Origin of the sequence: Streptomyces pallidus (ex Mingjun et al. 2026) (assembly GCF_051550185.1) — a bacterium.
Taxonomy (GTDB): domain Bacteria; phylum Actinomycetota; class Actinomycetes; order Streptomycetales; family Streptomycetaceae; genus Streptomyces.
The window spans coordinates 334,492-444,868 of record NZ_CP196181.1 but is presented as its reverse complement, the minus strand read 5'-3'; the positions used below and the strand labels follow the sequence as shown (position 1 = coordinate 444,868).

The following is a 110,377-nucleotide window of genomic DNA, read 5'->3' as shown; positions in this document are numbered from 1 at the left end:
GCGAGGACCCCGTCGTGCAGCACGAGCGCGCCCGCCAGCCACACCTGCACCCCCTCCCGGTGGGGCTGCGCCGCGTGATGCCGCGCACCGATGCCGGCCAGCAGCAGACCGGGCCCGCCCAGGCCCCGGCGGACCGCGGACCCGGACCTCACAGGACCTCCGGCCGCGCGACCCACCTGGTCTCCAGCACGCCGGGCCGGTTCGGCGCGATGATCCGCGCCGGGTGGCCGTGGTCGGCCGACCGCACCTGCCCGTTCCGCCGCAGCGCGAGCAGGGTGAGCGGGCCCTGCGCGTACTCCCGTCCCGTCTCCATCACCCGGTGCGCGCCGCGCCCTTCCAGGGACACCGCCCGCAGGCCCGCACCATCAGGTCGCGGATCCGCACACCGCTCCACCCGGCCTCCGTGCTCCACCCTCCCACGCCCGCGATCGACAGCCGCGCCGCGGCCTGCGGCAGCGCCGTGAGCTCGGCGAGGGACGGCCGGTACGGCACCGGACCCAGCACTTCCAGGTGCCAGCCGCGGACCGCGGCAGCGGTCACCCCCGCCGCGGCGGCCGTCCGGTCGACCGGCAGGCCCTGGGGCCCGTACCCCGGGTGACGGGGCGCCAGCACGTCGAGCGGGGCCAGCGGGGTGAACGCCCGGCCGACCGTGGTCACGGTCACCGCTCCCACGGCCGCCCCCACCCCCGGCAGCAGCCCCCGCCGGTCCGGGCCGTCCCGTCCTTCGTCGGGCAGCGCGAGGGCACCCGCGGACCGGCGACTACGGTGCGCCCGGACGTCGGGGGCCTTGACCGCGAGGTGCAGCAGCACGGACCCGGCCCCGGCGGGTGCTGGAGGACGTGGCTGGTCGAGCCGGTCAGGACGCACACGGCGAGCGCCGCGCCCAGCCACCGTCCGACGGCGGTCGCCGTCCGCGCGTCGTGCAGCCGCCCCGAGGACCCGGGAGAGCGGAGCGCGGGCGGGCGCAGCGACGGCAGGCGGAGCGCGGGCGGGCGGAAGGCGGGCGGACGGATACGGGGCAGGCCCGGGCGCCGGCCGGATCGAGAGCGCGTGCACCCGTACAGCCGCGGCCACCGGCCGCGCAGGCCGTCCCGGCACCTTACGAATCGCGGACGCCGTGCCGTGCCCGGCTCCCCGACGCGCCTCCTGCTGCGAGGGTGACGGGGTGACCCATCCGCCCCTCACCGCACCCGCGTCCGCCCGGCGGGCGACGGCGGCCACCGCGGCACTGCTGGCCGTGCTGACCGCCGTGCTCGTCGTCACCGTCCGCAAGGACGGGTACTTCGCCGACCCGGCCGGCCTGTCCTGGTGGTACGCCGTCTGCTGGGCCCTGTTCGCGGCGGCCGCCCCGGCCCTGCGCCGGGTGCCCGCCCGGCACGCCGCCGCCCTCGTCCTCGCCGGGGGCGTCGCCGTGGCCGCCACCGGCCTGGTCGCCCCGCCCCGCACCAGCACCGACTCGTTCCGCTACGCCTGGGACGGCCGGGTGCAGGCCACCGGCACCTCCCCCTACGACCACGCCCCGGCCGATCCGGCGCTCGCCCCGCTCCGCGACGCCTGGCTCTTCCCCGGCGGGGCCGCCTGCGGAGGACCGGACCTCGTCCCCGTCTCCGGGGACGTCTGCACGCGCATCAACCGCCCCCGGGTCCACACCGTCTACCCGCCGGCCGGCGAGCTCTACTTCCTCCTCGTGCACACCGTCTCCCCGGACGGCGTCCGCCACAAGGCGCTCCAGGTCGGCGGCGCCGTCCTCGCGGTCGGGACCACCCTGGTGCTCCTGCGGATCCTGCGCCGCCGCGGCGACCCGCGCACCGCCGCCTACTGGGCCTGGTGCCCCGCCGTCCCCGTCGAAGCCGTCAACAACGCCCACGTCGACGCCCTCGCCGTCCTGCTGTCCGTCGCCGCCCTCGGGCTGACGGTCCGCCACCGGGCCGCCGGCGGAGCCCTCCTGGGCCTGGCGACCGCCGTCAAGCTCCTGCCCGCCGTCCTGCTGCCCGGCGCCCTGTCGGGCGTGCGCCGGGCGCGCGACGCCGCGGCCACCCTGCTGCCGGCCGCCGCGGTCCTCGCCGCGCTCTACCTCCCGTACGTCCTCCTCTCCCAGTCCTCCGTCCTCGGCTACCTCGGCGGGTACGCCGCGGAGGAGGGCTACCAGGACCCCTCGTCCCACGACCGCTACGCGCTCCTGCGCCTCGTCCTGCCCGACTCCTGGGCCGTCGCCGCGGTGGTCGCGGGCATGCTCGCCGTGAGCCTGTACGTGATCCGCCGGGGCGATCCGCAGCGCCCGTGGAGCGGAGCCCTCCTCGTCACCGGGACCGCCTTCCTCCTGATGACCCCCGGCTACTCCTGGTACGCCCTGCTCCTCGTCGCCCTGGTGGCCCTCGACGGCCGTTGGGAATGGCTCGGGGTCGCCGTCGCGGGCGCCGCCGCCTACATCACGGCCCGCACGGTCCCGGGCGCCGCAACGGCCGCCTACGCGGCCGCGGCCCTGGCCGTCGCCTGCGGCTGGGCGCTGCGCTCCGCACCGCTGCGGCGCGCGAACGCAGCCGCCCGCGCCCGCTGACGCCGGTACCGCCCGGGCCCGTGGCGAACCGCGCGCCACACGACGGGCTGAACCGGCGGGCGGCCCGACCACCGCCCGCGGGCACCCCGGCCACACTTCCCCCGGACGCGGCCGTGCGGGGCGCGTGCCGGCGGGCGCGGACGCGGGGGAGTCGGGCGAGGGAGGCGAGGGGACCTGTCACGGGGCACCGATCGGGCACGGCCGTCGTGGTCGGCGGAAGCTTCTACGAGGAGGTCGTGCTCGTCGAGCGGGGCCCCGTGGACGGGACACCGGGATGGAACTGCGCGGGACGGGAGCGCCGGTGTCCGACTACGGCGAGGGGATCGACTTCCTCCTGCCACCGGTACGGCACCGCGCAGCCGGACCGGGGGGTGATCCAGACCTTCACGCGCGACGAGCCGGAGCGCCGACTGCGGCGCAGGCTCCTCGCCCGCCCGCAGGGGCCGGAGCACGCAGGGTCTCGGCCGGGCCTGTCAGAAGCGGCTGGGACGCCTGCTGGTGGCGCTGTGGACCTGTCCACCAACTCGGACCTGATGGGGAGCCCCGGCGGGCAGCCGCGGGGGGCGCGGATCGCGCACGGGTACGACGCCCGGCTGTTCCGCGTGGCCGTGAAGGACGAAGGCCTGTGGGCGCGTTGTGGGCGCGTGGTGAACATGGCGGCGTCCCCGGCCCTCCTGTTCCATGCCGCGGTGGGCCTCAAGTTACACCCAGGCCTGACGGTGGGCCGTCGTCGGCGCCGCCGCAGCGACGCCGTCAACCCCGACGTTCGTCGGGGGTACGGGCCGCCGTTCGGCCGGGGCGCCCCCGGCCCGGCGTTCCTAACGTCGGGACCATGGAAACGATCAAGAAGTACGGGCGGCAGCCCCGACACCGCCTGCCCGCGGCGGGAGCGGCGATCGCAGCGGGCGCGGTCGCGGTGGCAGCACTGGCCCCCGGTGGAGAACCGGCCCCCGGCGGAGCAGAAGGCACCGGTGGGCCGGTCACCGTCACGGGAGGAACCTCCGCGGCGGTGTACCGGGCCCTCGCGGGGGCCGTCGCGGACGGGCCGGCCTGGATCCGGGCGGCGTTGGAGGCGGCGAGCGAGGGCACGCTGCTCCTCCTGGGCCTGCTGCTGGCACGGGCCGCGTGGCGAGTCCTGCGCGGCCGTGACGCACGGGGCCTGGCCGGGGTCGCGGTGGCTGCCGCGGGCACGGCCCTGGCCTACGGGTCCAGCGAAGCGCTGAAGGCCCTCGTCGACGAGGCCCGCCCCTGCCGCGCCGTGCCATGGGCGGCGCGGGCTGTCGCCGACTGCCCCGCACCGGGGGACTGGTCGTTCCCCAGCAACCACGCCACCCTGGCCGCCGCGCTGGCGGTCGGCGTGGCGGCGATACGGCCGCGCGTCGCGGCCGTTGCGCTGCCGGTGGCCGGAGCGGCCGCGCTGCTGAGGGTGCTGGTCGGCGTGCACTACCCGCACGACGTGCTCGCGGGAGCGGTGCTCGGGGCGACGCTCGCGGTGGCGGTACGGCTCCTCGCGATGCCCGCGGCCGTCCGTGCCGCGTCGGCGTTCCTCGTACGACCGCCGGGCCGCAGGCGCCGGCTACCCCGTGAGTCCCGTGTCTGCGTTGCGTCCCGGGACGATGCCGGCCTCGTGCGCGGTCACGGCCGCCGCGGCCCGGTTGTCGACGCCGAGCCGCGCGAGGATGGAGCTGACGTGCGCCTTCACCGTCCCCTCCGCGAGGCCCAGGCGGCGGGCGATCCGACCGTTGGACAGACCGCTGCCGAGGCAGCCGAGGACGTCCCGCTCGCGGGGGGTCAGCGCGTCCACCCGGGCGCGGGCGGCCGAGCGGCGGGAGGCCCGCGCACCCGCCCCCTCGGCGGCGAGGTGCGCGACGACGCGGGCGGCGACCTTCGGTGACAGGTAGGCGGCGCCGTCGGCCACGGCCCGGACACCTGCGATCAGTTCCTCCGGCTCACCCGATTTGATCAGGAAGCCCGCGGCGCCGTCGCTCAGGGAGCGCAGGATGTACTCGTCCTCGCCGAACGTCGTCAACATCACCACCCCCGTTTCGGGGACGGTCCGGCGGATCTCCGCGGCCGCCTCGATGCCGCCGGTTCCCGGCATCCGGATGTCGAGGACGGCCACGTCCGGCCGGTGGCGCCGGACGAGTTCCACCGCCTCCCGGCCGTCGGCGGCCCGGGCCACGACCGTCAGGCCCGGGTCCGCGGCGAGGACCGCGGCGATGCCCGCGCGGATCATGGGCTCGTCGTCGGCGATCAGGATCCGGATCATCGGACGTCCTTCCCCGTGTAGGTGTCGGCGGAGACCAGGTGCCCGCCGCGGAAGCAGAGCCGGTAGAGGTCGCCGGAGCGGTCGTCGAACGGGTCGGCGGTCTGCACGTAGAACTCGCAGGCCGCGTCCGGCGGCGCGGGCGCGGGTACTGCCGGGCGGTGCGTGGTCTGGCGTTCCGGAAGGTACGGGGCCACCTCCGCCCGGGGCTGCCCGGGGCGCAGGCGCCCGTAGTCCTGCGGATCGAGGACCGACTGCCGGGCCGTCGCGATGTCCCACGCCCGCACCGCGCTGACGAGGACCACCGCCGTGCCCAGCGGCACCAGGACGGCCGCGACGGCGGTACGGCCGAGCCGACGGCTCGCGGTCCGGTGCTCCGGAGGCAGCCCGGCCCCGGAACGGCCGTCCGGGTCGGGAGGCCCGTCGGGCGCGGTGAGGTGGACGCGGCCCACGCGGCCCTGCGCGGCGGCCGTCCGGGGGCCGTGGGGGAGGGCGGCCCGGACGGCGAAGCCCTTGCCCTCGGGCCCCGCGGCGAAGGTGCCGCCGGCCAGGCGTACGCGTTCGTGCAGGCCGATGAGCCCGAACCCGTGGCCCGCGCCGGAGGAGGGACGCCCGGGCCGGACCGCCTCCGCGGCGGACGGGGCGGGCGAGGACGGCACGGAGGGAGCGGAGGGCACGGGGCGGCCGGAGGCTGCGGAGGGGGCGGTGGGTGCCGGTTCGTTCGTCACGGCGAGGTCGATGCGCTCCTTGCCGTACCGCACGACGACGCTCGCCCGGTGGCCGGGCGCGTGCTTGGCCACGTTCGTCAGTGCCTCCTGCACGACGCGCCGGACGGCCCGGTCAGCGATTGACGCAGCGTCCCCGCCGTCCCCGTCCCCGCCCTGCACGCGCAGCCGGACGTCCAGCCCGGCCGCGGCCGCCCGGTCGACGAGACCGCGGAGTGCCGGCAGCCCCGCCCCCGTACCGCCACCCGGCTCCGGTTCCCGGTCAGACGGCCCGTGCAGGACACCGATCACCTCGCCGAGCCGCTCCACGGCCGCGCCCGCCCGGGCACGGATGTCCCCGGCGGCGGCCCGGCCGTCCTCGGACAGGCCGGGGGTCAACTTCAGCGCCCCCGCAGACAGGGCGATGAGACTGAGGTCGTGTCCCAGGAGGTCGTGCATGTCCTGCGCGATGCGGGTCCGCTCGCGCAGCCGGGCCTGTTCGGACACCAGGAGCTGCTCCCGTTCCAGCTGAGCGGCCCGTTCCCAGCCGGCCCGCACCAGTTCGCGGTACTGGCGCAGGAACCGGCCCGTGAACCACGGCAGCATCGCCGCCACCAGCAGCAGCCCCACGAACCTGCTCGCCAGGCCCAGCCACGCCGGCACCAGGAGGACGGCCACCACCGCGGCGCCGAGCACGGTGGTCAGGGCCAGCACCGTGCCCAGACTCCGGCCCGGCTGCCGGCCGGCGGCGAAGGCGCACAGCGCCGCGGGCACCGCCCACCACAGGACGGCGCCGCCCGCCCGCACCGCGCCCATCGCCCCGAGGAGGAGCGCCGCGGACAGCACGGGCGCCGTCGCCCGGTTCCTGATGATCACTGAAACCATGGACGAGACCCTACGAAACGCCCCCGGCCGCCGGGAACCGCACCTCACCCGGCCCGCGCCCGCCTTGGTTTACACCGCTCTGAGTGCGGTCAATACCAACCGGTACGTCCCTGTATCCGCCTGTTTGCCCGCTTCTCCGAAAGAAAGTGCCAGGATGTCCACTGCGCCCAGCTACCCCGCGCCCCGACCCCCGACCGGTACGACGACGACCCCGTACGACGTCGGCCTGCCGCTGCTCCGTCTCGTGCTCGGCCTGACCATGGCCGTCCACGGCGCCCAGAAGCTGTTCGGGTGGTTCGACGGGCCCGGGATCACGTCCACCGGCATGTTCTTCGAGAAGGCCGGCTATCCGGCGGGCACGGCCATGGCCGTGATCGCGGGACTCTCCGAGATGCTCGGCGGTCTGGGCGTGCTGTTCGGTCTGCTCACCCCGCTCGCCGCCGCAGCGATCGTCGGGGTCATGATCAACGCGATCGCGGTGAAATGGGCCGGCGACCTGATCGGCCAGCAGGGCATCGAGTACGAGGTCCTCCTCGTGGCGTCCGCGGCCACGCTCGCCATCACCGGCCCCGGCCGCTTCTCCGTGGACCACTTCATCCCGGTGCTCCGCGACCACCGCGTGATCTACGGGGTCGCGGCGTTGGGCCTCGGGGTCGTCCTGGCCTTCCTGCTCCTGCTGATCAAGGACTGACCGCCGGCGCCGACGCCCGGTCGAACCGCGGACGACCGGTCAGAGGGCGGTGCCCGTCTCCTCGGCCAGTGTCCGCAGGAGAAGGTCCTGGAACGCCTCGTCGTGAACGGCGCGGTGCGGCTCCAGCATCTGCCGGTGGTACCAGTACCCACCGGTGACGAGGGCCCCGGGGTCGTCCCCGGCGGCGAGCCACGCCTGGGTCCGGTGGCCGAGCACGAGGTCGTCCGGTGCGTCGGGGCCGCCCATCCTGGTCGGCACCCAGCCGGGGTCCACGGCGTTGCTCAGCACCCCGGGGCGCAGGCGGGCCACGGCGGCCGCGAGCGCGGTGACGAACAGTTTGCTGTCGGAGTACGAGCCGGCGCTCCCGCCCCGCCAGTCGACCCCGGCGAGCGAGGGGTGCCCGCCGAAGTGCGAGCCACTGCTCAGGTACACCAGCCGGCGCGGCGCGCGCAGCAGGGCCGTGAGCAGGTACGGTGCGACGATGTTGACCGGCATGACCGCCGGCCCGCTCCACACGCCCGCGTTGTGGATGACCGCGTCGAGCGGCCTCCCCGCGTCCAACTCGTCGGCGATGCGCACCACTGCGTCACGTTCGGTGAAGTCACCCACGACGATGTCCGCGCCGCGGGCCACCAGTCCGCTGAGGGCGGCGGCGCGGTCTTCGTTCCGGGCGTGCACCACGACCTCGTGCCCCGCGGAGAGCAACGCGTCCGCAGCAGCGCGTCCCAGGCCCTCCGCGGAACCGGTCACCAGGATTCGGCTCATGAGCGCACCCCGTCCTCTCGGCGGCCCCCGACGGTCCACCGCGAAAGCCCGCCCCCCGGACATCACCCTGGCCTCCGACCACCGTCTCCGCATCTCCGCCGCCCGGGCCGGGCCGCTCCGCCCGGTCCACCCCGGCACGCCGTCCCGCGCCGCCGACGCCGGCTCATCGACGCGGACCGCCGAGGCCGTCGGCGGCCTTCGGCTTCCCGCCCGGCCTCCTCGGCCCGGACCTGACGGCTTCGGCGGCCCTGCCGCGCGAGCAGTCGGGCTGGCGGCCGACCCGCCCCGGACCGCTCGACGACCTCGGCCAAGGCCACTGGCTCGTCAGCTGACGAACGGGCCGGACGGGTGGACGGGGCGGGGCAGGGGCCGAGCGCGTTGGCGGCCGCCGCTGAGGTGGACTCTCATGGACAGCGGACCGCCCCGCCGCAGCCCGGGCCGCGCCGAGAACACCACGGAGGGAGGGGCGCGGAAGCCGTGAACAGTGCCGCACGCATCGACGTCCACCAGCACGTGATCCCACCCGACCGCATCCGCGCCATCGCCGACCGCGCCACGGCCCTCGGCTGGCCGGCGCCCGCAGGGGACGAGACGAGCGCCGTCGCTGGACCGCCGCGCGATCGCCACCGGCGTCCTGTCGTACGCCGCCCCGCTCGCCGCCCCCGACGACCCCGAGGGCGCCCGCGCCACCGCCCGGGCGGTGAACGAGTTCACCGCCGAGCTGGTCGAGGACCGGCCGGACCGCTTCGGAAACTTCGCCGTCCTCCCCCTGCCGGACGTGGACGGGGCGCTCGCCGAAGCCGTCCACGCCCCGGACGAGTTGGGTGCCGACGGGGTGATGGTCCTGTCCAACGCCCACGGCCGCTACCTCGGCGACCCGGCGTTCGAGCCGCTCTGGGCCGAGCTGGGCGCGCGTGCGGCGGTGGTCCTCGTCCACCCCACGGCGCCACCCGGGGTGATGGTCCCCGGCCTGCCCAGCCCGCTGGTGGACTTCCCGTACGACACGGCCCGGACCGCGCTGCACCTCGCCGTCGCCGGTGACCCGGGCCGGTACCCCGGGCTGAAGGTGATCCTTCCCCATGCCGGGGGGCTTCCTGCCGTACGCCGCCCACCGCTTCGCGGCCGCCGCCCGGCTCCGTCCGGGCACCACGCCCGAGGGCCTCATGGCAGAGCTGCGGCGCTTCTACTTCGACACCGCGTTCTGCGCGGGCCCCGCCTCCCTGCCCTCGCTGCTGGCCTTCGCAGCACCCGGGCACGTCCTGTACGGCAGCGACTTCCCCATGATTCCCGAGGAGTGGTGCGACGCGTTCGACGACGGGCTGGACGGCTATCGGCGCTGGGAGGACGGGCAGCTCCACGCGGTCCACCGGGGCAACGCCGAGCTGCTCCTGCCCCGCCTCGCACGGCCGTGACGCCACCGCCGGCCGACGGGGGCGGCCACCGGTGGCTGCGCCGGTCCACCGCACCGCCCGGCTCCGCCGGGTTGCCCGGGCCGACCGGAGCCGCTGACCGTCATCGCAGCCAGGACATGACGGCCGCCATGGAGGACGGGCGCGTCCGAGCCCGGGGCCGAGGGCGCCGTTCGGATCAGGGCGGGCGGTCCTTTGCGGTGAACGCCGGACGGCCGGCGATCGTGGCTGCGGTCGTGCGGGTACGGCGTCCCCGCAACGAACGACCCGCACCCTTGAGGAGACCAGTCATGTACGCAGCAGTCCGACGGTACGAAGGGGTGACCGATGCCGTCGAGGCGGCACGCATCGTGCAGGACGGATTCGTGCCGCTCATGCGCCAGGTCACCGGCTTCGTGGCCTACTACTGGGTCGATGCCGGCAACGGAGTGATGGTGTCGACCAGCGTCTTCGAGGACCGGTCCGGTGCCGACGAGTCGATCGCGCGGGCGGCCGACTTCGTACGGGACCACCTCGCGTCACTGCTCCCCAACCCTCCCCAGGTCCTGGCCGGGGAGGTCGTGGCCGCCGCATAGCGCGGATCATTTGGCGCGGCCGTAGCGGGCGTTCCCGGTCCAGATCCTTTCCAGCCGTACACGGGTACCGGGCCGGGGCGCGTGCCAGATCTTGTCGTGACCGGCGTAAATACCCACGTGTGCAATGGTCGAGCCGGCGGGAAAGAAGACCAGGTCTCCCGCGGTGCGCTGCCGGCGTGAAATGTGGTGGGTGCTCCGGTATTGCTGATCCGCCGTACGGGGGAGTACCCGCCCGGCCTTTCGGAAGGCGTAGAGCGTGAGACCCGAACAGTCGAATTCCCGGGGACCCGTGGCGCCGTAGACATAGGGCGCGCCCTCTTTCGAGGCGGCGATGGCAACGGCTCTGACACCGTACGAGGTCGCCTCGGCGGGCGTGGCGGAGGCGGATACCGTGGTCAGACAGATTATGATGATAAAAGCGAGGGAGTGGGGAGCGTATCGGGCTCTGTACGGGTCGGGCATCGTGACGGGCTTGCGGTGGTGAGCTGTGGGGCAGGGCAATCGTGATCCCTTCCGCATTCAGATACGGGGAACGGCGGGGAAGGCCGCTCTTCGGTGATATGCGTACCGGCTCTCGACGACGGCCTATTGTTCTCAGTAAACGTGTACCGACGCTTTTCGGACACGCCGTGAAATATCTCGGTTGGGTAAAGGGGCTGCGTAAATTCAGATGATGTGCGCAGCGGATTCGGCCGTTCGGGTTCCCCTGCCGGTCGGGACTTCTCCGGCCGTGCCCGTCAGCGGCCGGGCGGATCCTCGTGTCCCTCCCGCTGCGGGGAGTGCTCGATGCGCTACGGGTGCGGGCGAGGAGTTCGCCGGGCTCGCCGTCGGGCACGTCCCTGCCGTCGCCGTCGACCGGGCGGATCCCGTCGTCGGGTGAGAGCGGGCGGCCCTGCGTGCCGAGGACGGTCCCGTCCGGATCGCCCGGCCGGGTGGCCGTGAGCAGCCCCTCGGGCAGATGGAGGACCTGCTGAAGGCGGCAGCCCAGTTCACGGCCGATCCGTTCGACGGTCGCCGGGTGTCGGGGCGCGCCGCCGATCCGCACGAGGCGCAGACTGCTCAGGTCGGCCCGGTTCGCGTTCAGTGCGTCGAGCCGGGGCCGGCGGCGGCGTCCGCTGCCGGGGACGTGAGGGTGACCCGCTCCTGTCCCACGGCCCGGGTCCTCCAGCAGGACGACGGTGCCGCCGACGGAGAGGGTGCCGACGATGCCGGGGCAGCCGAAGGCGAAGTCGGCCCCGGCGGGCAGCGGGAAGAACGCCACCCGGTCGGCGCCCTGCGCGAGCGTCGGCCGGGGCGGGGCGTCGACGGAACCCAGCGGGAAGTAGTGGCAGCCCGACGGGTCCGTCGAAACACCGCCGTACGAGGCCGAGGCCGGGGCTTCTGGCGCATCCAGGGTGAACACCCGTCGCAGGAAGTGCCATCGGGCCGCGATCTCCGCGGCCGTCGCCGTGTGGCCGAAGCCCCGGTACGTCGAGGGGACCGGCGTAGCCCACGGCCTGGCTGACCCGCGCGACGCGGGACACCGCTGGCGCGCGCTCCGTGACGGGGCAGAGGACGGGGACCGCGCCGACCCGCATCGGCGCGAACACGGTGATGACGAACTCGGGAACGTTCGGCAGCTGGACGACCAGGCCAGGGCGTGCAGCCGTCGAGCGCGGATGCCATGAGCTTCCCTCCGCGGGCGCCCCCGCCCCTCCTCCCCGGCCATACAACACGTGCTTTCCCCGCCAGGGACCTCGCATTACCCCGGCGGTCCAAGGGGCGACGCTGACCAGGGAGGACGGACCGGGGTCTCCTCAGGGGTGGCGGAGCGGAGCACGGTCGGTACGGCGGGGAGCCGTCCTGCGGCGGCGTACGGCCGTGGCGGCCGTGACGGCCAGCGCCGTGGAGAGGAGGACCGCGCCGCCCAGCCGCAGGAGCGCGTCGTATGCCTCCTCGGGTGGCCGCTGCGGGGTCGTCGCCGAAATGGCCGCAGCGGCGCCGGCCAGGGCGATCGCGCCCGACGTGACCAGGAACGTCAGCAGGACGCCCGCCGCCTCCCCGGCCCTGGCGGGCGCGACGACCTGCTGGGTGGCCACGCCGGCGAAGGTGTAGCCCAGCCCCAACCCGAGGCCGCACCAGGCGAACACCGGTACGTACAGCCACCAGGCCGTGACCTCGGTCAGCGCGTACATGCCCGTCCCCGCGACCGCACCCGCCAGTGCCATCACCGGCGTCGGCTCCAAGTGCCGGCCCAGTCGCGCCCCGAGCGGCCCGCTGACCGCCACCATGAGCGCCGGGGCCAGGAACACCGTGCCCGCCAGCAGCGGCGATAGCCCGCGCACGCCCTGGAGGGTGAGGGTGGCGAGGAGGACGGTCACGGCGTAGGCCATGTTGGAGAGCGAGCCCATCGCGGTGACCAGCACGTACGGCAGGTTCCGGAACAGCCGCAGGTCGATCAGCGGGTGCCGGGCCCGCCCCTCGCGGACCAGGAACAACCCGCCGCCCCCCGCCGCCACGGCGAGGCAGCCGAGGGTGCGTGCGCTGCCCCAGCCCCAGGCGTCGCCGCGTTCCACGGCCAGGGTGAGCGCGGCCAGTCCGCACACGGTCAACGCGCAGCCCGGCAGGTCGAGCCCCCGCGGCGCGGACGGGTCGCGCGAGTCGGGGACGTACAGCAGGGCGGTGACCAGGGAGAGCAGGCCCAGCGGCACCATCAGCCAGAAGATCCAGCGCCAGCCCGGTCCCTCGGTGAACCCGCCGCCGACGAACGGCCCCAGCGCGGTCCCGATGTTGGCGACGCCGAACACGGCGCCCAGGGCCCGGGCGCGGGTCTGCTCGGGAAAGGCGTTGGTGATCACGGATACGGACACGGGGAACACGAACGCCGCCCCCACCCCCTGCACGATCCGGGCCGCCACCAGCAGGCCGAGGCCGGGAGCCAGCGCACACCCCGCCGAACCGGCCGTGAACAGCGCGATCCCGACCAGCAGGGTGACGCGCCGCCCGCACACGTCACCGGTGCGGCCGCCGATGATGAAGAAGCAGCCGATGGCGAGCATGTACGCCGACAGGGTCCACTGCGCGGCCGAGACCGTGACGTCCAGCTCGGCGGCGATGCCGGGCAGGGCGAGGTTGAGGGCGAAGAAGTCCAGCTGGATGCAGAACAGGGCGACGGCGACCGCGACGAAGGCGCCTCTCCGGGTGGCCGCCGGGGACTCGGGCCATCGCATGCGTCCAGCCTCCCCCGCCGGCCACGGTCCCGCCACGCCGGCCGGGCCGCCGCCTCAGGGGAGCGGGTTGTGTCCGAGCGGGACCGCTTCCCCGGGAGCGACCGGTCCGGGCGGGGTCCCGTCGCCGAAGGGCCGGCCGCCGAGGACCGCGCGGTCGTGCGGCGCGAGCCAGTCCGCCGGGTCGGGGCCGGCCGGCACGATCCCCGTCGGGTTGATGTCGGTGTGGACCAGGTAGTAGTGCCGCTTGATGTGGTCGAAGTCGACGGTGTCGCCGAAGCCGGGGGTCTGGAACAGGTCCCGCGCGTACGCCCAGAGCACCGGCATCTCCGTCAGCTTCTGCCGGTTGCACTTGAAGTGGCCGTGGTAGACGTGGTCGAAACGGACGAGCGTGGTGAACAGCCGGACGTCCGCCTCGGTGAGCGTGTCGCCCACGAGGTAGCGGCGGCGCTCCAGCCGGGCGGAGAGCCGGTCGAGCCGGGCGAACAGCCGCCCGTACGCGTCGGCGTACGCCTCCTGCGTGCCGGCGAACCCGGCCTCGTAGACGGCGTTGTTGACGTCCCGGTAGACGACCTCGTTCAGGGCGTCGATCTGCGCCCGCAGCGCGCGCGGGTAGAGCGCGGGGGCCCCGGGGCGGTGGTACCGCGTCCATTCGAGCGACATGTCGAGGGTGATCTGCGGGACGTCGTTGGTCACCACCTTCCCGCTCGGGACGTCCACGACGGCCGGAACGGTGATGCCCCGTTCGTAGCCCGGGTCCCGCGCGCGGTAGGCCTCCTGGAGCCGCCGGATGCCGAGCACCGGGTCGCGTCCACCGGGATCGAGGTCGAAGTTCCAGCTGCGCTCGTCGTGCACGGGGGCGGCGACGGCCATCGGCAGGGCCTGCTCCAACCCGAGGAGCCGCCGCACGATCACGGCCCGGCTCGCCCAGGGACAGGCCCGCCCCACCACCAGCCGGTAGCGGCCGGGCTCCACGGCGTAGCCGTCGCGCCCGTCGGCCGTGACCCGGGTGGTGATGTACCGGGTGTCTCGGCCGTACTTGCTGCCACGGCTCACATAGCTCACGCCCGGCGCCTACCCGCACGGGGCGGGCGCGAACGCGGACCCCGGCAGCCGCAGCTCGGCGCCGGCGTGCCCGCGGTTGCGCGGTTTCGCGGGAGGCGGCTCCCGCGAAACCGCCTCGCTGATCCGGTCCACCCGATCACCCCGACGTACCAACGGCCGCGCCCCTCACAGCGCCCCTCGAAAGGCCCGTCCGGGCCGGTGCCGCCGGCTGATCGCCGAAGAGGGCGGCGTGCTCGGCCACCGCCCGATGGCGAATTCACCCCGATATGATGCGTTCTGTGATCAGGTCGAGACGGCTGGGGCGTCGGCGCCCTCCCTACGGCGGCCGGTGGGACGCTGCCCTGCTGTCACCGGTGATCGTGACCATCCTCATCACGGCCCTGGCCTTCTCCACGCCGAGGGAGATCGCCTTCAGCCGCCTCCTGCCCGCCGCACCGGCACTGGCCGCCGCGATGTGGCCCGTCCTCCCCACGATCCTGCTCGGGGCGTTCTGCCTGCTGATCATGATCGGCCTGAGCTTCGCCTACACGGACCTGGGGACGCCGTACACCGCGGCAGCGATCGTCGCGGTCACCCTGGCGGCCGCCTACGCGAGCCATGTCCGGATCCAGCGGGAGGAGACGCTGCTCCACGTCCGGCTCGTCGCCGACGCCGCCCAGAAGGTGCTGCTGCGGCCGCTGCCGCACCGCATCGAGGACGTCGAGATCGAGTCGCTGTACGTGGCGGCGCAGGAGCAGGCGCGGATCGGCGGTGACTTCTACGAGGCGGTCGACACGCCGTTCGGGGTCCGGCTGCTCATCGGCGACGTACGCGGGAAGGGTCTGGCCGCGGTGGGGGCGGCCTCGGCAGTGATCAGCAGCTTCCGGGAGGCCGTGCACGACCAGCCCGACCTGAGGGGTGTCGCCCACCGCCTGGAGATCGGCATCTCCCGCCACAGCGCCGCCTACCCCGCCCTGGACCTGCCGGAGCGCTTCGCGACCGCCCTGGTCGCCGAGATCCCGCACGGCGGCGGCCGCGTCAGGATCCTCAACTGCGGGCACCCCCCGCCCTTGCTCGTGCGCCGCGGGGAGATCCGCGTCATGGAGCCCACCTGCCCGTGCCCGCCCCTCAACCTCGCCTCGCTCGTCGGGGAGCACTACTGCGTCGACACCTTCGTCCTCGCCCCGGGCGACGAACTGCTGCTCTACACGGACGGGGTCACGGAGGCCAGGGGCCGCGACGGCGAGTTCTTCCCGCTGCCGGAGTGGATGCGCGAGCAGAGCCCGACGCCGCCCCGCGAGCTGCTCGACCGGCTCCACCGGGCCCTGCTCCACTACAGCGGCGGCAGGCTTGAGGACGACATCGCCGTCCTCGCCGTCCGGTGGCCGGACACCCGGTGACCCCGGTGACGGGCCTTCGGCGGCGCTGACGTCAGCCGGTCACGGGGAGCAGCAGCGCCACCACCGCGTACTCCCCACCGCGCACACCGCGGCGCACAGAGCGGCCGCGGCCGCCAGGGCCTTCACGTCCACCGGACGGCTGCGGGGATCCGTGCGCGCGGCGAGAGCCGGCAGGGCCGACGAGTGCACGCCAGGAACCGTGTGCGTTCCATTCCCTCGTCGGTCCCGCCCGGTCACCGCTCGCGGACCCGCCGGACCACCACCGCCACCCGTGCCACCGCGGCCGCGGTACCGGCGCCGACGGGCACGAGCGGCCAGAACACGGGACGGTGCCCGAAGGCCCCGCACACCAGGAGCACGAAGACGGCCGCCACTGCGACGAGAAACCCGAACGCCCAGGGCCCGGACCGGTCCTGCCGCTCCAGCCGTGCCCGGCCGCCACGGCGGGCGAGGTGGCCGGCGGCGGTCACGGCCAGGGCGATCAGATACCCCATGACCAGCGGGTACAGCCCGAACAGCACGAGGTCCCAGCCGCCGGGGTGCCAGCCGGGCCACACGTCCCGCCCGTCGATCTCCACGACCCGCCCGTGCCACAGGCCCGCCGTGACCGGCTGGCCCTCCCGAAGGCCGCGGACGGCCTCGTCCGGGACGCCGCCCACCGTCTTCCGCTCGTCCCCGACGCGCAGGTCGACCGTGTACTCGGTGTGGACGAACCAGGTGCCGCTGCCGCCGTCCTGGCCCCCGCCGTCCCTCCCTGACTCCGTGTGCGACGTCAGCTTCGTGACGGTGGCCCCCGCCTTGTGCAAAGACCCGTTCGACCGCGCGAGCGCGACGGCCGTCTCCTCGTACGTGCGCACGGCGAGCAGCACGATCAGGGCGGTCATCACGAGACGGAACAGCACCCGCACCACACGGGCTGCTCCCGCCCTCCCGGTCCGCCCCCTGACCGCTCCCGTCGGGGACGTCGCGTCCGCGCCCGGCTCCTGCATCAGGCCCCCCTCGCCTCCGGTGGGGACGGGCGTGAGCCGCCCCCACCGGATCACACGCCGGACGGACGGCCGCGGTTGCGGGTCGGGTCAGTGGCGCAGGCGCATGTTGAGCCGGGCGGCCTGGCGCGTCAGGTGGTCGTGCTCGGCGAGGCCGGGTGCCTTCCGGGCCGCCTCGGCGTACAGCCGGGCCGCCGTGGGGCGCCGCGACGGCGGCCCGGAACTCGCCCAGGCTGCCGTCGGGCGCGGTCCGGGTGGCGCGCCGGCCGTGGTGGAGCAGCATGAGGGCGAGCAGCCCCTGCACCTCGGGGTGGTCGACCCGGGCACCAGGTAGGCCCGGGCGATCTGCCGGGTCACCAGGCCACGGTGACCGGCCACCCCTTCGGGTCCCGCGGCAGGTCGGCGGGCCCTGCGCGGACGGCCTCGACCAGGGCTTCCTGCACGGCGTCCTCGGCCGCCGCGGAGTCGGCTCCGCGGCGGCCGAGGATCCCGAGCACGCTCGGCGTGAGGTTGCGGAGCAGCGCCTCGTCCATCAGGGCGGTCACTCGGTGATGGTGGGCGGCGCGGCCAGGAACGGGCGCACCTCCAGCCACTCGTGAGTCCTCCCTCGCGACGCCCGGGAAACGCAAGGAGCCGCGGGAGCCGGACGGCGGACCCCGGACGGGGGAGCGGGCCGGACGGCCGTACGGCGGTGGAACGGGGCGGTGTCCGTCGGCCGCGGAACGGGCCGGGGCAGGGGTGAGGGTGTGCGCCGATTGGTCGGGGATCGGCTTGCTGGCGTGTGGGCCCTGGTGAAGGATCAGGCTACGGGATGCGCCGCTTATGTTGCGTGATGTGACGTTTCGCGGTGTGTCGTCCTTCGTCTGCCCGACTTCATGAGGAGTGGCCATGGAAGACAGCCCGCTCACCCGGCGACGGCTGCTGTGGGGTGCCGGCGCGGCGGGTACGGCTCTGGCCGCTGCCGGGCTGTCGCAGCTGGCGGCGCCCGGGGAGAGGGTGAAGGCTGCGCGGCCGAAACCCGTGCCCAAGGCGCCCAGTCCCGCCGGGGCGTCCGTGGGCAGGCGGCGGGAACCCTCGGTGGACTACGCGCCCGCCGTCTGGGCCGACGCCTCCGAGTCCAACTACGCGCCCGCGAACCGTCCCGAGGACTATCCCATCGACTACGTCGTCATCCACCTGACGACGGACCACCTGCCGATCATGCTCGCCACGTTCCAGGACCCCAGGGAAAGGGTCTCCGCGCACTACGTGGTCAGCGCAGCCGGCACGCGGATCGTCCAGTGCGTGCGCGAGCGCGACGTCGCCTGGCACTCCGGGAACGTCTGGTTCAACCACCGCAGCATCGGCATCGAGCACGAGGGCTGGATCGACCAGCCCATGTACTCCGACAAGATGTACGAGGCGTCCGCCGTGCTCACGGCCACGATCTGCGCGAAGTACGACGTGCCGGTCGACCGGGACCACATCGTGGGCCACGTCGAGGTCCCGCTGGCCACGCACGAGGATCCCGGGCCCGTCTGGAACTGGGACAAGTACATGAAGCTCGTCGCGACCGCCCGCCGGCGCATCAAGACCTGACAGCGCGTCCACCCCCCTCACGCGGGCTTGCCGTCGCCGTAGAGCCACGAGTCCCAGATCGGGTCGAGGTCCCGACCGGTCGCGGCCTCCGCGTACGAGGTGAAGTCGGCCGTGGAGGCGTGGCGGTGGCGGTGGCGTTGCGTCCAGCCCCGCACCAGGCTGTGGAAGGCGTCGTCGCCGAGAGCCTGGCGGATCTTGTGGACCACCATCGCGCCGCGCACGTACACCGGTTGGCGGGAGATGTCCGAGGCGGTCGGCGGCTCGGCGGGCGGGAAGTCCCACTCGTCGTCGTCCGCCGCCTTGGCGTGGTTGCGGTCGAAGTGCTCCTGTGCGGTGGACCCGCCGTGGTCCTCGGTCCACAGCCACTCCGCATACGTCGCGAAGCCCTCGTTGAGCCACATGTCCCGCCAGCTGCGCGGGGTGACGGAGTTGCCGAACCACTGGTGGGCCAGCTCGTGCACCACGTTGGTGGTGTGGAAGATGTCGGCCGGAATGGTCGGCCTGGTCTGGGTCTCCAGGGCGTAGGGCACGTCCGCGGCCTGATCTACGATCACCCCGGCTGCGGAGAACGGGTAGGGGCCGAACCTCCGCTCCGCCCATTCCATGATCTCGGGGAACCGGCCGAGCACCGCTCCGTCCTCGTCCACGCCCGCGGTCGTGTCCACCGCCGACACGACCGGGACGCCCGACCGGGTGCGGGAGGTCTTGATGTCGTAGCTGCCGATGGCCACGGTCGCCACGTAGCTCGCCATGGGCTCGGCCTGGTGCCAGTGGAAGGATTCCCGGTCGCCGCTGGTGCGCCGGGCGCGCAGCTGCCCGTTGGAGATCGCCTGCACCCCTTTGGGGACCGTGACGGTGATGTCGTACGAGGCCTTGTCCGACGGGTGGTGGTTGCCCGGGAACCAGGACATCGAGCCCGTCGGCTCCCCGAACGCGACCGCTCCCTTGTCCGTCCTCAGCCAGCCTTCGCGCCACCCGTTGTCATGGGTGATCGACTCCGGCGTGCCGGCATAGCGCACGACGCTGCGGAAGGCGGTGCCCTTCTTGATGTGGTCGCGCGGCTGTACGGTCACCTCCTGCCCCTCGTGCCGGACCTGCGCCTTGTTGCCGTCGACGGTGGCGCTCAGCACCTTCAGGCCGAGGAGGTCGAGATCGAAGGCGCTGAGGTGCTCCGTGGCCTTGGCGGTGATCTCCGCAGTGCCGTCGAGGCGGCCGCTGTCGGGGTCGTAGGCCAGGTCCAGGGCGTAGTGGGTGACGTCGTAGCCGCCGTTGCCGAGCTGGGGGAAGTACGGGTCGCCGGCCCCCGCGGCGGCGGGGCGCCCGCCGCGGAACACCGCACCGGGGGCCCCCGTCCGCCCGGTGTCCGCCCCGGTGGGAGCCCCCGTCCGCGCCTGTGTGCCGGTGCGGGCACCCGCCTCACCGCCGCCACGGCCCGCGGACTCCGAGCACGCGGGCAGCGCGGCGAGCAGGCCCGCGACCGCGACCGCGGTCAGACGTCGGGAAGTCTTCACACGGCCGAGCATGCCCCAGCCCTCCGGCGCCCCGGGCCCGCCACGCCGTGGCGTGGCCCCTCCGGCGGGCACGGACCGGCCATCGGCCGTACCGTTCCGGGACCGGGAACCCAGGCGGGGCTCGTGCCGCTACCTGCCCTCCAGCGCCTCGACCAGGCGGGGCAGGCCGCCGTCGGCGACGAGGAGGGCGAGGTGGTCGTGGTAGTCCCGGCTGCTGACGATCAGCCCGTCGCGCACCCGCAGTACCTGGATGTTGGCGGCGTCGAAGGTTCGCCCGGTCGACCGGTGGTGCACGTGGTAGTCGAACTCGGCGACGACCACCTCGGCGTCGTCGGTCTCGCGGACCACCACGTTCGCCGGGGTCAGCTCCAGGGGCGAATGCGCGGAGACCAGCGCGAACCGCTCCGCCAGTGCGGCCCGGCCCTCGATCCGGCGCGGGCCGACCGGCTCGAAGACGGTCTCCACCACGGCGTCTTCGGCGTAGAGTCCGGCCAGTTCCGTGTACCGGCCCGCCCCGATGCCCTCGATCAGCTTCTGGAACACCTCGCGCGGTGACGGCGTTTCGGGCATGACGAACCTCCCGTGGGATAGCGGATAGAATCGGACCAGCGACTCCGTTTCGACGATACGGACTGGTGACTCCGGTTGTCCAGGGCGGGTTTCCGCCGTCGACGGCGAAGGGTGGGAGACGGATGGGTGGCGCTCAGGAACGCCCGCTGCGCGCGGACGCGGCCCGCAACCGGGCCAGGCTGCTGGACGCCGCCACGGAGGTGTTCACCACCCGCGGAGTCGGGGTGACGACCGAGGAGATCGCCCGGACCGCCGGGGTCGGGGTCGGCACCCTCTTCCGGCACTTCCCGACCAAGGAGGCCCTGCTGGAGGCGGTGATGGTGCGCAGGCTGGAGGAAATCGCAGCCCGGACCGCGCAGCTCGCCACCGAGACCGGACCTGCCGAGGCCCTCTTCGCCTGCTTCCGCCTGGTGGTGGAACAGTCCGCGGGCAAGGGCGAGTTCGCCACACAGCTGGCCGCGGCAGGAGTGGACGTACACGCCTCCCTGCACGGGCTGACCACGGAGATCCAGGCCCGGCTGGCCGAGCTGCTCGCCGCGGCGCAGGGGGCGGGGGCGGTCCGCCCGGAGCTGGGGATGCCGGAGCTCCTCGCCCTCCTGGCCGGCACCGGCGGCGCGATGGAACAGCTCGGACCTGATCCGGAACCCCGGGAGCGGATCTTCGAGGTCCTCTTCGACGGGCTGCGGCCGCGCTGACCGAAGGCGGCTCAGGCCGGTACCGCTGGGGCGAGGGTGAACAGGCGGGTCGATCCGGTGAGCTCCAGCATCCTGACCATCTGGTGACTGGGTGCCGCGAGTACGAGGTCGCGCCCCTCCTCCAGGGCCTCCTGCCTGGCGGTCAGCAGGGCGCTCAGCCCTGCGGAGTCGCAGAAGGACGAGTGCTGCAGGTCGACGACCACGTCCCAGCCCTCGGGGGCCACGGACAGGGCCGCTGTCAGGGAGGCCGCGAGCTGCTGCGCGTGGTCGTAGTCCATGTCGCCCCGCACGCGCACCACGAACCGGCCCGGGATCAGGCGCGTGGGCTCCGTCTGCTGCTTGCCCGTGGCCATGGCCCACCTCCTCGGTATGTCGGGCACCTGCCCTGCGCGCAGTCCCGCATGCACGGCTGCCGCGACGGCTCACCCGGGCGTATCGCCGGGCTTCGCGAGGGGCCTCGGGAGGCGGCCTCCGGAGCCCGGTCGCCGGACGGGGTCGTGCCGTCACCGGGGTGGACCGTGAAGCGCCGTCGGGGTCTCCACGTCGGTGCGGGCGGCGACCACGACGGTGATCGTCTTGCCGGAGGGCCCCGTCTCCACGGTCACGTGTTCGGCCAGCCGGTTCGCCATCAGCCAGCCGAAACAACCGGGGACGCCGGCCGCGGCGGGGCAGTGGACGGGGACTCCCTGGTCGGCGTCGGAGACCTCGACGGCTGCCCGGGGCGGCCGGCAGCGGATCCGGAAGGCGGTGACGCCGCCGGCGTGGCGCCGGGCGTTGGAGACCAGCTCGGTGACCACGAGGAGGGCGTCGTCGAGATCCGGACCGATGACGCCGTGTGCGGCCAGCACGCGGCGGGTGGTCTCTCGGGCCTCCTCTCCCGTCAGGCCGCCCGCTGGTCGATGTGCCATGGTCTTCCCTCCCTCGGCCCACCGGTGCCGGGCTGCTTCCTTGGGTCGCCTTGTACGCACACCCGTCCGCCGCGCGGCGCCCGGCCCCGGGTGGGCACCGCCTCACAGGCGCGTCTGTCCTGCGAGGGGGACCCGAAACCAACCGCGGCGGTTGTCTCGCCCGAGGGGCGAGCCACCAACAGCGGAGGTGTCCGCCCGGCGGATGGCGGGCGGGACGCGTCCGCTCTCCGGGATACGGTGCTCGTCCCCGAGCGCCGCGCCGAGACGGCCTTCCCTGCCAGTCGCAGGGCGTGCCCCTTGCGCCAAGTGGCCCTGCCGGCCGCGGTCTTGGGGTGGAGGGGGGCGCGGGTGCGGTCCTGTGTCGACCCCACGGCGTGCCCGTGTGGCCCGGTGTACCGTCCTCTCATCGCGCTCCGCCTGCGGGCCGCCCGGCGCTGCGCCCGGGCCTGCTCCCCCGCCTCGCGGCGCCGCCGGCGTCGCCCCGCCGCCTACCGCCCCGCCTCGGGGGCCGGTCGGGTGCGCACCGTCGCCCTGCGCCGCCCCCGACCACCGTCCGGTGGACGGCGATTCTGCAGCAGGTCGAGCATCTGTTCCATGACCTGGCCGAAGTCGTGCCACGGAGCCGCCGGCTGCTCGTCCGCCCGGCGAACGGTCGTGTCCTCGCGACCGGTTCCCGTCGACGTCATCGCGATCAACTCCTCCGATCGGGTCTCCCCGATCCCCTCGCCCTACACGCCCGGGGGCCGGTGCGCGGTGGCGCGGTTCCGGGACCTGTGGGAACTGCGGGCCCGTGCAGAGTGCTGGGGGTGCGTGTCGTCTTTCCTCTGTCGGCTGGTTCAAACCTGCATGGCCCGATCCTGCGCGGCTGACGCCCCGTCGGTCGAGGTGCGACGGGGCGTCAGCCCGACGACCTCATGAAGATCCGAGCCGCACGCGGCGCGACCTGTTGGTAAATAATTGCGGAATTACCGGACATACCAGTAAATTTCTTGCCGCGGCTTCGAGAAGTCACCGGCAGACGGGGCGAAGGATGAGCACGGACGACCACGTCGCGGTGACGACCGGGATCGCACGACTACACGCGTCGCCCGGCCTCGCCGGGCCCGGCCGGCTCGGGCTGGTCACCAACCACACCGGCGTCCTGCCCGACCTGCGCCCGGCCGCCCCCGCGCTGCTGGAAGCCGGCGCGCGACTGGTCGCCCTGTTCGGTCCCGAACACGGACTGCACGGGACCGGTCAAGCCGGCGAGAGCGAGGCAGCTCGGGCGGACCCCGCCACCGGCCTGCCGGTCCACGACACCTACCGGTGCAGCGGTGAGCTCCTCGACAAACTCCTGCTCGACAGCGGTGTCGACGCCCTGGTGTACGACCTGCAGGACATCGGGGCCAGGTTCTACACCTACGTGTGGACCATGTTCGACCTGATGGTCTCGGCGGCCCGTACGGGCGTACGGTTCGTGGTCGCCGACCGTCCCAACCCCCTCGGCGGGCTCGTCAGCGAGGGCCCCCTGCTCGACCCGGCCTGGGCCAGCTTCGTCGGGCGGGCCGCCGTACCCGTCCGGCACGGCCTCACCTGCGGCGAGCTCGCCCGGCACCTCAACGCCTCGGCCGTCCCCCACGCCGCGGGCGCCGCGGTCGACTTGACGGTGATCGAGGCCGTCGGCTGGCAGCGCGCCATGGACGCGGAGGCGGCCGCCCTGCCGTGGGTCGCACCCTCGCCGAACATCCCCACCCCCGCCACGGCCACCGTCTACCCCGGGACGTGCCTGTTCGAGGGCACGAACCTCTCGGAGGGCCGGGGCACCACGCAGCCCTTCGAGATCGTCGGCGCTCCGTACGTCGACGCGCGCCTCGCGCCCTCGCTCGCCGAGCTCGACCTGCCCGGCGTCCGCTTCCGCGACCTGAGGTTCGTGCCGACCTTCCACAAACACACCGGGCGGCTGCTGCGCGGAGTCCAGCTCCACGTCACCGACCGCGAGGCCTTCGCCCCCGTACGCACCGCCGTGGCGATGCTCGGCACGCTGCGGCGGCTGTACCCGCACCACTTCGCATGGCGGGCCGCCGACAGGGGTGCGGAAGGGGGCGACCGGCGTCCCTTCGTCGACCTGCTCTGGGGGTCCGACCGGTTGCGGCGTGCCGTCGACGCGGGCGACGACCCCTTGCCGCTGTGCGATCCGCCGGTGCCACCCGGCCGATGGGCCGGCGACGGCGTGCTGCTCTACCCCTGACCTGCGCATGGAAGGACGACCCCCGCCGATGACCGATCTGGTGACGACGGCCCCCGCCCACATCCGCGGCTTCCGCGCGGGCGACGGACCGCAGGTGGTGGAGGGGTGGCGGCGCAGTGCGCCGGCCGACCCCATCACCGCGGACCGCTTCCGCTCCCTGGTCCTGCTCGACACCAACTTCGATCCGGAGGGCCTCCGGGTCGCCGTCGCGGGCGACCGTGTCGTCGGTGCGGCGTACGCGGTGCGCCGTCTGACGCCGATGGCCGGCACCGACCTGGAGCCGGAGCAGGGCTGGATCCCGTTCTTCTTCGTCGACCCGGCCGCCCGCGGGCGCGGCCTCGGCCGCCGACTGCTGGCCGACGCCCTCGACTGGCTGCACGGCCACGGCCGTACCCGGGTCGACTTCTCCTCGTACACCCCGAACTACGTCCTCCCCGGCCTGGACGCCGAGGCGTACCCGGAAGCGGCCCGGCTCCTGGAGTCCCTCGGCTTCCACACCCTGTACGAGGCGGCGGCGATGGACCGCCGCCTGGTCGGCTACCGCTTCCCCGAGGACGTCGCGCACCGCATGGAGGAACTGACGGCCAAGGGCTACCGGTTCGCCACGCCGTCCGACGACGACGTGGTGGACCTCTTCGCACTCGCCGGCAGCCACTTCGGCCCGGACTGGGCCTGCACGATCCGGTCCTGTCTGGCCGCGGGCACACCGCTCGACCGGATCGTCGTCGTCAGGGACCCTGCGGACCGCATGGTCGGCTGGGCGATGCACGGCGCGTTCGACGCGGTGGACGAGCGGTTCGGTCCGATCGGGGTGCTGGAGGAGATGCGCGGCACCGGCCTCGGCGAGGTCCTCCTGCACCTGGTCCTGGAAAGGATGCGGGCGCGCCGCGCGCACTCCGCGTGGTTCCTGTGGACCGGCGCGCAGTCCCCGGCGGGCAGCATGTACCGCAAGACCGGCTTCACCACGACCCGGGTGTTCCGCGTGATGCGCCGTGAGGCCGCTCGGTGACGCCGTCCCGCGGCGGCGGTTCCGGTGGCGGCCCGAGCCGCCGTCACTTCGCGTTCGCCCTCCCGGCGGCGCTGCTCGCCTCCGGTTGCTCCGCACCGCACCGGGGCACCGGGCGGCCCGGTGACCCGATCGTCCTCACCCTGCTCTCCCACTACGCGAGCGGGGTGCTCAAGGACGCCCTGCAGGGCCCGGTCGACGAGTGGAACGCCACCCACGACCGGGTCAAGGTGCAGACCAAGGCCGTCGAGTTCACGGACCTGCTGACCACGTTCATGGTTCGGCAGGCCGCGGGCCAGGGCGCCGACATCCTCCACCCGTACTGCCTGTGGAACGGCCAGCTCGTCCGGGCCGGGGTCCTGCGCCCCGCCCCGTCCGAGCACGCGCAGGAGATCACGCGCGGTTACGGCCGGGCCGCTGTCGACGCCGCGTCGGTGGGCGGCCGGGTGTACGGCTACCCCACGGAGGTGCAGACGTACGCCCTCTACTACAACAAGCGGCTGCTGCGCGAAGCCGGTATCGACGGCCCGCCGCGCACCTGGCGGGAACTGGAGGAAACCGCCTACCGCACCGCCCGCCGCGACCGCTACGGCAACACCCTGGTCCAGGGCTTCGGACTGTCGACCGCAGACGACTCCACCACCGTCGGCCAGACCCTCGCCCTGCTCAACGCCGCCGGCGGAACGTTCGTCTCCCAGGACGGCAGGAGCACCGCCATCGACTCGCCGGCCGGCCGGGCCGTGTTCGACCTGGAGCACCGCCTCGTCACCGGGGGCGCGAGCGCTCCCGGTGTCAACGTCTACAAGGCGTTCCGCTCCGGGCAGGTGGCCATGGTGGTCAGCGCCGGCTGGTGGACCGGCAGCCTGAAGAGCCAGATGGGCGCGGACTACCGCGACGTCGGCGTCGCGCCGGTGCCCCTCCCCGAGGCGGACGGCGAGCGCGCCACGCTCTCCACCGGCTTCATGCTGGGGGTCAACGCCGCCAGCAAGCACCCGGGCGCCGCCTGGGAGTTCCTGCGCTGGCTCAACAGCGAGAAGGTGAACGTGAAGGGTGCCGGGACGGCCGGCAAAGCGACCCGGATGAGCGCCCTCCAGGTGTCGGTCGGCTCCCTGACCGGCCGCGCCGACGACATGCGCACGCTGCTCGGCTCACACGCAGATGCCAACCTGCGCCCCTTCCTGGACGCGCTGGCTTACTCGGTGCCCGAGCCGAACGTCCCCGGCGCACAACAGGCCAAGTCGCTGCTGCGCGCGAACATCGAGGCGCTGTGGACCGGTCAGCAGACGGTCGACCAGGCCCTGCGCACCACCCGCCGCCAGGTCGACCGAGAGGTGTCGCGCTCATGGTGAACACCCTGACGCCGGCGACGACCGAGCGGGCGGCGCCCGGCACGCCGCCCGCCGGGCCGGCCACCGACGGACGCGCCCGCACCCGGCGCCGCCAGGTCGTCGTCGCCTACCTCTTCCTGGCGCCGACGCTGCTGTTCTTCGCCGTCTTCCTGATCCTGCCGCTCGGCTTCGCGCTGCTGCTGTCGATGTCCCGCTGGGCCGGGTTCGACCTCGGCGAGATCCAACCCGTCGGCACGGACAACTTCACGAGCCTCTTCGCGGACGGATCGACGTTCCTGGCGCCCGTCCTCAGCAACACGCTGCTGTTCGCCCTCGGTACCGTCGTCCTCGCGCTCGCCGGGTCCGTGGTCGTCGCCACCTGCATCGACAACCTGCGGTTCCAGGGCCTGTGGCGCACCCTCTACTTCCTGCCGATCGTGACGACCGTCGTCGCCGTCGGCAACGTGTGGAAGTACATGTACGAGCCGGGCGGCCTCGTCAACGGCGTCCTCAACGCCCTCGGACTCGGCTCGGTGGCCTTCCTCCAGAACCCCGGCACCGCGCTTCCCTCGGTCGTGGTCGTCCAGGCATGGGCCTCGGTCGGCTCGGCGATCCTCGTCCTGACCGCCGGGCTGAAGTCCATTCCCGAGTCGTACTACGAGGCCGCCGAGCTCGACGGCGCGGGGCCGGCCACCGTCTTCTGGAGGATCACGCTGCCGCTGCTGCGGCCGTCCCTGCTGCTGGTGTGCATCACCCAGCTCATCGGCGGTCTGCAGTCGTTCGCGCTGATCGTCGTGATGACCAAGGGCGGACCGGGCGACGCAACCAACGTGGCGGCCCTGGAGATGTACCGGCAGGCCTTCTCGTACGGCCACTGGGGCCCGGCGAGCGCCGCCGCCTTCGTCCTGTTCGTCGTCGTCCTCGTCGTCACCCTCGTGCAGTTGTGGATCTTCCGGCGCAAGGGGGAGGAGGCATGATCCGCCGCCGTTTCCCGTGGTTCTCGTACGGGGTGGTCGTGACCGGCGCCGTGCTCACGGTGGTGCCGTTCCTCGACATGGTGATGACGTCGTTCAAGGGGGCCGGCGAGGCCGGGACGCTGCCGTACCGGTTCCTGCCCGAGGCGTTCGACGTGTCGAACTACCGGGCGGCGATCCACCAGCTCGACCTGCCGGTCCTCTTCCGCAACAGCGTCATCGCAACCGCAGTGATCACCGGGTCGGTGCTGCTCACCTCGTCACTCGCCGGGTACGCGCTCGCCAAACTCCGCTTCCCCGGCCGGGACCTGGTCTTCCGGCTCGTCCTGTCAACGATGATGTTCCCGCCGTTCCTCTTCTTCATCCCGCACTTCCTGATCCTGGTGCACTGGCCGCTGGCGGGCGGCAACGACCTGTTCGGGCGCGGGGGCGCGGGCCTGACCGTCAGCATCGCGGCGCTCGCGATGCCGTTCCTCGTCAACGGCTTCGGCATCTTCCTGATGCGCCAGTTCATGGTGTCGATCCCGGACGAGGTCCTGGAGGCCGCGCGCATCGACGGCGCCGGCGAGTTCGCCGTGTGGTGGCGGATCGTCGTGCCGCAGACCAGGCCGGTCGTGCTGACGCTCGGTCTGCTGACGTTCGTCCACGGGTGGAACGAGTACATCTGGGCGCTGCTCGTCACGACCGCCAACCCGGACGTGATGACGCTGCCCGTCGGCATCCAGCTCCTGCAGGACTACGTGGACCCGACCCGCACCATGCCGATCGTCATGGCCGGTCTCGTCCTGAGCACCCTGCCGGTCCTGATCCTCTTTCTGCTCCTGCAGAAGTACTACATCCGCGGGGTGATGCTCAGCGGCCTCAAGTGAGCGGGAGCCGTGCAGTCCTTTCGAACAGCGGTCGATCGGACAAGCGAAATCCGGTCGACGATAAGGCGGAAAATAGAACTAGTCATCACGGATGGGTGTGGAGTACGCCGTGCTTCCGCCATCGACCTCCGCGCACCCACAGGATCGGGCTTCCGGAACACCACCACGAGTTGACCGGTGCGTGGTCCGGAGGCAGATGGTGTCAAGGCAAGTGGAGACGGGTGCATGCTCAAAGCACGGCTCAAGAAGCTCTCGGTGGCCCTGTCGGTGCTCGGACTGGCCCTCAGTGGCGCGGCCGCAACCCAGGGAACCGCCCACGCGGCCAGTTACGGCTGGGTCTACATCTCCTTCCCGAAGTGGCTCGGGAACTGCCCGAACGCGACCGTCACGGGAATCCAGGCGTACACGGACTACTGGAACACCAACTGGGACTGGGGTGACGACCTGGTCTACGGCAAGGTCGCGCTCGGCCAGCGCAACACCGTCATCGGCAACCTCTACTGCAAGCGGCCGGGCGGCGGCTACTACCAGCCCGTGGCCCGCTACGACGTCGTTCCGACGCGCAACGGGCAGACCGTGTGGGTCGGCCCGGGAGGCTGGACGCGCAACTGACCAGCCGGCGGGACGACGGCTGACGGCCCGGGCCCCGGGACGCGCGCGCGTCCCGGGGCCCGACGCCGTGTGACGCCGTTCCCACGGGCTGCTGCTCCCGGCTGCCGCCGCCGGAGCGCCGCCGACGAACACGAACGGCCCCATGCCGACATCATCCCCGCCCCCGGGGCGCGACGCCTACGGAACGGGCGCCGGGAGCGGTGCGGGTTCGGCCGGTGACATGCTGTCCCGGGCCCCGCCGGGTAGTCTGGCGTCGAGCTCGACCGCCGACGGAACGGGCGGGACGGCACCACGCACTGCCGGCACCCCGCCCTCCGCCCACCAGGGCGGGGCGGCCGAGCAAGGGCCACGGCCGGGCGGCACAGAGCCTCGCCCGGCGCCCGCAACGTCCGCGGGGTCACAGCCGGACGGTCCGGCGCTCCGCCCCGAGCGGCGATCTCGCACATGCCCGCATCAAGGGCGGTGTGGCGGGCATGCGCCCAGTAAGTCGATCGCCTGTTCGGCCGGAGTCGTACGGCGCCGGCCCAGGGCACGGGAGTGAACGTCATGGTCGAGCTGGCTTGGGCTCCGGACGGACGGGCGCCGGCAGTGATGCGGCAGCCCCGAAGCACGAATGGATCGGGTGGTGCCGTATGTGTGGCCTGAGCGGGGAAGTCCGCTTCGACGGCCGCAGGCCGGACGTTGCCGCGGTCGAGCGCATGACGGACGAGATGGAGGACCGGGGTCCCGACGGCAGAGGCCTGTGGTCGCAGGGCGCCGTGGCCCTGGGCCACCGCCGCCTGCAGATCATCGACCTCACCGAGAGCGGTGCCCAGCCGATGACCGACCCGCAACTGGGCATCTCCGGCGTCTTCAACGGCTGCATCTACAACTACCGGGAACTGCGCGCCCGCCTCGAAGGGCTCGGACACCGCTTCTTCTCCGGGTCCGACACCGAGGTCCTCCTCAAGGCCTACGGCCAGTGGGGGCCGGGTTGCGTCGACCGCCTGGTCGGGATGTTCGCCTTCGCGCTGGTGGAGCACGACACCGGGCGCGTCGTACTGGGCCGTGACCGCCTGGGCATCAAGCCGCTGTACCTCAACCAGGACGGCGACCGCCTCCGGTTCGCCTCCTCCCTGCCGGCCCTGCTGGCGGGCGGCGGAGTCGACACCTCGCTGGACCCGGTGGCCCTCCACCAGTACCTGAGCTGGCACGGCACGGTTCCGGCGCCCCGGACGGTGCTGTCCGGCGTACGCAAGCTGCCGCAAGCCACCGTCCGGATCGTCGAACGGGACGGGACGCACCGCGACCACTGCTACTGGCAGCCGCCGTACTCCCGCCGCCCCGAGGAGGGCACCGACCCGGAGCACTGGCGCCAGGCCGTCCAAGAGGCCCTGCGCACGGCCGTACGGCGCCGCATGGTCGCGGACGTGCCGGTGGGCGTCCTGCTGTCCGGCGGACTGGACTCCAGCCTGATCGTGGCCCTGCTGGCGGAGGAGGGGGTCGGCGACCTGGCCACCTTCGCCATGGGCTTCGAGTCGGAGCGGGGCGAGGAGGGCGACGAGTTCCACTACTCCGACCTGGTCGCCCGCAGGTTCTCCACCGACCACCGCCAGTTCATGATCGCCTCCGACCGGCTCCCCACCGCGCTGCAGGCGGCGATCGGCGCGATGAGCGAGCCCATGGTCAGCCACGACGCCGTGGCGTTCCACATGCTGGCGGAGCAGGTCGCCAAGGACGTCAAGGTGGTGCTGTGCGGGCAGGGCGCGGACGAGGTGTTCGCCGGCTACCACTGGTACCCCGAGATCGCCGCGGCCGACCGCGCCGGCGCCGCCGACGCCTACGCGGACGTCTACTTCGACCGCACGCACACGGGCGTCGCCTCCCTGCTGCACCCCGACATGGTGGCCGAGCACGACGCCTCGCGGGACTTCGTCCGCGCCCACATGGCGGCCCCCGGCGCACAGACCGCCCTCGACGCGACCCTGCGCCTGGACGTCCAGACGCTGATGAGCGACGACCCGGTCAAGCGCGTCGACAACATGACGATGGCCTGGGGCCTGGAGGCGCGGGTGCCGTTCCTCGACCACGAGCTCGTCGAGCTGGCCGCGGCCTGCCCGCCGGAGCTGAAGCTTGCGCAGAACGGCAAGGGCGTGCTCAAGGACATCGGCCGCCGGATCCTCCCCGCCGAGGTCGTCGACCGGCCCAAGGGGTACTTCCCGGTTCCCGCGGTCCGGCACATGGCCGAACCGGTCCTCAGCCGGGTACGCGAGGCCCTGACCGCCCCGGAGGCACGCCGACGCGGCCTCTTCGACCAGCACCGCGTGGCCCGGATGCTCGCCGACCCCGCGCACCACCGCACGAAACGCGGAGCCAGCACCCTGTGGCAGGTGGCCTCGCTGGAGATCTGGTTGCAGACCCACGGCATCGACTGACACCGCCCGGTGGAAGTCCCCGGATCGCCCGGAAGCCCCCGCAGCCCTCGAAGAGGCCCGACATGTCCCTGGACCGCTCCGAACGGCACGACCCCGCCCGGACCGCCGACGCCGCGGCGCCGCCGGGCCGGGCGGCCCGGCCCGGCGGCGCGACCACCGCGCCCCCACCGCCCCACGTGGAACAACCGCCTTCCGGATACCCTCCGGGGCCGGGCCCGCAGGGCCCGGAAGGCGGTTCCGCGCCCGATCCGGCACGGGTGTCCGCACAGGCCCCGGCCGCGGCACCCGTCCCGCTCCGGCTGGCCGACACCGCAGCCGCCGTGGACCTGCCCCCGGTGCTCAAGGCCCACGGCTGCTGGTACCCCTCGGCCGACCCCACCGGCGACCACGTGGCGTACATCTGCGACCGGGCCGGCGTACCCCAGCTGTGGAGCGGCCCCGCCCACGGCGGCACGGCCCGCATCCTCGACGCGGACCCGGACCCCGTGACCGAGGTGTCCTGGTCGCCCGACGGCCGCTGGATCGCTTACACCTCGGCGCCGGGCGGCAGCGAACACACCCGGGTGCTGGTCGTCCGACCGGACGGCACCGGAAGGCAGGTGCTCGCGGGAGCCCAGCCGGGCGCCTCCGCCCACCTGGGCGCCTGGACCCGCGACGGGGCGCTGCTCGCCGTCACCATCGCCGAGCCGGGCGCCGCGGGCGCCCACAGCGGCGGCGGCCACATGCCGCAGGACGCCGGAGCGGGACCGGGGAGCAGCCCCCTGGCGACGGGGTGGGCGGAACGCGCCCCGCGCGACGGCCAGGCCACCTTCCTCGGCACGCCCGCCCCTCCCGCCGGCGGGGACGGCGCGTCGGCGGGGCCGGGGACCGGGCCCCCGCTGCTCACCCCCGTGCCGGGCCGTCCGGCCGCGACACCCGACGGCACGCCGGCAGCAGCCGTGGCCGGTGCCGGTGGACGACTGGCCGTCTACCTCGTCGACCCCGACGGTGTCCAGGCGCCCGCCCTGCTGTTCAGCGAGCCGGGTGCCGCGTCCCTGCGCGCGTGCGACATCGGCGCCGACAGCCGGTTCGTCCTGCTGCGCCGCGGCCCGCGCGGCCGCCGCGAGGCCCTCCTCCTGGACCGCGTCACGGGCCGCATCACCTTCCGGCTGGCGGTCGCCGACGGCGACCCGTGGATCGGCCGGCTCGCCCCCGACTCACGGACCCTGTGGCTGCGCAGCGACGCCGACCGCGAGTTCGCCGCGCTTCTCAGGGCCCGGCTGGACGAGAACGGGGCCATGGAGGCCCTCTCCGTGGCGGCGGAGCGCGAGGAGACCGCCCTCGACCTGCTGACCCTGCCCGACCACGGCCGCTGGGCGCTCCTGGCGTGGAACGTGCACGGCGCGAGCGAGCTGGAGAGCGTCGGCCTGCCGAGCTCCGACGGATTCGACCCCGTCGGACCCGGCCACCCCTCGCCGCTGCCCCACGAGGTGGTCACCCGCATGGCCCCCGTCGCGCGCGGCGGCCTGTTCGCCGCCCTGTCCGGGTCCCTGCGCCGGCCCGGCATCTGGGAGGTGACCGGCGACTACGACCCCGTACGCACCGCCTGGACGGCGACCGACGAGGACGCCGCCCCGCCCGGGCGGCCGCCCGTCCGCCCGGAGCCCCTGCGCAGCCACGCCCGCGACGGCCTGAAGCTCGGCGGCTGGTACTACCGGGCCCGCGAAGGGGCCCCGGGACGGCCGGCCCCCTGCGTCATCCACCTCCACGGCGGTCCGGAGGAGCAGGAACGACCGGTGTTCAGCCCCCTCTACCACGAGATCCTCGGCCGGGGCATCGACGTCTTCGCCCCCGACGTGCGCGGCTCGTCGGGCTGGGGCCGGTCCTTCGTGGACGCCGACCTCGGCCCCGGCCGTTTCGCAGCCATCGAGGACGTCGCCGACTGCGCCGCCCACCTCGTCGCCCGGGGATACGCCGATCCGCTGCGGCTCGCGGTGATGGGCCGTTCGTACGGCGGCTACCTCACCATGGCGTCTCTGGTCTGGCACCCCGAGCTCTTCCGCACCGGCGTCGCCGTCTGCGGCATGTCCGACTTCGCCACCTTCTTCGCCGGCACCGAGCCGTGGATCGCCCAGTCCGCGGCGGCCAAGTACGGCCACCCCGAGCACGACGCGGCCCTGCTGCACGCCCTGTCCCCGATGAGCCGCATCGACCGGCTGCGCGCACCCGTGCTGGCCGTCCACGGCGAGCACGACACCAACGTCCCGCCGACGGAGTCCGAGCAGTTCGTCCGCGCCGCACGCGACCGCGGGGTGCCGGCCGAGCTGCTCACCCTCCGCAACGAGGGCCACGACTTCCTCCGGGCGGACAACCGCCGCCTCTACCGGCGAGCCGCCGCGGACTGGCTGCAACAGCACCTCCTGCCCGACCGCACCGGTTGGTGATCTCACCGGGCTGGACGGTGAGGGTGCAGAGGCGCTGGGTGGCCCGGGTCAGGGCCACGTACTCGATGTCCAGTTCACGGTGCAGATGTTCGCCGCCGCCGGCGAACTCCAGCGCGACCGAGACCTCCGCCTCGGCGGGAGTCCACGGGCCCGGCGGGGCTTCCCGGCCTCGTCCGGCGCCCGCTCGGCGGATGAGGCGCGGTCGATACGGCCATTCCGCCGTGGCCGCCCGGCTCCGCCGATACGCTCGGGGCCGACGAACGGTGAGGACAACGCCGTTGGCGGGGCCGGGCTGTTCAGGACGGGGAGTTGCGATGGGATGGCTGAACCGTCGACGCGCGCAGGAGTCACCGGACGAGGCGGTCCGCAGCCTCGTGACACACCTCTCCTCCGGCAACCCCCTGGCACCCATGGCGCCGACGATGGTGACCCAGCCGGGGGAGACCCAGTACGCGGACATCGTGGTCGGCTGCCACGCCTTCTACGGGACGAACGTCGAGTACTCCTCCGGATACGCCGTCCAGGGCGGCCCCCTCTTCATGGCCTTCGGCGTCCTCACCGGCGAGTTGCACAACGCCCGGACGCGTCGGCAGGCACAACGCATGGCAGAGATCCAGTGGCGGTGGGAGGGCGAGATCAGGGTGGTGCTCACGGACCGCAGGCTCGTCGGATTCTTCGGTACCGGCGCCGAGGTGTACTGGCTGGAACACCTCCTCGCCCTCACCCCCGCCTCCGACGGCCGGGCGGTGAACCTCACCTTCAACGGGGGTGCGCCCCTGCTGTTCTCCGGGGCCTGGGCCCCGTGGCTGTGCGTCATCACGGCGGCGCTGGTCCACCGCAGCCCCTGGCCGCCCGGTCACCCCCTGCCGGACTTCGCCGCCCCGGCCCCGGCGCCCGCGCCCGCCCGGCTTCCGGCGGCACCGCCCGCCCGTGCAGCGCTGCCCTCGGCGCGCAGCGCGCCGACGGAGGTGCCGCTCGCCGAGCGGCTGGCCGAACAGGTCGACCCGCTCCCGCCGGACCGGGCGGCCGAGATCCTGTCCGGGCACCCGGCGACCACCGTGGAAAAGGTCCTCGACCTGCTCGGCACCCGCAAGGCCCGGGAGGTACGCGCGTCCCTGCAGAGCCGCCGCGAGGGCTGACCGGGAAGACCCGCTGGGGTGCGGCCCGCCCGGCCGCGTACGCTCGCCCGCATGCCCCGCTCTTCGAAGGCGGCCCGCCGACTCGTCGCCGACGGGCGCACCTACATCTGGACGATCCGCCACGGCCACTGCGTGCTGGACGACGGCGGCTGCCGCAAGATCCTCACCCTGCGCCGTCACCCGTCGGGCACCGGCGGCGTGCTGCGCTTCGTCTTCGACGAGGGCCCCGGCCGGTACGTCTCGGGTTTCACCGCGGGGTCGGGGGAGGTGGGTGCCGTCGGCATCGGCGCCCTGAACCTCCACGAACCCGGCACCGTACGGTTCTTGCTCGACACGGCCCTGGCCCGCGGGTGGGAACCGGGGGAGAGGCGGGAGACGAAGGTCGACGGCTGGACCTTCCTCAAGGCGACGGTCGCCGCACGCGGCTGAGCCCGGCCCGGCGAACCGGCCGGCGCCCCGCGTTCTCAGGACGGGCGAGCGGGGGGCGGGATGCGGGCCACGAGTTCTCGGGCGGCCCGGAGCAGCTGCGCGGTGATCTCCTCCGGGGGCCGCTGCCGCCCACCGCGTTCTCCCAGCGCCGTCACCGCTTCGATGAGCGGATCCAACTCCCTGCACCTCCCGTAGGCTTCGGCGACCTCGTGGAGGATGAGTGAAGCGCCCTCCGCGGGGTCGAGCCACCCGTCGACGATCTCGGAGGCCCACCAGCGGGCGAGCGCAAGCCGGCCCTCCCAGTAGCCCTCGGGCGGGTGGAACCCGAAACCGAGCTCGTCCATGACCCTGCCGAACAACTCCGGTGCCTCGTCGTGCTCGCAACGGCTCAGCGCGCCCAGGTGCCACAGCGACGGCGTGTCGACGCCGGCCATCACCGCGCGCTGGGCAGCTGCGATCAGGACCTCGGCGTCAGTGTGTCCGCCGTCGACCCACGCATGGGCCGTCTCCCGCAGTTCCCGCACCGCTCGGGCCACCGTCGCGGGGGCTTCGCTCGTCGACATGACGGCATGCTGCCACGCCCTGCCGCCGCCGGAAATCGGATATCGGCCCCAGCACGGGGTGCGCTTCGGCGGCGGCGACCCGACAAACCGACCGCCCGCCGTGCGCGACCTCCCCGCCCCGACCTGCGCCCGCACCACCTTCGGCTCCGGCCCCGGCCTTGCCCTCACCACACGGGGCCCGCAGTAGCGTCGACAGCACCTACGGCCCGATCCTCCAGGGCCCGGCCGCCCGCCACACGTGGTCGGGGTCGACTACTCCACCACCGCAGACCACCTCGTTCCCCGTGGCCATGGTCGAGCGTCCGCAGGTGTGGCCGGAGCTCATCAGCGACTTCCTCCCCGTGGTGGGCTTGCGGGACCGGGAGACAGAGGGCTTTTCACCTCCAGCAGCCTGAACGCCCTGCTCACCGCACGCCGTGCCGCGCACGACCGCGGCGAACCCCTGGTCCTCGTCGCCCCCAGCCGGGGCGTGCGGCACGTCCTGGAGATCACCGAACGCACCGGGTCTTCCGCACCGTCCCGAGCTTCGACGAGGCGGTACGACCCCACGGAGGTCCTCCACCGGACACGGTGTGAAGCGCGACCAGAGGGGCAGACGCTCCGGCGTGAACGCGCCTCCGGTCCGCACGGGAGCTGTCATGCGCCCACCGCACGTACCGCCCGCCACCTCGGCGTCCCACCACCGCTGCCTCGCCTTCCGGTCCGACGATCGCAGCGACGCCGTCCGCCCGGGTCTCACCTTCACCCGGCGTGCCCTGGCCGACTGGGCGCCCGACGCCGACACCACGGCCGTCGACGACGTCCTGCTGGTGGCGGCCGAACTGCTCGCCAACGCCGTCGACCACGCCGGCGGCCCCCTCGCCCTGTACCTGCGCCTGGAGCCGCGCTCCGCCCGGCTGCGGATCGAGGTCTCCGACCGGGTGTCCGCCGAACCGCGCGTCCGCCCCCTCCTGCTGGACGAGCCGCGCGGACGGGGCGTCCGCATCATCGACCGGATCGCCGCGGACTGGGGGAGCCGCCCGGAGGAGACCGGGAAGACCGTCTGGGCCGAACTCCACTTCCCCGCCCCGTGACCAAACGGCCGTCAGCCCGGTCACGAAGGGCAGCGGGCCGCCTCGGCGCGCCCGTGCGCAACAGGCAACGGGCTTGCATGCCCGGCCGGTTCGGGGGCACACGGCAGGGACAGCGGACGATCAACGAGGAGGGAACGGGGAACGATGACAGCCGACTCGTCACGCACCTCCGCGCCGACCATCACGGGCACCGTCACCACCGCCGTTCCTGCCCGCCTCGACCGCCTGCCATGGTCCCGATGGCACTGGATGATCGTGATCGGCCTCGGCACCGTCTGGATCCTCGACGGACTCGAGGTCACCGTCGTGGGCAACGTCGCCGGCCGCCTCGCCGAGGAGCGAAGCGGCCTCGACATCACCTCCGCCCAGGTCACCGGCGTCGCCGCCGCCCTCTACGTGGCGGGTGCCTGCTCCGGGGCCCTGTTCTTCGGCTGGCTGACGGACCGCTACGGCCGCAAGAAGCTGTTCATGGTGACCCTGGCCGTCTACCTGGGCGCGACCGCGATGACCGCGCTGTCGTTCGACTCCTGGTGGTTCTTCCTCTTCCGGTTCCTCACCGGCTTCGGCATCGGCGGCGAATACGCAGCCATCAACTCGGCGATCGACGAGCTGATCCCGGCGCTCTACCGGGGCCGGGTCGACCTGATCATCAACGGCAGCTACTGGCTGGGCGCGATCGGCGGAGCCCTGCTCTCCGTCGTCATGCTGGACACCGACCTCTTCCCGCAGAACCTCGGCTGGCGGCTCAGTTTCGCCCTCGGTGTCGTCCTCGGCCTGGTCATCCTGCTCGTCCGTCGGCACGTTCCCGAAAGCCCGCGCTGGCAGTTCATCCACGGCGAGGAGGAGCACGCCGAGGAACTGGTGGCGTCCGTGGAGCACCGGATCGAGCAGGAGAAGGGCGAAGCCCTGCCGCCGCCCGCAGGGGAGATCACCGTCCAGCAGCGCAAGAGCATCGGCTTCGGCCTGATCGCCAGGACGGTCTTCCGCCGCTACCCGCGCCGCGCCGTCCTCGGCCTGTCCCTCTTCATCGGCCAGGCGTTCCTCTACAACGCCGTCACCTTCGGCTTCGGTGCCGTCCTCAGCACGTTCTTCGACGTGCCGACGGGACACACCGGCTACTACTTCGCCGTCATCGCCGCGGGCAACCTCCTCGGACCGCTGCTGCTCGGCAAGCTGTTCGACACGCTCGGACGCCGCATCATGATCTCCTCCACGTACCTGCTCTCGGGCCTGCTCCTGCTCGGCACGGCATGGCTGTTCGAGCGGGGATCGCTCACGGCGACGACCGTGACGGCCTGCTGGTGCGGGGTGCTGTTCTTCGCGTCGGCGGGAGCCTCCAGCGCGTACCTGACCGTCTCCGAGGTCTTCCCCATGGAGACCCGCGCCATGGCCATCGCCTTCTTCTACGCCCTCGGGACCGCGGCCGGCGGAATCAGCGGCCCGCTGGTCTTCGCCGACCTCACGGAGTCGGGCGTCGCCGCCGACACGGCACTCGCGTTCAGGATCGGCGCCGCCCTGATGTGCGCCGCCGGGCTCGTGGCGGTGTTCCTCGCGGTGAAGGCGGAACGCCGCTCGCTGGAGGACGTCGCCGAGCCGCTGTCGGTGGCCGAGCCGACCCCGGCCGGGCCGTGACGTTCGCTGCGGCTCATTCCTCGCGTCGGCCGTCGCGTTGTGGTGTGCGCCGCCCTTCACGCCTGGAACTGCTTTTCGTGCCATCACCCCGGTGGGGAGTCTGCTCGGATTATTCGTCCGTCGTAGTCCGAGGGGTATGTTTCCTTTCGCAAGATCCCTCCGTGATCTCTTCATTGCACCGGAGGATGCACCTCCGGTGGTGACCTCTTCCTCCGGAGGAAAGATGAAGGGATCCCTGCGCACCCGTCTCGCGAGCGTCGCCGTCGGCGCCCTGGCCCTCGGTGGCATGTTCACCGTCACGGCCCCGGCCGCCCAGGCCGCGCCCAGCGACTGCACCACCTACCTGGCCGCCTTCGGCTTCTCCAGCACCGACATCAACCTCGCGTGCACGGTCGGCGGTTCCGGCCTGCCGGCGGACTCGGCCCTGTGCCGCCTGCTGCTGACGAGCGTCTCGGCGGTGCCTCCGGCACTGGCGCAGACGGCGTGCTCGCTCGCGAAGCTGTGACGCGCGACCGACCGACCGACTGACAATGGACGCCTGTTCGTCAGGCAGCCGCAACAGGCGCCCCGGGAAGACGCCCGAAACGTCTTCCCGGGGCGTCGTTCCATGCTGCCCACCGGACGGGCCGTCGCGCAACGGGCCCCCGCCGCGCCGGGCTTGGCCTGCGCGGGACGAATCGGCGATGTCGGCACCCGCGCCCCTCGCACGTCCGGTCGGCGCCCCGGGACCCGGAGCCGGTCAGGAGACGGAGACGGCGAGGGCGTCCAGGGATCCGGGGAGTGTCCGCCCGCCGTCGACGATCAGGGTCTGCCCGGTGATGAACGGAGCCTCGTCGGAAGCGAGGAAGAGCACCGCGTGGGCGATGTCCGCGGTCTCGCCGAGCCGTCCCAGCGGGATGGCCCGGCCATCCGGCGCAGGTACTCCGGGCCGAGGCCGACCAGGCCCTCGGTACGGACGTTGCCGGGCAGCACGGCGTTGACGGTCATCCCGCGCGGTGCCGACTCCAGCGCGGCCCCCCGCACGAACCCCAGCTGCCCCGCCTTGCCGGTCACCACCACGGACCGTCCCCGCCACTGCGTTCACGTCATTCCGCGTTCCGCCCTTTCCTCGTTCCGCCGCGGCCGGGAGCCCAGCCGGTGGCCGTGCCGTTGCCGCCTGCGGACGCCTGCCTGCCCGGCTCGGCGACCGACTGCACCGCCAGGGTGTCGTCGCGTGGCGGGCGCGCGCCGGATCAGGTCCAGTCCGTGGGACGACAGGCACCCGCACGGTGGCGGATCTTCTGTGTCCTACCCCCGTGAAAGCGCAGGTCACAGGCTTCGGCGTGCGTTGCGGCAGTGGCGCAATACTGTGGCAACACCATCCGCTGCGGGGCGTCGGTATGTTCCCTCGCATGCCAGTCGAACGCACCCGTGAGCACGCCGTACCCGTCGCCGCAGCGCCGGCGCAGGCTGCGCGCGGACCGGGCGCGGCAGCTCGCCGACCTGCTGCGCCACCAGATCCTGGCGGGTGGCTACCCCGGCGGTGTCCTCCCCCTGGAGGACGCCCTCGCCGCCGACTACGGCGCCGGCCGCAACACCGTCCGCCAGGCCCTCGACCTGCTGCGCGGGGAGCGGCTCGTCGAGCGCCGCCCGGGCGTCGGCACCGTCGTCGTCTGCGAGAAGTACCCGCACGCCCTCGACCGCCTCCAGGGTCTGGCCGAGACCCTGCACGAGCACGGACAGGTGTCCAACGAAGTCCGCGCCGTCGGCCCGGTGCCCGCCCCCGCGCCCGTCGCCGGCCGGCTGCGACTGCCCGGACACTGCGACGTGCTGTACATCGAGCGGCTGCGCCGCCTGGGAGGCCTGCCGCTCTCCCTCGACCTCACGTACGTCCCCATGGACGTCGGGGCCGGACTCCTCGGCTGCGACCTGGAGAACACCGACGTCTTCCGGCTGCTGGAGTCCCTCACGGGCCGCCCCCTCGGCCACGCGGAGATCACCCTGGAGGCCGTCAACGCCGCTGCTCGCGGCGACCGCCCCGCCCGCGGCGACCGTGCCGCCCGCGGCCGCAGGCCCGGAGGCGGCCGGGGCCGGGGGCACGGTGCAGGCCGGGGGGCCGGGCGTCGCCTCGGCGCGGCTGCTGGCGCTGCTCGCGCTCGCCGAGGAGGGGCCGTCCCTCGCGGTGCTGGAGCCGTACCTCGCCGACCCCGACCCGGCTGTACGGACCGCCGCGGTCGCCGTCCTCACCGATACCGCCCCGGCCGGGGCGGTCCGGTCCTCGCCGCCCGGCTGGCCGATCCGGTGTCCGCGGTACGGGCGGCGGCCGCGGCCTCGCTGCGGGAGCTGGTCGAGGTGCTGGAGCCCGCGCCGGAGCTGGGGGTCGCCCTGCGCGCGGTGCTCGGGGTGGCGGACCCGGTGGTGCGGGCCGCGGCCCTGGAAGCCCTGCGCGCCCTGCGGCTCGGGGAGACCGGGCTGTACGCGGGCCTGCTGGCCGACCCCGACCAGGACGTCCGTATCCACGCCGTGCGCGCCCTGGTCTCCGTGGACGCCGTCGCCGAACTGGCCCGGGCCGCGCAGGACGGGGCCCGCGAGGTCCGGGTGGCCGTGGCGAAGGGCCTGGCCGCCGTCCGCGCACCCGCCCGGAGACGCTGGGGCCGCTGCTGGCCGACCCGGACCCCACTGGTGCGGGGCGCGGCGCTGGCCGCACTGGCCACCACCGGCTGCCCGGCCCCGTACGCCGCCGCCGCGGTGGCCGCCCTGGCCGACCCGACCTGGCAGGTCCGGGCGGGCGCGGCTGCGGGCCTGCGCGCCGCCGACCCGGCGGTGGCCGTGCCAGCCCTGGCGGCGGCCCTCGGCGACCCCGACGTGGACGTCCGCAAGGCCGCCGTCCTGTCCCTGCTGCCCCACGGCGCCACGACCCCGGCGGCCCGGGAAGCACTGGCGACGGCCATCACCGACCCGGACGCCGATGTGCGCGCGTACGCCTCGCGCACGTGACCGCCGCCGTCGCCGGCTGCACCGACCGCGGTCAGGGCAAGGGGCGTTGTCGTCGGCCCGGCACCGCCACGGCCGAGCCCGGACGGCGGGTGGCGGCGCCACCGTGGGCCGGTTCGCCGACTCGTCGGCTGGTGCGCTAGGCCGTACGGTGGAAGGAGCAGGAGGCGCGTGCCTCCGCATCTCGTTGCGGCGGTGTCCGTCTCGCCACAGGCCGCGACCACACCCCTGCCACCACCCGCGGGTACCGCCGCGGGTCAGGGCGCCGTGGGCGGCCCTCACCCCTGGCGAAGGGGGAATTCTCCAATGCGTAGCAAGAACAAGCGGATCCGGCGCGTGTGCGCCGCCTGTGCCGCCCCGCTCCTCGTCCTCGGCGGCGCCGTCACCGCGAGTGCAGTCGTCCCGGGTACACCCGCCGTGGCGCCGGCATCCGCCGTGAGTACGGTGCAGCAGTCCTCGCCGGGCGAGATCCTTTCCCTGGTCAACGCCGAACGGGCCAAGGCGGGTTGTGAGCCACTGACGGAGAACGCGAAGCTGATGCAGGCAGCCCAGGCCCACGCCGATGACATGGCCAAGAACAACCTCAGTGGCCACGACGGCTCGGACGGGTCCACCTACCTGGCGCGGATGGAAAAGGCCGGGTACTCGCCCAACGGTCCGTCCTCGGAGAACGTCTCCGGGCCCGGCTACGACTCCTCCAAGGCCCACGTGGACGGTTGGATGGCCAGCAACAAAGGCCACAGGGCCGCGATTTTGAACTGCCAGTACAAGGAGACCGGCATCGGTACGAGCGGTCAGTACGCCGTCCAGCTCTTCGCCGTTTCTTCCCGTTAGCCGCACGGCGACCATCGAAGGCTGGTGCAACCCATGCGCACGTCGACCCGTATCGCCGGTGTCCTCGCCGGCCTGACCCTGGCGCTGGGCGGTACGGCCGCCCTGGCCGCTCCCTCCGCCGTCGCGGACATCCCCGGCTGCATCAACCAGGTCGAGCGCGAGCTGCAGGGTGGTGAGGCCCCCGACTCCGTCCGGATGGCCTGCTATGTCGGTCTGACCGGTGACCACGAGCAGTGCGTGGCCGGTCTGACCCAGGCCGGTGTCCCCGGTGCGACCGCGGCGAGCGCCTGCCGCGCGGCGCCCCAGTAGGACCCGCTTCCCTGCGCGTTCCCTCCCGTTGCCGCGCGGCCCCGCACGGCCCGTCTCCTGAAAGCAGGTAGGTCCGATGCGCACGCCGACGCGTATCGCCGGTGCCCTGGCCGGCTTGACCCTGGCCCTGGGCGGCACGGCCGCCCTCGTGGCCCCGACCGCTCACGCGGACATCCCCGCTTGCACGCAGATGGCCGCGCAGGCGGGCGCTGAGATGACGGACGCCGTCACGGCGGCATGTACCCGAGGCGTGAGCGGGGACGTGCAGGGATGTGTCTCCGGGTTGACCCAGGCGGGCGTCCCCGGCGGCGCCGCGAACGGCGCCTGCCGGACGGCCGCCCACGAACCGCGATAGGCCGCTGCGGGGTCAGGAGCAGGAGTGCCCGTCGGGCGATCGGGCCTGCAACGGGATGACTTCTCCGCTCCCGTCACCCGGAATGGTCAGACATCCCCTTCCTTCCACGCGCGTAGGCCGGGACCTGTGGTTTCCTGAGCCGCCCCGCAAAGTAGCGGGGCAACCACGTGGAGTGAAGGGGATGCTGTCGTGAGCGTTCTGGACATCAAGTTGGACCGGTCGTTCGACGTCTTCGACTCGGACCGCGACGGGCGGCTCGACAAGGCGGACGTCATCGGACTCTCGGACAGGCTCGCCGAGTCGCTCGGTGTCACCCCCGAAGTCGTGGCCGGACTGCGGGACTCGCTGGCGGACCTCTGGGACACCGTCTTCCAGAAGATGGACAAGAACGCCGACGGCGGGGTCGACCGGCAGGAGTTCCGGGCCGCCTTCCGGGCGCGGATCGTCAGCGACCAGAACAGGATCTGGGAGCGGATCAGGAACATGAGCAACGCCTGGACGGCGCTCGGCGACCGCGACGGAGACGGCATGCTGAGCCGCGAGGAGTACACCTCGCTGCTCCACGGCATGTTCCGCCTGCCCCGCGAGACCTTCGACGAGGCGTTCCACCACCTGGACGTCGACGGTGACGGCCAGCTGAGCCGTGACGAGATCAGCTCCGCGATGAAGGAGTACTACACGAGCGAGCACCACGCGGCCCGCGGGAACCAGTTCTTCGGCCGTCTCTGACAGTCGTCCGACGGGGCCGAGGGGCGGAGAGGAGGAAAGTCCTCGTCATCCCCGGCCCCGCCGCCCGCACGGGCTCCTCCGGAGCCGATTCGTATGGCGTTCCCGCTCGTTGACCGGAGAGGAAGCCGATCACCCACCCCGTACCCACTGGAGGACCTCTTGATGGCCGATGCCGCACTGCCGGTGATTGTTCTCTCCGACTCCGACCCGCTCCGCCGGCACGAGACGGCCGAACTGGTGCAAGGCTGGTACCGGACCTCCTTCCGCGTCCTGCAGGTCGGAGGTCCGGCTGAGGTGGTCCGCGCGCTGCGCTCGCTGGCCGACCGGCAGGTCCCGGTGGCCGCCGTGCTCGCCGACGGAGCACCGGACCCCGGGGCCGCGCAGCACCCGGGCGTGCGCTGGCTCCCGCTCGCCGGGCACGGCGCCGCAGCCTCCGACGCCCCCGCCGGCGGGGCGGTCCGGAGCAGCGACGACCCGGCCGAGCGGCTTCGGGGCGCGCTCGACGACTCCCTGTGCCTGTGGAACGCCGACCGTCACGGCGATCTGCCGACCGCCGAGGTACGCGGCAGCCGCTTCTCACCCGCGGCCTACGCGGTGCGCGACTTCCTGGGCCGCAGCGGCGTGATCTTCCGCTGGCTGCCCGAGGAGGACGTACGCGACGCCCCCGTGACCGTCCGGCTCGGCGACGGCACTTCGATGGTGGATCCCTCGATCAGCGAGCTGGCCGAGCGGCTCGGTCTCATCCGGCCGGCCGAGCAGGACCACTACGACGTCGCGGTGATCGGCGGTGGTCCCGGAGGCCTGTCCGCGGCCGTGTACGCCGCCGCCGAGGGCATGAGCGTGGTCGTGATCGAGGACGACGCACCCGGCGGGCAGGCGGGGTCGACCTCACGGATCGAGAACTACCTCGGATTCCCCGTGGGCCTGACGGGTGGTGACCTCGCCCAGCGCGCCCTGCAGCAGGCCCGTCGGGCCCGCGTCGAGTGGCAGCCCACCCGGGTGGCCAGCCGGGTGACCCCCCTGGTCACGGGTGACCACGCCGTCGAGTTCGTCAAGGCCGGTACCGAGGAGACGGCCTCGGTGACGGCGGCCGCGGTCGTGGTCGCCACGGGCGTGGACTGGAACCGTCTGACGGCTCCCGGCGTCGACCGCCTGCTCAACTCCGGTGTCTACTACGGCGCTTGCCTGTCCGACGCCCCCTCGGCCGCCGGGGAGGACGTGTACATGGTGGGCGCGGGCAACTCCGCCGGGCAGGCCGCCCTGTACTTCGCGCGCTACGCCCGTACCGTGACCCTGCTCGTACGCGGCACCGACCTCGGCGCTTCCATGTCGAGCTACCTGGTGCAGCGCATCGAGCGGACCCCGGGCCTGCAGGTCCTGCTGGCGACCGAGGTGGTCGAATGTCTCGGCGGGACGAACCTCACCGGGCTCAGGCTGCGCCACCGCGACGGCAGTGAGCGAACGGTCTCCGCGCAGTGCCTGTACGCGCTGATCGGCGGCCACCCGTCCACCGACTGGCTCGGCGGCATGCTGAAGCTCGACGACCGCGGGTACGTCCTGACCGGAAGCGGCGGGGCCGGTCCGGACGCGCTGCCGATGGAGACCAGCGTGCCCGGTGTGTTCGCGGTGGGCGACGTGCGCTCCGGATCCGTCAAGCGGGTCGGCGCCGCCGTGGGCGAAGGAGCGGCCGTCGCCCAGTCCCTGGTCGAGTACCGGCGGCGGCATCCCGACCGCTTCCGGGATGCGCGAGCAGCCTGCGGCTTCTGACGGGCGGAGCCGCCGCCGGCGGGAGCGGATCGCCGAACGTGCCGATCCGCTCCCGCCCGCACGGGCCTTCGAGATCCCGGGGCGGTTCCGACCTGCGTCGCTCACCCCATCGAGAAGAGGAAACTGGCGGAGTCGTAGTAGTCGGGCAGGTGTACCAGGCGCGAGCCCGGGCGCGGGGGGTCGGTCTTCGGCCAGTTCTGCGGGCCCAGCAGGTGGTCCGGGTAGTCGCTGCGCGGGACCTGTGGCACGAACCAGATCCGGAACGTGCCGGGCCAGCCCTGCCGTTGGAACCTCCAGAGCTGGGCGTCGCGGCCCCTGTCGGACCGGCAGGGGCGCAGGGTGACGGCGACGTTGTTCCCGCCGGCGGTGGTGCCGTCGAGGCAGGTGCCCGTACCCGTGTGCCGGATCTGATAGGTGCCCTGGCCGGCGGGCAGGCGCTGCCAGCCCTGTGAGGCGTCCCCCGTGCACGGTTGGAGCTCCAGCGCTCCGCCGGAGCCGTCGGCCGGACCGACGCACAGCCCCGAGTTGACGTTGAGCAGCGGGAGCCCGGCGGGACCGGTCGTGGGTGAGGCGGATGCCGTGGGCGAGGCCGACGGGCCGGTGACGGGGAGGGGCGCGGTCGAGGCGCTCGGTGTGGCCGTGGTGGGGGCCTGGGCCTGGGCCTGCGCGGTGGCGGACAAGAGCTCCGGCTGCGCGGTCGTCGCAACCGCGTCCGGGTGCCCGCCGGACGGGCCGGGGCCCACGGCCATGAGCGCGGGCCCGGCCTGCCCCGACCTGTCGTCAGCCGGCAGCAGCACGAAGGCGGTCACCGTCGTCCCCGCGACGGCCACCACCGCCGCGGCCCATTTCGCCGTGCCGAACGGCGACGCCGTGAACTTGGCCCCGCCCAGCTTGCTCGCCGCCAACTGGATGCCGGGCCCGCCGGCGGACGACAGGAAGGAGCCCGGGTTCCACAGCAGGATCCCGCCCAGCAGCAGCGCGCCCATACGGCCGTTGACGTCCCGCAGGTCGCGCTCGGCCCGGGTGCAGTCGGCGCACCCCTGGAGGTGCCGCTTCAGATCCCGGGTGACGCGTTTGCCCGGTCTGCGGAGCGAGGCCGCGAGCTGACCCCCGTAGTGCTGGCACTCGTCGCTCGCGGCCTGGTCCAGGTGGGCGCGCAGGTACGCCTCGCGCAGACCTTCCCGGGCACGCGCGGCCAGTGATCCGACCCCTCCCGCCGATATCCCGAGGCGCCGGGCGGTGTCGGCCGCGGGCTCGTGCTCGACGACGGCGTGCCACAGCACGGCCTGCCAGCGCTCCGGCAGGGACCGGTACGCCCGCAACACCAGGGACCCCTCCTCCGCCGACACGACGGCGGCCTCGACGTCCTGCCCGTCGGCGAGGTCCTCGGCCCACTTCTCGAAGTCGTCCGACAACCGGGTCCGGGCGCCGCGCCGTACCCAGTCGGCCGCCACACGGCGCACACAGGTCAGCAGGTAGGGCCGCCAGGCGTACTCCGGCCCGGCACCCCAGGCCACGGCCCGGTACGTGCGGGCGAACGCCTCGGCGGCGAGATCGTGGGCGGTGGACTGGTCCCGGCAGCAGGTGCGGGCGTACGCGAGGACCGCGGAGTGGTGACGGGCGAACACCTCACCCATCACGTCACTCGTCTCGGGCCCCTTCGACGCCGAGGGGCGCTCGTTGCGCAGCAGTGCGCACAGCTCGGCATCGCTGAGGCTGCGGAGGTCCTGCTGACGGGCAGTTGCCGATGTGGTCAACGCTAGCTCCCATTGACTTGCTGGTGGCCGGCACGGCGAGTGCCGGGCTTGTCTGCAGCGGGGGGTGCGACGCTGCGCCCGGCCGGAATTCGCGCAAGTGTGCACGCTCACAGGGGTTATGAGCAAACGTCAGTGGCATGATCGGTATTCACTCCTGTTTGGCCAGGTAGACCGGCGAGATGGGCGAGCCGGGCAGGGCGGCCGGGAGGCCGCGCGGTGCCCGGTTCGGCCGCGCCGGGCCTGTGGTGTGGCCGAAACGGCACGGTGCGGGCGGCGGCATCGGTACCGGGCGCGACGGCCCCACGGTCGATCCGGGTAAAGGCCGGGCAAAGTCGCGGGATCGCCCAGCGGCTGCACGGTCTACCCCCGCAACCACGACAGAAGAGGAGTCGCAAGTGCCGCACGAGGGGATCCCGCCCATCGCCGTGATGCGCAACGACAGCGGCGGGGAGGGCGCCGGGCGGTGTCAGTCCGCGTTGCTAGGGTCGCCGCCATGGCCAACCGTTCATATCTCTACTCCGCCGATTCGATGCCGACCGAGGAGGCGAACCCCAAGACGATCAGGTGCATATCCGAGCACAGGTGGGGCATCCCGCTCGCCCACCAGCTCATGGCCGGGTGCGGGACGACGATCGTCCCTTCCATGATCTGGAGCCCGAGGATCGGCATCGCCGCGGACTACGCCGGTGGTGCTGCGCTGCTCGGCGACCTACTGCGCGTGGTGGGCCGGGGACTTGAGGACGACCCCGAGTTCGCCGAGTGCGTCGAGAGGACCACGGCCCACCTGGAGAAGCAGCGGGCCGCGTACTTCATCCTGGAGACCGGGGAGATGATCTCCGTGACGGACGAGGACCCGGTGGCGGGTGTCGAGCGGCTGGTCTCCAGCGGCATCCCCGCAGCCGTCGCGCAGGCCAGGGCGGCGATCGCCGGCGAAGACGACGAGTGGCTGGCCTCGGTCCGCGCCGACTGGCAGGAGCACTTCGCGTCCTTCTACAGCGACCACCTCTACTTCTCCTTCCCCGGTTAGACAGCCGAGCCGCCCGTGGGCGGCGGTGGCCGGCGCAGCCACTCCTCCTCGTCCGGTCGGCGGGATCGATCCGTCAGCGTGCCTCGCGCAGCTGTAGAACGTACGCCGCGGTGAGCGCGACGGCGCGGTCCCCGTCCTGTGCCAGGTCGGCGAGGACTCGTGAGGCCGCGCTGCCGGGGACGTCCGCGAGGGCCTGCGCCAGCCGCAGCCGGGAGGACGGTTCGACCGCGTTCGTGCCGAGGCGGTCGACCAGCCCGGCGACGATGTGGTCGGCGAGCGACAGGTCACTCGCCAGCGCCCCGAGCAGGTCGGCTGCTTCGACGTCGTTCGCCCCGTCGGCGATCATGTCGATGAGCGTCGGGACCGCGTCGGCCACCCCGTGTGCCCCGAGCGCCAGCGCCGCGGACCGGCGGACCCCGATGTCGGCGTCCGCGAGGGCGTCCCGCAGCAGCACGGTCGCCCCGGGGTCCGGGATCTCCGCGACGGCCCGCACGGCGCGTCTCCTCACCTCCGCCGTCGGCGACCGGAGGCCCTGCGCCAGCAGGGCCAGTGCCGCGTCGCCGGACCGGGCCAGCGCCCAGCGGAGCGCTCCCGCGACGCTCGGCTCCCTCTCGTTCAACGCGGCCTCGACCAGGGCCTCCACCGGCACCCCAGCGCCCCCTTCGGCCGCGGACAGGGCCGCGCGCTGCCGCTTCCCGGCGCTCTCCGACCCCAGGGCGTGCAGGAGCGCGACGCTGCGCAGCACGTCCTCCCAGGCGGTGGGCCCCGCGGCACCGATCCGCTGCAGCCGCGTCAGCAACTCCGTTTCGGCCGCGATGCGTTCCCGTGTCTCGCGGACCAGGGTCGCGATGAGATCGGAGGGGGCGAACCCGGGATCGTCCAGCGCCCGCGCGACGTCGCGCAGCGGCAGCCCCAGGGACCGCAGGCTCTCGATGTGGAAGATCCGCCGGACGTCCTCGTTCGAGTACTCCCGGTAGCCCGCCCCGGTGCGCTCCGCCGGCCGCAGCAGACCGAGCGACTCGTAGTGGCGGAGCATGCGGGCGCTGACCCCGGACCGCCGCGCCACATCACCGATCAACACGTCCTGTCACTCCTCCCGAGCGGTCGGGCCCAGCGCCACGATCCGCTTCGCCTCCTCGACGGCATAACCGAACCCCGTATCAGGGTCACGCACCAGCCGTTCCGTGGCGATGGCGTGCTCACGTACCCCGGGGGCCGGATCCGTCCCCGCGGCGCGCAGCACCGGCAGGACCTGGGCACCCAGCGTGACGAACGCCCGGCTCAGGCTCAACTGCGTCTCGCGCCCACCGCGTCCGAGCTGCGTCGCCAGCACCTCGGCCAAGTCGATCCTGCCGGCGTCGGGCACCAGGACGACCGCCGCCCGCCAGGCGCTGCGCGCCACCGCGTCGTCGGTGTCGGTCAGCAGCGCCCGCGTGATCGCCGGCCACGCCTGCCGGTCCCCGACCTTCGACAGCGTGTGCAGGGCCTGGCTACGTGCCTGCGGGCGTTCCGAGCCGAGCGCGTCGACCAGCTTCGGCACCGTCACCGAGGGCGAGTGGCGGGTCAGCGCCCACGTCAGCATGTCCCGCACGTGGAAGTCGGGCTCGACCGCACACCGCTCGATCAGCGCGTCGACGGAGCCGGGGTCCGCGGCCGTGCCGACTTCCAGGGCCGCCCGCAGCCGCACCGACGCACTCCCGCTCTCCAGCGCCTTGAGAGCGCGCACCGTGTTCGTTTCCTCTGCCCGAATGATCACCGGGACCACCTCCTGGGCAGCAGTGAAGACCTTGTCACGGTGTCAAGGTCAACCCGGAAGCCGCAGCGCCGCGTTACGGGCGACCGGGGGTACAGCCACACGGAATCATTCGAGGAGTTCTTAGCATCAAAGGGCAAGTATTCGCCCCTTCGCCGTACGGACGGCTACAAAGAAGTGGACCGAACCAGGCCCGGCGACACGGATGAGACGAGCTGTCGTCGATCGGGTCATGTCGTCGAAGGCGGTGGTTGTGTGGTGCGCCAGTCCAACTGGATCGAAACGGCTGCGGTGGAATCCCCTCCGGGGAGACGGATTCCCGAGCTCCCCCACCTGACGGATGCCCTCGTGCTGAAACCCGTGTCGTTTTCCCTGGAGGACGCCTCGGCGGGGGAGTACCGGCACCTCGTCGCTGCCATCCGGTCCGGGGCAGCGGGGACGCCGGGGTTCCCCAGGAAAGCGGGGAGCGGGGAGGGGAAGGTGCGCTACCTCCCCGTGAACATTCAGCTGAGGGGCCTGTCCATAGAGCTCTACTTCGAGCTCCTCGCGCAGAACTCTGGCATTCGTATCGTCGGATTCCGCAACACCTTCGAGAACGGGCAGGCGCCGCCGGAAGCACACTTCCGTCACGTGCGGGACTCGGTCGCGCCACCGGGAATCCTCCGGACGGAAGCCCTGCCGTTCGGTGGGGGGTGCTCGGCGCTCGAGGTGGCGGCCGGCGCCCGAAGGACGGCCCTTCCCCTCGGACGCCGCCCCATGATCAACGCGGTCGTCTGGTTGCACCGCAACAGCGATCCGAAGTGCACGGCACGCGCGATCCTCGTGCTGTCGGAAATGCTCTGTGCGGCTGCCCGGTTCCCCCTGCTGGCAGACGAGGTGTCACGCGTCTGGATGACCGGCGGACCGCTGTCGTCCATGACCCGGGCAGTCGCGTAACCGGCGGACGGCCCATTCCTCGTATCGGGTGGCGACGACCGGCCGAACGGGATCTTCCGTGACGTGCCCGGCCCCGAATCCGAAGCGTTTCCCCTTGCTCCGGGTGCAGGGCGCAGGCCATCCGGAAAACCGTGGAACACATATCAATCCCGGGGTCCGGCTGCCTCGGAGGAGCAGCCGGACCCTCCCGGGAGATCAATCCACCCCCTCGTGAGATCTGCGATTCCCTCCCAGGGAATCCATGGAACAGGAGTGCATGTGATAGTCAAGCGCGCTGGTCGCCGTCTCGTGGTGCTAGCCACCGTGCCCGCCGCCGCTTTCCTGGCGCTGGGAATTTCCGGTCCAGCTCTCGCCGACAGCGGGAAGGCGTACCAGATCGACCTGGCGCAGCTGAACAACTCCGGTTCCCGCGGAACTGTCATGCTCAACCTCAAGGGAAACCAGCTGACCGTGCGCATCGAGTCCGAGGGGATGGTGCCCGGACAGCCATCGGCGCAGCATCTGCACGGCTCGACCAAGGGCCACGACTTCCACTGCCCGGACGCCAGTGACGACACCGACCGCGACGGAGTCCTCAGCAACACCGAGGCCACCAAGGACTACGGCGACATCAACATCTCGCTCACCACCTCCGGGGACACCAAGGCGACCAGTGGCCTCGCCGTGGACCGCATGCCCGTCGCCGACAGGAAGGGCAAGGTCTCCTACCAGCGGACGATCACCGTCGGCCAGGACGTCGTCGACCACATCAAGGACCTGCACGTCGTCCAGCACGGCATCGACCGCAACAAGAACGACAAGTACGACTTCGAGGGCGCCGGCAAGAGCGAGCTCGACCCGAAGCTGCCCCAGGAGGCCACGGCGCCGACCAACTGCGGAGAGGTCAAGGGCGCTGCCGTCGGGTCCATTCCGGTCGGCGGCATCGAGACCGGCGGCGGCTCTTCGCAGAGCCAGGCGCTGCCGGTCGCCATCATGGCAGGGGCGGCGCTCGTCGTGTACGCGGCAACGGCGGGTGGGATCGCCGTCGCGCGCAAGCGGGTAGCCGAGGTCTCCGGCCGTTCGGAGACTCCGGGGGGTGCCGCGTGAGCACCCACGTCTCCGCACCTGCGGTGCCCGGCACAAGGATCCGCCGCCGGACCACGGGGCCCGTGGCCGCCGCTGCCGTGGCCGTGCTGCTCCTCGCGGGGTGCTCCGGCCAGGACGAGGGTGCGTATTCCACCCCGCAGGGGCAGGCCGCACCGAACGGAACACCGGCCGGCGGTGCCGCTGGAGGCGCTCCTAGCGGGAAGCCGTCCGGTGGCGGCCACGACGCGTCGTCGGGTGGTGGGGCGCACGGCGGTACGGGCCAGGCCGAGGCCGCCCTCGCCCGGTCGGAGCCCCAGAAGATCACGATTCCGTCCCTCAACGTTTCCAGTTCGCTGGAGACGCTGCGGCAGAACCAGGACGGAACCATGGAGACCCCGAAGGACCCCAATCTCGCGGGCTGGTACGAGCCGGGCCCGACCCCAGGATCGCAGGGGCCGGCGGTGATCGCGGGTCATGTCACGTGGAACGGCGCGGCGGCCGTGTTCGAGAAGCTGAAGACGATGAAGGCCGGTGACACCATCAAGGTCACCCGGAAGGACAACAAGACGGTCACGTTCACGGTGAGTCAGGTCGCCGAGTACCCGAAGGCCCAGTTCCCCACGCTGGAGGTCTACAAGAACGTCGATCACGCCGGCCTGCGCCTGGTCACCTGCGGCGGCGACTTCGACCCGAAGAAGCACTACTACGACAGCAACGTGGTCGTCTACGCCCGCATGACAGGCACCACGTAGCCGGGAAGGAGGACGACACGAGGGCCACCCGTCAGCCGCGGGACCACACTGCGGCTGACGGCCCCCTCGAACGACCGTGCCCGAGGCGGGCACGACCCCGGCCGTCCTGGCCCACCGCCGTTCTTCGCCGACCTGGTCGGCACCCCGCACCGCGTCGCCACCGCCCACCTCGTCGACGAGGCGGGCCACCCCACGGTCCGGGCCCGCGCCGAGATCCTCGGTTTCCTCACCGACCGCCTGCTCCCGGACGCGAACCGTCCGCTGCCCGCCACCTGACCGGCTTCGGCCGGCGGTGCCCGGGTGTCCGGCTCGCGCCGCAGCCGACGGCGCCCGCTCCCTGTGGCACGTACGCCACGCAGAGGCGGTGCGGGTCAGGCCAGATCCGGAAGAGGCGGCCCGGGATCCGCGGCCGGAGTCAGGGCGGCGGCGGACGCGAGGTGGTCGCGGAACCAGCGGTGCCCCGGGTCCGCCGAGTTGCGGGGGTGCCAGGCCATTCCGAGGTCCAGGGGTTCCAGGTCGAGGGGGACGGGGAACGTCCGCAGGCCCATGGCCGCGACGGTGTCGGGGAGCCAGCCGGCCAGGCTGAGCGCGACGAGGTCGGTGTCCCGGGCGAGCATCATCGCACTGGTGTGGCTGGGCACGACGACCGCGGTCCGGCGGCGCAGTCCGAGGTCCGCGAGGGCGCTGTCGATGGGCCCGAGGCGCTTGCCGAGACGGGAGATGCCGATGTGGTCGACCGCGGCGAAACGCTCGGCGTCGATCGGCCCGTCGAAGAGGGGATGACCGCTGCGGGCGATGCCGACCAGCGGCATCCGGGTGAGCTGCCGGGTCCGGATCTCGGGGTCCAGGTGTCCCAGGACGCCCAGTTCGACGTCGACCGAGCCCTGCCGCAGCCCGGGGCCGCCCTCCACCGCCTCCGGCAGGAAGACGACGTCCACCTGCGGGGCCTCCGCGTGGATCCGTTCGATCAGGGTCCCCGCCAATCCCACCAGGAGCAGCTCGGCGGCCTGCACCGTGAACGTGCGCTGGAGGTGCGCGGCGTCGAACCCGGCACCGGGCCGCAGCACGTTGTCGCAGCTGCGCAGCAACGCCCCCACCTCCCCGCGGAGTTCCACGGCGCGCGGGGTCGGGACCAGCCCCTGGCCGGCCCGGACCAGCAGCGGGTCGCCGACGGTGCGGCGGAGCCGGGCCAGGGTGCGGCTGACTGCCGCGGGCGAGGTGCCGAGGCGCTCCGCGGCGCGGGTGACGCTGTTCTCCTGGAGCAGGGCGTCCAGGACCCGCAGCAGGTTGAGATCCACTGATTCCCCCTCCTGAAGTGCACTTTTACGCTCCCGGCAATGATTGCATGCCGATCTTTGCATTGCTGTCGCATCCGTCGGCACCGGAGAGTGGGGACGCCCGCGATAACGCGTGGCCTTTCCACTTCGCCCCGTTCAAGGAGCCGCTGTGCAGCAGTCCCCCCGTACCGGTCGAGAAGGCGACGTACTCGCCGTCGTCAGTCAGAGCGGCCCGACGGTCTCGTTCTTCGACGCCGCCTCCGACCGGCACCTCGGCGACGTACAGGTCCCATCCGAGCCGCACGAGTTGTGCTACGACCCGACGCAGCGACTGCTGTGGTGCACGCTGACGTACCACTCGGGCTACTACCACGCGAACGCCGGCCGCCGAACCGAGCTGGCCGTCATCGACCCCGACAGCCGCCGCATCGTCGAGGTCGTCGACCTCGCCCCGGAACACGGGCCGCACGGGTTGGCGCTGGACCGGGAGCGCGGACGGCTGTACGTCAGCGTGGAAGCCGGGGAGGACCGGCCCGGCGGTGTCGTGGTGATCGACACGGGGACCCGCCGGCCCCTGGGCAGGATCGACACGGACGCGCCCGGCCCACACTGGTTCGCGATCGATCCGGCCGGGCGGACGGGCTACGCCACCAACAAGGAAGCACCGTTCGTGTCCGTCGTGGACCTCGAACGGGGCGTCCTCACAGCAAAGGTCGAGGTCCCGGGCAGCGAGGGGCTCGCCGTCTCCTCCGACGGCAGGTGCGCCTTCGTCGCCGCGCCGTACGGCGACTTCTCGGGCAGCGGCAAGGCGGGACCGGCCACCGGCATCCGCGTCATCGACGGCTCGACGGCGTCCGTCGTCGACACCCTCCCCACCGATGACGTCGTCCTGCCGGTGCACCTGACCTCGACGGGCAAGCTGCTCGCGGGCGAGTTGCGCATGACGGCGGAGCCGGGGGCGCAACTCGGACGCCACGCACCGGGCCGACTCACCGTGTTCAGCGCCGACACCCGCAAGAAGCTGGGCGAGGTCGAGGTCGGGCACTTCCCGCTGACCATCACCTCCTCCCCCGAGGGCCGACTCGCCTACGTGGCTTGCGTCCTCTCCTCCACGGTCGACATCGTCGACCTGGAAACCCTGGAACGCCTGGCCCGGCTGGACATCGCCAGACTCGGCGAAGCCGGCGCGCACGGCCTGGCGTACGTCCCGCGTCCCGCCTGACCGCCCAGGGCCTGCCGGCACGCGCGGTACTGCCCCGGCCCGCGCCGGGGCGGCCCCGGGCCGACGACCGGACGGGGCTCGACGGGGTCCCACCCGGGGCGCGGACGCGCTCACCCGGGTGGCCCGATTCGGGCCCGGTACGGGCCGGGTAGGGGACGCCCCGTCCGACTACCTCACCGTGGAGAGCCCCCGTGCCCGAGAAGAACGGCCGCTACAAGCCCGGCACCCCCTGCTGGATCGACTTGACGGTCCCCGACCAGCAGGCCGCGATCGACTTCTACTGCGGCCTGTTCGGCTGGCAGGGCGAGATCGGACCGGCGGAGACGGGCGGCTACTCCGTCTGCACCCTCAAGGGCAAGCCGGTCGCCGGGATCACGAAGGCGATGAACCCGGACGGGACGGTGCCGGACCCGCTGCCGCCGACCGTCTGGACCACGTACCTGTCCACGGACAGCATCGACTCCACCGTCAAGTCCGTCACGCACGCGCACGGCACGGTCACGATGGGCCCGACGGACGTCATGGAGCTCGGGCGGATGGCCGTGATCTCCGATCCGGGCGGCGCCGTCGTCGGCCTGTGGGAGCCCCGCACCTTCGACGGCGCGGGCATCGTCAACGAGCACGGCGCGCTCATCTGGAACGAGCTCACCACCGGCGACCTCGCCGCCGCCGCCGCGTTCTACTCCGCGATCCTGCCCGTCACCACGGCCCGGTCCGAGATGCCCGGCGCCGAGGAGTACATCGAGTTCAAGGTCGACGACCGCGCGGTGGCCGGGATGATGGACGTGAGGAACCTCCCGCCCGGCGTGCCGCCGCACTGGCAGCCGTACTTCCACGCCGACGACGTGGACGAGCTGCAGGCCGCCGCCGTCCGCGCCGGAGGCAGCGTCCTCGCCCCTGCCTTCGACATGGCGGCCGGGCGGATGGCCGTCCTCGCCGACCCCCAGGGCGGGGCCTTCTCCGTCATCACGGCGTCGATGCCGGACTCCTCGGGCTGAGGCCTCGCCGCCCGGGAACAGCGTTCACCCCTGTTCGAAGACCGCCCCGGAGTCCTCGCCGTGGGTCCACCACAGCCCGAGCCGCTGCCGGACCAGGAGCCAGCCCCGCTCGCGGTCCCGACGGAACTCCCAGTCGTAGGGGCCGCCCATGGAGTACGGGGAGGAAGCCCTCCCGGGCGCGGTGACGGCGACGAACCACATGTAACCGATGCCGGTCGCCCGATCGCCCGCCACGTCGAAGTGCAGGTTGAGGATGTGGTGCTGGATGCTCGGGAAGGCCGCCTCGGCCTCCTCGACCTTGGCGCGGATCGCGTCCCTTCCGTAGATCGTCCCCCAGGGGGCGAAGTCGAGTCTGGCGTCCTCGGTCCAGCAGGCGGACCAGGTCACCCAGTCCTTGCGGTCCAGGGCCCGCCAGCCGCGGATCACGAGGGCGCGCAGCGCTTCCTTGTCCTCCAGGGCCTGCAGCCTGCGGGCCAGGCCGTGGAGGCCGTACAGGCCGTCGTCGACGGCGCGGGGGCCGGGCGTCGGCGTTCCTTCCTTCACTGGTTGCTCGCGGCGGGACGGACCACGATCTCGTTGACGTCGACCTCCGGCGGCTGGGAGAGGGCGTAGGCGATGGCGTCCGCGACGGCGGAGGCGGGTATCGCGACCGCCCGGTAGGCCTTCATGGCGTTCCGCGCGGCCGGATCCGCAATGCCGTCGGCGAGTTCGGACTCGGTGACGCCCGGGGAGACGACCGTGACCCGGACGTCCCCGGCGGACTCCTGGCGCAGGCCCTCGGAGATCGCACGGACGGCGAACTTGGTGGCGCAGTAGACGGCGGCGGTGGGGACGACCTCGTAGGCTCCGACCGAGGCGACGTTGACGACGTGTCCGCCGCCCTGCGCGCGCATCACGGGCAGCGCGGCGGCGATCCCGTGCAGGACGCCCCGCACGTTCACGTCGATCATGCGGTCCCACTCCGCGGTCCTCAGCTCCGCCAGCGGCGAGAGCGGCATCACCCCGGCGTTGTTGACCACCGCGTCCACCCGCCCGTAGAGGTCGCGGGTGGCCGACACGAAGGCCCGGACGTCGGCGGCGTCGGTGACGTCCAGCCGCCGGGCCGCAGCCGTCCCGCCCGCCTCGGTGATCTCCCGGACGAGGACGTCCAGACGGTCCGTGCGGCGTGCCCCGAGGAACACGCGGTGGCCGTCGGCGGCGAGCCGGCGGGCGGTCGCCTCGCCGATCCCGCTGCTCGCCCCGGTGACGGCGACGACCCTGGCTGTACGGGTGCTCATACCCGACTCCTTCTCTCGGCAGGGCACCGAGTCTGGGCGGGACAGCGCCCGCCACCCAGGCCGCGGGCTGCCCGGGTGCCGCACACCCAGGCACGGCTCCGGATCCCGGACCTAGCCTGGGGACATGACCGACAACCATCTGGGGGACTACCTGCGCGCGCGCCGGGCGGCCGTACGGCCTGACGAGGTCGGCATGGTGAGCCACGGCCTGCGCCGAGTCGCCGGCCTGCGCCGCGAGGAGGTCGCCGTCCTGGCAGGGGTGAACGCCGACTACTACACGCGGCTGGAGCAGGGGCGCGAGCGGCACCCCTCGGCGCAGGTGGTCAACGCGCTCGGCCGCGCCCTGCTGTTGGACGCCGACGCCGTGGCCCATCTGCACCGGCTGGCCGGTACGGCGCGTTCCCGCCCCTTCGCCGCGGCCACGACGGACCGGGTGGGGTCCGCGCTGCGCGCGCTGATCGACGGCTACCCGGAGACCCCGGCGTTCGTCATCGACCCGACGCTCGACGTCCTGGCCGCCAACGCCCTCGCCGAGGCCCTGTACGCGCCCTTCGAACAGGTGGACAACCTGGCCAGGATGGTCTTCCTCGATCCGGTCGGCCGCCCGTTCCACACCCAGTGGCAGGAGACGGCCCGGGCCGTCGTCGGTCACCTGCGCGAGGCCGAGGGGATGGATCCGGGCAGTCCGCGGCTCCGGGACCTGGTCGGCGTACTCACGCAGCGGAGCGCGGACTTCGCCCGCTTGTGGAGCACCCACACCGTGCGCGGCAAGACCCGGGCGGCCAAACACCTCCTCCATCCGGACGTCGGCGTGCTGCACCTCACCTACCACGCCTTCGACGTGCGCGACGCCCCGGGCCAGCAGCTGATCGTCTACCACGCCGAACCGGGCAGCCCGAGCGCCGAGGCCCTGAGCCTGCTCGGCTCCGTGCACGCCACGTCGAGGGTGACCCGGGCGGCGGGTGGATCCCGGCCGTGACCGGCCGCCCGCTCACCTGAGGGTCGTGCTGCCGGCCGAACGCTCCTGGCGCCGCGCCTTCGGGACGGCCCGCCGTGCCTCTCCTCTGCTCCGTTCCGGGTCACGGCTCGCCCGTCCGGGCTGTCCGCCCGCCCGTACGGATCACGCCGGAAGGCCGACGGCGGGCGCGCGTGGTCGGCTGGGCTCGGCTGGTTGCGGTCCGTGACGGTCGGCCGTACGCCGTGGAAGAAGGAGTTCCTGATGTCTCGTCGGCATGTCCAGGCTGTTCTCGGTCTCGTCGCGGGTGTGCTCGCCGCGGTCCCCGTTCCGGCCGCTCACGCCGTCCCGGTGCAGCTGGACTGCTCGGTTCCGAGTCTTGTCGCGGCGATCAACGCGGCGAACAGTTCACCGGGACCCGACAGGATCCGGCTGGCGCGCAAATGCACGTACAAGCTGACGGCGCCGGACCCGGTGAACCCCGGGAACGGGCTGCCCGTGATCACGAGTGAGATCACCATCGACGGGCGGGGGGCCACGATCAGCCGCGACGAGCACGGGAGCAAGACGCCGAGGTTCCGGATCCTCTTCGTCGGTCGGACGGGCAACCTGACCCTCACCCGCACGACCATCAGCGGCGGCTTCGCCACGGACTGCCCTGCCTTTCCCGACCCCCCTGGCCTGGCCTGCGGCGGTGGCATCTCCAACGCCGGAACGATGAAGGTCAACCGCAGCAAGTTCGTCGGGAACACGGCCCGGTCCGACCTGTTCGCCCAGGGCGGCGCGATCGACAACCCCGGCACCGCAACCGTGACCGACACCGAGGTGACCGGGAACCACGTGATCTACAGCGGCGGCGGCGCCGGCGGCCTCGCCGCGGGCGGTGCCATCGCCAACGACGGCCCGCTCACGGTCACCGGCTCCCAACTGACCGGGAACACGGCCACGGTCACGGCCGACACCGAGAGCGTCGCCTTCGGGGCAGCCCTCATCAGCTTCGCCCGGACGACCGTCGAGAACACCGTCATCAGCAAGAACCGCTCCTACGCCCCGGGCGGAACCGCGCGTGCCGCCGTCTCCAACGGCATCCTGGAGCCCGACCGGCTGATCGTGACCGGCGGCGCCATCAGCGACAACACGTCGGACGCCCCGCACGGCCTCGCCCAGGGCGGCGGCATCGCGAACAACGCCCTGATGACGGTGGCCAAGGTGAAGATCAGCGGCAACCGGGCGGTCGCCGACCACGGCACGGCCCGCGGCGGTGGCATCCGCGTGGGCCCCTTCGGCACCCTCGACCTGACCGACAGCCACATCACCGGCAACGAGGCCAGCGCAGGCAGCGGCACGGCCGAGGGCGGCGGGATCGACAACCCCGAGGGCGGGACCCTGACCGCCAAGCGCAACGAGGTCCTCCGCAACACCGCCACCGCGACGGACCGCACCGCGCGCGGCGGCGGCCTCTACCACGCCGGGGGAACGACCGGACTGGGCACCACGACACTGGAGAAGAACACCGTCAAGGACAACCGGGCGGGCGACGGCGGCGGCATCTTCAAGGCGTCCGGCACCCTCACCCTGAACGGTGACGACGTCCGCGACAACCACCCGAACAACTGCAGCCCGGCCGGCGCGGTCCCGGGATGCACCGGCTGACGGGCCCTGTGGTCCCCCGGCTCCGCCCGTCAGGGCCGCAAGCCCGCCCGCCTGAGCGCGACCCCGGCCAGGTCGGTGATGGCCTGCCGGTCCCCGCGCCGCCAGGCGTCGGCGAGGCCGCCGGGCGGGGCCGGGACGGCGGCGAGATCGCCCACCGGCCCGTTGAGGGCCCTCAGGGCGAGCAGGTCGGAGCCGCCGGGGGCGTCGAGGAGACGCCGGGTGACGGCACTGCGCCGGATCCAGCGCAGGCGTGGGGGGAGCCACAGGGCCAGGACGACGGCCACCGAGGTGGTGGTCAGGGCGAACGTGGTCAGGGCGGCCACGCGGCCCACGAAGTCCGTCAGCGATTCCCCCGCGTCGGCGAGACCGGTGCCGGCGTCGGCAGCCGACTCCAGCGGCTTCTTCAGGAGGCCCCCGACGAGCGGCACCCTCGAAGCAGCCTCGCCGGCGTCGTCGAGCCCGGAGGAGAGGTCGTCGCCCGCCGACTGCACCTTCCGTCCCGGCTCGGCCAGCAGCATGATCGCGTCATGGACGGCCACGGCGGACCTGACCGAGACCGCGATGAGGACCAGGGCGACCACATCGGCGAGCACCTGCCGGACCCGACGTGCCGGAGTCTGGGCGTAGAGGCGCATGTGCGTGCTCCTGTTCTCGTGAGGGGCGCGAAGCACGCCGACTCCGGTCGGGCGGGACGGGGCCGGTCGCGGCAGCAGGGCCCGGCCGGTCGCCCGCCCGCCCGCGGTTCGACTCTGTCATTCGCCCGCCCGGGTACACGTTCTCGACGCGTCGCCCGGTCCGGGCACCACCTCGGTGGGTGCCGCGAGCGATTCGTCCGGTCAGCGGCTTTCGCCCCGTACGGGCCGGCTGCGATGGTAGTCCGGGTCCGGAGGGCAGCGGTGCCCTGACCGGACGGCGGCGCCGAGACCGATCTGACGTACCCTGCGCGCGGGAGGACGACGGATGCCCCTCAAGAACTACGGTGTGCTGGCCGCCCGAGCCGTCGACCGGCACCGTGAGGGAGGCGTCAACACGCCCCACTACGAGATCCACCTCCGCGACGACGCCGGAACCCACTACCGGGCCGCCGTCAACGTGCGGTCGAAGATCTCGCCGCACGAGCTGAGGTACGTGGTGGTGGACGACTTCCGCCATCCCCTCACACGGCTGCTCCCGGCCGCCGGCAGCGGATGGAGGGAGTTGCCCAGACAGGCGGGCGGCGCAGGTCTCGACTTCATCCGCGGCAACCTCTTCGATCCGGCCTCCATGCGGGTGCTTCCGCCGGACCTGCCCGGCATCGACAACGACCTGTCCGACGTGTTCGACCACTACGTCCAACGGGCCGTCGCGGACGGGGCGATCGCCCTCTACGTCTTCGGCGAGCGCTTCGGCCCCGAGCCCCACGAGCACGACGGCGCATTCGGGTTCCAGCCGTCGGACGGCGTCCACGAAGTCCACATGAACCAGGGCAACAGCAAGGACTTCCGCCCCCAGGACGGGGTCTGGCAGGACGGCGGCCTGCTCTTCCACCTGCCCGCCGAGGACCGGTGGGTCGCGGTGTTCCTCGCCTTCCAGTCCCAGAAGTGGCACACCGACCCCACCACCGGCCACACGATCCCCGCCGCACCGGGAAGGCCCGTCGACCACGAAGAGCCCCTGCGGATCATCGCCGCACTGGTCAATCCGATCGGACCGGCGCCGGAGGCCGAGAGCGTGACACTGCTCAACACATCCGCGGCCTGCGTCGACCTCACCGGCTGGCAACTGGTCGACCAGCAGATGCACCAACTGCCCCTGCCGCCCGTGCAACTACAGCCGGGCACCACGATCACCATCGCCGGCGGCAACGGCTTCCGGCTCGACAACCACGGCGGGACGATCACCCTCTGCGACCCGGCCGGGCTCAAGGTCCACGGCGTCGCGTACACCGCACACCAGGCCGCGCCCGAAGGCCGGACAGTCACCTTCTGACAGCGCCCACACCGAGTACCGCATCCGTTCGGGCCAACGTGAAGGGCACTTGGGGGAGCAGCCTCGGCCCGACCGGGGCCCGCGCCCTCCGGGACCCCGCACCACGGGCCCGCTGCAGGCGGCCACGCCGCGGACTCCGGTCGAGCGGGCGTGTCCGACGCACACGGTCGCCAGCGGAGACCGGCTGTCGCAACCCGCCCGGTACCCGGGCGGGGCGGACCGATGGCCCGAGATCTACGAGGCCAACCAGCCGGCCCTCGGGAGCGCTGCTCGTGAACACCCCGGCCCACCCGTGTCCGGGACGGACGACCACGACCATTGGATCTTCCCCGGGACAGCTGCGCATCCCCGGACCGTGCCCGGCACCGACCCGACCGGCAGGCTACGTGGCGGCGGCGTGCCCCGCGCCGGTTCTTCCCGGCGTACCCGCGCTGGGCCCGGAGTTCAGCTGCGGCTACCTGACGGTGCCGGAGAACCGCGCCGAACCCGACGGACGCACGATCAGGATCGCGGTGGCCCGGCTCAGGGCCGCCGCGGCGCAGCCCAGGCCGGACCCGGTGGTCTGGCCCACCGGCGGGCCCGGCGGATCGGGGCTGCTGGACGCCCTCACCGTGACCCGGCTCAAGCCGGCGATCGCTCCTGACGCCTGCCAGGTCCGCCAGCAGCCGACGGATCGCCGCCGTGTCGTCGTCGGCGTAGCCCGGCAGCCCGGCGAAGCCTACGAGGGCCGGGCCCGCTGGCCGCCGGGAGCGTAGCAGCCGCCGGGGATGGCGAGAGGCGGTCGCGCGCACACCCAACCCCCTTTGACTGCCATCCAGTTGACTGTCCGGCAGCTGCCTGTGCGGGCCAGTGCTGCGAACCCTTGCGGGGACGCGGAGAAGCCGGCTGGGTCCCCCTGTTACGGTGGCCCGATGGCATCGATCAGACAGTTCCAGGTCACCTTCGACTGCGCGGAACCCGAGCGCGTCGCCCGCTTCTGGTGCGAGGTGTTGGGGTACGTCGTACCGTCGCCCCCCGAGGGGTTCGACACCTGGGACGATTACAACCGATCACTTCCCCCCACTCAGCAGGGTGCGTGGTTCGTATGTCTCGATCCCTCGGGTGTGGGCCCGCGACTGTACTTCCAGCGCGTTCCCGAAGGGAAAGCCGTCAAGAACCGGGTGCACCTCGACGTGCGGGTCGGCACCGGACTCGTGGGCGAAGAGCGCGTGGCCGTCCTCGAGGCCGAATGCGCACGACTGGTCGCGCTCGGTGGGGTACGCGTGCGGCTCCTGGAGGCCGATGACGACAACGAGTCGTGCCTGCTGATGCAGGACGTCGAGGGCAACGAGTTCTGTCTCGACTGAGCAGTACCCGACCACCCGGCAAGCACCCTCGGCGCCGTCACGGCGTGGTGCTCCTCCTCGGAGCACCGGTCGTGACGGCCGCCGCCGCCGCGCCCCGTCCCGGGGCGCGGCGGCGGCGGCCGTCGGCGCATACCATGGTCGATGTCTGCGAGGGGAGCCGTCCATGACCACCGCGAAAGACCTGTTCATCATCGCGATGGACCCGAAACCGGAGCGACCCGTGGGACAGGGCGACCTGTCGCTCGCCCTCGCGGGAGCCGAGCTGATCGACCTGATCGGCGCGCGGGCCGTCACCCTGGACGGCGACCGCATCGTGCCGGGCGAGGCTCCGGCTCCTGACGACCGCCTCCTGTCCGAGGCGGAATCGGCCCTCACCCGTCAGACGCCGTACGAGCGGGTCGAGGACTGGTTGTGGCGGCGGGGCCGCGACCTCGCCGCCGCCTACCAGGCCTCCCTGGAGGAGGACGGGCTGCTCACGCCCACGCGCGGCGGCCGCTCGCCGTTCGGGGCCGACCGTCTGGAACCGGCCGACACGCCCGACCGCCGGCGCGCCGTCGACCGCCTGGAACGGAACGAGCCCGTCCTCGCCGTCCTCGCCTCGATCGTGGGCCTCGCCGACGGACCGTCCGGGGACGAGCCCGAGCCCGAGCCGGACTCCGGCGACGAGGCGGTGACGACCGTCCTGGCCGTCGTCCACGACGCGGTGATGGAACTGGAGGCCGTACGCCAGAGGCGGTCCATCGAGAACGCGGCCTTCGCCAACATCTGGCGCGCACCCTGACACGACCGTCGGCGGCTTGTCCGTGTGCCTGGTAGTGCTTGCTCAGGAGGTGGGGCATGCGCGTAGGGCTGCACGCGCTCGGCATCGGGGACGGCGCCCGTCCGGAGGTGATCCGCGCCGTGGCCACGGCCGCGGAGACGCACGGCTTCGCCAGACTGTGGTGTGGCGAGCACGTGGTGCTCGTGGACACGCCCGCCTCCCGCTACCCCTACTCCGCGGACGGCCGGATCGCCGTACCCGCCGACGCGGACTGGCTGGACCCGCTGCTCGCGCTGAGCTTCGCGGCCGCGGCCACGCGTCGGATCGAGCTCGCCACCGGCGTGCTCCTGCTGCCCGAACACAACCCCGTCGCGGTCGCCGAACAGGCCGCCACACTTGACGTGCTGTCCGCCGGGCGGTTCAGCCTCGGCGTGGGGACCGGCTGGTCGGCCGAGGAGTTCGCGGCACTCGGAGTCCCGTTCGCGGGGCGCGGTCGACGCACCGAGGAGTACCTCGCCGCGATGCGCACCCTCTGGACCGAGGACCCGGCCTCGTTCGCCGGCGAGTTCACCCGCTTCGACGCGATCCGTGTCAACCCCGAGCCGCTGCGCGGCGGCCGGCTCCCGGTCGTGGTCGGCGGCAACAGCGCGACCGCGCTGCGCCGGGCGGTCGCGCTCGCCGACGGCTGGTACGGCTTCAACGTGCCCGTGGCCGAGATCCCGGCACACATCGCCGTCCTCGCCGACGAGTGCGCCCGCCACGACCGCACCCTGGAAGAACTCACGATCGCCGTCGCACCGAGCGACGGCAGTCCGGACCACCTCCGCGAGTTCGCCACGGCAGGCGTCACCGAACTCGTCGTCGGCGCACCCCCGCCGACTCCCGACGGGGCGGCCACCTGGGTCGCGGAACTCGCCCGGACGTGGATTCGACCAGCCGAGTGACACACGGGCGGCCGGGGTGGTTCCGGACCGTTTCCCCCTCGGCCGGGAACCCTGCGTGTCATGATCGGTCCGGCTTTTCGCAGAGGATGAAGACCGACGGCTCCTGAAGCTGGGGGAAGGCATGGCTGAGCGTCAGAACGGCACTGTGAAGTGGTTCAACGATGAAAAGGGATACGGCTTCATCACGCCGGAATCCGGCCCCGACCTGTTCGTCCACTTCCGCGCGATCGAGGGGAACGGCTTCAAGTCCCTGAAGGAGGGCCAGAGGGTCTCCTTCGAGGCCGTCCAGGGGCAGAAGGGGCTCCAGGCGGACAAGGTCCACGTGGTGTCCTAGGAAGGTCCGCGCGCCGTCCGGCCCCGGGGCCGTCCGGCGGGGGTCCGTCGGGCCCGGGGACGGACGGCTTCCGGGGAGGTCAGGGCAGCCGACCGATCAAGGAGCGCGGCGCGGGCACGCTGGAGCCGGCCCCGGCCAGGCCCGCCAGCACGGCGCCCGCCACGGGCGAGCCCGCCCGCCAGGTCAGGGTGCCCGTCAGCAGCCCCCGGGACCGCCCGCCCGACGACACCGGTGACCAGCTCGTCATTCGGTGGCGGCCGAGGGCTCCGCGAGCGCCCGCGGCCGGGACCGGGAGATCGCCACGCCTGCCAGGCACAGCGCGCCGCCGCCCAGGGTGAGCGGCCCCGGCAACTCGCCGAGGAACGTCCACGCCATCAGTACCACGAGGGCCGGCACCGCGTACGTCGTCGCGCCCATCCGTCCCGCGGTCGTACGGGCCAGGGCGTAGGCCCAGGTGGTGAAGGCCAGCGCGGTCGGGAAGACGCCGAGGTACACCATGTTGAGGGTGGCCGACAGCGGGGCCCGGCCGACCTCCGCCACCAGCTGCCCGGCGAACGGCAGGCACGCCACCGTGCCCACCAGGCACCCGAAGGTCGTCACCTGGAGCGCGCTGCCGTGCGCGAGCGCCGGCTTCTGGGCGACGACACCGCCGGCGTACGCGATCGCCGCCAGAAGGCAGAGCGCCACGCCGAGGACGGAGGCGTGCCCCTCCCCGGACATGGACAGCCCCACGGCCACCGCCCCCGCGAAGGACACGCCCATGCCGGCGAGCAGTCGGGGCGGCAGGGCCTCGCCGAGCACCTTCGCCCCGAGCAGCGCGATCAGGATCGGACCGATGTTGACCACCATCGCGGCCGTGCCCGCGTCGACCTCCTGCTCGCCCCAGTTGAGCACCACCATGTACACGCCGAACCACAGCAGCCCGGACACGGCGATCCCCGGCCAGGCCGCGCGCGGAGGCATCCCCTCGCGCCTCACCAGGAGGACGGTTCCGAGAGCGAGGGAGCCGGCGAGGAGCCGCCCGAGGGCGAGGGCGCCGGGGGAGTAGGCGGCCCCCGCGCTGCGGATCGACACGAAGGCGGAAGCCCACAGGACGACGGTGACACCGGCCGCGGCGAGGGCGAGTCGAGAGGTTCGGTTCGGCATGGAGCGACCGTACGGCGCGGACCTTGCGGCCGTCACCGCAGCGTGGGGCGCCCTCACCGCAGGTCCGCCGCGTCGATGCCGAGGGCCGCTTCCAGCGCCCGCTCGCCGGCCGGAGTCACCTTCACCGCACGCTCGGACCCGATGCGTACGCACCAGCCGGTGTCCATCGCGTGCCGGCACAGTGCCGACCCTGCGAGGCCGGCGAGGTGCAGCCGCCGCTCGGTCCAGTCGAGGCAGCCGCGAGCGACGGGGCGGCGTCCCTTCGGTGCGAGGGAGAGGCCGAGCCCCTCGAACCAGGCCAGGCCCTGGTCGGTGAGCGCGAAACCGGTGTCCTGCCGCAGCAGACCGCGTCCGGTCATCGCCTCGGTGATCGTGATCCCGAGCCGCCCGGCGAAGTGGTCGTAGCAGGTCCGCCCGCGCGCCATCGCCTGGGCGGCGCTCGCGGCCCGAAGGTTGCGCGGCGCGTCGGGCCCGCCGGGCCCGACGCGGGCCGCCAGGTCCTCGACGAGCTGTGCTGTCCCGGCGTCGGCGAGCCGCACGTACCGGTGCCTGCCCTGCCGCTCCTCGGCGAGCACCCCGCCCGCGACGAGCTTCCCCAGGTGCTCGCTGGCGGTCGACGGCGCCACCCCCGCGTGGCGGGCCAGCTCCCCGGCGGTCCAGGCCCGCCCGTCGAGGAGGGCCAGGAGGAAGGCCGCGCGGGTCTCGTCGGCGAAGAGGGAAGCGAGTGAGGCGAGGTCCTTGGAGGTCATGGAGCCAGGATGGCGCACGCTCGGTTCGGCCCGGGCCGAACGGTCCCGCGATCGGCGACCGCCCCGATCGGCACGCCACCGGCGGCCGGCCGACCCCTTCCCCCGGACGGCCGGGGCCGGTGGCGGGGTCAGGCGGCCGGGAGCGTGCCCGCCCACACGGGGGGCGTGGGCTGCGCCCAGGGAGCGGCCCTCTCCAGCTGCCCGGCCAGGCGGCACAGGACGTCCTCGCGCCCCGTCGTGGAGGGGTTGCCGGACATCGCGCAGCGGGGCTGTCCCTTCGTAGACTCCATCGCCGGCCTGCCCGACCGGGGGCATCCGGCCCGCCGACTGGTCGAGGACCGCGAGGCCACCCAGCCGCACCGCCTCCGGGCATGTGCGGGCAGGCCGGTGTGGGGGCTCCCGACGAGGCCGCCGCAGAGAGCACCTTCCTCCTGGAAGGTGCTCAGGTCAGCGCCCAGAGCGGGAGCGTCGACCGCGTGGGGGCGCGGCTCCGCGCCGCGGTCGAGGCCGTCCTGGAAACCGAGGAGGTCCGGTCGGCGGACGCTGAGCCGTGGAGGGCGGGCCCGGCACGGCGGGCGGAGTGCGGGATTCAGCGGGCGGAGTGGAAGTGCGGCCGTCCGTCCGGGGCCGGCGCGGCCGGGTCGACGGTCATCGTGATGGCCGTCGCGGTCACCACGCTGACCAGGGCGAGGCCGGCAGCGAGCCGGCGTGGGCGCGAGGACTTCCGGTGCCGGGCGGCCGGACGGCCGCCCCGCGGGTGCGCCCCGGAGGACGCCGTCGCGGCGCGCTCGGCGACTGGCTCCCGAGGAGCGCGGTCCGCGGCCGTCGGCTGCCCCGTACAGAGGCCGACCGGCTGGTTCACTGGCTGGTTCATCGGGAGATCGGGGTCCTCAGTAGGTGAAGCACTCGGAGTGGATCCGCCCGGAGGGGACGCCGGCGCGGATCAGCGACGCGGTCGTGGCATCCGCCATTCCGGGCGGCCCGCACAGGTAGACGTCGTGGTCGGACAGGTCGGGCACGAGCGCGCGCAGGGCCTGGGGGGCGAGCGGGTCGTACGCCTCGTCGGAACGCCCCACCAGGTAGTGCAGACCGGCCCGGCGCTCCGCCGCGATGGCCTCCAGCTCGTCCCGCAGGACCAGCTGACCGGCGTCGCCCGCGCGGTAGAGCAGCGTGAGGTCGCCGGGCCCGGCGGGTAGCGCCTCGAAGAGGGCGCGCATCGGGGTGATCCCGATGCCGCCGGCGATCAGCAGGACCTTCGGGCGGGTGCGCCGGCGCCAGGTCAGCGCACCGAACGGGCCGGTCGCCAGGACCCGGGTGCCGGGGCGCAGCCCGCGGACCCGTCGGGAGTGCGCGCCGAGCGCCTTCACGGTGATGCGGAGGCGGTCGTCGCGCACGGGCGCGGAGAGCGAGAACGGAAGGGCGGTGTGCCACAGGCCGCCCCGCAGGAAGCGCCAGCGGAAGAACTGGCCCGACTCGGCCTGGAGCTCGCCGAGCCGACCGCCCTCGATGGTCACGGAGACCACGTCCGGGCCTTCGCGTTCGACGGCGGCGACGCGCAGCCCGTGCCGCATGGCCTGGCGGATCGGGACGAACCCCCGGTACCAGGCGAGCAGGACGCCGACGACGGTGTGCAGCAGCGCCCAGAACCAGGTGGTGCAGGACGTGACGCGGACGTCGGGGCCGGCCAGCTGGTGGACGAAGCCGAGGGCGGCGGCGAGGTAGGTGAGCAGGTGGATGGCGCGCCACGCCTCGTGCGGGACCCGGCGGCGTACGGCCCTGGCGGAGACCAGGCCCACACAGGCCAGCAGGGCGGCTCCGGCGTAGGCGGCGGCGACGGCCGGGTAGCGGAGCAGTTCCGCGTGGGCGCTGAACAGGTCGGTGCCGCTGCGCAGGGCGTACACGACCAGGGCGAAGAGCCCGTGGGCGGCGCACAGGACCAGCACCCACCGACCGCCGAAGGCGTGCCAGCGGGCGAGGCGGTCGGCGCCGACGCCGTGCTCGACCGCCGGGACGCGTGCCATCAGGAAGAGCATGACGAGGATGCCGTAGCCGGCGAGGAGGCCGGTCAGGTGTGCGGCAGCCCCGATGACGTCGTCGGGGCGGGCGGACGGCTGCACCTGGACGGCCCACAACAGGACGACGACGGCCGCTCCGGCGGCCAGACCAGCGCGCAGTCGCTGGGGCGCGGTCTTCATGGGCGCACGTCCCTTTCAGTCGGTGGTCGGCGTGCTCCCCGGCCGCGGCACCGGAGCAGCGCCCGACGACCGACAGGGAGACATAGCAGTGGCAACTATGTGCAAATCCGCTCGCGCCAGGCAATGACGATCTGTGCAGAATGACTTCTGCCACGCACCCGGATCCGGGTGATATGTCCAGTTGTGATGGCATATAAATGCTTGCCGGCGCCCCCCGTTCGTGCATGGCCTTCACGCATTCGACTTTGCATTCCTGCAGGGCAGGCGTGCGGAAGCCTGCCCTCTACCACACCGGGGAACCCGCTTGGAGAATTCTTTACGCTTCTGCCGCTCTCCTCGTCCGACGGTGCGGTCCGGGGCGGCGCAGGTCATGGCTGAGCCCCCTCACCGGCCGCCGGTCGGGAGGGGGCTCGGGGCTTGCCCGGTCAGCAGGACGCGGGCGGGATGCTCTGCTCGTACTGGAAGACGTTCTGCGGGTCGTACTCCGCCTTGATCTTGCGCAGCCGGTCGAAGTTGGATCCCCAGTAGGCGGTCTCCCAGTCCTGCATGCCGATGTTCGGCACGTTGACGTAGGCGCCGTCGACGTAGGGGCGCAGCGCCAGGCTGAACTCGGCGATCCAGGCCTGGGCCTGCGGGGTCAGGGGGTCGCAGACGCCCGGCTGGTCGGAGCGGGTGCCCCAGCCGGCGCCGGGCTCGGAGTAGAAGAGCGCGTCGCGGTGCGGGAACGCCGTACCGCCGCGGGGGCTCTTCCTGACGGCCCCGCCGAACGCCTGCACGAAGAAGTTGCTGTCGTCCGTGGGCGCGTCGCGGATGAACGAGGAGACCACCTCGATCGCCTTCTTCGGGAACGGCTTCCTGGTGAACTGCGAGTAGAACTTCCAGTTCGCCGGTTCCTCGGAGGTCGGGATCTGGAAGTCCGAGTACACCTGGCCCCAGTTCCCCACCTGCACCGTCACGGTGGGGCTGTCGATCGACAGGATCGGGGCCAGCAGCTTCTTCGCCTCCGCGGGCGTTCCTTCCGCGAGGACCGCGAACAGCAGGATCTGGTTCCGGTGGATTTCGAGCTGCGTGCCGAGGCGGTCGTCGGTGAACGGCGCGGTGCGCTGGTAGGCCTCGAAGATCCTGGACAGGTCACCGGTCCCGTCCCAGACGGCCTGTACGTACGTGACGCTCTTCAGCGGGGCCACCTTGTAGGTGAGTGAGGTGACGATCCCGAAGTTGCCGTTCCCCGCTCCGCGCAGCGCCCAGAGCAGGTCCGGGTTGTCGTGCAGATCGACCTTGACCACCTTGGCGCACTCGGCGCCTTCCGCGACGACGACCTCGGCGCCGATCAGGCTGTCGCAGGCCATGCCGAGCCAGCGGGTGAGGAAGCCGAAACCACCGCCGAGCGTCGCCCCGGACAGGCCCACGGAGCCTTCGGTTCCCGTCGTGACCGCGAAGTTCTGCTCCGAGAGCGTGGTCACCGCTTCCAACTGGTTGAGTCCGGCGCCGACGGTCGCGATGCGGGCACCGTTGTCGATGTGGACGGACTTCAGCTCGCTGATGTCGATCACGAGGCCGTTGTCGACGTTCGACCAGCCCTCAAGGCTGTGGCGGCCGCTGCGGACCCGCACCGCGACGTCGTGCTGCCGCGCCCACGTCAGGGCGTTGACCACGTCCTGGGTGTTCTGGGCGAAGACGATGACCAGCGGGTAGTGGGAGAAGAGCTGGTCCCAGCCGAGGCGGGCGTCCGTGTACCCGGGGTCCTCGGGGCGGACGATGCGGCCGGTCAGCTTCGCCGGCGGGCACTTTCCGTCCCCGGACGCCGCGTTCACGGCGGTCGCACCGAGGGTGTCGGTGGCTGCACCGTGGGCCTCGGCGGTGGTGACGCCCTGTGCGACCACCGCACCGGCACCGGCGACTGCCGTCGCCTTGAGCAGTTTACGGCGGGAAAAGTCGTTCATTGTCCGTTTCCTCTCGGCCACCAGCAGGCGCGAATCATTCACTTACAGGCGATTTGGGCGAAGTGGACAGTAACAAGGACGAATGCGGTGGATGGCGTCGACACACGCCCAACCACGGCCGAAGCGCCCAACTCCTCCCCGCGGCGGTGAACGCGATGTGCTCGGCTGGTGATACGACCAGGCCGACCCGGAACGGCGGCGTCGCCCAGCACCCCTGCTGTACGGCATCGCGGCGGGCCGTGAGGTGCCGTGCGACGAGCCGGACGATAGGATGAAAATGACATCAGGCCTCACGGAATGCGCCGGCAACCAGACGGAACGCGCGGGCCATGTGGGGCGACATGCGCACGGCGTAACGGTGTGAGACCTTCCCCCCTCGGAGTGCTGTGCGGCCACTGCCGCGGGTACCGGAGCCGTCACGCCCCACCGGCCGCACCGTCAGCGTCCAAGGCAGGTTGAACGATGAACCGGACACGTCGTCTTGCAGCACTCACGCTCCTGGTGGCCCCCGCGGTCGCGGTGGGCCCCGCGGTTGCCGCACACGCCTCGACCCCGGCCGCGCCCGCGGTGGCGACCGCCGCGACGTGCAAGGTCGAAGTGGACTCGGCCGGCAAGTACCACCTGTGGGGTGAGGGGTTCCCCGACGGAAAGGTGACCTACACCGGATCCGCGTCGGGCACCGTCCCCACCAAGGGGGGAAGGTTCGACGTCGGCGGTCTCAGCGGGAGCAAGTACGTCGTCAAGGCGGCCGACGGGACCACCGTCAACTGCACCGTGGTCCAGCACTGAGTCGTCCTGACGACCCGTGGCATGGCCCCGCCCCTCCGGAAGTCAGGGGTCCGGTGGGGCGGGGTCATGCCACGAGGGCAACGCCACGGGGGCAACGCCGTGGGCCGTTTCACAGGGGCAGCCTCAGGGCAGCGTCCAGATCTGCGTCGTGATGAGGTAGATGACGGCGGCCCAGCACACCATCGCCGCGGCGACCACCGCGAGGCCGATGCGGTTGTTCCGCGCCGGCGGCTCGTCCGGAGGCGGTCGCAGCCACCGCTTGAGCAGCGGGTTCACGTAGAAGGGCATCGTGAGGAAGGTCATCAGGAGGCTGGACAGCAGGTTCCCGACCAGCATTCCGAGCCAGAACGGCATGTGCAGCGGCGACAGGGCGAGCGTCAGGAAGACGACGGTCGGGTACAGGCCGACCCAGACGGCGATGGCGGTCCTCGTCTCGGACGGCGCCGGCGCTGCTTTGCCGTCCTCGTCGAAGGCGAACCAGCTGCCGAACGAGTTGTCGACCGTCGTCAGCTTGAAATCGTTGAACTCGTCTCCCTCGGCCAGGAGTTCCTGCCGCTTGGCCGAGGTCAGCCAGGTGTCGAGGTGCTGGGCGCTGTCGAAGCGGTACAGCGTGATCCATTCGTCCTGAAGACCGTCGATCGGCCGGAACATCTCCGTGCCGCGAAAGCCCTCGAACTTGCTCTCCTCCTCGCTCATGCGGCGTTGCCACGCGAGGAAGTCGTCCACGCGGTCCGGGTGGACACGGTGGGTGATCACCACGGTCACCAGCGGATCAGCGGCTTTGGCGTGACCGCTGAGGACCCGCTGCGTCCCCGGGCCGTCGAGATAGGTGTCGCCGACCTCCAGGAGCCGCTGCCTGGTGGCGCTGTTGATCCACGCCTGGAGGTGGGGGATCGAGTCGAAGCGGTAGATGACGACCCATTCGGGTTGCAGGGGTGTCGGCCGGGACACCTCGACGCCGAGGTACCCGGGGAAGCCGGCCGCGGCCGCGTTGACCTCGTCCTGCCACTTCTCGTACTCCTGCTCCCGGCCGGGCAGGACCTTCTGGCCGATGATGGCCGTCGCCGCGGCGTCTTCGTGCTTGTCGGTGTCCATGGCTCAGGCCTCGGGGACGGGCTGCTTCTCGCCCAGCCGGCTGTAGATCCGTTCGGGAGTCAGGGGCAGCGCACGGTAGCGGATGCCCGTGGCGTCCTGGAGCGCGTTGGCCAGCGCGGGAGCCACGGGGTTGATGCTGCACTCCGCCATCCCCTTCGACCGCAGGGGGCCTACGGAGTCCGCCGAGTCCACGAGGAGCACCTCGGTGCGCGGCACGTCGGCGTAGGTGGGGATGCGGTAGTTGCGGAAGTTCGGGTTGACCACGGCTCCGTCTGCGTCGAGGAGGAAGTTCTCGGTCAGGGCGAAGCCGATGCCCTGGGCGACGGCGCCCTCCACCTGTCCCCGGACCTGTTGGGGGTTGATGACCACGCCCGCGTCGGTCGCCTGGACGCTGTACAGGATGCGGATCTCTCCCGTCGTCCGGTGGACGGCGATCCGGAACCCCTGGGTATTGGAGGTGACGCTGCGGGGCGAACCGTAGGCCTTGCGGGCAGCGGTGAACCGGATGCCGCGGGCCCGGGCCAGTGCCACCAGCTCGGCCAGGGACACGCGCCGGTCGCCGCAGGTGACGCCGTCGTCGTCCATGGAACACATCACGACGTGGACGCCCGTGTGGGCGGCGGCGAACTCCAGGATGCGGTCGCGCACCGCGTTCGACGCCCGCAGCACCGCGTTGCCCGACACGAACAGACCCGCGCTCGCGAAGGCCCCGGTGTCGAATCCGGTGCGGTCGGTATCGGACTGCACCAGACGGATCCGGGACGGCGTGGTCCCCAGTTGGCCGGCCGCGATCTGGACGTGAGCGGTCGAGGTGCCTTCGCCGAACTCCGCAGTACCGACGGCCACTTCGTACACGAGGTCGTCGCCCAGCGTGACCCAGGCCTCGGAGATGTGCTCGGTCGGGGGCGCGGTCTCGTGCAGCGAGCTCGCGACGCCGGAGCCGATGAGCCACCCCGGGCCGAGGTCCGGCTCCTGCGCAGGCCGGGCCATGGCCCGGTCCACCAGGTCGATGCACTTCGCCAGTCCGTCCTCCGTGAACGTCACGTCGTCCGGGCCGTCGTGCAGGGCGACGAGCGGGTCACCCGGCCGTACGATGTTGCGGCGCCGGAGTTCGAGCGGGTCCATGTGCAGGGAGAGCGCGAGTTCGTGCATCGCGGACTCCATGGCGAACGCCGGCTGCGTCATCCCGTAACCGCGCAGCGCCCCGCTCGGCACGGTGTTGGTGTAGACCGAGTAGGCGTCGTACTTCTTGTTGGGGCAGCGGTAGAGCATGACGGCGGCGCCGCCCGCGTACAGCGTTTCGCCGCCGTGGTTGCCGTAGGCGCCGGTGTTCGACACGTTGCGGACCTGGACGGCCGTGAGCGTGCCGTCCGCCCTGGCACCCAGCTTGACCGTCAGCGTCATCGGGTGCCGTGGCGAGGCGGTGGTGAACTCCTCCTCGCGGGTGTACTCGAAGCAGGCGGGCCGCCCTGTGTCCAGCGTGGCGAGCGCCACCAGGTCCTCCGAGATCACTTCCTGTTTGCCGCCGAAGCCGCCGCCCACCCGCTTGCAGAACACCCGGAGCTGGTCGGGCCGCAGCGCGAACAGATGGCTCAACTTGACCTTGGCGATCGACGGCGACTGCGAACTGGTGCGGACGTTCAGCCGCCCGTTCTCCATCCAGGCGATCGAACCGTGCGTCTCCAGGTGCGCGTGCTGCACGCGCGGCGAGGAGTACGTGCCCTCGTGGATCACGTCGGCTTCGGCGAACCCCGCCTCCACGTCCCCGATGTGCGCATGGAGTTCGAGCAGGATGTTGCGGGCGGGATCACGGACGAACGGGTCGGGCGTGCGGTGTATCTGCGGAGCCCCCTCGGCCATGGCCTCCTCGGGGTCGAACACCGCCGGCAGGCGCTCGTACTCGACGCGCACCTTGCGGCAGCCTGCCTCGGCCGCGCCGGGTGTGTCGGCCAGCACCGCGGCGACGCGCTGGCCCACGAAGCGGACCGTGTCGTCGAGGATGAGGGTGTCGTCCGGATCGACCAGGTGGTCGGTGTGGATGGCCGTGGTGAAGCGCCTGCGGGGCACGTCCTCCCAGGTGTAGACGCGGTGCACACCGGGAACCGCGAGTGCCGCGGTCCTGTCGATCGAGACGATGCGGGCGTGCGCGTGGGGCGAGTGCAGCACCTTGAGGTGCAGCATCCCCTCCATTCCGGTGTCCATGGTGAACTCGGCCCGTCCGGTCACCACGTCGTCGGCCGCCGGTGCGCCCACACTCGTCCCGACGGCCTTTCCCGGCTCGGCCGTCTCCACGCCGACGACGCCGTTCACGGCGTCCTCGATGGCCCGGTAGCCGGTGCAGCGGCAGAGGTTGCCCTTCAGGGCCCGAGGCAGGTTCGCCTTCTGCGCCTCGGTGAACGCTGCCGACGTCATGATCATCCCTGCGGTGCAGAAGCCGCACTGGAATCCGGGCGCGTCGCGGAACCGACGCTGCATCGGATGCAGGTTGCCGGGCGAGCCGAGACCCTCGATGGTGGTCACCTCGTGGCCGTCCGCACGGAACGCCGGAGTGATGCAGCTGTGGACCGGGCTGCCGTCCAACCACACCGTGCAGGCACCGCAGTCGCCCGCGTCGCAGCCCTTCTTGACGCCGTAGTGGCCGAGCGAGCGGAGGAAGGTGCGCAGGCACTGGCCGGGCTCCGGCTCCTGCTCGAAGGCCTTGCCGTTGACGCGGTACGTCATGACGGGTCCCCGTCTGCGAGTTCGCGACGAATCTCCTCGGCGAAGTGCTTCGTCAGATGGCGGCGGTGGTCGGGGGTGCCGTTGGCGTCCGCGAACCAGACGTCGCCGGGGATGAGGTCGATGCCCTGCTGGAGGCCGCGGGCATCGGGCGCGGTGTCGAAGGTCATGCGCACCGGTCGTGTGGTGCCGGCCGTGACGGTGAGCAGCAGGTCGTTCGCGCCCGGCGTGCGCGTACCGACGATGAAGACGGTCGAACGGCCGAGGTGGGTGAGCGTGAAGCGGCGGTGGGCGGCGCGTTTCCTCAGGGCGCTCGCCGGGATGCGGACGCGCCGCAGGACCTCCCCGGGGGCGAGGACGTTCCGGTGGTCACCGGTCACGAAGTCGAGGGCGTCCACGGTGCGCCGGGAACCGTCCGGGGCCCAGAGTTCATAGGTGGCCTCCAGCGCCACCGTCAGCGTGATCATGGGGCCGGCCGGCAGGGACATGCAGATGTTCCCGCCGACGGTCGCCGCGTTCCAGACCTTGAACGAGGACAGGAAGGCCTCGCAGCTCGTGGCGAGCAGCGGGCCCGCGGTCCAGTCGTCCGGATGCGCGAAGGCGTACAGGTCGCGGACGGTGCACGTGGCACCGATCTCGAGGCCCTCGTCGCTCGGGACGAGCGGATCCCAACGCAGCGCCGTGAGATCGACCAGGCGGCGCAGATCGGGCTGCTCCGTGGAGAACAGCCAGGTGCCACCTGCCAGCCAGGCGTCGCCCTCGCGCCAGTCGGCGGCCGGCTGCTCGGAGGGCCGCCGGACGACTTCGGTGATGGTGTTGAGGTCCACGGGGACCGACCTCCCTCAAGACCGGCATCGTGCGACGGAGGGGCGGCCTGGCCATTCCGTTCCAGTCTAGGTAGCGGAGTCGGTCAGCGCAGGCGGGCCGTGGTGGACCACGTGTGCTTACGTTGTAAGCTTACGGCGTACGCAAACTGGTGTGCCCGTCATCCCGGAGGGGGAGTCCCACGCGTTCGCCGTTGCCATGCCGCTGGTCTGGTTGGTCTGGCTGGCCTTGACCGAGTGGGTGCCCGTGTTCCCGCTGAACGACCTGAGACCCGACAACCGCCGCGAACGCCTCGGCGATGTGGCTGTCAGCTACCCGATCCCGCTGCTCATCTCCGCCGGCATCGCCGCGGGCCACGGGGCCTCGCGGGTCGTGGCCCTCGTGCTGAGCCGGTTGGTCCTGGCGGGGCACGTGGCGAGCTGGTGGCTGCCGTACTACGGCGTCAGCACGCAGGCGCAGCGGGATTCCTACGCCCGCGACTACGCCCGCACGCTGAAGGTCCTGCCCACGCAGGGCCGCAGCGTCGTCCCGGACGTCCAGCACATGGTCGTCGGCCTCCTCACCCTGCTCATGACCGGGGCCACCCTGGCCGTCACCGTGCGTGGGTGAGTCTGCGACCCTGATGCCATGACTCAGGCACCACGACCCGGCCGGGGAGGCCGGCCCGCGCAGATCAGCGTGGACCGGATCACCGCAGCGGCCATCGACCTCCTCGACCGCGAAGGACCCGAAGCGCTGACCATGCGCCGCCTGGGCTCGCACCTCGGGGTGGCGGCGATGTCCCTCTACCGCCACGTCCCCGGCCGGGACGCCGTCATCTCGAAGGTCGTCAACCGCCTGTTCGCCACAGCCCTGACCGGCCTGGACGCCGGAGAGACCTGGACCCGGGCCCTGACCGACTTCGCCACCGCCTACCGGCGCATGCTCCTGGACCACCCCCACGCCGTACCTCTCCTCGCCACCCACCCCGTCGACCCGGACACCGCCCTGCCGCTCCTGGCCGCCCTCCTCGACCGCTTCACCACCGCCGGTATCGACACCGACGAAGCGCTGATCCGCATCCAGTCCGTCGGCGTCTACACCCTCGGCCACGCACTGGCCCAGGTCGGACGCCCGCCCGGCACCGAGGACGCCGACGCCGACGCCGCCCCGGCGGACGACCCTGCGGCCCTCGCCTACTACCAGCGGTGGTTCGACGCGGGCCTGCACGCCATGATCACCGGCTTCGACGGCGGACGGCCGCCCGGGTAGGTCCCCGTCCGGCGGTGACCGCACCCGGGCCTCGATGTGCTCGACCCGGCGTCGCGGTGCTCGGCGGCGGCCCAGCCGTGGCCGCGGTCGTCCCGTGCGGGGCGTGGAACCGCCCCGCACGGGACCCGCGAACGGTCACGCGCGCTGACGCTGCCTACCGCGTCACCGGTTACGCGGAACGACGGCGCCGGCCGACGGCGTACAGCGCACCGCCCAGTGTCACGGCCGCGGCGCCGAGCCCGCCCGCGGCCAGTGCGGTGGATCCGGTGTCGGCCAGCTTGCCGCCCGTACCGCCGTTCGGGCCCGGGGTGTTGCCGGTGCTCGGGGTGGTGCTCGCGGAGGCCGAGGCCGAGGCCGAGGGTGACGGCGTGGCGGAGGCGGACGTCGACGGGCCGGGCTGCGGATCGACGGCAGGCGTCACGGTGATGGTGAGCTTGGCCGCGTTGTTGCCGAGGTCCCGATCGATGTCGGCGATCGCGAGCTCACCGGGACGGCGGTCGCTCTTGTACCGGTACTCGCCCAGGTAAGTGCCGGGCCTGACCCACGGCTCGATCTTGAAGACGCCCTTCACCGAGCCGCCGGTCCCGCCGAACACCCGGCGCCCCTCGGGCCCCGGACGACCGCCGACGAAGCTGATGCCCGGCGGCAGCACGAACTCGGTCGCCACCACCTTGCCGTCGGCCGCGGTGGTGGCGACCGAACCGGTGCCCTTGATCTGCCAGCCCGGGTTGAGCAACACCTGGCCGCCGGCCGGGCCGCTGCCGGTGGACCCGTTCACGGTGAAGTCGGGCTTGTTCGCGGGGTTCTCGACCCACACCTCGCGGCCCCAGAAGCGCCACGCCTTGAACGGCTCGGACGGCACCACCTTGACGGCAGCGGCGGTTCCCTTGACCCCGCCCTGCTCCGGCTTGTAGATCGGCCTGCCGCCCGGCGTCCAGGTGACGTAGAACCGGTCCCGCCACAGCTCGGGGGCCGCGGTGACGTTCAGCCCCGGGTCGATCCGGTAGTACTTGCCCGGCTCGAAGGTCCCGGTGAAGCTGCAGAACAGCATTTCGTCGTCGTAGTCCCGTACCGGGTCGACTGTGAAGTGCTCACAGTTCGACGGCCGTTCCTGAGGACTCAGTTCCAGACCCGGCGGCAGGTGGATGCCCAGCTCCGCCCCCTGGACGGGCTTGTCGCCGGTCACCGTGAAGCCGAGGGGAAGGTTCTGCTTCTGACCGTTCTCGACCGTGGTGTCGAGGAGTTCCTCGGACGTGGCGAGGCCGCCGAACGGGTCCGGGGAGCCCTTCGGCCCGGTCTGGCTCTGCTGCTTTCCGACCGCAGCGTCCGGGACCGCCGGGCTCGGCGACGGCGCCGCCTGGGCAACGGCCTCGGCGCCGAGCACGAGCGCGCCGGCAGCCAGGGCCGCCCCGATCCGCTGCGCGACTGTGACGTGCGTGTGGTTCGACTTCAGCAACACGGTCCCCCTTGTGTCGTGTGGGTCGGGCGTTCGAGCACGCCCGACCACTGTTCGACCAACGTGGGGTGCGACCGGTTGCCCTGGAAAGATCAGAAATCAGCAGCGGGCGCCCGTAGCCCCAGCTCTGGCTCCGCGCGCCCAGCTCACCAGGAGCTGGCCGTTCTCGGGCGACCGCCACAGGATGTCCAAGCACCCCCGTTCAGACTGGACTTGAGCAGCGGCGCCGCGGCAAACGCGGCGTGCCCGGGAAGGCAGCTCCGGCCAGCAGTCCGGTGGCCGCCGCCAGCAGCATCAGTCGTCGCACCGACCTCATGGTGCTCCTTCGTCTCGGTCTTGCGCGGTTGCGCTGGCCCATGTCCAGACGCCGGCCGATGTCCGGCGCCGGAACGAGGGTTCCGGACATCAAGAGCTGGACAACCATCTCCGTCACGACTGCGGAAAGGCGCAGGAAGGAAGGCAACGCCACGCCGGAACGCCCGCTCGACCTGGACACCGGTCCGCTGACGCGGTGTGCGGCCGACCTCCGGAAGCTGCGCGAGGCAGCGGGACGGCCGCCCTACCGGGCACTGGCCAAGAAGGCCCACTACTGGTCCACGACGCTGCCGGACGCCGCGGGCGGGCACAGGTTCCCCAGCCTCGGGTCACGCTCGCCTTCGTCGAGGCCTGCCAGGGCGACCGCTGTGCATAGGGGAGTCCCGATGGCATGCGGTCGCCGCCGAGACCGCCGCGAGCGCACAGGGCGACGAGCCGGGGAGTCCAGCCGGCACGGCACACCGTACGCGGGGCTGTCGGCGTTCCAACCGGAAGACGCCGACCGCTTCTTCGGGCGCGAGCGACTGACCGAAGAGGTGCTCGCGAAGGTGCGTGACCACCGGTTCCCGGCGGCTTTCGGGCCGTCCGGAGCAGGGAAGTCCTCGGTGCTGCGGGCCGGGCTCGTCGCCCGCGCGCGGGCATCCGGGGTGCCGGTCATGCTGTTCACGCCGGGCCCGCATCCCCGGCCCCCTGCTGGCGGCCGTGGTCGCGGACGCCGCCGGCCAGCCGGGTGCGCTGCCCCTGGTCTCGCACGCGATGGCCGAGGCCTGGCACCGCCGCAGCGGCAGCCGGCTGACCCTGGACGGCTATCCGGCTGCCGGCGGCACCCAGCACGCGCTGGCCCACACCGCCGCGGCCGCCACCAGGCACTGTCACCCGAACATGCCGCGGCGCTGGACCTGGTCGCAACTTGCCGGCGGTCGACTTCCAGCCGCCCTGCGCCGGCACGTGACATCCGTCTCGATCACCTCGCGGTGGGCCGGGTGGCGAGGCCGCCGGCGGGGGTTGCCGGGCAGAAGGTGTTCAGCGGAGGCACGAGCGGGTGGTGCAGCGTCTCCACCGGCCCGGCGGCGAGTGCGGGTTCGGCGCTCACCGCCTCGGCCCCCCCCGGCCGCGCCGGTGCCCCGGCCCGCAGACGCCTTCGAGACCGCCCGGCCCGTGACGAGGCTCCGGGTACGGCTGCTCACCAGGCCACGGTGGCGGCGACCGCGCCGTCGGCCGTGCTGAGCTGCACGGTGCCCCGGTCCCCGTACACCTGCCGGCGCCAGGCGGCGAACCCCTGAGCGAGGGCGCGGGCGTCTTCGCCCCGGCCCTTGCCGACGGAGTCGGTGGCGAAGACGACGAGGGCCTCGCCGGCGTCCTGCACCTTCCGGACGCGGACCTGCCTGATGACGACGGAAGGGTCGCCCGCGGTGGGGTGCCCGGCCTGGTAGGTCCTGAACTCGCGGGTCATGTCGTACCAGCCCGCGGCACCGCACGGGACCGCCGCTCCGGGCGTCGCGTCGCCGTCCGTGGGGGGTCCGGGAACCCCCGTCTCCTCGTCGGTGGGAGGCTGCGGGGGCCCGGTCTGCTCCTCGGTCGGAGGCTGCGGCGGGCCCGTTTCCTCCTCCGTCGGGGGCTGGGGCGAGCCGGATTCCTCGTCGGTGGGCGGGTGGACGGGGCCCTCCACGTCCGACGTGAGATCGAGCGGCTCGCACAACCCGGTGGCCAGTACGGCCGACGGCACGGCCGCTGCCGTACCGTTCGCCTGTCGCGTACCGCACCCCGTTGCCAGTACGGCGCACGCGCACAGCAGCGCCGTGACCGCCGCCGTACGCCGCCCCGCCCGCGAAACTTCTGTCAGGGTCACCAGAATCCCTCCTCGCCCAAGGAGAGGATCAGGCGCGGGCGGGGGTTCCCGAAACCCCGCTGGAATCCGCGCCGCAGCGAACCCCGTGTACCGAGCGGCAGAGCCCGTTCGTCCGTGGTCAGGCGTAACGGCAGACGGTGACGCCGGTTGCGGCGCCGCATCCCATCTTCGTGTAGTTCTCCTGGACCATGTTCCAGTAGTGGCCCCAGTTCCTGTAGCCGGGGTCGTTCGTGTCCCAGTTCGGGCCGGCGGCGTCGTAGGCGGCTTTCTCTGCGGCCCACTGCGACACGGCCTGGGACGGCCCGCCACCGGACATGTTCTCGGCGCCGTTGTTGAAGCTCATGTCGTGCTTGAGGGTCCCTCCGGCGAGGGAGCCGGGGTTGTCGGCCCATGACTGCGAGCCGGAGGCGAGGGCCGCGTCCCAGACAAGGGGCGACGCGCCTTCCTTCTGGCGTATCGCGTTGGTGTCCTTCAGCATGGCCGCCTGGTCTGCGGGGCTGACCTGTGCGGGAAGGCCGGCCGGGACGGCGGCGGAGGCCGCGGGGCCCGTTCCCGACACCAGTCCTGCGGCCATCAGCGCGGCCGCGAGGGCCATGGCCCGACGGTGTGCATGGGAAAGTCTTGTCATTGCGACTCCCTGGTCGCACGTCATCAGCGGAGAGTGCCGGCGCGGTGCACGACCGTCAACCGTCACGGGAGGGGGCAACACGGCCGGCAGGCGCGATGGTCGGTGAGCCATCGGCGACGCGGTGTTCTGGTGACGGCGGCCCGTGGCCGCCTCCCCTACGGCCAGCGTATGTCCGGGTGGCGGGGGCGGCGACCCGGGCAGCGGGACACGTGCGGCGCGAGACGACCGAGTGCACAAGTGCGGTGCAGGAAAGGTGAATCGGAGCTGTGCTGCGGATGTGGACGGGATGCCTTGCCGGGTCAGCCCGCCCCGATGCGGCGTCGACCTGATCCGGGCCCTGCGCGCCGGCGGTGCCACCGATGAAGCCGACCGCATGGATTCATCGCCCCGGCGGGGCTGGCCCAGCCTGGGCCGGCGTGGTGGGTCGTGCCCGGGGCCGGAGCCGGGGGCCGGGTCATGGGGGTGTCATGACCCCAGGCCCCGGGTGTTCTTGCGGATCGTGTCCTTGAACTCCGCGGTGGCCACGTTCTTCGCACCCGTGAGATCGGCGCCGGTCAGGTCCGCTCCGGTGAAGTCCGCGTCGCGGAGATCCGCCTGCCTCAGGTCCGCTCCGCGCAGGTCCGCGCCGGGCAGGCTGGCGCGGACGTGGCTGGCCCGCTGTAGCCGGGCGTCCTGCATTGCCGCGTCGTTGAGGTGGGTGTCCTCGAAGTGCGCCCCGACCGCCCGGATCCGGCTCAGGTCGGCCCGCACCAGGCGCGACCGGGCCAGATCGGCGCCGGTCAACACGGCGTCCGACAACTCGGCCCCGTTCAAGGCCGCTTCCCGTAGGTGCGTGCCCGCCCTGACCGCCCCGGGCAGACGGGCATGCTCCAGATCTGCGTCGCTCAGATCCGCGCCGCTGAAGTCGGCATCCGGGGCTGCCGTGGGCGCCTGGCGGTCCCCGGTGGCAGGGCTGCTCAGGCCGTCGTGCAGGGACCCGTGCGGACCGTCGAGGTCCGCATCGCCGAGGGCGCATCAACTCTTGTGCAGCAGCGTGGCCGAGCGTACTGAAGGGTCCCGGACCCCGGGCCGGACAGGAGCCGGGCTCACCCTCCTCGCTGCCGCTTGACCTCAACCGGACTCGAGGTCGGAGAGTGATCACGTGATCGGGGCCTGCCGACGGCCCTGCCGTAAGAGGAGTGGACGCCATGAAGGCTGTGCAGGTCGACGCGTACGGTGGTCCGGAGGTGCTGGTCCCGGTGGAACTGCCGGATCCGGTCCCCGCGGCGGGTGAGGTCGTGGTCCGTGCCGAGGCCGTCGACACGATCTTCGTGGAGACCCAGATCCGGGGTGGCTGGGGCGACCGGTTCGGCATCCGCCCGCCGTACGTGCCCGGGGGCGCGGCGGCGGGAACGGTGGTCGCGGTCGGCGAGGGCGTCGACCAGGACTGGCTGGGCCGCCGAGCCCTGGCAGCGGCGGGCACGCCCGGCACGTACGCGGAGCTCGTCCGCGTACCGCTGGAGCGGCTGGTCGCCGTCCCGGACGGGCTCGGAGCGGCGGAGGCGGCCGCGCTCGGGCACGACGGGGTGACGGGTGCGGGCATCGCCGCGGCGGCAGGGCTCACTGCCGGCACCCGCGTGCTGGTCCTGGGCGCGGCCGGCGGGATGGGGACGTTGCTGGTGCAGCTCGCGGTCGCGGCGGGGGCCGAGGTCGTCGGCGCGGCGCGGGGCGCGCAGAAGCTGGCGCTGGTGCGGAGGCTGGGTGCGCACCGGGTGGTGGACTACACGAAGGAGGGCTGGACCGGGCAGGTCGGCGGGCCGGTGGACCTGTTGCTGGACGGGGTCGGCGGCGAGCTGGGCCGGGCGGCGTTCGCCCTGGTCCGCCAGGGGGGCCGGGTCTCGGCGCACGGCGCACCCAGCGGCGGTTTCGCCGAGCCCGACGCGCTGGAGGCAGAGCGGCGCGGGATCACCGTCACCGGGATCCGGGAGGTGCAGTACGAGCCGGAGCAGGTGCGGCGGCTGGCCGCGTTCGCGCTGGGCGAGGCGGCGGCCGGGCGGCTGCGGCCGGTGATCGCCCGGACGTTCCCGCTCGCCCGGGCGGCCGACGCGCACCGGGCGATCGAGGCCCGCGAGATCCCGGGCAAGGCGCTGCTGATCCCGTGACGGGGTGCGGCACCGGGGCGGGCCGCGCCCCGGTACGCGTGCGGGTGCGGGGACGGCAGGGGGTCCACCGGATGCCGCCGGACGAAGTCCTCGCCGTCACCGGCCGGCCGGTGAGGAGGCCGATGGCGACGTCGACGGTGGTTACAGCTGGGGTGTCGTCGCCGGACCACTCACGAGATCGCGTACGGGATTTCGATCCGGTACCGCCGTGCTGGGCCGTGTTCGGTGTCCCTGATGCCTTCGAGGACACCGCCGCTGCGCTCGATCGTCTTCACCGAGGCCAGGTTGTCGACGGCGCAGACGAGCAGGACCCGCTCCATGCCGAGCGTCCGTGCCTCCTCGACCATCCGGCCCAGCGCCCAGGTGGCCAGCCCGCGCCGGCGTGACGACGGCCGGATGCCGTAACCGATGTGGCCGAACTGCCGCACGTGGTCGTCGAGCCCGTACCGCAGTGCGATGCCGCCGTGCACCCGGTCGCCCTCGACGATCCAGCGGTAGGTGCATCCCTGGCCGGCCTCGACCGATTCCGGGCCGCACTCGTCGGCCAGCCGTGTCACCCAGGCCGCGAACCCTTCGGGCGAGTCGACGTCGTCGGACGGACCCAGCCCGAATCCGTCCTCGTGCGGGCCGGTGCCCCACTCGCGGTGCGCCTCCAGCCAGGCGGAGTGCAAGTCGGGCGTGGGCGCAATCAGTTGGGGCATGGGGGCGACGATACCGGCCCCGGGAGAAGGGCCGTCACCGTGGTGGGTCCTCACGCCCGCGACGCGGCCCGGAGCGTGCGCGGGGCCGGGGCTTCGTGGCCGCTGCCGCTGCCGCTGCCGCTGCCGCTGCCGCTGCCGCCGGCTCGGCGCCGTGCGGTCCGCGGCTCCGGTCCGGCGGACGTCGTCCGCTCCGCAGCCGTCAGGAGCGCGACGAGGTCCAGGCGGGCGCGGGCCACGCGGGAGCGGACCGTACCGATGGGGCTTCCGACCGTGGCCGCCGCCTCGGCGTAGCCCAGGCCGAGCAACTGGGTCAGGACGAAGGCCTCCCGGCGCTCCGCCGGAATGAGCGCCATCAGTTCCGCCAGCGCGATGCCGTCCTCGAATCCGGGGACGCCGCACGGCTGGGCCTGTTCGGCGGCGGTCTGCCAATCCTGCTGGCCCGACAGACGGGGCCGGGCCGCGGCGTGGCGGATGCTGTCGATGACGGTGCGGCGGGCGATGGAGAGGAGCCAGGTGCGCGACGAGGAGCGGCCCTCGAAGCGGGGGAGAGCGGCCAGCGCGCGCAGGAAGACGTCCTGGGTGAGGTCGTCTGCGGCCTGGGCGTCGGCGCTGAGGTAGGCGACGTACCGCCACACGTCGCGGTGGAGCGCGCGGACGAAGCGGTCGGCCTTCGCCGGGTCGCCGTCACGGGCATCGAGGGCCAGCCGGGTCACCTCCGCGTCGGAGGCCGGGGTGTGCCGGGACGCGGCCCGTCCGGCGGGACGGAACGAGGTGGTCAGGGCAGGGGTCATCGCCACAGGTCCTTAGGGGCAAAGGGGTCGGCGCACGCGACGCACGCGGGGCCAGGGAGAAGTACGGCCTGCCGGAGGGCATGACCGATGCCCGAGGCGCGACGGCGCGGGGCCGCCCGGGTGCGCTCGGGGAGCCGGCTGTCAGGCGACAGCGGTTCCCCGCGGCGGACCCCGTGAGGTGATGGCGTGGACGAGGAGGAGCTCCCGCAGTGCTCCGCGGTACCGGGCCCGGCGTACGCGGGGGTGCGGGCGGTGCGGAACCGGTGCGAGCAGACCGAACAGCACGCGCAAGGGCGCCCGGAGCCAACCGGCGAGAGCACGCAGGCAGCGGAAGACCGACCGTTCCGCGCAGCCGAGCCACAGACCGCACAGGACGGCGGCGAGCAGGTGCGCGGCCAGCATGCCGCCGGGCGACATGCCGGCCATGTCGTGGCCGGTGGTGTGCGGGCCCGTGCCCGCTGCCGCGGCTGCCGCGGCTGCCATGGTGTCCACGGCGTGGTGGGCATGGGGGCCGGCCATGGTGGTGCCGGTGGGCGTGCGTTCGCCGCACAGCAGGTACGCGGCCCACTGCCGCGCGAAAGGGCTTCCGGGGGGCAGCGGGGGCCGCAGGAGCGACTGGGCCAGGGAGAACCCGGCGTGGAGCACGGCCTGGACGGCCACCGTCGTGATGGCGACGGCGAACTGGCCGCGCTCGCGGCCCGCCAGCGCCCAGGCGGCTCCCGACGTCCCGGCGAAGGCGGGAAGCAGCGCCCACCAGGGGACGGCCGTGTCCGACATGAGCACATGACCGGTGGCCGCGAGCAGCACGCAGACGGCTGCGAAGATCGCAGCCCGCGCGGCTCGGGAACAGTGGCCTGGCTTCATGGCGCGTTCATCCTCGCACCGGCTTTCCGGGCGGGCAGGGGAGCGCGCACTTCATGACAAGTCCTCGCCCCCGCCCCCGTGTTCGTCCGCTTCGTCGTTGTCGTCCTCGGCGCTACCGGCCTCAGTGCGTTGTGGCACACGGCACAGGAAAGGGCGGGAACCGGATGGCCGTGCCACCCGACTGCCTCACCGGTCGGTCGGCATGGGCACGATCCGGGGAACGGAGACTTCTGTGGTGGCAGCGCAAGGGACGTCGGTGCCGTCGGAGCGGTCGGTGCCGTCGGAGTCGGGCGGTTGGGCAGAGCGGCGCCTGACCGCGTTGCTCACGTGTGCCATGGCCTTCTCGATGCTGCAGCTGTTCCTGATGGGAGCTCTGGGACCGCGCCTCGTGGCGGACATGCGGATATCGCCCACCGTTCTCGGGCTGACGACGACGATCGGATTCGCAACGGCCGCCGTGCTGTCCCCGGCGGGCGGCCGGATCGTCGACCGGATCGGCCCGCGGCGCTCACTGGTTCTCCTCCTGCTGGTCTCGGCCGCCGCCCTGGCCTTGATCGGGGCCGCGCCGGGGGTCGCCGTACTGCTGGGCGCGGTCGCTCTGGGCGGAATACCGCAGGCGTTGGCCAACCCGGCCACCAACAAGGCCGTCCTGGCGGCCGTTCCCCCCGCCCGGCGGGGCGCCGTGACGGGCCTGAAGCAGTCGGGGGTGCAGCTGGGCGCTTTCGTGGCCGGTCTGCCCCTGGCGGCGCTCGCCGCAGGGCCGGGCTGGCGCGCCGCGGTCTGGACGGCCTCGGGCGCCGCGCTGCTGGCGGCCGCCTGGGCGGCGCGGTCGCTGCCGGCGGACGCCCCCCTGTCCGCGGCCCCGGCCCCGGCATCGTGGGTTCCGCGGGGGATGGTGGCCTGGCTGGCCGCGTTCTCGCTGTTCCTCGGTGCCGGAATCGCCTCCGTCAACACCTACTTGGCGCTCTACGGAGTGCAGCGGCTGGGGATGGACCCGACCGTGGCGGGCGCCCTGGTGGCGGTCCTCGGCGTGACGGGGATCGCCGGCCGGGTGGGATGGGCCAGGGCGGCCGTCCCGGGGCGGGCCGAACGGCTGCCGGGGTGGCTTGCGTGGGGAGCGCTGGGAGCGGCCCTGCTGCTGGCGGCAGCCCGGTCGGCGAGTCCGCTGGTGTGGCTCGGCGCCGTGGCGGTGGGCGTGTTCGCCGTCTCGGGCAACGCCGTGTCCATGGTGCTGGTCATGCAGCGCGCCCTGCCCGGGAGGGCCGGGCAGGACTCGGCGCTGGTCGCCGCCGGGTTCTTCGCCGGGTTCGCGGTCGGTCCGTCGCTCTTCGGCCTGTTCGCGGAGCGGGGCCGGTACGGGGCGGGCTGGCTCCTGGTCGCCGCGGAGTTCGCCGTGGCCGGGGCTGTCGCGTTCATCTGGGCACGTCGGGACCGCCGGGGCCGCCGCCAGGAGCATCAGGACCGCAAGGACCACCAGGAACGCCCGGACCCCCAGGGGAGCGGCGCGTGAGCTCCGCGGACTGGGCCGACCGGGCACTGGCTGCCGTGATGGCCCGGGTCACGGCGACCGAGGCGGAGGTGGGCACCCGCTTCCCGCTGTACGCCGACCCCCGGAACGGGTCGTGGACGACCACCGGGCGCGGTGCGTGGGCCGGCGGCTTCTGGGCCGGACTCCTGTGGCTGCGTGCGCGCTACACGGGCCGCGATGCCGACCGCCGGGCCGCCGCCGGGTGCACGGCCCGGCTGGAGGGGTGGACGGGCGCCGACACCGCCACCCGTGGCCTGATCTTCTGGTACGGGACCGCTCTCGCCGAAGGCGTCCCTGCGGCGACCGCCCTGCGGGACCGGGCGGCGCGGGCCTGTCTCGCGGACTTCGACCCGGAGCGGGGCATCGTTCCCTGGGGCGGCGCCTTCGGCGGCCCCCGCATGCTGGCGCGCGTGGACGGCGTACCCGGTACGGTGCCCCTCCTGGCCGGTGCGGGTCCGGCCGGGACGGCCGCTGCGGCCGCGCACTTGGACCGGCACCTCGGCCTCTGCCTCGGCGGCGCCGGGGAGCAGCGGCCACCTGCCTGGCGGCTCGACGACGAGGACGGCACGTGGAGTCCGTGCGCGGACCCGAGGACCGGATGGAGCCGGGGCCGGGCGTGGCTGCTCCTCGCCATCGCCGACGCCCTCCTCCGTCCGGACGTCGCCGCACACGGCCAGGTGTACCCCGCGGAGGCGGCCGAGCGGCTCCTGGCGCAGGACGACGTCCTGACCGGGCGGCTGATCCCGCCGGCCGAGGGCACCGACCCGGACGGGCCCTCGGACACCTCGGCCGCCGCGATCACCGCGGTCGCCCTGCTGAAGCTCGCCAGGGTGCCCGGGGCAGGCTGGACGGACGCGTGCGCCTACCGGGGCGTCGCGACCCTGAGCCGGCTCGCGCAGGCCCATCTCTCCCGCACGCAGGACGGGCTTCCGGCCGGGATGCTGCTCGACGGCTGCTACGACGCGGGCAAAGGCCTCGCCGTCCGCCACGAACTGGTCTGGGGCGACTTCTTCCTGGCCCTGGGGCTCGCTTCGCTGGACGGGCTCGTCGACATCACCCGGGTGTGACCTTCCCCGGACCGTGGTCGCGCAGGATCCGCCGGGCGACGGACGTGATGTGCAGCTCGTCCGGACCGTCGAGGATGCGGGCCGCGCGTCCGCCGCGGAACAGGGCGGGCAGCGGGGTGTCCGGGCCGAGCCCGGCGGCGCCGTGGACCTGGATGGCGGAGTCGGTGACCTGCTGGAGCATCCGGGCGGCGGCGACCTTGGCGAGCCCGACCTCGGTCCGGGCGTCCCGCCCGGCGGCGATGAGCGCCACCGCCTCGTGGACCAGGGGCCGGGTGGTGCGCAGGGCGAGCAGGGCGTCGAACACGTGCTGCTGCACGAGCTGGTGGTCGGCCAGCGGCCCACGGGAGCCGCTGCGCGTCGCCGCCCGCGCGCACATGAGGTCGAAGGCGCGCTGGGCCTGTCCCAGCCAGCGCAGGCAGCGCAGGGTGCGGCCGAGGGCGAGGCGCTCACCGGCGACGGCGAGCGCCTCGCCCTCGGCGCCGACCAGATGGTCGCCGGGCACGCCGACGCCGTCGAGTTCGATCTCGTACTGGCCGGTCGCCCCGAGGACGGGAAGCTCCCGGACGATCCGGAAGCCGGGGGAGTCGGTGGGGACGAGGAGCAGGGAGAGCCCTCCGCGGTCGCCCGGCGCACCGCTGGTACGGGCCAGCACCGTCACCAGGTCGGCGGTCGCGGCCGCGGAGGTGAACCACTTGCGGCCGGTGATCCGCCAGCCGCCGTCCGCCTCACGGTCGGCCCGGGTGCCGGTGAGGAAGGGATCCGTTCCGGGAGCGTCGGCTTCGGTCATCGCGTAGCAGGCACGGATCTCGCCGGCGACCAGGGGCTCCAGGTACTTCTCGCGGACCCGGCTCCCGGCGTGCCGGGCCAGCATGGTGACGTCGAGCAGCGGGGCGGAGCCCAGGGCGGCCGGGCCGTGGTCACTGGCACCCTCGACCTCCGCGAGCCGCCCGTACACGGAGAACGGCAGTCCGCCCCCGCCGAGTTCGGCGGGCAGGGGCAGCGCCCACAGCCCCTCCGCGCGGGCGAGGGCACGCAGTTCCCGCAGGGCCGATGCGGCGGCCGGCCCGCCGGCGTCGAGGACCGGCTCCCGCGGGATCACCCGGGTACGGACGAAGCACTCGATCCGCGCCGTCAACTCGGCCACCTCGTCTTCGGGTTGTGGAGATCCGCCGCTCGTCGTGAGTGAAACCGCCACCGTGTTCCTCCCGGTTCCCGGGAACTCACGGGAACGTCCGTCCGACTGTCTGTCCGTGGAACTGGTCGGGCGCGGACGCTCCCGAGTTCCCGCGTTCCGCGTTTTCCGTACGACCTTGGCGACGGCCACCGCCGCGCCGGGAGAGGAGAGGCATGGCGTCACCGGCAATCTCGCAGACGGTCCGGCCACTCGACACACTGCGCCTCGGCGTCTGGGGACCCCCGCAGATCACGAGCGTCGTCGCACAGCACCTGCGGCTGCTCGGCGCGCAGGACGCAGCCGCCGGGCAGCAGGACGCGCCCGGTGCCGTCACGCTCACCGGCGGCGGGTACGAGACCGCGCACGCGACCGTCACCTGGGGCGACCCCGACAGCGGCCTCGTCGACGAGGCCACGGTCCAGGCCGCCACCGGCGTCATGGCCGTCCACGGCCGCCGCGACGGCACCCCGCGGGGGCTGGCCGCCGACTACACGGCGACGGCCACCGGGGTCCTGGCGGTACAGGGACTGCTCGCCGGCCTGGTCGGCCAAGCCCGCGGCACGGCCGCGGCCCACGTCACCACCAGTGCGGACCGGGCCGGGCTGCTCGCCGTGTCCCAGTACCTGGCCGCCGCCGGGGCGGACGAGGGCGAAGCCGCGGAACTCGCGTCCGGCGGGCCGCCGTTCACCTCCGCCGAGGGGACACGGTTCGAGCTGGAGACCCTCGACCCGGGGGCCTGGGCCGCGTTCTGGCGGGCCCTGGACGCGCCGGCCGAAGCGATGCGGGCGGGCTGGCGGCCCTTCCAGTTCCGGTATGCCACCGCCTGCGCGCCGTTCCCGCAGGCCCTCCACACCGTCACCCGGGCGCACCCCCTGGCCCGGATCCGGCAGGCCGCAGCCCTCTCGGGGGCCGAGGTGTGCGTCCTGCGCACCCTCACCGAGCGGCTCACCGAAGCCGACGGCGCGCCACCGTGGTCCTTCCGGCCGTTCGGCCCGAGCGGCCCCGGGCCGAGCGGCCCCGTCCCGTCGTCCGGGGTCACCCCGAGCACCCCGGAACCCGCCAGCGCCGCGCGGCCGCTCGCCGGGTTGACGGTGCTGGAGGCGGGCCGCCGCATCCAGGCCCCGCTCGCCGCCCACCTGCTCGGTCTGCTGGGCGCCGAGGTCGTCAGGATCGAGCCGCCGGGCGGGGACCCGCTGCGCGGTATGCCCCCGGCCTGCTCCGGGATCTCGGCCCGCTGGCTCGCCCTCAACCGGGGCAAGAAGGCCGCGGAGATCGACATCAAGACGGAGAGCGACCGGCGGCGGCTGCTGGAGATGGCAGCCGAGGCGGACGTCTTCCTCCACAACTGGGCTCCGGGCAAGGCCGCGGAGCTCGGCCTGGACTCCGACGACCTGGCACGCGTCAATCCCGCGCTCGTGTACGCGTGCACCGGCGGCTGGGCGGACCGGCTCGACGACGCCCCCATGGGTACCGACTTCATGGTCCAGGCGCGTACGGGCGTCGGCGAGGCCGTACGCCCCGAGGACGAGCCCCCGGCGCCGTCCCTGATGACCCTGCTGGACGTGCTCGGCGGACTGCACGGCACCGAAGCCGTCCTGGCCGGCCTGCTGCTGCGCGAACGCACCGGGCAGGGCGTCCGCGTGGACTCCTCACTGCTCGGCGCGGCCGACACCCTCACCGCACCCGCGCTGGCGCGCGTGGCCCGCGGGGAGAACCCCCGCCGCCCCGCCGGCTTCCGCCACCCGCTGCCCACCGCGGACGGCTGGATCGCGCCCGCCGACGGCAGCGCCCCCGCCGCGGCCGCCCACGACCTGCGCGGGCTGGGCACGGCCGATGCCCTCGCCCGGCTGCGCTCGCACGGCCTGACCGCCACCGCGGTCACGACCGACCTGTCAGACCTGCACCACGACCCGCGCTTCGCCGGCTCGATCAGCCGTGACGCGCACGGTGCCCCCGCCGTCCCCGACCCCTGGAGCTTCGCATGACCGCCAACAGGCCCGTACTGCACGACCTGCTGCCCGCCGATCTCCGCCGCTCGTGGGTGGTCGACGGGACCTGCCCGGACCTCGACCTGTACAGCCTCTTCCGGGCCCGCCAGATCGCGGACCTGCACCGGACCGCCGTCCTCGACGCCAAGGGCAAGCTCTGTTACACCGCCCTGGACCGCAAGGTCCGATGTCTGGCGGTCGGCCTCAGAGAGCTCGGCATACGCCCGGGCGACGTCGTCGGCGTACAACTGCCCAACAACCGCAACGCCGTGATCGCCGACCTGGCCCTGGCCGCCCTCGGCGCCGTCGCGCTCCCCTTCCCCGTCGGCCGCGGCGTCCTGGAAGCGGAATGCCTGCTGCGCCGGGCGGAAGCCGTCGCCGTCATCGCCTCCGCCGAACACCGCGACTTCCACCACGCCGCCGACCTGCAGGCGCTCTCCCGCTCCCTGCCCGCCCTGCGCCACGTCGTCGCCGTGGGCCCCGGGACCGCACCGGAGGGAACCGTCGCCTGGTCCGAGCTCCTGCGCTCGGACCCGCGGGCGTTCGTGGCCGCCCGCCCCGACCCGGAGGGCGCGGCCCGCATCCTGGTCTCCTCCGGTTCCGAGGCCGAGCCGAAGATGATCGCGTACTCGCACAACGCGCTCGCGGGCGGGCGCGGCAACTTCCTCGCCTCCCTCATCCCGGACGGCACCCCGCCCCGCTGCCTGTTCCTGGTGCCGCTGGCCTCCGCCTTCGGCTCGAACGGCACCGCGGTCACCCTCGCCCGGCACGGCGGCACCCTCGTCCTGCTCGACCACTTCACCGCCGAAGCCGCCCTGGCGGCCGTACGCGAGCACGAACCCACCCACGTCCTGGGCGTGCCGACCATGATCCGGATGATGCTCGAACGCCTCGACGCGGCGGCCGAGCCGCTGCCCGCGCCCACCGCCCTCGTCCTCGGTGGCGCCCCCCTCGACGAGACCACGGCGGAGGCCGCGGCCAAGGCGTTCGGCTGCCCCGTCGTCAACCTCTACGGCTCCGCCGACGGCGTCAACTGCCACACCGGGCTCGCCCACACCGTCCCGCCCACGCACGGCGCGGGCGTCGTCGCCGGCCACCCCGACCCGCGCGTCGCCGAGATCCGCATCGCCGATCCCGAGACCCACGAGGCGCTGCCCGACGGGGCGGTGGGGGAGATCACCTCGCGCGGGCCCATGACCCCCCTGTGCTACGTCGCGGCCCCGGACCTGGACGCCCGCTACCGAACGCCCGACGGCTGGGTCCGCACCGGGGACCTCGGCTACCTGGACACCGGCGGCGTCCTGCACGTGGTCGGCCGGCTCAAGGACATCGTCATCCGCGGCGGCGCCAACATCAGCCCCGCCGAAGTCGAGCGCGAGCTCAGCTCCCAACCCGGGGTCTGCGACGTCGTCTGCGTCGGCGTGCCCGACCCGCTCATGGGCGAGCGCCTGGCGGCCTGCGTGGTCCCGCGCACCGGGCGGACCCCGACGCTCGAAGACCTCTGCGCCCACCTGACCGAGCGCGGCCTGGAGCGGCAGAAGCACCCCGAACGCCTCCTCGTCGTGGACGCCCTGCCCCTGACCCCGGCCGGGAAGCCCGACCGCGCCGCCCTCCGCGAACGGCTGACCGCCGGCCGGCCCTCCACCCCGGCAGCGGCAGCCGACCCCGGAGCCCCGCTCGCGCAGGCCGGCTGACCGGACACGCCCCGACAGTCCCCGGCGCGGGCACATCCGTACGCGCGCGCCCCGAAGACCGGCCCGACCCCGAGCAGGAGCACGTGATGAACCGACGGAACCTACTGCGCGCCTCGACCGCGATCGGCGCCACCGGCGCGGTCGCCGGCCTCGCCGGAGCCGGAGTCGGAGCCGGCGCCGGCGCCGGACCGGCCGCGGCGGCCACGGCCGAGACCGCGGCCGAGCGCCCCACCACCCGGGGCGGCGGCCCCCTGCGCGTGCACATCGCCATGTACGACGGGGTGGAGGAGCTCGACTTCGCCGCCCCGTACGAGGTGTTCTCCGCGGCCCGGTTCTTCACCGCCGTGCCGGTCGAAGTCCGCTACGTGACGACGTCCCGGCCCGGCTTCGTACGCGCCTCGTACGGGTCGCGGATCGACGTCGAGCACCCCTGGACGCCCGACGAGGCCGATGTGATCGTCGTACCGGGCGGCGGTTACGCGCGCCGCGAGGACCCGGGCGTATGGGCCGAGATCCGACGCGGCACCCTCCCGCGCGCACTGCGGGCCGCACCCCGCAAGGGGCTCACCCTCAGCGGCCTGTGCACGGGGGTCATGCTGCTGTCCGCTGCCGGACTGACCCGGGGGCGGCCGTGCACGACCCACCACAAAGCCCGGCCCGACCTCGAAGAGCAGGGCGGTGAGCTGAAGAACGCGCGGGTCGTGGACGACGGCGACCTCGTCACCGCCGGGGGCATCACGTCGGGCCTGGAGCTCGCTCTGTGGCTCGTCCGCCGCGAACTCGGGCCCGAGACCGCGACGAGCGTGGAGGCCATGCTCGAATACGAGGCCCGCGGCACGGTCTGGTCCCGGTAGCCACGCGGCCCGGTACGGGAGAACACGGGGGCGGGGCGGGAGGGCACGATCTTTCCTCCCGCCCCGCCTGCACGCGCCGTCCGGTCCCGGACCGGGACCGGGACCGGCGGGCGAAGATCAGGAGGCGCTCATCGCCTTCTTCAGTTCGGCCGCAGCGTTGCGGTAGACCGGCAACAGGTCGAGGTCCTCCCCCGGGTAGTTGACGATCTTGACCTGCTTGGCCCCCGAGTCGGGCAGCACCGTTCCGGTCGACATGTGGGCGTTGTCGAGGACCAGCGCCGGCTTCTTCGCGGAGAGCTCGGCGAGCTGCGCGGGGGTGACGGCCTCGGGCCCGTACGCGCCCACGGTGGTGGCACCGGCGAGCTTCGCCGACCAGGCGGTGAAGACCTGGGTGACCACGTTCGGGCTCTTGCCGCCGGGCCAGGCGGCCTGGAGGTCCTTGTTCAGCTTCCCGTACTCGGCGTCGAAGCCGGTCTTCCACGTCGTCGCGGCGTCGGCCGTGCCGAAGAGCCCGCCCAGCTTGTCGACCTCGGCCTTGACCTTGTCGGGGTCGTTGTCGAGGTTCACCTCGACCAGCTTCGCCTGGGAGCCGGCTGCTTCCTTGATCTTCGCGGCGTACGGCTCGAAGGGCGCGTACAGCACGAAGTCGGCCTTGGCCACGGCGGCGAGGTCCGAGGGCTTGGGGTCGTAGTCAGGGGCGTGGTGGACGGACTGGGGCACGATGACCTTGACGTCCTCGGCGCCCGCAGCCTTGGCGAAGGCGCCCTCCCAGGTGGTGGTGACGACCACCACCGGCTTCTTTCCGCCCTCGGGGGCGCCCGGCGCGGCGGTGGACGACGTGTCGTCGCTCCCGCCGCAGCCGGTGGCGAGGGCCAGCGTGACCGCGCTCAGTGCGAGGAGGGAAGGGATGCGGACGCGGGTGCGCGCCATGGGCTGGTTCTCCGTTCGGATATGAGATGGACGGCGAGGACGAGTGCTCCCGCCGTCAGGACGAGGACCGGGCCGGGCGGCCAGTCGAGCCACAGGGCCACGAGGAATCCCGTCAGGTTCACGGTCACGCCGATGCCGATCGCCCAGAAGGTGATCGACCTCAGCGAGCTGCCCAGCCGCCGGGCGGCGAGTGCGGGCAGCAGGGTCAGGGCGTCGACGAGCAGCGCCCCGGTCAGCTTGATGGCCCCGGCGACCGCGACCGCGACCAGCACCAGCAGCGCTGCGGTCAGGGCCCGTACGGCCACGCCGGAGCACTGGGCGAGTTCGCGGTCGTGCAGCAGGAGGCCGATGTCGCGCCGCTTCCACCAGAACAGGCCCGGTACGAGCACGGCGAGCACGCCCAGGACGACGAGGTCGGCGGTGCCGACGGACAGGATCGACCCCCACAGCAGGGCGAACGCCCCGGAGGCGTTGACACCGGACACGGCGAGCAGCAGCAGTGCCGCCGCGATGGCCAGGCTCATCAGGAGGCCCATCGCGCCGGACAGGCCGTCCGGTGTGCGGGCGAGGGGGGCCACGCCCGCACCGGCCAGGCCGCAGGCGACGAGCGCGCACAGCATCGGGTCGAGCCCGGTGAGCAGGCCGACGGCGATGCCCAGCAGGGCGACGTGCATCATCGCGAACCGCACCGGCATGATGTCGAGCCCCACGATGACGACCCCGACGACGGGCAGGCCGATCGCGGCGAGCAGCAGGGCCGCCCCGGCCCGCTGTACGGGTACCAGCTGGAGCAGCGCGCCGAGGTCGGCGGTGGCGAGGGTGGTCACCGGACCTCCCGCAGCCGGCCCGCGGCCATCTCCAGGACCCGGTCGCAGCGGTCGGCCAGGGCCCGGTCGTGGGTCACGACGACGAGCGTCACCGGCAGCGAGGTCAGGACGTCGGCGGCCTCCGCCTGCCCGTCGAAGTCGAGGGCGGCGGTCGGCTCGTCGGCCAGCAGCACCTCGGCCCCGGCGGCCACGCAGCCGATCGCCCGGGCCAGGTACATGCGCTGCAACTGGCCCCCGGACAGTGTGTCCAGCGGCCGCCCGGTCAGCCGGCCCACCCCGAGCCGGTCCGCCGCATCGGCGGCATCGGACGGCGCGGCGCTGCTGGCCAGCAGCTCCTCGCCGAGCAGCGGGAACCGGCCTGCGGCGGGCTTCTGGGGGATCCAGGTGCAGGCCCGGCGCCGCCACGCCCACTCCGCCGCGGAGCGGGTGTCCCGGCCGCCGACCAGGATCGACCCCGTGACCCGGCGGTGCAGGCCGAGGACGGCACGCAGCAGGGTGGTCTTGCCCGAGCCGTTGGTCCCGGTCAGTGCGACCTTCTCGCCCGCCGCGATCTCCAGATCCACGTCGGAGACGGCCTCCACCCGGCCGTGCCGGCAGGCGACACCCCGCATCCGCACGTCCAGCCCGCCCATCACACACCCTTCGGTCGTCCGCTGCTGTGTGGGGGCGGGCACGGCGGCCGTGCCCGCCCCCACACAGCAGTAGTCGGACGCCGCACGCGGCGAGTTCCCGAGCTCCGGAAATCTCTTCGTCGCGGGGGCGAGGCGCTCAGAACGGTCCCGTTCCCGGCCGCCCCGGGGACTACCTCCTGTGCCCGCGTGAGAGCCCGGCGGACGGCGCGACACCCTCGACCGGTAGCTCCATGCTGAGCCGGTAGCCGCCGTCGGCCGTCGGTCCCGAGGTGACGCTGCCGCCGAGGAGGGCGGCGCGCTGGCTCAGGCCGACCAGCCCGTAGTGGGCGCCGGGCAGCGGCAGCGCGGGCCGGCTGGGCGCGGTGTTGGTGACCGTCACGCGGATGCGGCCGCCCTCGTGGCGCAGGTCGACCTTCGCGGTGGCGCCGGGGGCGTGTTTGCGCGCGTTGGTCAGCGCTTCCTGGATGGTGCGGTACACGGCCCGCTGCACCGTCGGCGGGAGGCCCTCGGGGAGCTGCGAGCTCAGCTCCGTCTCGATGCCGCTGCTGTCGACCAGCTGCTCGATGTCGGCGAGCGAGGGCTGCGGGGTGACTTCCGTGGGCTGCCCCCCGGACGCCCGCAACACGCTGACCATGTGGCGCAGCTCGTCCAGCGTCTGGACGCTCAGCCGCCGGATCGTGGCCGCCGCTTCCTTGACCTCCGCGTCCCGCGTGCCGACCTGGAGCGCGCCGGCCCGTACCGCGATCAGGCCGACCTGGTGGGACACCACGTCGTGCATCTCACGCGCCAGCTGCGCACGCTCCTTGGCCAGGACGGCCTGGGCGGTCAGCGTCTGCTCGTGGTCGCGCGCCTCCGAGATCTCCGTCAGGCGTGCCGACAGGTCCCGCCGGGTCTGGACGAGCTGCCCCAGGAAGACCGGGGCGGCCGCCGTGGCCGCCGTGTAGCCGAGCGTGATCAGGGTCGCGGCCCTCGTCAGGTCGAGGGTCGGTGCGAGCAGCGACGGCGTCGAGGTCAGGTCACAGAACGTGAAGGCGAGGGCGCAGGCCGCCAGAAGGGCGCGGTGGCGGCTGAGAGAGGCGAGGGTGTACAGCGCGACCAGGCAGGCGAAGACGGCGTCCGAGAACAGGACGGCGGGCAGGGTGAGCAGGAAGGTCAGCAGGGGCAGGCGACGGCGCAGGAGCAGGACGAAGGCCGCGGCGAGGCTGCAGGTCATGCGCAGCGGCTCGTCACTGTCCCAGTGCACCCAGACGTCCAGCAGCGCGACCGCCACCACGGCGGCGTCCAGCAACGCGGGCGTACGGCGGCTGATCATGGCGTCTCCGTCCCCAGGAGGCCGGCCCGCTGGGCGAGCAGGGCCGCTTGGACACGGCCTCCCACCTCGAGCTTGGTGAGGATGGCGCTGACGTGGTCCTTCACCGTGCCGGTTCCGAGGTGCATCCGTTTGGCGATGTCGGCGTTGGACAGTCCCTCGCCGATCAGTACGAGCACAGCGCGTTCCCGGGTGGTCAGCCGTTCGAGGAGGCGCGTCTCGGGGGCCTGCGCCCCGGCGTTCAGGTAGCCGTCCACCACGGTCCGCGTGACCTTCGACGACAGCACGGTGCCGCCCTCGGCCAGGGAGCGCACCAGGAACGGAAGCTCCTCCGGGTCGGTGTCCTTGAGCAGGAAACCGGCTGCGCCGGAGCGCAGTGCCGTCTCCACGTACTCGTCCATGTCGAACGTCGTCAGCATGGCCACGACCGGCGGAGCGGTCAGCCGGCGCAACTCGGCGAGGACGGTGAGTCCGTCCACGTCCGGCATGCGGATGTCCAGGAGCACCAGATCGGGCGCCGTCTCGCGCACCGCCTGCACTGCCCGCCCGCCGGAGACGGCCCCCACCACCTCGATCCCGTCAGCGGCGTCGAGGATGTGCTGGAAGCCCGTGCGGATCAACGCTTCGTCGTCTACCACGAGAACCCGGATCACGCGTGCTCCATTCGACATCTGGACCACGGTCCGTTCGTACCACATCGAGGAGTCTTGCGCAGAGTGCCGGCGGCAGGACCAGGACCCACCGCTCAGCAGGCGCCCGCCAGCCGATCGGCGGGGGCATTCGGGACACACGGCGGATGGTTGCGGGCGGCAACGGTCACCGAACCTGAGTGTAGTGCGCGTATCCGGACGCTGGCGTTCCCCGGGACCGACACCGCACTTCGGTGGGCCCTGTCGAGGAGCGACGGCGTACGGCACGTACGCCGCGACCACTCCGCCACACCGGTCACCCGGCCGGTATCCGGTACGGGGGCCCGCTCCGGCACCGCGCCGGACGCAGAAGGAGGGCAGCCACATGACGGTCCGCCTGACACTCGTGTGTGCGGCCGTGGGGAGCACCGCCGGCATCTTCGGCGAACGGCCCCAAGGCTCGCGGGCGCCGTACCCGGCGACCATGGCCGGGGTGTCCCCGACACTCCACTCGTCCCCCTTCCGAGCTCCCTCGAGCCGCTGCGCGACCACCGCCGACGAGCTCGGACTGAAGGCCACACCCGAGCCGGCCCTGCGCGATTTCGACTACGGAGAGTGGGGCGGCTGCCGGATCGACGAGATCGCCGCCGCCAATCCCTACGGTTTCAGCGCATGGCTCACGGACCCCGACGCCACACCGCACGGAGGGGAATCCGTCCGGCAGCTGTGCCGCAGGACCGCCACATGGCTGGAAGACCTGCCGGAGGACGAAGAGGACGCCCTGGCCATCACCGAACCGGGCGTCATCCGTGCCACGATCCTGCACGTCCTGTCCGTTCCGGCCACGGCCTTCTGGCACCTCAAGGTGCCTCCCCTCTCCACCGTGACCGTCACGTCGTGCGCCGGCCGCTGGGACGCCGAATTCAACGGCATCTCGCTCTGAACCGTCGGCGGGGCACGGCCCAGCCCCGCCGGCTCGGGGGTCCGGTGGAGTGGCCCCGGCGGGCAGGTCGCGGCCCGTCGCCTTCGGCAACTTCGGCAACTTCGACACGCGCGGAATCGCGCGCCGATTTCTTAGCACCAGAGGCCAATTATTCACCCTGCCGCCAAGAGGGCGACTACAAAGGACCGGACCGGACCGATCCGAACCCTGTATGGGGATGATGTCGAAGGCGGTGGATGCAGTGCGCGAATTCAGCAGGATCGAACCGATCGCGGTCAGACCACTACAGGGAGGAACCATTCCCGGCGGCCTTCCCTGATGCGGGCCGCCGTGCTGGAACCCGTGTCGTTCTCCCCGGCGTACGCATCAGTGGACGAATACCAGCTCCTGACCTCGACCATTCGGTCGAGGGCGGAGGATGCGCAGGGATTCTTCGGCGGGGCCTCGCGACAACCGGAGGAAATGGCTTACCTGCCTGTGCGCATCCAGCTTCGAGGTTCGTCCGTCGAGCTCTACATCGAGCTGCGCCTACAGAACGCCCGCATGCGCATCGTCGGATTCCGCAACACCTTCGAGGACGGACAGGCCCCGCCGGAAGCGTGTGTCCGCCACGTGCGGGACTCCGACGTTCCGCCGGGGATCCGGCGAGCGGAAGTCCTGCCGTTCGCCGGAGGTCGCTCCGACCTGGAGACGGCCGCCGCCGTGCGGCGTCCGGGGATCATCCTGGGGCGGCAACCGCTGGGTAATGCGGTCGTCTCGCTGCACCGGAACTGCGATCCGAAATGGACCGCGCACGGCATGCTCGTTCTCTCGGAAATGATCTGCGAAGCCGCCCGATATCCAGCCCTGGCCGCTGTGATGTCACGGATCTGGACGTCCGGCGGAAGTCTTTCCGCCGCGGCATCCTGATCATGAGATCCGCCGTCGTCCTTCATCCTCACCTCGACGGGAGGCGCAGACAGCCCCGCAGCGGCCGGCCGGGCCACTGCGGGGCTGTCAGTTCACGCTCACTGCGCTCGCAGGAGGTCAGCCCTTGACGGTGGGCACGTTGGGTACGCAGAACAGGCCCTGCAGGTAGCGGAAGGCGATGTGCTGGCCGTCCGGGCACCAGCCCTGGTTCGGGTCCTTGTCGAACGGGATGCCGTCGTACACGCCGCGCGTGCAGAACGCCTTGGCGTCGCTGTTGTAGCCGCCGAAGAAGCCGCCGTTCTTGAAGCACTGGTCGGCGGTGACGGTGGTCGGGGTGGTGGCGGCCGAGGCGGTCGCCATGGGGGCGACGGCGAGGGCGGCCCCAAGGGCCAGAGTGGCCGAAATGCGGTGTCGCATAATCAACTCCATTATTCAGGGGGTAGGTTGGGCAAAAGCCGCCACTCATGTTTCCCGCTCGCCAACCCGCGGACCACAGGTTCCGACCCCTGTTCCGCCCCCTAGAACTCCGGCCCGAACGTGCGGCACCGCCGCAGGAGAGGGCAGCGGCGGGCGACCGCTCGGCATCGTCGACGCGCGACGCGCCCGCCGAGGGCGGAACGGGCTGCCCGAGGCGGAGGGGTCCGCCCCGTCACACGCCACCGGGGCCGGCCCTTTCCCTGCCGAAGGCTCCCCGCGCGCACAACCCGCGTGCCATCATGGCACGTTGTGGCTGAGGGGGAGGCTATGGCGAATACCGCAGTCCGCGTGCGCCTGACTCAGGGCGCGAGCGAGAGCGACATCGGGGCACTGAAGGCGTGGCTGGAGCGGGAGCACAAGCTCGAAGCACTGAGGGACGCCGGCTGCCTGGAGATCCGGGAACGGGCGGCAACGGTGGACGGCACCGCCAACCCGATGGGGGCCGGGCTGGAGATCGTGCTGGTGCTGGTCGGAGCAGCCGCGCCCAAGCTCTTCGACGAGGTCTACGAGCAGGCGAAGAGCGGGGTGCGTGCATGGCGGGAGAACCGCCGTGCCGTGGAACGCGGCGAACCCCCGGAGGTCGAGGTCGCGCCCGACGGCGACGGGAGATAGCCGGTGGCGCGCTTCGACCCCCGGGGGAAGGTGAACCGGGCGCTGATCGTCGGAGTATCCGAATACGCCTTCAAACAGCCCGAGCACTCCACCGGCGTGCCCGGCGACCTCAAGGCGGTGGAGCTCAACCTGGCCGGGTTGGAGACGTCGCTCCGCGAGGGCGGTGTGTTCGCCGAGGACGGGATCACCGTCGCCCGACCGCGCACCGTGGACGAGTTCGACCGCTGCCTGGGTGCCGCGGTCGACGCGGCCGAAGGGCTGCTCCTGCTCTACTTCTCCGGCCACGGAGCGGTGCCCAGCACGGGTGACGAGCTCTGGCTGCTGATGGGGCGGGCGACCATCGTCCCGGGCGCCGAGTCCGTGTTCCTCGGTGCGGTGCCCTGGAAGAGCGTCCTCACCGTGCTCTCCCGCACGCGGGCGGAGCAGGTGGTCGTCATCCTCGACTGCTGCTACGCGGGCAACGCCTCGTCGGCCTGGGACGCGCTCGACCCCGCGCAGCGTCACCGGACCTCCCTGCTGATGAGCGTGCAGGCCAACAACCGCATCGACGCCGGCGACGACGACACGCCCACTCCGTTCACCGGGCAGCTGGTCCGCGTCCTGCGCGACGGTCTGCACGGGCAGGGCGGCGAGGTCGGCTTCGACGAACTCGCCGACCGGCTCAGGGACCACATGTCCGCGCACCACAGCACGCTGCGCGAGCCCCCCGAGCCGTGGGAGCCGCAGAGCCGCTCGGCATCCGGCGGCGGCGTACTGCTCGCCGCCCCTTCCCCGCAGGTATCGCCCGTGCCTCCGCCGAGGCCCCTCGGCGGCCCGTACGGGGTCGGCGGCGGGGCCGCCTCCCCGCAGTCGGCAGCAGCCGCGGACGGCCCGCTGTCCGCGGGGACCCGCGCCCCCGGCCGCACGCCCGGCCGGCTCGGCGGGCTCCTCGAACGCCGGCTCGGCGGGCCGGGCAAACCCCGCCGGCTCGGGAGGCTCCGCCGACGCAACACGTGCATCGTGCCGAGCCGCCGCACGCTCGGGCCCCTCACCGGGCGGCGACTGGCAGCCGCCGTCGGCGTGCCCTCGGCCATCGCCGGCCTCGTCATCGGCGGCCTCGCCGTCCTCGACGGCGGGAACGGCGCCCCCTGCAAGCCTCCGCTCGAACTCCGGCTGCTCACCGACCCCGACCTCGAACCGACCGTCCGCAAGGCGGCGGAGGCGTACCTGACCTCGCAGGAGAACATGACGGACGGCGCGTGCAGGCGCAGCGGCATCACCGTCTACAGCGCCGGAGCCGCCGCGACCGTCGCCGCGTTCAGCCGCCAGTCCGACCCCTGGCAGCGGCCGGCGGGCGACGACAATCCGCAGCGGGACATCGGCCCCCAACCGGACATCTGGATCCCGGCGGTATCCGCGGACGTGGACCGGGCCCGCCCCGCCGCCACCGAGCGGACCTACGTCGAGCTGGGGCCCGACCCCGAGCCGTTCGCGTACTCGCCGCTCGTGCTCGCGGTTCCGCAGAACCTGGCCGCCGAGGCGGTCTCCGAGCGGGTGGGCAGCCTTGCGGCCCTGACCGCCGCGCTGAAGAACCGGGCCGACATACGGCGCACGGACCCGGAGTACACCGACGCCGGCCTGCTCGCGACCGTCGGCCTGTACGGCACGGGACGGCCGGACCCGGCCGCCGCCGAACGCAGCGTGGCCCAGACCGGACCTCCCTCCCGCACGGGTGCGGACCTGCTGTGCACCCTGCCCGACGACGACGCGGACGCGCGGACGGCCGCCCTGCTGCCGGAGTTCCTGCTCCACACCGGAACCGGCTGCGACAGCATGACCCGGGCGCGGCGGATGGCCGCGTACCCTGCCGACGTCCCGGGCATGAGCCCGACGTTCGTACGGGTGCGGTGGCGGGGTGCGGGTCGGGACGAGGAGGCGCGCAACGATGCCGCGGAGCGCTTCCACGACTGGCTGACAGGGAAGACGGCCGGGAACGGGGCCGCCGGTCAGAAGGCGGAACAGGGGCCGGGCGCCCGGGGCGGCCTCGCCGTATTCGGGAGGGACGGATTCCGGAGCCCGTCGGGCAGCCGCCGGCCCCTGGGCAGCGGCATCGTCTTCAGTGACTTCGGAGCACTGGAGAACCCGGGGCCGCTCACCGGAACCGTCCTCCCGTCCGCGATGACCAGGGCGCTGAAGGACTACCGGGAAGCGAACGGGCCCGGACGGGTCCTCTTCCTGCTGGATTCCTCCGGATCGATGGGAGCCCTGTGGGAGGGGCCCGGCGGGGCGCCCGGCATCCTCGGGCAGTCCCTCGCCGGGCTCGGAGAACGCGACGAGTACGGCGTCTGGGGCGTGGCGACCGAGCCGGGTGCCGGCCGGGCGTACAGCGAGGTGCTGTCGTTCGGGACGCACGAGCGCGAGCAGGCCCGGCGCACCGTCGACGCCACGGCCAAGATCAGGGACCGGGAGGCCGACCCGTACCAGGCGCTGGTCGCAGCCCTCGACGACATGGCGCGGCGCGGCACCGACGACCACCACCCGCAGCTGATCGTCTACATCACGGACGACGAGGACAACGACCGACTGACCGAGGGCGGCCGACTGGACGTCCTGCTCGCGTCCGTGCGGGAGAAGAAGATCCCGGTGGTCATGGCCTCGCTGGACAGCGGCGGCTGCGACAAGGGCAAACCGGACGCGGCCGTCTCGGAGGCGAGCGGCGGCCGCTGTCTGGACACCAGATCCGACCTCGGCGCCCGGCTGAGGGACGAGGTCGCCAGGACCGGAACGGGAGGCGAAGCATGAGGAACGGCCCACGGCGGGGCGTCGCCTCCACTGCGGTGCTCCTCGCCCTGCTGCTCACCGCCGGATGCGACGGCGGGGGCGACCGACCCGGCGGACCTGCCGGCGGGCAGGCCGGACCGGGGGGTGCGGCCGACGCTCCGGGCGAGATCGTGCTGGCCAGCGGCCGGGACGTGACCGGCAGGGGAGGCATCCGCCAGCAGCTGATCGAGGCGTGGAACGGAGAGCAGGAGCGCAAGGGCTCCGGCTACCGGGCCCGCCTCGTCGAGCTGCCCGGCTCGGCGGACCAGCAACGGAGCCAGCTGCTCGGGGCACTGCAGTCCGGCAGCGCCGAGTACGACGTGGTCAACCTCGACGTGACCTGGGTGCCGGAGTTCGCCGCCGCGGGTCTCGTCCAGCCGCTCCCCGACGCGCTGGTCGACGCCGACGTCGTCAAGTCCGTCGCCGCCACCGCCCGTTGGAAGGACGCGGTGTACGCCGTACCCTTCAACAGCGACGTCGGGCTGCTCTTCTACCGCCGCGACTATCTGAAGAGCGCGGGGATCACGGTCCCCGACCTCGGCAAGGACACCCGCTGGCCCGTGGTCCAGCAGCTGATCGGCGCCCTCGACGGCGCGGGAAGAAAGCTGCCCGACGCCTACCGGAAGGGCTGGACGGCGCAGCTCGACGCGTCCTACGAAGGCCTCACCGTCAACGGCGTCGAGGCCTTCGCCTCCGCCGTCGACGACTTCGCCCTCACCGACGGGGACGGCCGTTACGCCGGTTCCGTGGACGGCCTGAAGACGGGACTGGACGAGATGCGCAACAGGACCCAGGCCGCCTACACCCTGCCGGACGCCGTCCACTCCGACGAGGCGGACACCCTCACCGACTTCACGGCCGGCCACACCGCCTTCCTGCGCCACTGGCCGTACGCATACCGGACCCTCCACCAGTCCCTGTCCGAGGAGCAGCTCGGCGTGGCCCCGCTGCCCGGCAGAGCGGTGCTGGGCGGCCAGAACCTGGCCGTGGCCCGGGGGTCGCAGCGGAGCGCCGCGGCCCGGCAGCTCGTCGAGTTCCTCACCGGCAGGGAGAGCGAACGCTGCCTGCTCGACGCGGGTTTCGCGGCCACCCGGCTCTCCGCGTACGAGGACGACCAGCTGACCTGCAAGGCGGCGAAGCCGCCCGGCCAGGCCAGCGCCGCCCCGACGGGCGAGCGCACCGACCGGATGCCGAGGGACGCGCACGGCCGCCCCGGCTACGCGCGCGACACCCTGCTGCCCGCACTGGAGAACGCCGTCCAGCGGCCGCGGACCCCCCTCTACGGTGCCTTCACCCAGACCTTCGCGGCCGAACTGGCCCGCCTCCAGGGCGACGACCCGCCGTCCGATGCACAGCTCGCCAAGGAGCTCGACGCGAGGCTGCGCAAGGCGCTGCCACGAGGATGACCACCCGCTGCCGCGCCACCGGACCGCTCAGCTCGGGCCGGGTTCGAGCAGCTCGTCGATGTCGTGGCCCTGCTGACGACGATCGCTCACCTGAGCGCAAACGCCATCAGTACCGGATTCGCGATCACGTAGAAATCCCGCGCCGGGCTCACTTCTTGCAGGGGAACGTCACCTGCTCGCTGCGGACGCTCTTCTTCTGGTCCGGCAGGTGGAGCGTGACGTAGCCGGTCACCGCCTTGGCGTTCCTGGGCGCCGGCATGTCCACGACCTGGAGCACGACCTTGGTGGAGGTGCCCGCGCCGAAGGTGAAGGATCCCGGGGAGACCCGGGCGCGGCTGGCGTTCACGGTCCAGTGGTAGCGGACCGTGCCCGGCCCGGTCGCCGTGACCTTTCCGTCGAAGGCCATGGCCACGGGAGTGCCGTTGCACTCGACGGCCTCCCCCGACTTCAGCAAGGTGACCACTTCGACCTTGGTGACCTTCACCGCCTGCTTGACCCCACTCGCCCCGGCGGTTCCGGCCTGCACCGCGTGAGCGGGGGCGAGGGCCACCGAGGAGGCGAGGAGCGGGGCTGCGAGGAGCATGAGGTGCCGACGCCGCATCGTTGCCGCCTTCCGGATGAGGAAAGCCCCCGATCTCGGTCCCAGGATATCGGCGGCCCGTCCGGGAGGCTTGCCGGCGACCAGTCGTCCGCCGCGGCGCTTCGCCGTACGCCGCGGCGAGCGATCGTTCCTGCCGTCGCGGCCGGGTGGCGTCGTGGGCGGGACCGGGCGGGTGGGGGTGCAGTGTCGCGACGGGCTGCTCCCGTCCCGGCCAGGCCGGCGGCAGCCTCCAGCGAGGCTTGGCCGGCGGAAGGGGTGTCAAGGGGTGTAGTAGGGGTTGTGGTACGTCGCCCGGTCGCACGCGTCGGTGCCCCACCACCGGTGGTGGCACACCCACACGTCGATCGACCGGACGTAGGCCGCGGACACGCGGGTCGGGTCCGTCCAGGCCGTGGTCCTGCACTCGTCCGCGTAGCGCTTCCCGCCCGCGCCCTCGCTGCTCGTGCCCGGGTTCCACACGATCTGCCAGTACGAGCGGTGGCCGTCCCCACAGGTGTCGCCCAGCGACGACGCGGGGATCGTCAGGGAGCCGCGTGACTGCCAGTACGCCGTCGCGCTGAGCTGGCCGTAGGGGCTGGTGCGCGAGATGTCGGTGGCGACGGCCTGCTGTGCCGGGGCGGCCGGCGCGGCGGACAGGGCGAGTGAGGCGAGCGCGGCGCAGGCCACCGTGAGTTGGCGGAAGTACATGGGAACCCCCGATCGTCCTCGTGTCCGAACGGCGAGACCGGGAGGCCGGCCGGCGCCCCCGGACCCTCCTCCGCCTGGCGGTGCGGAGGCGGAAGCGGGTCTTGGAGGATGGCCAGGCCGCCATAAACGAGCCGTCTGGCGCCAGCCGTTCACGGTCAGCGGCCCCAGCGCAGTGCTGCCGTCTGCACCGGTGCGTCCCACAGCCGCAGCATGTCCTCGTCGGCCCGGCACAGCGTCACCGAGCACCCGGCCATGTCCAGCGAGGTGACGTAGTTGCCCACGAGGGTCCGGGCCACGGTGACGCTTCGAGCCGCCAGCACCCGCGCCACCTCCGCATGGAAGCCGTACAGCTCCAGGAGCGGCGTCGCGCCCATACCGTTCACCAGGGCCAGCACCGGCCCGTCTACCGGGGCCGCATTCGCCATGTCATCCAGCACGGCACCCACCGCGACTTCCGCGATCTCCCCTGCGGGCATCATCGGGTGCCGCTTGCGGCCCGGCTCGCCGTGGATCCCGATTCCCAGCTCGAGCTCGTCGTCCGGCAGGTCGAAGGTGGGACTGCCCTTGGCGGGGGTGGTGCAGGCCGTCAGCGCCACGCCGAAGCTGGCGCAGGCCTCGTTGACCCGCCGGGCGATCGCGGCGACCTGCTCGAGCGGCGCGCCCTCCTCCGCCGCCGCACCGGCGATCTTCTCGACGAAGAGCGTTCCCCCCGTGCCGCGACGCCCATCGGTGTAGAGGCTGTCGGTCACGGCGACGTCGTCGTTGACCAGCACCTGCTCGACCCGGATGCCGTCCTCCTCGACGAGCTCGGCCGCCATGTTGAAGTTCAGTACGTCCCCGGTGTAGTTCTTGACGACGAACAGGACTCCCCGGCCGGAGTCAACGGCCTTGGCCGCTCGCGCCATCTGGTCGGGCACGGGCGAGGTGAACACCTCACCGGGACAGGCGGCGGACAGCATTCCGGGTCCTACGAAGCCTGCGTGCAAGGGCTCGTGTCCGGAACCGCCACCGGAGACCAGACCGACCCGACCACCCTGCCGCGCGTCCCGGCGTACGACGATCCGGGCCTCGGTGTCCACGTCCAGTTCCGGGTGGGCCGCGGCCAGCCCGCGCAGGGCGTCGGCGACCACGGTCTGCGGAGTGTTGATCAGCATTTTCATCGTGTGCCTCCCGGTCGGAACCGGTGTGTGAGCAGCCCGGCCCCTTCACGGAGCGCGGAGCACGGAGCTCGAAGCAAGGAGCAGGGGCACCGAGCACCGAGCACCGAGCACTGAGCGCCGGGCAGGCCCGTCAGCGCGGGCGCGCCATACGAACAGTGTGCTGCCATGCCGTGGACATCGGCGAGCACTCGGGCGACGACCCGAGGAAGGACCGGGGTGCCGGAGCGGGCGGGCAGTGGCCCGCGCAGGACAGGACCGATCGGTTCGTGTTTCCGGCCCGGCCGACCCGCCTTACGCTGAAGCGGGGGCTCGGGGCAGTCGAATGCCGATCTTCGGGTCGGCGGGAAGCGGGAACCCCATGAGTGAGCGGCTCAAATCATCAGGGCTGGTCGGGGAACTCTCAGCCGAGTTCGCCGGCACCATGATCCTCATCTTGTTCGGCTGCGGTGTCGTGGCCCAGGTGGTGGCCGGCGGAGCCCTGACGGACCCCGCGGGCGGACTCGGAAACCACGACAGCATCGCCTGGGCCTGGGGCCTGGGCGTGACCCTGGGCGTCTATGCCGCGGCAAGGCTGAGCGGCGCCCACCTCAACCCTGCGGTGACCGTGGCCCTGGCCGCCTTCAAGGGCTTCCCGTGGAGCAGGGTGGCCCCCTACGCGCTGGCCCAGCTCGCCGGAGCCTTCGTCGCCGCCCTGATCGTCCGCTGGAACTACTCCGAGGCGTTGGCCAAGGCGGACCCCGGCCACACCATCAAGACGCAGGGCGTCTTCTCCACGCTCCCGGCCAACGGGAACCCGAACCTGCCGGTGACCGAGTGGGGCGCACTGCGCGACCAGATCATCGGCACCGCGCTCCTGCTCCTGCTGATCTTCGCGGTGACGGACCTGCTGGGCACGCCGCCCGGAGCCAACCTGGCACCGTTCATCGTCGGCCTGATCGTCGTCGCGATCGGCATGGCGTGGGGCACCAACGCCGGGTACGCGATCAACCCGGCCCGTGACCTCGGCCCCCGTCTGGCCAGCTTCATCACCGGCTACGGCACGGCATGGAGGGACCAGTACGGCAACTTCTACTTCTGGGTGCCGATCATCGGCCCGTTCGTCGGCGGTCTGCTGGGGGCGGCCATCTACAAGCTGCTCATCGGCAGGTTCCTGCCGACCGCCGAACCGGAGCCTCCCGGACGCGTACCGGCACCGGAAGAGAGCTGACCTGATCCGCGGCAACCGCGGCGCAGGGCACCACACCTCCCGTCCCGGACCGGACGAC

107 protein-coding genes and 8 pseudogenes (1 of these 115 cut by a window edge) are annotated in these 110,377 nt (G+C 73.1%); 60 read left to right on the top strand and 55 right to left on the bottom strand.

The genetic code is table 11. From position 1 onward, the window contains the following. The 3 genes in view from ACSHWO_RS02245 to ACSHWO_RS02235 are tightly spaced (each overlapping or abutting the next) and all read right to left on the bottom strand, a layout consistent with a single transcriptional unit that may run on beyond the window. A protein-coding gene (locus tag ACSHWO_RS02245) for a hypothetical protein (RefSeq protein ID WP_438309823.1) crosses the window boundary here: on the bottom strand, positions 1-152 show its 5' portion. The gene continues 232 nt to the left of window position 1, outside the view; the window shows 152 of its 384 coding nt (coding positions 1-152); it begins with the start codon at positions 150-152; its stop codon lies beyond the left edge, outside the window. Continuing rightward, positions 149-313, bottom strand: a complete 165-nt coding sequence (locus ACSHWO_RS02240) for a molybdopterin-dependent oxidoreductase (RefSeq protein WP_438309822.1) — start codon at positions 311-313, stop codon at positions 149-151. Before ACSHWO_RS02240 ends, ACSHWO_RS02245 begins: the two co-directional genes overlap by 4 nt. Further along, complete coding sequence (locus ACSHWO_RS02235; RefSeq protein WP_438309821.1) at positions 313-810, bottom strand: hypothetical protein; 498 nt, start codon at positions 808-810, stop codon at positions 313-315. The genes ACSHWO_RS02240 and ACSHWO_RS02235 overlap by 1 nt, the downstream gene beginning before the upstream one ends. A 355-nt stretch (positions 811-1,165) precedes the next feature. On the opposite strand from ACSHWO_RS02235, the gene ACSHWO_RS02230 reads away from it, so the two are divergent. Continuing rightward, positions 1,166-2,557 (top strand): glycosyltransferase 87 family protein, encoded by a 1,392-nt coding sequence (locus tag ACSHWO_RS02230; protein ID WP_438309820.1) that lies wholly within the window; start codon positions 1,166-1,168, stop codon positions 2,555-2,557. 274 nt (positions 2,558-2,831) lie between these two features. Then, positions 2,832-4,052 (top strand): annotated as a pseudogene (locus tag ACSHWO_RS02225) (phosphatase PAP2 family protein); the annotation flags it as partial. An 81-nt stretch (positions 4,053-4,133) separates the two neighbouring features. Here the strand turns inward: ACSHWO_RS02225 and ACSHWO_RS02220 are convergent. Together ACSHWO_RS02220 and ACSHWO_RS02215 are read right to left on the bottom strand one after the other, a co-directional pair. Beyond that, positions 4,134-4,826 (bottom strand): response regulator, encoded by a 693-nt coding sequence (locus ACSHWO_RS02220; RefSeq protein WP_438309819.1) that lies wholly within the window; start codon positions 4,824-4,826, stop codon positions 4,134-4,136. After that, positions 4,823-6,412: a sensor histidine kinase gene (locus tag ACSHWO_RS02215; RefSeq protein ID WP_438309818.1), complete on the bottom strand. Its 1,590-nt coding sequence runs from the start codon at positions 6,410-6,412 to the stop codon at positions 4,823-4,825. Before ACSHWO_RS02215 ends, ACSHWO_RS02220 begins: the two co-directional genes overlap by 4 nt. 154 nt (positions 6,413-6,566) lie before the next feature. Between ACSHWO_RS02215 and ACSHWO_RS02210 the strand changes: the two genes are divergently transcribed. After that, positions 6,567-7,103 (top strand): DoxX family protein, encoded by a 537-nt coding sequence (locus ACSHWO_RS02210; protein ID WP_385839679.1) that lies wholly within the window; start codon positions 6,567-6,569, stop codon positions 7,101-7,103. A gap of 39 nt (positions 7,104-7,142) precedes the next feature. On the opposite strand, the gene ACSHWO_RS02205 is transcribed toward ACSHWO_RS02210, so the two are convergent. Continuing rightward, complete coding sequence (locus tag ACSHWO_RS02205) at positions 7,143-7,868, bottom strand: SDR family NAD(P)-dependent oxidoreductase (protein WP_438309817.1); 726 nt, start codon at positions 7,866-7,868, stop codon at positions 7,143-7,145. A gap of 604 nt (positions 7,869-8,472) precedes the next feature. Here ACSHWO_RS02205 and ACSHWO_RS02200 point away from each other — a divergent pair. From ACSHWO_RS02200 to ACSHWO_RS02190, 3 genes and pseudogenes are all read left to right on the top strand, one after another. After that, positions 8,473-8,907, top strand: a pseudogene (locus ACSHWO_RS02200) (amidohydrolase family protein); the annotation flags it as partial. A 40-nt stretch (positions 8,908-8,947) separates the two neighbouring features. Next, a complete protein-coding gene (locus tag ACSHWO_RS02195; protein WP_438309816.1) occupies positions 8,948-9,280 on the top strand; it encodes an amidohydrolase family protein in 333 nt (110 codons plus the stop codon). A 287-nt stretch (positions 9,281-9,567) separates the two neighbouring features. Beyond that, positions 9,568-9,852, top strand: a complete 285-nt coding sequence (locus tag ACSHWO_RS02190) for a hypothetical protein (RefSeq protein ID WP_438309815.1) — start codon at positions 9,568-9,570, stop codon at positions 9,850-9,852. A 6-nt stretch (positions 9,853-9,858) separates the two neighbouring features. Here the strand turns inward: ACSHWO_RS02190 and ACSHWO_RS02185 are convergent, their stop codons facing one another. The 4 genes and pseudogenes from ACSHWO_RS02185 to ACSHWO_RS02170 all read right to left on the bottom strand — a co-directional run bounded on the left by ACSHWO_RS02185 (position 9,859) and on the right by ACSHWO_RS02170 (position 14,123). Further along, the gene (locus tag ACSHWO_RS02185; RefSeq protein ID WP_438309814.1) at positions 9,859-10,314 is read right to left on the bottom strand and encodes a C40 family peptidase; all 456 of its coding nucleotides are present in this window, start codon (positions 10,312-10,314) and stop codon (positions 9,859-9,861) included. A 388-nt stretch (positions 10,315-10,702) separates the two neighbouring features. After that, positions 10,703-11,560, bottom strand: a pseudogene (locus ACSHWO_RS02180) (hypothetical protein); the annotation flags it as partial. A gap of 88 nt (positions 11,561-11,648) precedes the next feature. Next, entirely contained in the window at positions 11,649-13,061 is a 1,413-nt protein-coding gene (locus ACSHWO_RS02175; RefSeq protein WP_438309813.1) for an MFS transporter, read from the bottom strand. 54 nt (positions 13,062-13,115) lie between these two features. Further along, the gene (locus tag ACSHWO_RS02170; RefSeq protein WP_438309812.1) at positions 13,116-14,123 is read right to left on the bottom strand and encodes a glutathione S-transferase family protein; all 1,008 of its coding nucleotides are present in this window, start codon (positions 14,121-14,123) and stop codon (positions 13,116-13,118) included. A gap of 353 nt (positions 14,124-14,476) precedes the next feature. Here ACSHWO_RS02170 and ACSHWO_RS02165 point away from each other — a divergent pair, with 353 nt between their 5' ends. Continuing rightward, entirely contained in the window at positions 14,477-15,502 is a 1,026-nt protein-coding gene (locus ACSHWO_RS02165) for a PP2C family protein-serine/threonine phosphatase (RefSeq protein WP_438309811.1), read from the top strand. A gap of 233 nt (positions 15,503-15,735) precedes the next feature. Here the strand turns inward: ACSHWO_RS02165 and ACSHWO_RS02160 are convergent, their stop codons facing one another. From ACSHWO_RS02160 to ACSHWO_RS02150, 3 genes and pseudogenes are all read right to left on the bottom strand, one after another. Then, positions 15,736-16,386 carry a hypothetical protein gene (locus ACSHWO_RS02160; protein WP_438309810.1) on the bottom strand — a complete coding sequence of 217 codons (651 nt, stop codon included), beginning with the start codon at positions 16,384-16,386 and terminating at the stop codon, positions 15,736-15,738. Positions 16,387-16,578: 192 nt separating this feature from the next. After that, positions 16,579-16,845: a hypothetical protein gene (locus ACSHWO_RS02155; protein WP_438309809.1), complete on the bottom strand. Its 267-nt coding sequence runs from the start codon at positions 16,843-16,845 to the stop codon at positions 16,579-16,581. Further along, positions 16,845-17,021 (bottom strand): annotated as a pseudogene (locus tag ACSHWO_RS02150) (sigma factor); the annotation flags it as partial. The gene ACSHWO_RS02155 and the pseudogene ACSHWO_RS02150, both read right to left, overlap by 1 nt. Before the next feature lie 355 nt (positions 17,022-17,376). Between ACSHWO_RS02150 and ACSHWO_RS02145 the strand changes: the two are divergent. Continuing rightward, positions 17,377-18,066, top strand: a complete 690-nt coding sequence (locus tag ACSHWO_RS02145; protein WP_385849030.1) for an N-acetylmuramoyl-L-alanine amidase — start codon at positions 17,377-17,379, stop codon at positions 18,064-18,066. A gap of 17 nt (positions 18,067-18,083) precedes the next feature. On the opposite strand, the gene ACSHWO_RS02140 is transcribed toward ACSHWO_RS02145, so the two are convergent. Both ACSHWO_RS02140 and ACSHWO_RS02135 read right to left on the bottom strand, forming a co-directional pair. Further along, a complete protein-coding gene (locus tag ACSHWO_RS02140; protein ID WP_438309807.1) occupies positions 18,084-19,577 on the bottom strand; it encodes a M1 family metallopeptidase in 1,494 nt (497 codons plus the stop codon). A gap of 129 nt (positions 19,578-19,706) precedes the next feature. Further along, entirely contained in the window at positions 19,707-20,147 is a 441-nt protein-coding gene (locus ACSHWO_RS02135) for a nuclear transport factor 2 family protein (protein ID WP_438309806.1), read from the bottom strand. 122 nt (positions 20,148-20,269) lie between these two features. Between ACSHWO_RS02135 and ACSHWO_RS02130 the strand changes: the two genes are divergently transcribed. Continuing rightward, positions 20,270-20,842 (top strand): TetR/AcrR family transcriptional regulator, encoded by a 573-nt coding sequence (locus ACSHWO_RS02130; protein WP_438309805.1) that lies wholly within the window; start codon positions 20,270-20,272, stop codon positions 20,840-20,842. An 11-nt stretch (positions 20,843-20,853) separates the two neighbouring features. Here the strand turns inward: ACSHWO_RS02130 and ACSHWO_RS02125 are convergent, their stop codons facing one another. The 3 genes from ACSHWO_RS02125 to ACSHWO_RS02115 all read right to left on the bottom strand — a co-directional run bounded on the left by ACSHWO_RS02125 (position 20,854) and on the right by ACSHWO_RS02115 (position 22,436). Further along, on the bottom strand, positions 20,854-21,195 hold the full coding sequence (locus ACSHWO_RS02125) for an STAS domain-containing protein (protein WP_438309804.1): 342 nt from the start codon (positions 21,193-21,195) through the stop codon (positions 20,854-20,856). A gap of 150 nt (positions 21,196-21,345) precedes the next feature. Then, positions 21,346-21,750 (bottom strand): ATP-binding protein, encoded by a 405-nt coding sequence (locus ACSHWO_RS02120; RefSeq protein WP_438309803.1) that lies wholly within the window; start codon positions 21,748-21,750, stop codon positions 21,346-21,348. A gap of 488 nt (positions 21,751-22,238) precedes the next feature. Next, entirely contained in the window at positions 22,239-22,436 is a 198-nt protein-coding gene (locus tag ACSHWO_RS02115; protein WP_438309802.1) for a hypothetical protein, read from the bottom strand. 344 nt (positions 22,437-22,780) lie between these two features. On the opposite strand from ACSHWO_RS02115, the gene ACSHWO_RS02110 reads away from it, so the two are divergent. The 10 genes from ACSHWO_RS02110 (at position 22,781) to ACSHWO_RS02065 (ending at position 35,171) form a co-directional block, all read left to right on the top strand. Continuing rightward, positions 22,781-23,977 carry an exo-beta-N-acetylmuramidase NamZ family protein gene (locus tag ACSHWO_RS02110; RefSeq protein WP_438309801.1) on the top strand — a complete coding sequence of 399 codons (1,197 nt, stop codon included), beginning with the start codon at positions 22,781-22,783 and terminating at the stop codon, positions 23,975-23,977. A gap of 28 nt (positions 23,978-24,005) precedes the next feature. Continuing rightward, positions 24,006-24,986 (top strand): GNAT family N-acetyltransferase, encoded by a 981-nt coding sequence (locus ACSHWO_RS02105; protein ID WP_438309800.1) that lies wholly within the window; start codon positions 24,006-24,008, stop codon positions 24,984-24,986. After that, entirely contained in the window at positions 24,983-26,332 is a 1,350-nt protein-coding gene (locus tag ACSHWO_RS02100; RefSeq protein ID WP_438309799.1) for an ABC transporter substrate-binding protein, read from the top strand. The genes ACSHWO_RS02105 and ACSHWO_RS02100 overlap by 4 nt, the downstream gene beginning before the upstream one ends. Then, positions 26,326-27,288 (top strand): carbohydrate ABC transporter permease, encoded by a 963-nt coding sequence (locus ACSHWO_RS02095; protein WP_438309798.1) that lies wholly within the window; start codon positions 26,326-26,328, stop codon positions 27,286-27,288. Before ACSHWO_RS02100 ends, ACSHWO_RS02095 begins: the two co-directional genes overlap by 7 nt. Next, positions 27,285-28,154, top strand: coding sequence for a carbohydrate ABC transporter permease (locus ACSHWO_RS02090; protein ID WP_438309797.1), 870 nt, complete (start codon positions 27,285-27,287; stop codon positions 28,152-28,154). Before ACSHWO_RS02095 ends, ACSHWO_RS02090 begins: the two co-directional genes overlap by 4 nt. 225 nt (positions 28,155-28,379) lie before the next feature. Further along, positions 28,380-28,766: a hypothetical protein gene (locus ACSHWO_RS02085; RefSeq protein WP_385849002.1), complete on the top strand. Its 387-nt coding sequence runs from the start codon at positions 28,380-28,382 to the stop codon at positions 28,764-28,766. Between the two features lie 632 nt (positions 28,767-29,398). Further along, positions 29,399-31,180: an N-acetylglutaminylglutamine amidotransferase gene (locus tag ACSHWO_RS02080; RefSeq protein ID WP_438309796.1), complete on the top strand. Its 1,782-nt coding sequence runs from the start codon at positions 29,399-29,401 to the stop codon at positions 31,178-31,180. A gap of 62 nt (positions 31,181-31,242) precedes the next feature. After that, positions 31,243-33,603, top strand: a complete 2,361-nt coding sequence (locus tag ACSHWO_RS02075; protein WP_438309795.1) for a S9 family peptidase — start codon at positions 31,243-31,245, stop codon at positions 33,601-33,603. A gap of 314 nt (positions 33,604-33,917) precedes the next feature. After that, entirely contained in the window at positions 33,918-34,742 is an 825-nt protein-coding gene (locus ACSHWO_RS02070) for a hypothetical protein (protein WP_438309794.1), read from the top strand. A 51-nt stretch (positions 34,743-34,793) separates the two neighbouring features. After that, positions 34,794-35,171 carry a hypothetical protein gene (locus ACSHWO_RS02065; RefSeq protein ID WP_438309793.1) on the top strand — a complete coding sequence of 126 codons (378 nt, stop codon included), beginning with the start codon at positions 34,794-34,796 and terminating at the stop codon, positions 35,169-35,171. 35 nt (positions 35,172-35,206) lie between these two features. Here ACSHWO_RS02065 and ACSHWO_RS02060 read toward each other — a convergent pair whose 3' ends face one another. After that, positions 35,207-35,734 (bottom strand): hypothetical protein, encoded by a 528-nt coding sequence (locus ACSHWO_RS02060; RefSeq protein WP_385848993.1) that lies wholly within the window; start codon positions 35,732-35,734, stop codon positions 35,207-35,209. A 638-nt stretch (positions 35,735-36,372) separates the two neighbouring features. Here ACSHWO_RS02060 and ACSHWO_RS02055 point away from each other — a divergent pair. The 3 genes from ACSHWO_RS02055 to ACSHWO_RS02045 all read left to right on the top strand — a co-directional run bounded on the left by ACSHWO_RS02055 (position 36,373) and on the right by ACSHWO_RS02045 (position 38,944). Continuing rightward, positions 36,373-36,807, top strand: coding sequence for an ATP-binding protein (locus tag ACSHWO_RS02055; protein ID WP_385848992.1), 435 nt, complete (start codon positions 36,373-36,375; stop codon positions 36,805-36,807). 144 nt (positions 36,808-36,951) lie between these two features. Then, positions 36,952-38,439, top strand: coding sequence for an MFS transporter (locus ACSHWO_RS02050; RefSeq protein ID WP_438309791.1), 1,488 nt, complete (start codon positions 36,952-36,954; stop codon positions 38,437-38,439). A gap of 196 nt (positions 38,440-38,635) precedes the next feature. Then, positions 38,636-38,944 carry a hypothetical protein gene (locus tag ACSHWO_RS02045; RefSeq protein WP_438309790.1) on the top strand — a complete coding sequence of 103 codons (309 nt, stop codon included), beginning with the start codon at positions 38,636-38,638 and terminating at the stop codon, positions 38,942-38,944. A 234-nt stretch (positions 38,945-39,178) separates the two neighbouring features. On the opposite strand, the pseudogene ACSHWO_RS02040 reads toward ACSHWO_RS02045, so the two are convergent. Further along, positions 39,179-39,486 (bottom strand): annotated as a pseudogene (locus tag ACSHWO_RS02040) (SDR family oxidoreductase); the annotation flags it as partial. A gap of 344 nt (positions 39,487-39,830) precedes the next feature. Between ACSHWO_RS02040 and ACSHWO_RS02035 the strand changes: the two are divergent. The 7 genes and pseudogenes from ACSHWO_RS02035 to ACSHWO_RS02005 all read left to right on the top strand — a co-directional run. Further along, positions 39,831-40,443 (top strand): annotated as a pseudogene (locus ACSHWO_RS02035) (GntR family transcriptional regulator); the annotation flags it as partial. Between the two features lie 276 nt (positions 40,444-40,719). Then, positions 40,720-41,415: a HEAT repeat domain-containing protein gene (locus ACSHWO_RS02030; RefSeq protein ID WP_438318868.1), complete on the top strand. Its 696-nt coding sequence runs from the start codon at positions 40,720-40,722 to the stop codon at positions 41,413-41,415. Positions 41,416-41,718: 303 nt separating this feature from the next. Then, positions 41,719-42,246: a CAP domain-containing protein gene (locus ACSHWO_RS02025; RefSeq protein WP_438309789.1), complete on the top strand. Its 528-nt coding sequence runs from the start codon at positions 41,719-41,721 to the stop codon at positions 42,244-42,246. 33 nt (positions 42,247-42,279) lie between these two features. Then, on the top strand, positions 42,280-42,555 hold the full coding sequence (locus ACSHWO_RS02020) for a hypothetical protein (protein ID WP_385848984.1): 276 nt from the start codon (positions 42,280-42,282) through the stop codon (positions 42,553-42,555). 76 nt (positions 42,556-42,631) lie between these two features. After that, positions 42,632-42,910, top strand: coding sequence for a hypothetical protein (locus ACSHWO_RS02015; RefSeq protein ID WP_438309788.1), 279 nt, complete (start codon positions 42,632-42,634; stop codon positions 42,908-42,910). A 189-nt stretch (positions 42,911-43,099) separates the two neighbouring features. Further along, positions 43,100-43,639: an EF-hand domain-containing protein gene (locus tag ACSHWO_RS02010; protein WP_385848981.1), complete on the top strand. Its 540-nt coding sequence runs from the start codon at positions 43,100-43,102 to the stop codon at positions 43,637-43,639. A gap of 162 nt (positions 43,640-43,801) precedes the next feature. Beyond that, a complete protein-coding gene (locus tag ACSHWO_RS02005; protein ID WP_438309787.1) occupies positions 43,802-45,406 on the top strand; it encodes an NAD(P)/FAD-dependent oxidoreductase in 1,605 nt (534 codons plus the stop codon). Between the two features lie 101 nt (positions 45,407-45,507). Here the strand turns inward: ACSHWO_RS02005 and ACSHWO_RS02000 are convergent, their stop codons facing one another. Beyond that, a complete protein-coding gene (locus tag ACSHWO_RS02000) occupies positions 45,508-47,163 on the bottom strand; it encodes a sigma-70 family RNA polymerase sigma factor (RefSeq protein WP_438309786.1) in 1,656 nt (551 codons plus the stop codon). 493 nt (positions 47,164-47,656) lie between these two features. Between ACSHWO_RS02000 and ACSHWO_RS01995 the strand changes: the two genes are divergently transcribed. Further along, on the top strand, positions 47,657-48,190 hold the full coding sequence (locus tag ACSHWO_RS01995) for a DUF7822 domain-containing protein (protein WP_385848975.1): 534 nt from the start codon (positions 47,657-47,659) through the stop codon (positions 48,188-48,190). A 73-nt stretch (positions 48,191-48,263) separates the two neighbouring features. On the opposite strand, the gene ACSHWO_RS01990 is transcribed toward ACSHWO_RS01995, so the two are convergent. After that, the gene (locus tag ACSHWO_RS01990; protein WP_438309785.1) at positions 48,264-49,271 is read right to left on the bottom strand and encodes a MerR family transcriptional regulator; all 1,008 of its coding nucleotides are present in this window, start codon (positions 49,269-49,271) and stop codon (positions 48,264-48,266) included. Positions 49,272-49,277: 6 nt separating this feature from the next. After that, entirely contained in the window at positions 49,278-49,916 is a 639-nt protein-coding gene (locus ACSHWO_RS01985) for a HEAT repeat domain-containing protein (protein ID WP_438309784.1), read from the bottom strand. A gap of 375 nt (positions 49,917-50,291) precedes the next feature. On the opposite strand from ACSHWO_RS01985, the gene ACSHWO_RS01980 reads away from it, so the two are divergent. From ACSHWO_RS01980 to ACSHWO_RS01970, 3 genes are all read left to right on the top strand, one after another. After that, complete coding sequence (locus ACSHWO_RS01980; protein ID WP_438309783.1) at positions 50,292-50,879, top strand: ribosome-inactivating family protein; 588 nt, start codon at positions 50,292-50,294, stop codon at positions 50,877-50,879. A gap of 261 nt (positions 50,880-51,140) precedes the next feature. Beyond that, entirely contained in the window at positions 51,141-51,965 is an 825-nt protein-coding gene (locus tag ACSHWO_RS01975) for a hypothetical protein (RefSeq protein WP_404236646.1), read from the top strand. Next, the gene (locus ACSHWO_RS01970; RefSeq protein WP_438309782.1) at positions 51,962-52,696 is read left to right on the top strand and encodes a class F sortase; all 735 of its coding nucleotides are present in this window, start codon (positions 51,962-51,964) and stop codon (positions 52,694-52,696) included. The genes ACSHWO_RS01975 and ACSHWO_RS01970 overlap by 4 nt, the downstream gene beginning before the upstream one ends. Positions 52,697-53,067: 371 nt before the next feature. Here the strand turns inward: ACSHWO_RS01970 and ACSHWO_RS01965 are convergent, their stop codons facing one another. Beyond that, a complete protein-coding gene (locus ACSHWO_RS01965) occupies positions 53,068-53,994 on the bottom strand; it encodes a LysR family transcriptional regulator (protein WP_438309781.1) in 927 nt (308 codons plus the stop codon). A gap of 148 nt (positions 53,995-54,142) precedes the next feature. Here ACSHWO_RS01965 and ACSHWO_RS01960 point away from each other — a divergent pair, with 148 nt between their 5' ends. After that, the gene (locus ACSHWO_RS01960) at positions 54,143-55,195 is read left to right on the top strand and encodes a YncE family protein (RefSeq protein ID WP_438309780.1); all 1,053 of its coding nucleotides are present in this window, start codon (positions 54,143-54,145) and stop codon (positions 55,193-55,195) included. A gap of 191 nt (positions 55,196-55,386) precedes the next feature. Then, positions 55,387-56,193: a VOC family protein gene (locus ACSHWO_RS01955; RefSeq protein ID WP_438309779.1), complete on the top strand. Its 807-nt coding sequence runs from the start codon at positions 55,387-55,389 to the stop codon at positions 56,191-56,193. A gap of 24 nt (positions 56,194-56,217) precedes the next feature. Here ACSHWO_RS01955 and ACSHWO_RS01950 read toward each other — a convergent pair whose 3' ends face one another. Beyond that, positions 56,218-56,736 (bottom strand): nuclear transport factor 2 family protein, encoded by a 519-nt coding sequence (locus ACSHWO_RS01950; protein WP_438309778.1) that lies wholly within the window; start codon positions 56,734-56,736, stop codon positions 56,218-56,220. Continuing rightward, positions 56,733-57,470: an SDR family oxidoreductase gene (locus ACSHWO_RS01945; RefSeq protein WP_438309777.1), complete on the bottom strand. Its 738-nt coding sequence runs from the start codon at positions 57,468-57,470 to the stop codon at positions 56,733-56,735. The genes ACSHWO_RS01950 and ACSHWO_RS01945 overlap by 4 nt, the downstream gene beginning before the upstream one ends. 124 nt (positions 57,471-57,594) lie before the next feature. On the opposite strand from ACSHWO_RS01945, the gene ACSHWO_RS01940 reads away from it, so the two are divergent. Both ACSHWO_RS01940 and ACSHWO_RS01935 read left to right on the top strand, forming a co-directional pair. Continuing rightward, a complete protein-coding gene (locus ACSHWO_RS01940; protein WP_438309776.1) occupies positions 57,595-58,449 on the top strand; it encodes a helix-turn-helix transcriptional regulator in 855 nt (284 codons plus the stop codon). Positions 58,450-58,689: 240 nt separating this feature from the next. Next, positions 58,690-60,078 carry a hypothetical protein gene (locus tag ACSHWO_RS01935; RefSeq protein WP_438309775.1) on the top strand — a complete coding sequence of 463 codons (1,389 nt, stop codon included), beginning with the start codon at positions 58,690-58,692 and terminating at the stop codon, positions 60,076-60,078. 29 nt (positions 60,079-60,107) lie between these two features. Here the strand turns inward: ACSHWO_RS01935 and ACSHWO_RS01930 are convergent, their stop codons facing one another. Further along, on the bottom strand, positions 60,108-60,713 hold the full coding sequence (locus tag ACSHWO_RS01930; RefSeq protein WP_438309774.1) for a hypothetical protein: 606 nt from the start codon (positions 60,711-60,713) through the stop codon (positions 60,108-60,110). A 325-nt stretch (positions 60,714-61,038) separates the two neighbouring features. On the opposite strand from ACSHWO_RS01930, the gene ACSHWO_RS01925 reads away from it, so the two are divergent. The 6 genes from ACSHWO_RS01925 (at position 61,039) to ACSHWO_RS01900 (ending at position 65,430) form a co-directional block, all read left to right on the top strand. Then, on the top strand, positions 61,039-62,046 hold the full coding sequence (locus tag ACSHWO_RS01925; RefSeq protein WP_438309773.1) for a DUF2278 family protein: 1,008 nt from the start codon (positions 61,039-61,041) through the stop codon (positions 62,044-62,046). Positions 62,047-62,432: 386 nt separating this feature from the next. Further along, positions 62,433-62,801, top strand: coding sequence for a hypothetical protein (locus tag ACSHWO_RS01920; protein WP_438309771.1), 369 nt, complete (start codon positions 62,433-62,435; stop codon positions 62,799-62,801). A 156-nt stretch (positions 62,802-62,957) separates the two neighbouring features. Next, a complete protein-coding gene (locus ACSHWO_RS01915; protein WP_438309770.1) occupies positions 62,958-63,392 on the top strand; it encodes a VOC family protein in 435 nt (144 codons plus the stop codon). A gap of 163 nt (positions 63,393-63,555) precedes the next feature. Next, a complete protein-coding gene (locus ACSHWO_RS01910) occupies positions 63,556-64,173 on the top strand; it encodes a GOLPH3/VPS74 family protein (RefSeq protein ID WP_438309769.1) in 618 nt (205 codons plus the stop codon). A 56-nt stretch (positions 64,174-64,229) separates the two neighbouring features. Beyond that, a complete protein-coding gene (locus tag ACSHWO_RS01905) occupies positions 64,230-65,096 on the top strand; it encodes a TIGR03619 family F420-dependent LLM class oxidoreductase (RefSeq protein WP_438309768.1) in 867 nt (288 codons plus the stop codon). 121 nt (positions 65,097-65,217) lie between these two features. Further along, positions 65,218-65,430, top strand: coding sequence for a cold-shock protein (locus ACSHWO_RS01900; protein ID WP_438309767.1), 213 nt, complete (start codon positions 65,218-65,220; stop codon positions 65,428-65,430). Positions 65,431-65,509: 79 nt separating this feature from the next. Here the strand turns inward: ACSHWO_RS01900 and ACSHWO_RS01895 are convergent, their stop codons facing one another. The 7 genes from ACSHWO_RS01895 to ACSHWO_RS01865 all read right to left on the bottom strand — a co-directional run bounded on the left by ACSHWO_RS01895 (position 65,510) and on the right by ACSHWO_RS01865 (position 71,463). Further along, positions 65,510-65,677 carry a hypothetical protein gene (locus ACSHWO_RS01895; protein ID WP_438309766.1) on the bottom strand — a complete coding sequence of 56 codons (168 nt, stop codon included), beginning with the start codon at positions 65,675-65,677 and terminating at the stop codon, positions 65,510-65,512. Next, positions 65,674-66,576, bottom strand: coding sequence for a DMT family transporter (locus tag ACSHWO_RS01890; RefSeq protein WP_438309765.1), 903 nt, complete (start codon positions 66,574-66,576; stop codon positions 65,674-65,676). Before ACSHWO_RS01890 ends, ACSHWO_RS01895 begins: the two co-directional genes overlap by 4 nt. A gap of 53 nt (positions 66,577-66,629) precedes the next feature. After that, complete coding sequence (locus ACSHWO_RS01885) at positions 66,630-67,325, bottom strand: ArsR/SmtB family transcription factor (RefSeq protein ID WP_438309764.1); 696 nt, start codon at positions 67,323-67,325, stop codon at positions 66,630-66,632. A 128-nt stretch (positions 67,326-67,453) separates the two neighbouring features. Next, entirely contained in the window at positions 67,454-67,615 is a 162-nt protein-coding gene (locus tag ACSHWO_RS01880) for a hypothetical protein (RefSeq protein WP_438309763.1), read from the bottom strand. Between the two features lie 299 nt (positions 67,616-67,914). After that, a complete protein-coding gene (locus tag ACSHWO_RS01875; protein ID WP_438309762.1) occupies positions 67,915-68,199 on the bottom strand; it encodes a hypothetical protein in 285 nt (94 codons plus the stop codon). Positions 68,200-68,215: 16 nt separating this feature from the next. Beyond that, entirely contained in the window at positions 68,216-69,520 is a 1,305-nt protein-coding gene (locus tag ACSHWO_RS01870) for a ferredoxin reductase family protein (RefSeq protein WP_438309761.1), read from the bottom strand. Between the two features lie 425 nt (positions 69,521-69,945). Then, positions 69,946-71,463: an FAD-binding oxidoreductase gene (locus ACSHWO_RS01865; RefSeq protein WP_438309760.1), complete on the bottom strand. Its 1,518-nt coding sequence runs from the start codon at positions 71,461-71,463 to the stop codon at positions 69,946-69,948. A 462-nt stretch (positions 71,464-71,925) separates the two neighbouring features. Between ACSHWO_RS01865 and ACSHWO_RS01860 the strand changes: the two genes are divergently transcribed. Then, the gene (locus ACSHWO_RS01860) at positions 71,926-72,252 is read left to right on the top strand and encodes a hypothetical protein (RefSeq protein ID WP_385848636.1); all 327 of its coding nucleotides are present in this window, start codon (positions 71,926-71,928) and stop codon (positions 72,250-72,252) included. 123 nt (positions 72,253-72,375) lie between these two features. Here the strand turns inward: ACSHWO_RS01860 and ACSHWO_RS01855 are convergent, their stop codons facing one another. The 3 genes from ACSHWO_RS01855 to ACSHWO_RS01845 are packed head-to-tail and all read right to left on the bottom strand — an operon-like array spanning position 72,376 to position 76,892. Further along, on the bottom strand, positions 72,376-73,347 hold the full coding sequence (locus ACSHWO_RS01855; RefSeq protein ID WP_438309758.1) for an antibiotic biosynthesis monooxygenase: 972 nt from the start codon (positions 73,345-73,347) through the stop codon (positions 72,376-72,378). Positions 73,348-73,350: 3 nt separating this feature from the next. Continuing rightward, the gene (locus ACSHWO_RS01850; RefSeq protein ID WP_438309757.1) at positions 73,351-76,068 is read right to left on the bottom strand and encodes a molybdopterin-dependent oxidoreductase; all 2,718 of its coding nucleotides are present in this window, start codon (positions 76,066-76,068) and stop codon (positions 73,351-73,353) included. Beyond that, the gene (locus ACSHWO_RS01845) at positions 76,065-76,892 is read right to left on the bottom strand and encodes an FAD binding domain-containing protein (RefSeq protein WP_438309756.1); all 828 of its coding nucleotides are present in this window, start codon (positions 76,890-76,892) and stop codon (positions 76,065-76,067) included. The genes ACSHWO_RS01850 and ACSHWO_RS01845 overlap by 4 nt, the downstream gene beginning before the upstream one ends. A 151-nt stretch (positions 76,893-77,043) precedes the next feature. On the opposite strand from ACSHWO_RS01845, the gene ACSHWO_RS01840 reads away from it, so the two are divergent. Beyond that, positions 77,044-77,499 carry a hypothetical protein gene (locus ACSHWO_RS01840; RefSeq protein WP_438309755.1) on the top strand — a complete coding sequence of 152 codons (456 nt, stop codon included), beginning with the start codon at positions 77,044-77,046 and terminating at the stop codon, positions 77,497-77,499. 18 nt (positions 77,500-77,517) lie between these two features. Further along, a complete protein-coding gene (locus ACSHWO_RS01835; protein WP_438309754.1) occupies positions 77,518-78,141 on the top strand; it encodes a TetR/AcrR family transcriptional regulator in 624 nt (207 codons plus the stop codon). A 169-nt stretch (positions 78,142-78,310) separates the two neighbouring features. Here the strand turns inward: ACSHWO_RS01835 and ACSHWO_RS01830 are convergent, their stop codons facing one another. Beyond that, positions 78,311-79,600 (bottom strand): hypothetical protein, encoded by a 1,290-nt coding sequence (locus tag ACSHWO_RS01830; RefSeq protein ID WP_438309753.1) that lies wholly within the window; start codon positions 79,598-79,600, stop codon positions 78,311-78,313. A 311-nt stretch (positions 79,601-79,911) separates the two neighbouring features. Here ACSHWO_RS01830 and ACSHWO_RS01825 point away from each other — a divergent pair. Next, positions 79,912-80,583: pseudogene (locus tag ACSHWO_RS01825) on the top strand (nSTAND1 domain-containing NTPase); the annotation flags it as partial. Further along, positions 80,465-80,782 (top strand): annotated as a pseudogene (locus ACSHWO_RS01820) (nSTAND1 domain-containing NTPase); the annotation flags it as partial. The pseudogenes ACSHWO_RS01825 and ACSHWO_RS01820, both read left to right, overlap by 119 nt. Before the next feature lie 94 nt (positions 80,783-80,876). Here ACSHWO_RS01820 and ACSHWO_RS01815 read toward each other — a convergent pair. The 4 genes from ACSHWO_RS01815 to ACSHWO_RS01800 all read right to left on the bottom strand — a co-directional run bounded on the left by ACSHWO_RS01815 (position 80,877) and on the right by ACSHWO_RS01800 (position 83,349). Beyond that, entirely contained in the window at positions 80,877-81,005 is a 129-nt protein-coding gene (locus ACSHWO_RS01815; protein WP_438319345.1) for a hypothetical protein, read from the bottom strand. Positions 81,006-81,095: 90 nt separating this feature from the next. Further along, a complete protein-coding gene (locus tag ACSHWO_RS01810; RefSeq protein WP_438309752.1) occupies positions 81,096-81,761 on the bottom strand; it encodes a hypothetical protein in 666 nt (221 codons plus the stop codon). Between the two features lie 118 nt (positions 81,762-81,879). Further along, positions 81,880-82,389, bottom strand: a complete 510-nt coding sequence (locus ACSHWO_RS01805; RefSeq protein WP_438309751.1) for a CAP domain-containing protein — start codon at positions 82,387-82,389, stop codon at positions 81,880-81,882. A 465-nt stretch (positions 82,390-82,854) separates the two neighbouring features. Then, on the bottom strand, positions 82,855-83,349 hold the full coding sequence (locus tag ACSHWO_RS01800; RefSeq protein ID WP_438318864.1) for a pentapeptide repeat-containing protein: 495 nt from the start codon (positions 83,347-83,349) through the stop codon (positions 82,855-82,857). A 227-nt stretch (positions 83,350-83,576) separates the two neighbouring features. Here ACSHWO_RS01800 and ACSHWO_RS01795 point away from each other — a divergent pair, with 227 nt between their 5' ends. Continuing rightward, positions 83,577-84,530, top strand: a complete 954-nt coding sequence (locus ACSHWO_RS01795; RefSeq protein ID WP_438309750.1) for a zinc-binding dehydrogenase — start codon at positions 83,577-83,579, stop codon at positions 84,528-84,530. 170 nt (positions 84,531-84,700) lie between these two features. Here ACSHWO_RS01795 and ACSHWO_RS01790 read toward each other — a convergent pair whose 3' ends face one another. The 3 genes from ACSHWO_RS01790 to ACSHWO_RS01780 form a co-directional block, all read right to left on the bottom strand. Next, the gene (locus ACSHWO_RS01790; protein WP_438309749.1) at positions 84,701-85,231 is read right to left on the bottom strand and encodes a GNAT family N-acetyltransferase; all 531 of its coding nucleotides are present in this window, start codon (positions 85,229-85,231) and stop codon (positions 84,701-84,703) included. A gap of 50 nt (positions 85,232-85,281) precedes the next feature. Further along, positions 85,282-86,022, bottom strand: a complete 741-nt coding sequence (locus ACSHWO_RS01785) for a sigma-70 family RNA polymerase sigma factor (RefSeq protein WP_438309748.1) — start codon at positions 86,020-86,022, stop codon at positions 85,282-85,284. Between the two features lie 141 nt (positions 86,023-86,163). Next, positions 86,164-86,886: a hypothetical protein gene (locus tag ACSHWO_RS01780; RefSeq protein ID WP_438309747.1), complete on the bottom strand. Its 723-nt coding sequence runs from the start codon at positions 86,884-86,886 to the stop codon at positions 86,164-86,166. A 334-nt stretch (positions 86,887-87,220) separates the two neighbouring features. Here ACSHWO_RS01780 and ACSHWO_RS01775 point away from each other — a divergent pair, with 334 nt between their 5' ends. Then, positions 87,221-88,396 carry an MFS transporter gene (locus tag ACSHWO_RS01775; protein WP_438318861.1) on the top strand — a complete coding sequence of 392 codons (1,176 nt, stop codon included), beginning with the start codon at positions 87,221-87,223 and terminating at the stop codon, positions 88,394-88,396. Further along, positions 88,393-89,481, top strand: coding sequence for a sugar ABC transporter permease (locus ACSHWO_RS01770; protein ID WP_438309745.1), 1,089 nt, complete (start codon positions 88,393-88,395; stop codon positions 89,479-89,481). The genes ACSHWO_RS01775 and ACSHWO_RS01770 overlap by 4 nt, the downstream gene beginning before the upstream one ends. On the opposite strand, the gene ACSHWO_RS01765 is transcribed toward ACSHWO_RS01770, so the two are convergent. After that, entirely contained in the window at positions 89,468-90,676 is a 1,209-nt protein-coding gene (locus tag ACSHWO_RS01765) for an acyl-CoA dehydrogenase family protein (protein WP_438309744.1), read from the bottom strand. The two genes, ACSHWO_RS01770 and ACSHWO_RS01765, sit on opposite strands and share 14 nt — an antisense overlap. 152 nt (positions 90,677-90,828) lie before the next feature. On the opposite strand from ACSHWO_RS01765, the gene ACSHWO_RS01760 reads away from it, so the two are divergent. The 3 genes from ACSHWO_RS01760 to ACSHWO_RS01750 all read left to right on the top strand — a co-directional run bounded on the left by ACSHWO_RS01760 (position 90,829) and on the right by ACSHWO_RS01750 (position 95,191). Beyond that, positions 90,829-92,640 carry a CoA transferase gene (locus ACSHWO_RS01760; RefSeq protein ID WP_438309743.1) on the top strand — a complete coding sequence of 604 codons (1,812 nt, stop codon included), beginning with the start codon at positions 90,829-90,831 and terminating at the stop codon, positions 92,638-92,640. Further along, the gene (locus ACSHWO_RS01755) at positions 92,637-94,337 is read left to right on the top strand and encodes a class I adenylate-forming enzyme family protein (protein WP_438309742.1); all 1,701 of its coding nucleotides are present in this window, start codon (positions 92,637-92,639) and stop codon (positions 94,335-94,337) included. Before ACSHWO_RS01760 ends, ACSHWO_RS01755 begins: the two co-directional genes overlap by 4 nt. An 86-nt stretch (positions 94,338-94,423) precedes the next feature. Then, positions 94,424-95,191 (top strand): DJ-1/PfpI family protein, encoded by a 768-nt coding sequence (locus ACSHWO_RS01750; RefSeq protein ID WP_438309741.1) that lies wholly within the window; start codon positions 94,424-94,426, stop codon positions 95,189-95,191. Positions 95,192-95,308: 117 nt separating this feature from the next. Here the strand turns inward: ACSHWO_RS01750 and ACSHWO_RS01745 are convergent, their stop codons facing one another. The 5 genes from ACSHWO_RS01745 to ACSHWO_RS01725 form a co-directional block, all read right to left on the bottom strand. Further along, a complete protein-coding gene (locus tag ACSHWO_RS01745) occupies positions 95,309-96,121 on the bottom strand; it encodes a metal ABC transporter solute-binding protein, Zn/Mn family (protein WP_438309740.1) in 813 nt (270 codons plus the stop codon). Continuing rightward, a complete protein-coding gene (locus ACSHWO_RS01740; protein WP_438309739.1) occupies positions 96,079-96,948 on the bottom strand; it encodes a metal ABC transporter permease in 870 nt (289 codons plus the stop codon). Before ACSHWO_RS01740 ends, ACSHWO_RS01745 begins: the two co-directional genes overlap by 43 nt. Further along, positions 96,945-97,580 carry an ATP-binding cassette domain-containing protein gene (locus ACSHWO_RS01735; RefSeq protein ID WP_385848612.1) on the bottom strand — a complete coding sequence of 212 codons (636 nt, stop codon included), beginning with the start codon at positions 97,578-97,580 and terminating at the stop codon, positions 96,945-96,947. Before ACSHWO_RS01735 ends, ACSHWO_RS01740 begins: the two co-directional genes overlap by 4 nt. 169 nt (positions 97,581-97,749) lie before the next feature. Further along, on the bottom strand, positions 97,750-98,892 hold the full coding sequence (locus ACSHWO_RS01730) for a sensor histidine kinase (protein WP_438309738.1): 1,143 nt from the start codon (positions 98,890-98,892) through the stop codon (positions 97,750-97,752). Beyond that, the gene (locus ACSHWO_RS01725) at positions 98,889-99,542 is read right to left on the bottom strand and encodes a response regulator (protein WP_438309737.1); all 654 of its coding nucleotides are present in this window, start codon (positions 99,540-99,542) and stop codon (positions 98,889-98,891) included. The genes ACSHWO_RS01730 and ACSHWO_RS01725 overlap by 4 nt, the downstream gene beginning before the upstream one ends. A 361-nt stretch (positions 99,543-99,903) precedes the next feature. Between ACSHWO_RS01725 and ACSHWO_RS01720 the strand changes: the two genes are divergently transcribed. Together ACSHWO_RS01720 and ACSHWO_RS01715 are read left to right on the top strand one after the other, a co-directional pair. Beyond that, a complete protein-coding gene (locus ACSHWO_RS01720; protein ID WP_438309736.1) occupies positions 99,904-100,461 on the top strand; it encodes a histidine phosphatase family protein in 558 nt (185 codons plus the stop codon). Positions 100,462-100,791: 330 nt separating this feature from the next. Next, the gene (locus ACSHWO_RS01715) at positions 100,792-101,370 is read left to right on the top strand and encodes a ribosome-inactivating family protein (protein WP_438309734.1); all 579 of its coding nucleotides are present in this window, start codon (positions 100,792-100,794) and stop codon (positions 101,368-101,370) included. 117 nt (positions 101,371-101,487) lie between these two features. Here the strand turns inward: ACSHWO_RS01715 and ACSHWO_RS01710 are convergent, their stop codons facing one another. After that, positions 101,488-101,787: a hypothetical protein gene (locus ACSHWO_RS01710; RefSeq protein ID WP_438309733.1), complete on the bottom strand. Its 300-nt coding sequence runs from the start codon at positions 101,785-101,787 to the stop codon at positions 101,488-101,490. A 327-nt stretch (positions 101,788-102,114) separates the two neighbouring features. On the opposite strand from ACSHWO_RS01710, the gene ACSHWO_RS01705 reads away from it, so the two are divergent. From ACSHWO_RS01705 to ACSHWO_RS01695, 3 genes are read left to right on the top strand one after another with little or no spacing between them, the layout of a single operon-like run. Next, positions 102,115-102,459 (top strand): hypothetical protein, encoded by a 345-nt coding sequence (locus tag ACSHWO_RS01705; protein ID WP_438309732.1) that lies wholly within the window; start codon positions 102,115-102,117, stop codon positions 102,457-102,459. Positions 102,460-102,462: 3 nt separating this feature from the next. Next, positions 102,463-105,240, top strand: coding sequence for a caspase family protein (locus ACSHWO_RS01700; RefSeq protein ID WP_438309731.1), 2,778 nt, complete (start codon positions 102,463-102,465; stop codon positions 105,238-105,240). Next, a complete protein-coding gene (locus ACSHWO_RS01695) occupies positions 105,237-106,664 on the top strand; it encodes an extracellular solute-binding protein (RefSeq protein WP_438309730.1) in 1,428 nt (475 codons plus the stop codon). Before ACSHWO_RS01700 ends, ACSHWO_RS01695 begins: the two co-directional genes overlap by 4 nt. Before the next feature lie 148 nt (positions 106,665-106,812). Here the strand turns inward: ACSHWO_RS01695 and ACSHWO_RS01690 are convergent, their stop codons facing one another. The 3 genes from ACSHWO_RS01690 to dhaK all read right to left on the bottom strand — a co-directional run bounded on the left by ACSHWO_RS01690 (position 106,813) and on the right by dhaK (position 109,112). Then, positions 106,813-107,265 (bottom strand): hypothetical protein, encoded by a 453-nt coding sequence (locus ACSHWO_RS01690; protein ID WP_438309729.1) that lies wholly within the window; start codon positions 107,263-107,265, stop codon positions 106,813-106,815. A 258-nt stretch (positions 107,266-107,523) separates the two neighbouring features. Further along, entirely contained in the window at positions 107,524-107,952 is a 429-nt protein-coding gene (locus ACSHWO_RS01685) for a hypothetical protein (protein WP_438309728.1), read from the bottom strand. A 155-nt stretch (positions 107,953-108,107) separates the two neighbouring features. Then, complete coding sequence (dhaK, locus tag ACSHWO_RS01680; protein ID WP_438309727.1) at positions 108,108-109,112, bottom strand: dihydroxyacetone kinase subunit DhaK; 1,005 nt, start codon at positions 109,110-109,112, stop codon at positions 108,108-108,110. A 358-nt stretch (positions 109,113-109,470) separates the two neighbouring features. Here dhaK and ACSHWO_RS01675 point away from each other — a divergent pair, with 358 nt between their 5' ends. After that, complete coding sequence (locus tag ACSHWO_RS01675) at positions 109,471-110,319, top strand: MIP/aquaporin family protein (RefSeq protein WP_438309725.1); 849 nt, start codon at positions 109,471-109,473, stop codon at positions 110,317-110,319. Positions 110,320-110,377 lie beyond the last annotated feature (58 nt).

Bases quoted from the DNA above. Each gene is read 5' to 3' on its own strand.
- ACSHWO_RS02240 (WP_438309822.1), bottom strand. From the start codon at position 313: ATGGAGACGGGACGGGAGTACGCGCAGGGCCCGCTCACCCTGCTCGCG.
- ACSHWO_RS02220 (WP_438309819.1), bottom strand. From the start codon at position 4,826: ATGATCCGGATCCTGATCGCCGACGACGAGCCCATGATCCGCGCGGGC.
- ACSHWO_RS02215 (WP_438309818.1), bottom strand. From the start codon at position 6,412: ATGGTTTCAGTGATCATCAGGAACCGGGCGACGGCGCCCGTGCTGTCC.
- ACSHWO_RS02210 (WP_385839679.1), top strand. From the start codon at position 6,567: ATGTCCACTGCGCCCAGCTACCCCGCGCCCCGACCCCCGACCGGTACG.
- ACSHWO_RS02205 (WP_438309817.1), bottom strand. From the start codon at position 7,868: ATGAGCCGAATCCTGGTGACCGGTTCCGCGGAGGGCCTGGGACGCGCT.
- ACSHWO_RS02195 (WP_438309816.1), top strand. From the start codon at position 8,948: ATGCCGGGGGGCTTCCTGCCGTACGCCGCCCACCGCTTCGCGGCCGCC.
- ACSHWO_RS02190 (WP_438309815.1), top strand. From the start codon at position 9,568: ATGTACGCAGCAGTCCGACGGTACGAAGGGGTGACCGATGCCGTCGAG.
- ACSHWO_RS02185 (WP_438309814.1), bottom strand. From the start codon at position 10,314: ATGCCCGACCCGTACAGAGCCCGATACGCTCCCCACTCCCTCGCTTTT.
- ACSHWO_RS02175 (WP_438309813.1), bottom strand. From the start codon at position 13,061: ATGCGATGGCCCGAGTCCCCGGCGGCCACCCGGAGAGGCGCCTTCGTC.
- ACSHWO_RS02160 (WP_438309810.1), bottom strand. From the start codon at position 16,386: ATGACCGCCCTGATCGTGCTGCTCGCCGTGCGCACGTACGAGGAGACG.
- ACSHWO_RS02145 (WP_385849030.1), top strand. From the start codon at position 17,377: ATGGAAGACAGCCCGCTCACCCGGCGACGGCTGCTGTGGGGTGCCGGC.
- ACSHWO_RS02135 (WP_438309806.1), bottom strand. From the start codon at position 20,147: ATGCCCGAAACGCCGTCACCGCGCGAGGTGTTCCAGAAGCTGATCGAG.
- ACSHWO_RS02130 (WP_438309805.1), top strand. From the start codon at position 20,270: ATGGGTGGCGCTCAGGAACGCCCGCTGCGCGCGGACGCGGCCCGCAAC.
- ACSHWO_RS02125 (WP_438309804.1), bottom strand. From the start codon at position 21,195: ATGGCCACGGGCAAGCAGCAGACGGAGCCCACGCGCCTGATCCCGGGC.
- ACSHWO_RS02120 (WP_438309803.1), bottom strand. From the start codon at position 21,750: ATGGCACATCGACCAGCGGGCGGCCTGACGGGAGAGGAGGCCCGAGAG.
- ACSHWO_RS02115 (WP_438309802.1), bottom strand. From the start codon at position 22,436: ATGACGTCGACGGGAACCGGTCGCGAGGACACGACCGTTCGCCGGGCG.
- ACSHWO_RS02110 (WP_438309801.1), top strand. From the start codon at position 22,781: ATGAGCACGGACGACCACGTCGCGGTGACGACCGGGATCGCACGACTA.
- ACSHWO_RS02105 (WP_438309800.1), top strand. From the start codon at position 24,006: ATGACCGATCTGGTGACGACGGCCCCCGCCCACATCCGCGGCTTCCGC.
- ACSHWO_RS02095 (WP_438309798.1), top strand. From the start codon at position 26,326: ATGGTGAACACCCTGACGCCGGCGACGACCGAGCGGGCGGCGCCCGGC.
- ACSHWO_RS02090 (WP_438309797.1), top strand. From the start codon at position 27,285: ATGATCCGCCGCCGTTTCCCGTGGTTCTCGTACGGGGTGGTCGTGACC.
- ACSHWO_RS02085 (WP_385849002.1), top strand. From the start codon at position 28,380: ATGCTCAAAGCACGGCTCAAGAAGCTCTCGGTGGCCCTGTCGGTGCTC.
- ACSHWO_RS02080 (WP_438309796.1), top strand. From the start codon at position 29,399: ATGTGTGGCCTGAGCGGGGAAGTCCGCTTCGACGGCCGCAGGCCGGAC.
- ACSHWO_RS02075 (WP_438309795.1), top strand. From the start codon at position 31,243: ATGTCCCTGGACCGCTCCGAACGGCACGACCCCGCCCGGACCGCCGAC.
- ACSHWO_RS02070 (WP_438309794.1), top strand. From the start codon at position 33,918: ATGGGATGGCTGAACCGTCGACGCGCGCAGGAGTCACCGGACGAGGCG.
- ACSHWO_RS02065 (WP_438309793.1), top strand. From the start codon at position 34,794: ATGCCCCGCTCTTCGAAGGCGGCCCGCCGACTCGTCGCCGACGGGCGC.
- ACSHWO_RS02060 (WP_385848993.1), bottom strand. From the start codon at position 35,734: ATGTCGACGAGCGAAGCCCCCGCGACGGTGGCCCGAGCGGTGCGGGAA.
- ACSHWO_RS02055 (WP_385848992.1), top strand. From the start codon at position 36,373: ATGCGCCCACCGCACGTACCGCCCGCCACCTCGGCGTCCCACCACCGC.
- ACSHWO_RS02050 (WP_438309791.1), top strand. From the start codon at position 36,952: ATGACAGCCGACTCGTCACGCACCTCCGCGCCGACCATCACGGGCACC.
- ACSHWO_RS02025 (WP_438309789.1), top strand. From the start codon at position 41,719: ATGCGTAGCAAGAACAAGCGGATCCGGCGCGTGTGCGCCGCCTGTGCC.
- ACSHWO_RS02020 (WP_385848984.1), top strand. From the start codon at position 42,280: ATGCGCACGTCGACCCGTATCGCCGGTGTCCTCGCCGGCCTGACCCTG.
- ACSHWO_RS02015 (WP_438309788.1), top strand. From the start codon at position 42,632: ATGCGCACGCCGACGCGTATCGCCGGTGCCCTGGCCGGCTTGACCCTG.
- ACSHWO_RS02005 (WP_438309787.1), top strand. From the start codon at position 43,802: ATGGCCGATGCCGCACTGCCGGTGATTGTTCTCTCCGACTCCGACCCG.
- ACSHWO_RS01995 (WP_385848975.1), top strand. From the start codon at position 47,657: ATGGCCAACCGTTCATATCTCTACTCCGCCGATTCGATGCCGACCGAG.
- ACSHWO_RS01945 (WP_438309777.1), bottom strand. From the start codon at position 57,470: ATGAGCACCCGTACAGCCAGGGTCGTCGCCGTCACCGGGGCGAGCAGC.
- ACSHWO_RS01940 (WP_438309776.1), top strand. From the start codon at position 57,595: ATGACCGACAACCATCTGGGGGACTACCTGCGCGCGCGCCGGGCGGCC.
- ACSHWO_RS01935 (WP_438309775.1), top strand. From the start codon at position 58,690: ATGTCTCGTCGGCATGTCCAGGCTGTTCTCGGTCTCGTCGCGGGTGTG.
- ACSHWO_RS01930 (WP_438309774.1), bottom strand. From the start codon at position 60,713: ATGCGCCTCTACGCCCAGACTCCGGCACGTCGGGTCCGGCAGGTGCTC.
- ACSHWO_RS01925 (WP_438309773.1), top strand. From the start codon at position 61,039: ATGCCCCTCAAGAACTACGGTGTGCTGGCCGCCCGAGCCGTCGACCGG.
- ACSHWO_RS01915 (WP_438309770.1), top strand. From the start codon at position 62,958: ATGGCATCGATCAGACAGTTCCAGGTCACCTTCGACTGCGCGGAACCC.
- ACSHWO_RS01910 (WP_438309769.1), top strand. From the start codon at position 63,556: ATGACCACCGCGAAAGACCTGTTCATCATCGCGATGGACCCGAAACCG.
- ACSHWO_RS01905 (WP_438309768.1), top strand. From the start codon at position 64,230: ATGCGCGTAGGGCTGCACGCGCTCGGCATCGGGGACGGCGCCCGTCCG.
- ACSHWO_RS01900 (WP_438309767.1), top strand. From the start codon at position 65,218: ATGGCTGAGCGTCAGAACGGCACTGTGAAGTGGTTCAACGATGAAAAG.
- ACSHWO_RS01895 (WP_438309766.1), bottom strand. From the start codon at position 65,677: ATGACGAGCTGGTCACCGGTGTCGTCGGGCGGGCGGTCCCGGGGGCTG.
- ACSHWO_RS01890 (WP_438309765.1), bottom strand. From the start codon at position 66,576: ATGCCGAACCGAACCTCTCGACTCGCCCTCGCCGCGGCCGGTGTCACC.
- ACSHWO_RS01885 (WP_438309764.1), bottom strand. From the start codon at position 67,325: ATGACCTCCAAGGACCTCGCCTCACTCGCTTCCCTCTTCGCCGACGAG.
- ACSHWO_RS01880 (WP_438309763.1), bottom strand. From the start codon at position 67,615: ATGGAGTCTACGAAGGGACAGCCCCGCTGCGCGATGTCCGGCAACCCC.
- ACSHWO_RS01875 (WP_438309762.1), bottom strand. From the start codon at position 68,199: ATGAACCAGCCAGTGAACCAGCCGGTCGGCCTCTGTACGGGGCAGCCG.
- ACSHWO_RS01870 (WP_438309761.1), bottom strand. From the start codon at position 69,520: ATGAAGACCGCGCCCCAGCGACTGCGCGCTGGTCTGGCCGCCGGAGCG.
- ACSHWO_RS01865 (WP_438309760.1), bottom strand. From the start codon at position 71,463: ATGAACGACTTTTCCCGCCGTAAACTGCTCAAGGCGACGGCAGTCGCC.
- ACSHWO_RS01860 (WP_385848636.1), top strand. From the start codon at position 71,926: ATGAACCGGACACGTCGTCTTGCAGCACTCACGCTCCTGGTGGCCCCC.
- ACSHWO_RS01855 (WP_438309758.1), bottom strand. From the start codon at position 73,347: ATGGACACCGACAAGCACGAAGACGCCGCGGCGACGGCCATCATCGGC.
- ACSHWO_RS01850 (WP_438309757.1), bottom strand. From the start codon at position 76,068: ATGACGTACCGCGTCAACGGCAAGGCCTTCGAGCAGGAGCCGGAGCCC.
- ACSHWO_RS01835 (WP_438309754.1), top strand. From the start codon at position 77,518: ATGACTCAGGCACCACGACCCGGCCGGGGAGGCCGGCCCGCGCAGATC.
- ACSHWO_RS01805 (WP_438309751.1), bottom strand. From the start codon at position 82,389: ATGACAAGACTTTCCCATGCACACCGTCGGGCCATGGCCCTCGCGGCC.
- ACSHWO_RS01795 (WP_438309750.1), top strand. From the start codon at position 83,577: ATGAAGGCTGTGCAGGTCGACGCGTACGGTGGTCCGGAGGTGCTGGTC.
- ACSHWO_RS01790 (WP_438309749.1), bottom strand. From the start codon at position 85,231: ATGCCCCAACTGATTGCGCCCACGCCCGACTTGCACTCCGCCTGGCTG.
- ACSHWO_RS01785 (WP_438309748.1), bottom strand. From the start codon at position 86,022: ATGACCCCTGCCCTGACCACCTCGTTCCGTCCCGCCGGACGGGCCGCG.
- ACSHWO_RS01780 (WP_438309747.1), bottom strand. From the start codon at position 86,886: ATGAAGCCAGGCCACTGTTCCCGAGCCGCGCGGGCTGCGATCTTCGCA.
- ACSHWO_RS01775 (WP_438318861.1), top strand. From the start codon at position 87,221: ATGGCCTTCTCGATGCTGCAGCTGTTCCTGATGGGAGCTCTGGGACCG.
- ACSHWO_RS01760 (WP_438309743.1), top strand. From the start codon at position 90,829: ATGGCGTCACCGGCAATCTCGCAGACGGTCCGGCCACTCGACACACTG.
- ACSHWO_RS01755 (WP_438309742.1), top strand. From the start codon at position 92,637: ATGACCGCCAACAGGCCCGTACTGCACGACCTGCTGCCCGCCGATCTC.
- ACSHWO_RS01750 (WP_438309741.1), top strand. From the start codon at position 94,424: ATGAACCGACGGAACCTACTGCGCGCCTCGACCGCGATCGGCGCCACC.
- ACSHWO_RS01745 (WP_438309740.1), bottom strand. From the start codon at position 96,121: ATGGCGCGCACCCGCGTCCGCATCCCTTCCCTCCTCGCACTGAGCGCG.
- ACSHWO_RS01735 (WP_385848612.1), bottom strand. From the start codon at position 97,580: ATGGGCGGGCTGGACGTGCGGATGCGGGGTGTCGCCTGCCGGCACGGC.
- ACSHWO_RS01730 (WP_438309738.1), bottom strand. From the start codon at position 98,892: ATGATCAGCCGCCGTACGCCCGCGTTGCTGGACGCCGCCGTGGTGGCG.
- ACSHWO_RS01720 (WP_438309736.1), top strand. From the start codon at position 99,904: ATGACGGTCCGCCTGACACTCGTGTGTGCGGCCGTGGGGAGCACCGCC.
- ACSHWO_RS01710 (WP_438309733.1), bottom strand. From the start codon at position 101,787: ATGCGACACCGCATTTCGGCCACTCTGGCCCTTGGGGCCGCCCTCGCC.
- ACSHWO_RS01705 (WP_438309732.1), top strand. From the start codon at position 102,115: ATGGCGAATACCGCAGTCCGCGTGCGCCTGACTCAGGGCGCGAGCGAG.
- ACSHWO_RS01695 (WP_438309730.1), top strand. From the start codon at position 105,237: ATGAGGAACGGCCCACGGCGGGGCGTCGCCTCCACTGCGGTGCTCCTC.
- ACSHWO_RS01690 (WP_438309729.1), bottom strand. From the start codon at position 107,265: ATGCGGCGTCGGCACCTCATGCTCCTCGCAGCCCCGCTCCTCGCCTCC.
- ACSHWO_RS01685 (WP_438309728.1), bottom strand. From the start codon at position 107,952: ATGTACTTCCGCCAACTCACGGTGGCCTGCGCCGCGCTCGCCTCACTC.
- dhaK (WP_438309727.1), bottom strand. From the start codon at position 109,112: ATGAAAATGCTGATCAACACTCCGCAGACCGTGGTCGCCGACGCCCTG.
- ACSHWO_RS01675 (WP_438309725.1), top strand. From the start codon at position 109,471: ATGAGTGAGCGGCTCAAATCATCAGGGCTGGTCGGGGAACTCTCAGCC.